At 56.4% G+C, this 115,343-nt stretch carries 107 protein-coding genes, 2 pseudogenes and 1 riboswitch (1 of these 110 running past the window's edge); of the genes and pseudogenes, 66 read left to right on the top strand and 43 right to left on the bottom strand.

Annotated elements, in window-relative coordinates:
* The 4 genes in view from ACQUQF_RS25010 to ACQUQF_RS24995 are tightly spaced (each overlapping or abutting the next) and all read left to right on the top strand, a layout consistent with a single transcriptional unit that may run on beyond the window.
* Positions 1-1,043, top strand: partial view of a VirB4 family type IV secretion system protein gene (locus ACQUQF_RS25010; protein WP_435182198.1) — the end only. Its footprint begins 1,165 nt before the window's first position; 1,043 of the gene's 2,208 nt are visible here — the last part of the coding sequence; its start codon lies beyond the left edge, outside the window; its stop codon occupies positions 1,041-1,043.
* Complete coding sequence (locus ACQUQF_RS25005; RefSeq protein WP_435182196.1) at positions 1,036-4,866, top strand: ATP-binding protein; 3,831 nt, start codon at positions 1,036-1,038, stop codon at positions 4,864-4,866. Before ACQUQF_RS25010 ends, ACQUQF_RS25005 begins: the two co-directional genes overlap by 8 nt.
* The gene (locus ACQUQF_RS25000; RefSeq protein WP_435182194.1) at positions 4,863-5,747 is read left to right on the top strand and encodes a DNA primase; all 885 of its coding nucleotides are present in this window, start codon (positions 4,863-4,865) and stop codon (positions 5,745-5,747) included. Before ACQUQF_RS25005 ends, ACQUQF_RS25000 begins: the two co-directional genes overlap by 4 nt.
* The gene (locus ACQUQF_RS24995) at positions 5,744-7,267 is read left to right on the top strand and encodes a primase-associated protein (RefSeq protein ID WP_435182192.1); all 1,524 of its coding nucleotides are present in this window, start codon (positions 5,744-5,746) and stop codon (positions 7,265-7,267) included. The genes ACQUQF_RS25000 and ACQUQF_RS24995 overlap by 4 nt, the downstream gene beginning before the upstream one ends.
* Before the next feature lie 78 nt (positions 7,268-7,345).
* Here ACQUQF_RS24995 and ACQUQF_RS24990 read toward each other — a convergent pair whose 3' ends face one another.
* Positions 7,346-7,990, bottom strand: coding sequence for a hypothetical protein (locus ACQUQF_RS24990; protein ID WP_435182190.1), 645 nt, complete (start codon positions 7,988-7,990; stop codon positions 7,346-7,348).
* Positions 7,991-8,046: 56 nt separating this feature from the next.
* Between ACQUQF_RS24990 and ACQUQF_RS24985 the strand changes: the two genes are divergently transcribed.
* From ACQUQF_RS24985 to ACQUQF_RS24945, 9 genes are all read left to right on the top strand, one after another.
* Complete coding sequence (locus tag ACQUQF_RS24985) at positions 8,047-8,529, top strand: hypothetical protein (RefSeq protein WP_435182189.1); 483 nt, start codon at positions 8,047-8,049, stop codon at positions 8,527-8,529.
* Between the two features lie 8 nt (positions 8,530-8,537).
* Complete coding sequence (locus tag ACQUQF_RS24980; protein ID WP_435182188.1) at positions 8,538-9,563, top strand: hypothetical protein; 1,026 nt, start codon at positions 8,538-8,540, stop codon at positions 9,561-9,563.
* A gap of 166 nt (positions 9,564-9,729) precedes the next feature.
* Positions 9,730-10,011 carry a hypothetical protein gene (locus tag ACQUQF_RS24975; RefSeq protein ID WP_188884103.1) on the top strand — a complete coding sequence of 94 codons (282 nt, stop codon included), beginning with the start codon at positions 9,730-9,732 and terminating at the stop codon, positions 10,009-10,011.
* A 702-nt stretch (positions 10,012-10,713) separates the two neighbouring features.
* Positions 10,714-11,154, top strand: coding sequence for a hypothetical protein (locus tag ACQUQF_RS24970; RefSeq protein WP_435182186.1), 441 nt, complete (start codon positions 10,714-10,716; stop codon positions 11,152-11,154).
* Between the two features lie 180 nt (positions 11,155-11,334).
* Positions 11,335-11,880 (top strand): hypothetical protein, encoded by a 546-nt coding sequence (locus ACQUQF_RS24965; RefSeq protein WP_435182184.1) that lies wholly within the window; start codon positions 11,335-11,337, stop codon positions 11,878-11,880.
* Positions 11,881-11,953: 73 nt separating this feature from the next.
* Positions 11,954-12,244, top strand: a complete 291-nt coding sequence (locus tag ACQUQF_RS24960; RefSeq protein WP_435182183.1) for a hypothetical protein — start codon at positions 11,954-11,956, stop codon at positions 12,242-12,244.
* Complete coding sequence (locus ACQUQF_RS24955; RefSeq protein WP_435182182.1) at positions 12,244-12,579, top strand: DUF7558 family protein; 336 nt, start codon at positions 12,244-12,246, stop codon at positions 12,577-12,579. Before ACQUQF_RS24960 ends, ACQUQF_RS24955 begins: the two co-directional genes overlap by 1 nt.
* A 48-nt stretch (positions 12,580-12,627) precedes the next feature.
* Positions 12,628-13,227 (top strand): DUF7437 domain-containing protein, encoded by a 600-nt coding sequence (locus ACQUQF_RS24950; RefSeq protein WP_435182180.1) that lies wholly within the window; start codon positions 12,628-12,630, stop codon positions 13,225-13,227.
* Positions 13,224-13,712, top strand: coding sequence for a hypothetical protein (locus ACQUQF_RS24945; RefSeq protein ID WP_435182178.1), 489 nt, complete (start codon positions 13,224-13,226; stop codon positions 13,710-13,712). The genes ACQUQF_RS24950 and ACQUQF_RS24945 overlap by 4 nt, the downstream gene beginning before the upstream one ends.
* A 290-nt stretch (positions 13,713-14,002) precedes the next feature.
* Here the strand turns inward: ACQUQF_RS24945 and ACQUQF_RS24940 are convergent, their stop codons facing one another.
* Positions 14,003-14,656, bottom strand: coding sequence for a hypothetical protein (locus tag ACQUQF_RS24940; protein ID WP_435182176.1), 654 nt, complete (start codon positions 14,654-14,656; stop codon positions 14,003-14,005).
* A gap of 741 nt (positions 14,657-15,397) precedes the next feature.
* Here ACQUQF_RS24940 and ACQUQF_RS24935 point away from each other — a divergent pair.
* Together ACQUQF_RS24935 and ACQUQF_RS24930 are read left to right on the top strand one after the other, a co-directional pair.
* A complete protein-coding gene (locus ACQUQF_RS24935) occupies positions 15,398-16,294 on the top strand; it encodes a DNA-binding protein (RefSeq protein ID WP_435182173.1) in 897 nt (298 codons plus the stop codon).
* A gap of 213 nt (positions 16,295-16,507) precedes the next feature.
* Complete coding sequence (locus ACQUQF_RS24930; RefSeq protein ID WP_435182171.1) at positions 16,508-17,437, top strand: transcription initiation factor IIB; 930 nt, start codon at positions 16,508-16,510, stop codon at positions 17,435-17,437.
* 117 nt (positions 17,438-17,554) lie between these two features.
* On the opposite strand, the gene ACQUQF_RS24925 is transcribed toward ACQUQF_RS24930, so the two are convergent.
* The gene (locus ACQUQF_RS24925; protein WP_435182169.1) at positions 17,555-18,028 is read right to left on the bottom strand and encodes a hypothetical protein; all 474 of its coding nucleotides are present in this window, start codon (positions 18,026-18,028) and stop codon (positions 17,555-17,557) included.
* Positions 18,029-18,430: 402 nt separating this feature from the next.
* On the opposite strand from ACQUQF_RS24925, the gene ACQUQF_RS24920 reads away from it, so the two are divergent.
* Positions 18,431-19,099, top strand: a complete 669-nt coding sequence (locus ACQUQF_RS24920) for a hypothetical protein (protein WP_435182168.1) — start codon at positions 18,431-18,433, stop codon at positions 19,097-19,099.
* 513 nt (positions 19,100-19,612) lie between these two features.
* On the opposite strand, the gene ACQUQF_RS24915 is transcribed toward ACQUQF_RS24920, so the two are convergent.
* The 3 genes from ACQUQF_RS24915 to ACQUQF_RS24905 form a co-directional block, all read right to left on the bottom strand.
* Positions 19,613-20,470: a hypothetical protein gene (locus ACQUQF_RS24915; protein WP_435182167.1), complete on the bottom strand. Its 858-nt coding sequence runs from the start codon at positions 20,468-20,470 to the stop codon at positions 19,613-19,615.
* Between the two features lie 75 nt (positions 20,471-20,545).
* Positions 20,546-21,604 carry a hypothetical protein gene (locus tag ACQUQF_RS24910; protein WP_435182165.1) on the bottom strand — a complete coding sequence of 353 codons (1,059 nt, stop codon included), beginning with the start codon at positions 21,602-21,604 and terminating at the stop codon, positions 20,546-20,548.
* Positions 21,605-21,934: 330 nt separating this feature from the next.
* Entirely contained in the window at positions 21,935-26,836 is a 4,902-nt protein-coding gene (locus ACQUQF_RS24905) for a sacsin N-terminal ATP-binding-like domain-containing protein (RefSeq protein WP_435182164.1), read from the bottom strand.
* A gap of 291 nt (positions 26,837-27,127) precedes the next feature.
* Between ACQUQF_RS24905 and ACQUQF_RS24900 the strand changes: the two genes are divergently transcribed.
* The 15 genes from ACQUQF_RS24900 to ACQUQF_RS24830 all read left to right on the top strand — a co-directional run bounded on the left by ACQUQF_RS24900 (position 27,128) and on the right by ACQUQF_RS24830 (position 36,255).
* On the top strand, positions 27,128-27,619 hold the full coding sequence (locus tag ACQUQF_RS24900; protein ID WP_435182163.1) for a hypothetical protein: 492 nt from the start codon (positions 27,128-27,130) through the stop codon (positions 27,617-27,619).
* 200 nt (positions 27,620-27,819) lie between these two features.
* Entirely contained in the window at positions 27,820-28,758 is a 939-nt protein-coding gene (locus ACQUQF_RS24895) for a MarR family transcriptional regulator (RefSeq protein ID WP_435182162.1), read from the top strand.
* Complete coding sequence (locus ACQUQF_RS24890; protein WP_435182161.1) at positions 28,755-29,615, top strand: DUF6036 family nucleotidyltransferase; 861 nt, start codon at positions 28,755-28,757, stop codon at positions 29,613-29,615. The genes ACQUQF_RS24895 and ACQUQF_RS24890 overlap by 4 nt, the downstream gene beginning before the upstream one ends.
* 82 nt (positions 29,616-29,697) lie before the next feature.
* The gene (locus ACQUQF_RS24885; protein WP_435182160.1) at positions 29,698-30,099 is read left to right on the top strand and encodes a DUF6166 domain-containing protein; all 402 of its coding nucleotides are present in this window, start codon (positions 29,698-29,700) and stop codon (positions 30,097-30,099) included.
* 22 nt (positions 30,100-30,121) lie between these two features.
* Complete coding sequence (locus tag ACQUQF_RS24880) at positions 30,122-30,391, top strand: DUF7389 domain-containing protein (protein WP_435182159.1); 270 nt, start codon at positions 30,122-30,124, stop codon at positions 30,389-30,391.
* Positions 30,392-30,502: 111 nt separating this feature from the next.
* A complete protein-coding gene (locus tag ACQUQF_RS24875) occupies positions 30,503-30,889 on the top strand; it encodes a hypothetical protein (RefSeq protein ID WP_435182158.1) in 387 nt (128 codons plus the stop codon).
* 91 nt (positions 30,890-30,980) lie between these two features.
* Positions 30,981-31,211, top strand: coding sequence for a DUF7557 family protein (locus ACQUQF_RS24870; RefSeq protein ID WP_435182157.1), 231 nt, complete (start codon positions 30,981-30,983; stop codon positions 31,209-31,211).
* Positions 31,208-31,612, top strand: coding sequence for a PIN domain-containing protein (locus ACQUQF_RS24865; RefSeq protein WP_435182156.1), 405 nt, complete (start codon positions 31,208-31,210; stop codon positions 31,610-31,612). Before ACQUQF_RS24870 ends, ACQUQF_RS24865 begins: the two co-directional genes overlap by 4 nt.
* Before the next feature lie 193 nt (positions 31,613-31,805).
* Complete coding sequence (locus ACQUQF_RS24860; protein WP_435182155.1) at positions 31,806-32,252, top strand: SWIM zinc finger family protein; 447 nt, start codon at positions 31,806-31,808, stop codon at positions 32,250-32,252.
* A 78-nt stretch (positions 32,253-32,330) separates the two neighbouring features.
* On the top strand, positions 32,331-32,768 hold the full coding sequence (locus tag ACQUQF_RS24855; RefSeq protein WP_435182153.1) for a hypothetical protein: 438 nt from the start codon (positions 32,331-32,333) through the stop codon (positions 32,766-32,768).
* A 121-nt stretch (positions 32,769-32,889) separates the two neighbouring features.
* On the top strand, positions 32,890-33,105 hold the full coding sequence (locus ACQUQF_RS24850) for a hypothetical protein (RefSeq protein WP_435182152.1): 216 nt from the start codon (positions 32,890-32,892) through the stop codon (positions 33,103-33,105).
* A gap of 56 nt (positions 33,106-33,161) precedes the next feature.
* A complete protein-coding gene (locus ACQUQF_RS24845) occupies positions 33,162-33,461 on the top strand; it encodes a hypothetical protein (protein WP_435182151.1) in 300 nt (99 codons plus the stop codon).
* A 114-nt stretch (positions 33,462-33,575) separates the two neighbouring features.
* Positions 33,576-34,577 carry a DUF6610 family protein gene (locus tag ACQUQF_RS24840; RefSeq protein WP_435182150.1) on the top strand — a complete coding sequence of 334 codons (1,002 nt, stop codon included), beginning with the start codon at positions 33,576-33,578 and terminating at the stop codon, positions 34,575-34,577.
* Between the two features lie 142 nt (positions 34,578-34,719).
* On the top strand, positions 34,720-35,586 hold the full coding sequence (locus ACQUQF_RS24835) for a DUF955 domain-containing protein (RefSeq protein ID WP_435182149.1): 867 nt from the start codon (positions 34,720-34,722) through the stop codon (positions 35,584-35,586).
* A 129-nt stretch (positions 35,587-35,715) separates the two neighbouring features.
* Positions 35,716-36,255, top strand: coding sequence for a hypothetical protein (locus tag ACQUQF_RS24830; RefSeq protein WP_435182147.1), 540 nt, complete (start codon positions 35,716-35,718; stop codon positions 36,253-36,255).
* A gap of 555 nt (positions 36,256-36,810) precedes the next feature.
* On the opposite strand, the gene ACQUQF_RS24825 is transcribed toward ACQUQF_RS24830, so the two are convergent.
* The 3 genes from ACQUQF_RS24825 to ACQUQF_RS24815 form a co-directional block, all read right to left on the bottom strand.
* Positions 36,811-39,246, bottom strand: a complete 2,436-nt coding sequence (locus tag ACQUQF_RS24825; protein WP_435182146.1) for a DEAD/DEAH box helicase — start codon at positions 39,244-39,246, stop codon at positions 36,811-36,813.
* A 3-nt stretch (positions 39,247-39,249) separates the two neighbouring features.
* Positions 39,250-40,686: a ribonuclease H-like domain-containing protein gene (locus tag ACQUQF_RS24820; protein WP_435182145.1), complete on the bottom strand. Its 1,437-nt coding sequence runs from the start codon at positions 40,684-40,686 to the stop codon at positions 39,250-39,252.
* Between the two features lie 93 nt (positions 40,687-40,779).
* Entirely contained in the window at positions 40,780-41,619 is an 840-nt protein-coding gene (locus ACQUQF_RS24815; RefSeq protein ID WP_435182144.1) for a hypothetical protein, read from the bottom strand.
* Between the two features lie 347 nt (positions 41,620-41,966).
* Here ACQUQF_RS24815 and ACQUQF_RS24810 point away from each other — a divergent pair, with 347 nt between their 5' ends.
* Together ACQUQF_RS24810 and ACQUQF_RS24805 are read left to right on the top strand one after the other, a co-directional pair.
* The gene (locus tag ACQUQF_RS24810) at positions 41,967-42,290 is read left to right on the top strand and encodes a hypothetical protein (protein WP_435182143.1); all 324 of its coding nucleotides are present in this window, start codon (positions 41,967-41,969) and stop codon (positions 42,288-42,290) included.
* Positions 42,291-43,079: 789 nt separating this feature from the next.
* A complete protein-coding gene (locus ACQUQF_RS24805) occupies positions 43,080-44,312 on the top strand; it encodes an orc1/cdc6 family replication initiation protein (RefSeq protein ID WP_435182141.1) in 1,233 nt (410 codons plus the stop codon).
* A gap of 465 nt (positions 44,313-44,777) precedes the next feature.
* On the opposite strand, the gene ACQUQF_RS24800 is transcribed toward ACQUQF_RS24805, so the two are convergent.
* From ACQUQF_RS24800 to ACQUQF_RS24775, 6 genes and pseudogenes are all read right to left on the bottom strand, one after another.
* A complete protein-coding gene (locus ACQUQF_RS24800; RefSeq protein ID WP_435182140.1) occupies positions 44,778-44,987 on the bottom strand; it encodes a hypothetical protein in 210 nt (69 codons plus the stop codon).
* A 134-nt stretch (positions 44,988-45,121) separates the two neighbouring features.
* A pseudogene (locus ACQUQF_RS24795) lies at positions 45,122-45,293 on the bottom strand (transcription initiation factor IIB); the annotation flags it as partial.
* A 147-nt stretch (positions 45,294-45,440) separates the two neighbouring features.
* Positions 45,441-45,845 carry a hypothetical protein gene (locus ACQUQF_RS24790; protein WP_435182139.1) on the bottom strand — a complete coding sequence of 135 codons (405 nt, stop codon included), beginning with the start codon at positions 45,843-45,845 and terminating at the stop codon, positions 45,441-45,443.
* The gene (locus ACQUQF_RS24785; protein WP_435182138.1) at positions 45,842-46,816 is read right to left on the bottom strand and encodes a ParA family protein; all 975 of its coding nucleotides are present in this window, start codon (positions 46,814-46,816) and stop codon (positions 45,842-45,844) included. Before ACQUQF_RS24785 ends, ACQUQF_RS24790 begins: the two co-directional genes overlap by 4 nt.
* Positions 46,817-47,902: 1,086 nt before the next feature.
* Positions 47,903-49,186: an McrC family protein gene (locus tag ACQUQF_RS24780; RefSeq protein ID WP_435182209.1), complete on the bottom strand. Its 1,284-nt coding sequence runs from the start codon at positions 49,184-49,186 to the stop codon at positions 47,903-47,905.
* Between the two features lie 38 nt (positions 49,187-49,224).
* Positions 49,225-51,798, bottom strand: a complete 2,574-nt coding sequence (locus tag ACQUQF_RS24775) for an McrB family protein (RefSeq protein ID WP_435182136.1) — start codon at positions 51,796-51,798, stop codon at positions 49,225-49,227.
* 309 nt (positions 51,799-52,107) lie between these two features.
* On the opposite strand from ACQUQF_RS24775, the gene ACQUQF_RS24770 reads away from it, so the two are divergent.
* On the top strand, positions 52,108-54,474 hold the full coding sequence (locus ACQUQF_RS24770) for an MBL fold metallo-hydrolase (RefSeq protein ID WP_435182135.1): 2,367 nt from the start codon (positions 52,108-52,110) through the stop codon (positions 54,472-54,474).
* Between the two features lie 111 nt (positions 54,475-54,585).
* Here ACQUQF_RS24770 and ACQUQF_RS24765 read toward each other — a convergent pair whose 3' ends face one another.
* A complete protein-coding gene (locus ACQUQF_RS24765; RefSeq protein ID WP_435182134.1) occupies positions 54,586-55,212 on the bottom strand; it encodes a hypothetical protein in 627 nt (208 codons plus the stop codon).
* A gap of 480 nt (positions 55,213-55,692) precedes the next feature.
* Here ACQUQF_RS24765 and ACQUQF_RS24760 point away from each other — a divergent pair, with 480 nt between their 5' ends.
* The 5 genes from ACQUQF_RS24760 to ACQUQF_RS24740 all read left to right on the top strand — a co-directional run bounded on the left by ACQUQF_RS24760 (position 55,693) and on the right by ACQUQF_RS24740 (position 59,696).
* A complete protein-coding gene (locus tag ACQUQF_RS24760; protein ID WP_435182133.1) occupies positions 55,693-56,907 on the top strand; it encodes a PQQ-binding-like beta-propeller repeat protein in 1,215 nt (404 codons plus the stop codon).
* Complete coding sequence (locus ACQUQF_RS24755) at positions 56,904-57,380, top strand: hypothetical protein (RefSeq protein WP_435182131.1); 477 nt, start codon at positions 56,904-56,906, stop codon at positions 57,378-57,380. The genes ACQUQF_RS24760 and ACQUQF_RS24755 overlap by 4 nt, the downstream gene beginning before the upstream one ends.
* Positions 57,377-57,799: a hypothetical protein gene (locus tag ACQUQF_RS24750; protein ID WP_435182130.1), complete on the top strand. Its 423-nt coding sequence runs from the start codon at positions 57,377-57,379 to the stop codon at positions 57,797-57,799. The genes ACQUQF_RS24755 and ACQUQF_RS24750 overlap by 4 nt, the downstream gene beginning before the upstream one ends.
* Before the next feature lie 34 nt (positions 57,800-57,833).
* Positions 57,834-58,343, top strand: coding sequence for a hypothetical protein (locus ACQUQF_RS24745; protein ID WP_435182128.1), 510 nt, complete (start codon positions 57,834-57,836; stop codon positions 58,341-58,343).
* Between the two features lie 456 nt (positions 58,344-58,799).
* Positions 58,800-59,696 (top strand): PQQ-binding-like beta-propeller repeat protein, encoded by an 897-nt coding sequence (locus tag ACQUQF_RS24740; RefSeq protein ID WP_435182126.1) that lies wholly within the window; start codon positions 58,800-58,802, stop codon positions 59,694-59,696.
* Between the two features lie 214 nt (positions 59,697-59,910).
* On the opposite strand, the gene ACQUQF_RS24735 is transcribed toward ACQUQF_RS24740, so the two are convergent.
* Positions 59,911-60,948, bottom strand: a complete 1,038-nt coding sequence (locus ACQUQF_RS24735) for a PQQ-binding-like beta-propeller repeat protein (RefSeq protein WP_435182123.1) — start codon at positions 60,946-60,948, stop codon at positions 59,911-59,913.
* 810 nt (positions 60,949-61,758) lie between these two features.
* Between ACQUQF_RS24735 and ACQUQF_RS24730 the strand changes: the two genes are divergently transcribed.
* Positions 61,759-62,364, top strand: a complete 606-nt coding sequence (locus ACQUQF_RS24730) for a hypothetical protein (RefSeq protein WP_435182121.1) — start codon at positions 61,759-61,761, stop codon at positions 62,362-62,364.
* 275 nt (positions 62,365-62,639) lie between these two features.
* On the opposite strand, the gene ACQUQF_RS24725 is transcribed toward ACQUQF_RS24730, so the two are convergent.
* Both ACQUQF_RS24725 and ACQUQF_RS24720 read right to left on the bottom strand, forming a co-directional pair.
* Positions 62,640-63,191 (bottom strand): hypothetical protein, encoded by a 552-nt coding sequence (locus ACQUQF_RS24725; protein ID WP_435182120.1) that lies wholly within the window; start codon positions 63,189-63,191, stop codon positions 62,640-62,642.
* A gap of 268 nt (positions 63,192-63,459) precedes the next feature.
* Positions 63,460-64,155, bottom strand: coding sequence for a hypothetical protein (locus tag ACQUQF_RS24720; RefSeq protein WP_435182119.1), 696 nt, complete (start codon positions 64,153-64,155; stop codon positions 63,460-63,462).
* A gap of 249 nt (positions 64,156-64,404) precedes the next feature.
* Between ACQUQF_RS24720 and ACQUQF_RS24715 the strand changes: the two genes are divergently transcribed.
* Positions 64,405-64,605 carry a hypothetical protein gene (locus ACQUQF_RS24715; protein ID WP_435182117.1) on the top strand — a complete coding sequence of 67 codons (201 nt, stop codon included), beginning with the start codon at positions 64,405-64,407 and terminating at the stop codon, positions 64,603-64,605.
* 703 nt (positions 64,606-65,308) lie between these two features.
* On the opposite strand, the gene ACQUQF_RS24710 is transcribed toward ACQUQF_RS24715, so the two are convergent.
* The 3 genes from ACQUQF_RS24710 to ACQUQF_RS24700 form a co-directional block, all read right to left on the bottom strand.
* On the bottom strand, positions 65,309-65,539 hold the full coding sequence (locus ACQUQF_RS24710; RefSeq protein ID WP_435182116.1) for a hypothetical protein: 231 nt from the start codon (positions 65,537-65,539) through the stop codon (positions 65,309-65,311).
* 194 nt (positions 65,540-65,733) lie between these two features.
* Positions 65,734-66,294 carry a TATA-box-binding protein gene (locus ACQUQF_RS24705; RefSeq protein ID WP_435182114.1) on the bottom strand — a complete coding sequence of 187 codons (561 nt, stop codon included), beginning with the start codon at positions 66,292-66,294 and terminating at the stop codon, positions 65,734-65,736.
* Positions 66,295-66,691: 397 nt separating this feature from the next.
* On the bottom strand, positions 66,692-66,859 hold the full coding sequence (locus ACQUQF_RS24700) for a DUF1931 domain-containing protein (RefSeq protein WP_435182113.1): 168 nt from the start codon (positions 66,857-66,859) through the stop codon (positions 66,692-66,694).
* Positions 66,860-66,985: 126 nt separating this feature from the next.
* Between ACQUQF_RS24700 and ACQUQF_RS24695 the strand changes: the two genes are divergently transcribed.
* Both ACQUQF_RS24695 and ACQUQF_RS24690 read left to right on the top strand, forming a co-directional pair.
* Positions 66,986-67,279: a PadR family transcriptional regulator gene (locus tag ACQUQF_RS24695; protein ID WP_435182112.1), complete on the top strand. Its 294-nt coding sequence runs from the start codon at positions 66,986-66,988 to the stop codon at positions 67,277-67,279.
* Positions 67,280-67,429: 150 nt separating this feature from the next.
* Positions 67,430-67,627 (top strand): annotated as a pseudogene (locus ACQUQF_RS24690) (site-specific integrase); the annotation flags it as partial.
* Between the two features lie 31 nt (positions 67,628-67,658).
* Here the strand turns inward: ACQUQF_RS24690 and ACQUQF_RS24685 are convergent.
* Together ACQUQF_RS24685 and ACQUQF_RS24680 are read right to left on the bottom strand one after the other, a co-directional pair.
* On the bottom strand, positions 67,659-68,141 hold the full coding sequence (locus ACQUQF_RS24685; protein WP_435182111.1) for a DUF892 family protein: 483 nt from the start codon (positions 68,139-68,141) through the stop codon (positions 67,659-67,661).
* A gap of 3 nt (positions 68,142-68,144) precedes the next feature.
* Positions 68,145-68,735, bottom strand: a complete 591-nt coding sequence (locus tag ACQUQF_RS24680; protein WP_435182110.1) for a hypothetical protein — start codon at positions 68,733-68,735, stop codon at positions 68,145-68,147.
* A 170-nt stretch (positions 68,736-68,905) separates the two neighbouring features.
* Here ACQUQF_RS24680 and chrA (ACQUQF_RS24675) point away from each other — a divergent pair, with 170 nt between their 5' ends.
* From chrA (ACQUQF_RS24675) to ACQUQF_RS24650, 6 genes are all read left to right on the top strand, one after another.
* A complete protein-coding gene (gene chrA, locus ACQUQF_RS24675; protein WP_435182108.1) occupies positions 68,906-70,291 on the top strand; it encodes a chromate efflux transporter in 1,386 nt (461 codons plus the stop codon).
* 6 nt (positions 70,292-70,297) lie between these two features.
* Entirely contained in the window at positions 70,298-71,665 is a 1,368-nt protein-coding gene (locus tag ACQUQF_RS24670) for an MFS transporter (RefSeq protein ID WP_435182106.1), read from the top strand.
* A gap of 102 nt (positions 71,666-71,767) precedes the next feature.
* Positions 71,768-72,160 (top strand): ArsR/SmtB family transcription factor, encoded by a 393-nt coding sequence (locus tag ACQUQF_RS24665; protein ID WP_435182104.1) that lies wholly within the window; start codon positions 71,768-71,770, stop codon positions 72,158-72,160.
* Entirely contained in the window at positions 72,157-73,209 is a 1,053-nt protein-coding gene (arsB, locus tag ACQUQF_RS24660; protein WP_435182102.1) for an ACR3 family arsenite efflux transporter, read from the top strand. The genes ACQUQF_RS24665 and arsB overlap by 4 nt, the downstream gene beginning before the upstream one ends.
* Positions 73,193-73,648 (top strand): low molecular weight phosphatase family protein, encoded by a 456-nt coding sequence (locus ACQUQF_RS24655; protein WP_435182100.1) that lies wholly within the window; start codon positions 73,193-73,195, stop codon positions 73,646-73,648. Before arsB ends, ACQUQF_RS24655 begins: the two co-directional genes overlap by 17 nt.
* A 3-nt stretch (positions 73,649-73,651) precedes the next feature.
* Positions 73,652-74,095: a low molecular weight phosphatase family protein gene (locus ACQUQF_RS24650; RefSeq protein ID WP_435182098.1), complete on the top strand. Its 444-nt coding sequence runs from the start codon at positions 73,652-73,654 to the stop codon at positions 74,093-74,095.
* Positions 74,096-74,268: 173 nt separating this feature from the next.
* Here the strand turns inward: ACQUQF_RS24650 and ACQUQF_RS24645 are convergent, their stop codons facing one another.
* From ACQUQF_RS24645 to ACQUQF_RS24630, 4 genes are all read right to left on the bottom strand, one after another.
* A complete protein-coding gene (locus ACQUQF_RS24645) occupies positions 74,269-74,625 on the bottom strand; it encodes a fluoride efflux transporter FluC (RefSeq protein WP_435182097.1) in 357 nt (118 codons plus the stop codon).
* Complete coding sequence (locus ACQUQF_RS24640) at positions 74,625-75,035, bottom strand: fluoride efflux transporter FluC (RefSeq protein ID WP_435182095.1); 411 nt, start codon at positions 75,033-75,035, stop codon at positions 74,625-74,627. Before ACQUQF_RS24640 ends, ACQUQF_RS24645 begins: the two co-directional genes overlap by 1 nt.
* Positions 75,036-75,041: 6 nt before the next feature.
* A riboswitch (Fluoride riboswitch) is annotated at positions 75,042-75,106 on the bottom strand.
* A gap of 307 nt (positions 75,107-75,413) precedes the next feature.
* Positions 75,414-77,483, bottom strand: a complete 2,070-nt coding sequence (locus ACQUQF_RS24635) for an alkaline phosphatase PhoX (protein WP_435182092.1) — start codon at positions 77,481-77,483, stop codon at positions 75,414-75,416.
* 408 nt (positions 77,484-77,891) lie between these two features.
* Positions 77,892-78,320: a hypothetical protein gene (locus tag ACQUQF_RS24630; RefSeq protein ID WP_435182091.1), complete on the bottom strand. Its 429-nt coding sequence runs from the start codon at positions 78,318-78,320 to the stop codon at positions 77,892-77,894.
* A gap of 514 nt (positions 78,321-78,834) precedes the next feature.
* Here ACQUQF_RS24630 and ACQUQF_RS24625 point away from each other — a divergent pair.
* The 3 genes from ACQUQF_RS24625 (at position 78,835) to ACQUQF_RS24615 (ending at position 82,354) form a co-directional block, all read left to right on the top strand.
* Entirely contained in the window at positions 78,835-79,398 is a 564-nt protein-coding gene (locus tag ACQUQF_RS24625) for a sensor histidine kinase (protein WP_435182090.1), read from the top strand.
* A 630-nt stretch (positions 79,399-80,028) separates the two neighbouring features.
* Positions 80,029-80,439, top strand: coding sequence for an Hsp20/alpha crystallin family protein (locus tag ACQUQF_RS24620; protein WP_435182088.1), 411 nt, complete (start codon positions 80,029-80,031; stop codon positions 80,437-80,439).
* Positions 80,440-80,638: 199 nt separating this feature from the next.
* A complete protein-coding gene (locus ACQUQF_RS24615; RefSeq protein WP_435182086.1) occupies positions 80,639-82,354 on the top strand; it encodes a transposase in 1,716 nt (571 codons plus the stop codon).
* Between the two features lie 318 nt (positions 82,355-82,672).
* Here ACQUQF_RS24615 and ACQUQF_RS24610 read toward each other — a convergent pair whose 3' ends face one another.
* Entirely contained in the window at positions 82,673-83,074 is a 402-nt protein-coding gene (locus ACQUQF_RS24610; protein WP_435182085.1) for a hypothetical protein, read from the bottom strand.
* A gap of 529 nt (positions 83,075-83,603) precedes the next feature.
* On the opposite strand from ACQUQF_RS24610, the gene ACQUQF_RS24605 reads away from it, so the two are divergent.
* From ACQUQF_RS24605 to ACQUQF_RS24595, 3 genes are all read left to right on the top strand, one after another.
* Positions 83,604-84,248 (top strand): hypothetical protein, encoded by a 645-nt coding sequence (locus ACQUQF_RS24605; RefSeq protein ID WP_435182084.1) that lies wholly within the window; start codon positions 83,604-83,606, stop codon positions 84,246-84,248.
* A gap of 154 nt (positions 84,249-84,402) precedes the next feature.
* Positions 84,403-86,013 carry a transposase gene (locus tag ACQUQF_RS24600; RefSeq protein ID WP_435182082.1) on the top strand — a complete coding sequence of 537 codons (1,611 nt, stop codon included), beginning with the start codon at positions 84,403-84,405 and terminating at the stop codon, positions 86,011-86,013.
* Positions 86,014-86,410: 397 nt separating this feature from the next.
* Positions 86,411-87,691, top strand: a complete 1,281-nt coding sequence (locus tag ACQUQF_RS24595; protein ID WP_435182081.1) for a tyrosine-type recombinase/integrase — start codon at positions 86,411-86,413, stop codon at positions 87,689-87,691.
* 261 nt (positions 87,692-87,952) lie between these two features.
* Here ACQUQF_RS24595 and ACQUQF_RS24590 read toward each other — a convergent pair whose 3' ends face one another.
* The gene (locus ACQUQF_RS24590) at positions 87,953-89,674 is read right to left on the bottom strand and encodes a DUF7289 family protein (protein ID WP_435182080.1); all 1,722 of its coding nucleotides are present in this window, start codon (positions 89,672-89,674) and stop codon (positions 87,953-87,955) included.
* Between the two features lie 262 nt (positions 89,675-89,936).
* Positions 89,937-90,215: a HalOD1 output domain-containing protein gene (locus ACQUQF_RS24585; RefSeq protein ID WP_435182079.1), complete on the bottom strand. Its 279-nt coding sequence runs from the start codon at positions 90,213-90,215 to the stop codon at positions 89,937-89,939.
* Positions 90,216-90,716: 501 nt separating this feature from the next.
* On the opposite strand from ACQUQF_RS24585, the gene ACQUQF_RS24580 reads away from it, so the two are divergent.
* A complete protein-coding gene (locus ACQUQF_RS24580) occupies positions 90,717-92,186 on the top strand; it encodes an arylsulfotransferase family protein (protein WP_435182078.1) in 1,470 nt (489 codons plus the stop codon).
* A 72-nt stretch (positions 92,187-92,258) separates the two neighbouring features.
* On the opposite strand, the gene ACQUQF_RS24575 is transcribed toward ACQUQF_RS24580, so the two are convergent.
* Together ACQUQF_RS24575 and ACQUQF_RS24570 are read right to left on the bottom strand one after the other, a co-directional pair.
* Entirely contained in the window at positions 92,259-93,092 is an 834-nt protein-coding gene (locus tag ACQUQF_RS24575; protein WP_435182077.1) for a phosphatase PAP2 family protein, read from the bottom strand.
* A 113-nt stretch (positions 93,093-93,205) separates the two neighbouring features.
* Positions 93,206-94,477, bottom strand: a complete 1,272-nt coding sequence (locus ACQUQF_RS24570) for an aryl-sulfate sulfotransferase (protein WP_435182075.1) — start codon at positions 94,475-94,477, stop codon at positions 93,206-93,208.
* A 382-nt stretch (positions 94,478-94,859) separates the two neighbouring features.
* Here ACQUQF_RS24570 and ACQUQF_RS24565 point away from each other — a divergent pair, with 382 nt between their 5' ends.
* Positions 94,860-96,251, top strand: a complete 1,392-nt coding sequence (locus ACQUQF_RS24565) for an aryl-sulfate sulfotransferase (RefSeq protein WP_435182074.1) — start codon at positions 94,860-94,862, stop codon at positions 96,249-96,251.
* A gap of 301 nt (positions 96,252-96,552) precedes the next feature.
* Positions 96,553-96,786, top strand: coding sequence for a DUF7511 domain-containing protein (locus tag ACQUQF_RS24560; protein ID WP_435182072.1), 234 nt, complete (start codon positions 96,553-96,555; stop codon positions 96,784-96,786).
* Positions 96,787-96,955: 169 nt separating this feature from the next.
* On the opposite strand, the gene ACQUQF_RS24555 is transcribed toward ACQUQF_RS24560, so the two are convergent.
* Positions 96,956-97,090: a hypothetical protein gene (locus ACQUQF_RS24555; protein WP_435182070.1), complete on the bottom strand. Its 135-nt coding sequence runs from the start codon at positions 97,088-97,090 to the stop codon at positions 96,956-96,958.
* A 260-nt stretch (positions 97,091-97,350) separates the two neighbouring features.
* Here ACQUQF_RS24555 and ACQUQF_RS24550 point away from each other — a divergent pair, with 260 nt between their 5' ends.
* The 4 genes from ACQUQF_RS24550 to ACQUQF_RS24535 are packed head-to-tail and all read left to right on the top strand — an operon-like array spanning position 97,351 to position 100,980.
* Positions 97,351-97,944, top strand: coding sequence for a hypothetical protein (locus ACQUQF_RS24550; RefSeq protein WP_435182069.1), 594 nt, complete (start codon positions 97,351-97,353; stop codon positions 97,942-97,944).
* A gap of 44 nt (positions 97,945-97,988) precedes the next feature.
* Positions 97,989-99,740, top strand: coding sequence for an ABC transporter ATP-binding protein (locus ACQUQF_RS24545; protein WP_435182068.1), 1,752 nt, complete (start codon positions 97,989-97,991; stop codon positions 99,738-99,740).
* The gene (locus tag ACQUQF_RS24540) at positions 99,737-100,528 is read left to right on the top strand and encodes an energy-coupling factor transporter transmembrane component T family protein (RefSeq protein WP_435182067.1); all 792 of its coding nucleotides are present in this window, start codon (positions 99,737-99,739) and stop codon (positions 100,526-100,528) included. Before ACQUQF_RS24545 ends, ACQUQF_RS24540 begins: the two co-directional genes overlap by 4 nt.
* Positions 100,529-100,530: 2 nt before the next feature.
* Positions 100,531-100,980, top strand: coding sequence for a hypothetical protein (locus ACQUQF_RS24535; RefSeq protein WP_435182066.1), 450 nt, complete (start codon positions 100,531-100,533; stop codon positions 100,978-100,980).
* Between the two features lie 34 nt (positions 100,981-101,014).
* Here ACQUQF_RS24535 and ACQUQF_RS24530 read toward each other — a convergent pair whose 3' ends face one another.
* From ACQUQF_RS24530 to ACQUQF_RS24510, 5 genes are all read right to left on the bottom strand, one after another.
* Complete coding sequence (locus ACQUQF_RS24530; protein WP_435182065.1) at positions 101,015-102,085, bottom strand: phosphate ABC transporter substrate-binding protein PstS family protein; 1,071 nt, start codon at positions 102,083-102,085, stop codon at positions 101,015-101,017.
* A gap of 255 nt (positions 102,086-102,340) precedes the next feature.
* The gene (gene pstB, locus ACQUQF_RS24525; RefSeq protein WP_435182063.1) at positions 102,341-103,261 is read right to left on the bottom strand and encodes a phosphate ABC transporter ATP-binding protein PstB; all 921 of its coding nucleotides are present in this window, start codon (positions 103,259-103,261) and stop codon (positions 102,341-102,343) included.
* A gap of 3 nt (positions 103,262-103,264) precedes the next feature.
* On the bottom strand, positions 103,265-104,146 hold the full coding sequence (gene pstA / locus ACQUQF_RS24520; RefSeq protein WP_435182061.1) for a phosphate ABC transporter permease PstA: 882 nt from the start codon (positions 104,144-104,146) through the stop codon (positions 103,265-103,267).
* The gene (pstC, locus tag ACQUQF_RS24515) at positions 104,147-105,082 is read right to left on the bottom strand and encodes a phosphate ABC transporter permease subunit PstC (RefSeq protein WP_435182059.1); all 936 of its coding nucleotides are present in this window, start codon (positions 105,080-105,082) and stop codon (positions 104,147-104,149) included.
* 45 nt (positions 105,083-105,127) lie between these two features.
* The gene (locus ACQUQF_RS24510; protein WP_435182058.1) at positions 105,128-106,168 is read right to left on the bottom strand and encodes a PstS family phosphate ABC transporter substrate-binding protein; all 1,041 of its coding nucleotides are present in this window, start codon (positions 106,166-106,168) and stop codon (positions 105,128-105,130) included.
* A gap of 256 nt (positions 106,169-106,424) precedes the next feature.
* Here ACQUQF_RS24510 and ACQUQF_RS24505 point away from each other — a divergent pair, with 256 nt between their 5' ends.
* The gene (locus ACQUQF_RS24505) at positions 106,425-107,420 is read left to right on the top strand and encodes a PhoU domain-containing protein (RefSeq protein WP_435182057.1); all 996 of its coding nucleotides are present in this window, start codon (positions 106,425-106,427) and stop codon (positions 107,418-107,420) included.
* Positions 107,421-107,925: 505 nt separating this feature from the next.
* Here ACQUQF_RS24505 and ACQUQF_RS24500 read toward each other — a convergent pair.
* Together ACQUQF_RS24500 and ACQUQF_RS24495 are read right to left on the bottom strand one after the other, a co-directional pair.
* The gene (locus ACQUQF_RS24500) at positions 107,926-108,417 is read right to left on the bottom strand and encodes a ferritin-like domain-containing protein (RefSeq protein WP_435182056.1); all 492 of its coding nucleotides are present in this window, start codon (positions 108,415-108,417) and stop codon (positions 107,926-107,928) included.
* Positions 108,418-108,422: 5 nt separating this feature from the next.
* Positions 108,423-109,013: a hypothetical protein gene (locus tag ACQUQF_RS24495; protein WP_435182055.1), complete on the bottom strand. Its 591-nt coding sequence runs from the start codon at positions 109,011-109,013 to the stop codon at positions 108,423-108,425.
* A gap of 105 nt (positions 109,014-109,118) precedes the next feature.
* Between ACQUQF_RS24495 and ACQUQF_RS24490 the strand changes: the two genes are divergently transcribed.
* Positions 109,119-109,337 (top strand): DUF7130 family rubredoxin-like protein, encoded by a 219-nt coding sequence (locus tag ACQUQF_RS24490; RefSeq protein WP_435182053.1) that lies wholly within the window; start codon positions 109,119-109,121, stop codon positions 109,335-109,337.
* 343 nt (positions 109,338-109,680) lie between these two features.
* On the top strand, positions 109,681-111,048 hold the full coding sequence (chrA, locus tag ACQUQF_RS24485) for a chromate efflux transporter (protein ID WP_435182052.1): 1,368 nt from the start codon (positions 109,681-109,683) through the stop codon (positions 111,046-111,048).
* A gap of 54 nt (positions 111,049-111,102) precedes the next feature.
* Here the strand turns inward: chrA (ACQUQF_RS24485) and ACQUQF_RS24480 are convergent, their stop codons facing one another.
* Positions 111,103-112,377 (bottom strand): ethylbenzene dehydrogenase-related protein, encoded by a 1,275-nt coding sequence (locus ACQUQF_RS24480; protein ID WP_435182051.1) that lies wholly within the window; start codon positions 112,375-112,377, stop codon positions 111,103-111,105.
* Between the two features lie 254 nt (positions 112,378-112,631).
* Between ACQUQF_RS24480 and ACQUQF_RS24475 the strand changes: the two genes are divergently transcribed.
* Positions 112,632-113,996 (top strand): MFS transporter, encoded by a 1,365-nt coding sequence (locus ACQUQF_RS24475; RefSeq protein WP_435182050.1) that lies wholly within the window; start codon positions 112,632-112,634, stop codon positions 113,994-113,996.
* Between the two features lie 330 nt (positions 113,997-114,326).
* On the opposite strand, the gene ACQUQF_RS24470 is transcribed toward ACQUQF_RS24475, so the two are convergent.
* The coding region (locus tag ACQUQF_RS24470; RefSeq protein ID WP_435182049.1) for a Cdc6/Cdc18 family protein at positions 114,327-115,343 on the bottom strand (1,017 nt) is incomplete at its 5' end.

Raw genomic sequence — 115,343 nt, 5'->3', positions numbered from 1 at the left:
CGAGCCCGTTCAACGAGAAGCTCGACGACGCGATGAGCTTCCTGACGAACTTCTTTGCTCTGCGCGGTATCTCGCTCGGTGACCGTCGGACGACGCTCGAACTCGGCCTGAAGCGCGCCTACAGGCGCAACGATATCACCGACGACATCTCGACGCACAGCAACCCCAGCCCGACCATCCGTGACATGATGGACGTCTTCGAGGACATGGTCGACGACCCCGAGGAATTCGTCGTTCGTTCTGACGAGGAGGCCGAAAAGATCCGCGAGGACGCGACGTGGCTTTTGGACCAGCTTCGCCCCTTCGAGGACGATGGTCGCCACGCCAATCTCGGGAAGTCCTCGGAGTTCGACATCCGCGACGAGAAGGTCATCTACCTCGATCTCGCCCAGCAGGAAGGCAGCGTCGACAGCAGTACGGCACTGACGATGCAGTTGCTCATCTCGCTCGTGTACGAACGGGCGAAAGAGACCGAAAAGGAAGTCGTATTCTATATCGACGAGGCGCGGTACATCATGCAGGACGCCGCGAGCCTGTCGTTCCTCGAGACGGTGTTCCGGCACCACCGGCATCACGATCTCTCGATTCGACTGGTCACTCAGACTGTCGACGAATTCTTCGAACACGCCGAAGCCGAAGCCATCCTCGATCAGTGTGCCGTCAAGCAGTTCCATCGGCTCGACGGGATGGACGAGGAGTGGGCCGACGAGTTCGGCCTGAATTACGCACAGATGCGCTATGTGCAGGATGCGGTTCCCGGTAACGAGGACGCTGGATTCTCCGAGGCGCTCGTCGGCGTCGACGGCGAATGGCGCGGCATCAAGGTACAAGCAATGGACAAAGAAAAACAGGTTATCGACTTCAACCCGACCGAGCAACGACGGTCCTCCCTCCCCGGCGCTGGTGAGGAAGCAGTCGATACAGACGTACAGCAGTTCCGTGAGGAACTAGAACAGCAGGCGACAAACGGACAGTCAAAAGGAGCCGACCCTGTCTCTGCGAAACCTGACGGTGGCTCAGTGGAGGGAGAGGACGATGTGTGAGTATCTCCGCGTCACGCCAACATCCGAAGAGCTTGAACCCGAAGGAATCCCCCGGGTCCTCGAAAGCCTGCACAAACTGACGACAGCAGGGTCGACCGGAATCGCGCAGAAGCTGAACCCACTCCATAGTGACACACCTCTCCAATTCGAATTCCTCGCCCTGAGTGAGGGAGCGGACGACCCTGTCGAGTTCTTCTACGGTGCCGACGAGCATCTCGACACACTCGAAAAACGCCTCCGTTCGATCTATCCCGAGACGTTCGACATCGAACGCGTCAACGTTGATGTCATCTCTCGGCTCATCCAGCCAGTCGAGTTCACTCGTTCAGAATTCATCGAACACTACGAAGCAGGGCAACTGCAGTACGAATTTAATCAGGACGAGCAGCACGAGCTTGCGAGCGAGAGCCGTGACCAGGACCAGACGTCATCGACGGAGGCTTCCCCATTTACAGATGGTGGTGCCATAGCCGATTCATCCTTTGGTCACTTCGTCGAGGTCGGGGATACCGCCCTTGAGCTTGCACCACCGAGCGCAATACCGGACGAAAAGCCACTTACAACACTCGAAAAGCCGACCGGGACGACCGAGGAGACGATACTAGCACGGCCAACCATCGACGCAGTCTCGCCGGTTGGCGTACGCTGGTCCGGTTCAGCGACCCGAAAGAAAGACTGGATGACGTCGTTGACACCCTTCGTCTCCGGGGATGGTGACGATGCCTTAGTGGCTGTCGATCAGCCCGGCGCACCTCTGGCGTCACTCGTCGACCACCTGACGGACGCGGCGTCACCCGTTGCGTTTCAGGTTGTGTTCCAGCGGCGGGCGAACTGGCAGTCCGACGCTGAACTCCGGAAAGAGGACCTCGTCGACGGGCGAGACACCTTCTTCCAGGAAATCATTGGCTCTCTCCTCGAGGTCGAAGACCAGCAGAGCGATCAGAACGAGAAACAGCTCAGCGAGTCCGTCGCAAAGCGCATCCAATACATCGATGCAAAGAATCCCAAGCGGTCGTTCACTGCCAATATCAGAGCAGTAGGGGTTCCCACCGATGACGAGGCCCGTGACGAGCTCGCGGCCCAGATGAACTCACTTCGCCCCGTGTTCGACCCGGTCGACGGCCCCTACTACGAGGTCGAGGGTGACCGACTCCGTGCTGACGGCTTTCGAGAAAAGACAAAGGAGAAGAACGCCCAGACTGCCCTCCAGCGATTACTTGATCGAGAGATTACGACTGGCCGAGGCAAGACCCGGCCGGATTTCGTTCTCAGTGGAACGGAACTCGCGAACTTCGTGCTCGTCCCATCATCCGAGCAGCTCACAGTAGAGGGAACACGCGGCACCCGCGCTGAACAGCAAAGCCGAAACCCGCTTCCGTGGCCTAATCCAGACCTGGTTCAACAGTTCCAGGAGGGGATGGCGATTGGATACGCGCTCGACGAGAACGGTGAGCCGCGACCGGACCCGATTCGCATTCCGCCGAAACTGTTGACGACGCACTACGGTCGATTCGCATCGACCGGCGGCGGGAAGTCGAAGGCGATCCTCAACGACGCGCTGTCTCTCCGAGAGACGACCGGCGGACCCGTCGTCATCGTCGATCCGAAAGGCGACGGCATGTGCGAGAACTACCTTCGCTGCCACTACGAACGCTTCAACGGGTTAGACGACGTCTATCAGTTCCGCGTCCCAGAGACCCTCCCTGCGTTCTCCTTCTTCGATATCCGGCCTGCGCTCGAAGGTGGGCGTAACCGCGAGGATGCGATTCAAGACAAGATCGACCACTTCCACGACATCATGCGGATGATCATGGGCCGCGGGCAGTACGGGCAGGCGTTCGTCGCGAACGAGATTCTCAGCTACCTGATCAAGGCACTCTTCGACGAGGAGTACGGAAGCGACGTGTTCGGGCTGGACGACCTCTTCGACGCCGCCCTCCGGATGCAACGCGACCAGACGATTCCCCCCGTCTCAGCCGACAACCAGAGCATCGAGGAATCGTTGACCCGCCACTTCGCCAAGGACGACCACCAGTTCCAGGTGTCGATGGACGCAGTCGGAAACCGTCTCGACAAACTCAGAGAAGACGCGCATCTTCGGCAGATCTTCAGTCATACCCCCGAGCAAAACGAGGCTGGCGAGTACGTGGACAATCACTTCGACTTCCGCGAGTTCCTCGATGAAGACGCCACCATCCTGTTCGACCTCGGAGACCTCCGCCCGGAGGCACAGCGAGCACTCACGCTGCTCCTCTTGAGTAACCTCTGGGACGCCGTCCAAGTACGCCGGCGTGACGGCCAAACCGACTACGAGAAGCTAACGAATCTCATCATCGAGGAGGCCGCCCCGGTCGCTTCCACGAAGCTAGTCTCCGAACAACTGCTTCCACAGGGGCGGTCGTTCGGCCTGAGCATGGGGCTCGTGATGCAGTTCCCCGGGCAGGTGCGGAATCGAAGCGAGCGGGCCTACGACGAGGTCCTTAACAACATCAAGACGAAGCTCATTGGCAACATCTCGATTGAGCGCGACCTCGCTGAGTCGCTCGCTCACGAAGACCTTAGCCCAACTGAGCTCCGAAACCGAATTAACACGCTCCCGAGCGGGGAGTGGATCGCCCAGCTCCCGAGCCCGACGTTTGGGGAAACCGGCCCCGCCCCATTTTCGCTGAAGCCCCTTCCGATTGCGCCGGGGCATCCAGAAAGCGACCAGCCGCTCACAGAGCCCCAAGAAGACCATTTCGAGTCCGTGGCCCAACCACGGATGGTCGAACGCACACAGGCCCAGTACGGACTGACAGAGCCGGCTGAATCGAGAACTGCTCCGGAGAAGACTGGCTGGGGTAGTACGGGAGCCGACACGACGGGCTCGGCTGCCGACGGCGATACAGCGACTGATCCGACGCAATCCGCGTTCATCAGCGAATCGACGACCAGGGACGCGTCGACGGCGACTACACAGCCCGCGACGGACAGCGACCCAGACGCAGACGAGACAGAGATGATCCCCCTGTTCGGGCAGGCCCCCGAGACGGACGAGGAACCAGCTACCGACCAAGCAGCGCAACCGGAGAACGGGCCAACGCCTATCCAGGAAAGCAACGTGCCCGTCCCCGATGACGAACTCCGACAACGCGGGCTCAGCCGAGACGACGTCCGCTTCCTGAGTCGCGTCCTCGACGTGATGAACAGGGACGACGGCGAGTATACGCTTCTTGACTCGATGCGTGCGCTTCGAGACGAGTTCGAGGAGCTGAATCTCCAACGCCTTATCGACCAGAACCTCGTTGAGGAAGCCTCGGCCTGTGGTCGCAAATACTACACTGTCCTTCCAGCGGGGCGCGACCTCCTCGGCGAAAAGCTACAGGTGGGTCCCGGACTGGGGGATATTGGAGAGAAAACGCCGCACAAGGTGGGGGTCCGGCTCCTTGAGTTATGGCTTCAGCAGCAGGACGACGTCGCCCGCGTCGAGCCGTACTACGAACACGATGACGACACCGTGTTCGACGTCGCCGGCTTTGACGCGGGTGGTGAACTCGTCTGGGTAGGGGAAGCAGAACTCCCGAGCAACAACACCCACGCGCCAGTCGACGATTACGATAAGCTGCGTTCGGCAGACGCAGACGCGATCTGGGCATTCAACAACCGCGAGACGGCCGTTGAAGTGCTGGACCGTCTGGCCGACGGGGAGCGGATTGAGGAGAGCGTCAGCGGACGTGACGCACGGTCATTCTCGACAATCCGAGATGCTGTTGCGGACTTCGATGTAGCAGGCATGGCCACTGTTCGGAGCTTCAAAAATCTTGACCAGGAGGTCAACCGATGACGTGGCGACAGGCGACTCGTGAGGAGATTTACGCCTACTACGCCGATGAGTTTCCGCGATATATCGATACCCTTCCCGAGTTCATCACAGCGACCGGCCCGAAACAGTACGCCATCGCTTTTCGAGATCCGCATCCGGTTCGCAAAGACGACGTCCCTGACAAGGACTTCATCCGGCGGGATACGTGGCAAACAGATGCGTCGGGGGACCGAACGACGCCCGAGTTCGACGACTTCGAGGATGTCGTTGAGTTCATTCGTCACCCGGCTCGCAACGACCCGCTCGGTCGAAACAAGTTCGCACTCGCTGACCCGGAGGTGCTGGAGCAGCCGGACCCACGGCCCGACGCCGTCTACTACGCGCTGGATCACTGGGAACGGCCCTGGGTCCTCCTGGTCGACATCGATGCGAAAGAGATCGCCCGAGACCGAGCGGACGAGATGGTCTCGAAGGAGGTCGACGATCGGGACGACGATATACTACTCGATGCCGCAGGAATCCTCGAGGCCGCTCCTGAGGGGTATCCGTACGCCTTCGAAGACGTCGACCGCGCCATTGAGTACGGGTTCGAGGTGCGCGACATCTTCGAGGACGATTTCGACGCCGAGGAGACGATGGTCGTGTACAGCGGGCAAGGTGTCCATGTCTACCTGCTGGATACTGATCCGGCGCACCGATACGACGAGCAGAGCCGTGAGGTGTTGAACGACCTCCTCCTCGACACGTACGACATCCCGCTCGACCCCGTCGTGACCGCCGACCGCCGACGTGTCGCCCGCTTGCCCTACTCGCTGCACGCCGATGTCTGTAGTATCGTCCAACCTATCGAGAGTCCGGCGTTCGACGTTCGGTCGGCAACTCCCGAGGTGATCGACGAATGAGTCCGAATACCCCCACCGACGACGAGGACATGGCGTATCGAATTGCGGCACTCCCGCTGGAGTACGGTGAGACCCGCATCAACCAGCTGTTTACGCGTGGCTACAACCGATACGTCGTCGACGGCGAGGACCAACCCGAGGACCTCGTGAACGACATCGAGCGGTTCGGGACGGCGGCGTTCAAAGAGCAGGTTCGTGCCGACGCCGCCGAAGAGCCGTTCGTCGACGAGCCGGGAACACTCGCTGTGCTCGCGACTCTGAGTGCTATCTGTGTAAAAGAGCACTCGAAGTTCGAACACGCGTCGCCCCGGAACATCCAGGTGCTCTACGACATCCGAGAGCTGTACGTCAACAATCTCGCCTCCCTCATCCGCGCCCACGGCGATGGGTCACTCCAGCAGGACATCGCCGACGTGCTGTACAGCAAGGAACCCGGTGAGGATGGCCCACATCCCGGACGAGTTTGTACGGGCATCACAGAGATGCCGGAGTTCGGGGATGGCCTCTACCTCGAAATCCCGATGGTGGCGGCGTCACGAAAATGCCTCGTTCGGGAGGACGAGGCGGCGGCAGGGGCTGACAACGGCAGGGATATACTGACGCGAGTGAAAGATAACAACCTGTACGTTCCGGTCGGTGATTTCGACAACAAGTATCGCGACTACGCCGAGCGGGCGTTCAAGAAACTCTTGCGGGTGCAAGAAGACGGGCTCTCCGACGACCAGCTAACGTGGCTGACCACGAACGAGTCAGCGATCACGGAGCGGATCGACCGCTTCCTCGAGACCGGCCATCACGAGCGTATCTGGCGGAACTGGGACCGTGGGGAGCGGACGATCCGCGTCCTCCGGCGGGCCCTGAGTGACGCGCCCGAGGACGTCGCACAAAAGGGTGAGTTCCACACGGCGAAGGAACTCTTTCGAGCGGTCGAGTCGTATGAGGCCGAGGATGAGTGGGAATCCTCTATGACGGATTGGGTCTCGAGTCCGAGTAGTCTCGCGAAGACGCTGGCCGACCACGAGTCCCACTCGGCTGTCACGATCGACCGAGACGGACGCGTCAATACGTATCGAATCGGGCGAGCCGGAGCCGGCGCCGAACAGATCGAGGTGCGGGAGATCGAGGACCTCTTCGAACTCCCGTGTATGGCGAATATGGAGGAGCGGCTACACGAGAAGAAGCCCGTCCGGAAGGACCTTTACAACTTCGCGCGGATGGTGATGTGGCTGCCGCAGTACCAGGACAGCAGCCTCGACGAAATCGTCGCGGACCTCAAGGACGTTTTCTCCCGGTGGCCGTGGTACGACGAGCAAGAGACCGAGTACCAGGTCCGCTACGAGTTCTCGAACACCATCGACGGCGACACGCCGTTGCCAATGAACTGCGACAATGACGATCTGCAGCGCTACTGCATCGGCCAAGACCAGTGTCCCTACTCAATCTGGGGCAGTCTTCCGTTCCCGGATGAGATGTACGAGCAGGTTGACGAGGAGTCAGCTGGGCCCACTGAGCAGTTCTGAACTACAGATTTTTTATCGTTTTTTCGTTCTTGACCTACATCACTGGCTGAAAGACCGGCTTCCATTCCTGTGACTGACTCAAGCTATCTGAACCTGCGTGGAGTCCTGGAGACGTTTCTTCACCCCGGCACGGTGAAGAGCACCGATAACAAGCAATGCATCCTCAACAGAGTTCTCCTCGCTGTACTCCTTAATGTCGTAGGCCATCCTCATGTCTCTGGCAGCCATCGTCCCAGCGGCGAAAGCACCGAATATCAGAACAGCAGCGGCGACAAAGACAGAGGGGACAAGCGCAGGGATTGGCACCCACTGAAACGTCACGATGACCTTCGGCAAAGCGAATATCGCCAACATCACGATGCCATGGTGAACCAGCATCCACAGCAGCCGGTACTCATCGATTACATCAAAAAGATCCATGTCCACCTCCACGATCTCTGCGTCGTATTCCTCCGCCAAGTCGTATACGAGATGAGAATCATGGAAGCCTGCGATCTTGAACAATTTCTGGCCCAGCAGCATTAGGTAGAGAGCTGCGACCAGTAGAGGGACCATGATCAGGTTCGCCAGGTGCTCAAATTTTCCGGGCCTCTTCGCCAAGGGTGCCTCGACAAAGATGACATCAAGCCGGGTGAGATCATTTGCATCCGAGTCTTTTCTTCGAGAAGGGAGAGTGATATGATTCCCGCCGGAGATATGGAGCTCTGTTGCCGTTCCAGCCATCACCTGAGTATGTTTACGGGAAATGGTTTATAAGTCCATCCTCGGTCTATTCGAGTATGCCAATCGACGTAGATTCTGAAGAGTGGAAGGAGGGCCGCCGACTGGATCCGCTTGAAGTCCACGTCACTGACTTTCTACGTCACAATGACGAGCAGGCCTTCACACTGGAAGAAATAACAGACCACATTATCGAGGGCGAGGCGGATGCCCTGTTCCTGTTAGACGGCGTCGACGAAGAGCAGGCACTCGAAGAAGTGGACGAGGAGACGTACGGATTGATCAAGTCCCGTATTGCGATGAAGCTGGAAGATCTCGGTTGGAGAAATTTCATCGAATGGAAGGTCATAGGGTACGAGGACGCCGATATCGGCACGGTCTACTTTACGAACTCGGACAAGGAACCGGTTTCCCCCCTCGCCAAGATTCAGGACGTCTATCCACGCAAATTCAGTAGCATAGAAGAAGACATTGAGGATCTCGCTGACGATGTCGAGGAACTGCAGTACGCGGTCAACAATCTCCGCAGAGAGAACTATTAACCCAGAGAATGAACGAATCCGATCGGAAAATCCGTAGAGAGATCCTGAAGTACATCTACGACAAGTTCGAGGAATCGGTCCTCGACAGGGCAGGTACAGAAGGCCTCTACGGAAAACTGGACGAGGTTGACCAGAACGAGATCAATTACAATGTTGTCCGCTTGAGAGATGAGAGACAGATCGACTTCGATATCTCAACGGGCGGAATATACGGTTTGGAAATAACTGCGGATGGAATCGAGAAGCTGGATCAAGACGGCTACGAGACTGTCTTAGAGGACGAGATCCGGTACGACATACTTGGGCTGCTGTACGAGTCTGACCGCGAACATCCGTTCCGGTCGGTCAAGCTCTCCAGCGAGGAGATAGCTGAAGAATTGGATGTCGATGAGGACCGAATCCTTCCCGCAATTGGATACTTGGATATGAAGGAGCTCGTTGATGCAGCTGTAGGATCTAGGCCTGAGGCCACGTACCGTGGAGTCGAAATCACGGGGAGAGGTCGGAATAAGTACGAACTACACGTTGAAGATGGAACTTCCATTCCGAACACGCAGCCGCTGACACGGTGGACACAGCATTCGGTAGGGCCAAATGAACCCGAGAAGGCCCAAAACCTGTTCCAGAGCGTAGTCGAGGTCGCCCAAGAGAAGATTACTATCGTCGATTGGTACTTCAAAGAACCTGCCTACGATCTTTTGGAGGGAGTTCCGGACACGGTCAATATTGAAATTCTTACATCGGAGAGAGCGTTCGATGATGAAAGCGAGTACCGCGACTTGGTAGCTGACTTTTCGGAAGACAGATCCGGCGAGGTCGATGTCCGGTATGTCGAGTACTACGACTTCGAAGCCCGACTGTTCCATGCCAGGTATCTCGTGAGGGATGAGATCGAGGGATGGACGTGGGATCAGTCGTTCAAAGATGCAGGAGAGACTCAGCATACGGTCAGCGAGGTCAGGCCTGTGAACTTGGAGTCGACGATGGAGACCTTCCAGGCGGCCTGGGAGCAAGGTGAGCAAGTCAATGGTTAGTAAGCCGATCACACTCGCCTTGCCGAGAAGTGAGGATGGAATGACGGGGCGTCAATGCCCTCGCTGTGAAGGAAAATTCAGGGTTCATCTCCCGACTGTTGAGGACCAATGTTACCTGAATCTGCGGTGTCCGTACTGCAGGTTCATCGATCGCTTGGACCGTTTCTTGACTGGTGAGCAACGGGCATACTGGGAGGCTATTGGACGTGATGAAACCCTCCAATTAGCATCTGATGTCACGGAGGAGGTCTTCTCAGAGGCCTTTGATGATCTGGATGGCGGCGGCCTACTCGATTTCGAGGTAGAGACAGGAAGTGTAGATTTTGGCGGTACTCATATCCCATCCTGGCAGCTGGATGTGATGACTGAGGAGGTTATCTGCGGTGAATGTTCCTTCCGCTTTGCAGTGGAGGAGGATCGGGATGGCGTTTGTCCAATCTGTCGCTGAGTTACTTGTTTGGCTATTCGATAATGGTTTCGAGGATTGCGAGAAGGTTACTTTCGAAGGCTTCTCGTTCATCCTAAGGTCTCTGTACCGACCGATTCGATTCATCTATTCCGAGGGGGTCTTCTGCGGGGGTGCGTCTTTTATTCAGCATGTCATCTGCAATTCACCACAACCAATGAATTGTAACGATTCCGTTAAATAGTAGAATCTGATCCTACTGAATCCCCGTCGCGCAATTTTCAGCTGCTAACACGCCCGGGATCGGGGGAAACAGGGGTGTTTCTGATTCGAAGTGCTGCACTGGGAGTACCTCGAGGGGCTCAGAACAGGTGAAGGAGCAACCCAGAGAAATTCAGATACGTCCGATATTATCCCCGTTACCCCGCCGTCGAGCAATTTTAGCAGTCGAAGAGCAATTCTCGAACTCGTCGAGGTATTTTCTACGGCCTCAAATCGGCCCGACGGGATTCTTCTGCGATTTGAGCACGTGATTTCGCCTTGCATATCGCGGTTTTCGTCCAAAGAAAGAGGCGATATGCAATGTGCGAAGGCCGCCGGCTCTCTCAGGCCGAGGGGCCATCACAGGAGTAGCGGAACTACAGAAGTATCAGATTTAGCGCATAGGTTGACGGGGTGCGTTTCGGTGGTGTTTGTCGCCCCCGCGAGGGGGTGGCGGGGCGCATCACGTGCCCCCGATAGACGATGGCTACGGAACGACGCAGCAAGACACGAGCAGCGGATCACGCAGGAACTACCACCGACGGTGAGGCGCCGTGGGCGGACCTCGAGATGACGGTTCCGACCGACCGGGATCACGCGTCGGTCGTCGCCCTCGTGGAGTGTGCTCTCGTCGAGCTCACGCACGAGGCCGTGGGCGCGGTTTTCGTCGCCCACCAGGTCGGGCGGTCGTCGCGGACGCAGTACGTCGCGGCCGACGACGTCGGCGAGCAGTTTCAGAAGCGGCACTTCGACGACCGGCTGGGCTGGCACGAGACCACCGTCCCTCGCCGAACCGTTCGCGACGAGCTCATCACCCAGCTCACGCGGTCGCCTTCGACGTCGGCGGAGCGGTCAGGTGAGAGAGCAGCCAGCGAGCCAGATACCTTCATCGTGAAGCCAGTTCGAGAGCTCCGAACGCCGTAGCAGCTATCATTAACCAACATTCTGAATCGATACCGACACGGTGTTGGTTAACGCTGGGGTTGGATCCACTCCCTTGCTCCTACCCACCGCCGACTCCTCGAGTGAGTGAGTCCTGGCGTCGGTCGTCTCGAATGGCCGTCGCGACGGGTTTTATCGGGCCGCTACTCCTCGAGAGCGAGTATGGTCATCGTCGAGGAGGTCACCAAACTGAGCGAGCGCCGCACCCAAACTTCGTCCGAAACGTTTCCGGACGATGCGCTGGCGTCGATTCGGTCGGCCGTCGAGGCCGTCCCAGCAAGCGTCTTCAACGGCTCGACGAAGCACACGGAGGTCGGCGGGTTCGATGCCGCGATCGCCGACTGCCTCTCGCAGTACGAGTACGAAGGGGACGCCGCCGGCGGCTACAACCCGAACTGCAAGCTCTGGTCACATCAGGGGTTTAACTACAGCGTCGACCTCTACGACGGCGACGCCCGCATCGCCATCGAGGTCGAGAAGAGCGAGCGGAAGAACGTCAGTGACGACCTCCTCAAGTTCCAGAAGGGGTACCGCACCCAGAAAGACGGCCGGCCGAAGATCGAGTTCGGCTGTCTGGTGGTGCCAGTAAACTATCTCGGCCGGCATAACCTGTACCAGCATAGCCTGACCAAGCTCGACTTCATGAAGGGCGTCCTGTTCATCGACGACGTCGCCGTCATCGGCTATCGCGATCCGCGACCGGACTGAGGCTGTCCGCCCTGACTGTTTGTCGGCGCCGGGAGGCGTACAGCGCGCGACAGCGTGCGCTGCGTGACTCACCATGCCTGGTCCCGATCCGCACGACGACACGAGTGCCGACTACGAACAGTTCGAGAAGGAACAGCTCGCCCAGGACCGTGACGCCGCCCGGGTTGATACGGCGGACATCGACGACGCGACGGCCCAACGCCTGGTCAACGACCTCGTCGACGCGGATGTCGTCACTCCGGTTCCGGAGGACCAAATTCTGGTTCACGAGCCGAGCGGCACCGCGTTCGACTCATCGACGCAGCTGGCCGTCTTCCATCGTGGCTGGACGGCCGGCCGCGACGCCGACGCGGAGGCCGAGTGATGCAGCAGACCCTCGTGGGTTGTGCGTTCTGCGATGCCCCGCCCGGCACCGAAACTGGTGAGGCCCACACCTGGGGACAGGACGAACGGGTCACCCACCCGATCTGCGTCGACTGTGCCATCCAGACCGAGCCGGATCCCGACGAGCGCGATCACGTCACCTGTGACGGCTGTGGGCTGGTCGTCGACACGCTCGCAGCTCTCACCCGGTTCCGGGTCGAACTGGGGCACCTGGAAGGCCCGTTACAGCTGTGCGCTCGCTGCAGTCCGGGCGGCCTAGCCACCTACTGGACGCGCGACCTCGAAGAGCATCTCGTCGCGACGCCGGCAGAGTGACCCAAACACTCTTTACTGGTTCTCTGTAAACTGTAACCAAGAACGCCCGTGTCACGCACCTCAAATCGCGCCGACGGCGACATCGTCCAGGACTTCCTCTCTGTCGCCGATCTCCTCGAAGAGCCACAGCTCGCCCAGCTGTACGCGTACCTCGCTCGGGAGGGAGAGGCGACCGTCCAGGACGTGATGGACGACCTCGAGCTCGCACAGGGGACCGCCTACAGCTACGTCAATCGGCTCGTCGACGCCGGCGTCGTCGACGTCACCGACGACGAGCAGCCACGCCGGTACGCCGCTCGGGAGATCGACCTGACCGTGACGACGGCTGCCGACGACCGCGAGTACACGATCACGCCGGCGCTGATCGACGCCGTCGGCCGCCGCGAGACGGACGCCGACATCGACACCTACATCGGCCAGCACGGTGTCGCCGGCCTCGCAACGGCGCTCACCTACGCGGTCGCCCGCGAACGGGGCGAGGTGACCCACCGGCTGATGGCGGAGGACCTGAACATTTCCCCCCTGGCTGCGGAGATGATTCTGCAGGCGCTCCGCCCCATCGTCCACGAACATTACGACATCGAGGAAGCTGGGGCAGGGCTCGAGGAGTTGGATATCGACGACGGCGACGCGACTGACGACGCGTGAGCGCGCTCCACATCGCCGACACCGGCCTGTTCGTTGCGATGGGGCAGCCGTCGAACAGTCGCTATCAGGCCGTTCGGCGGTTCGCTCGCCGGAACAACGTCACCTTCGTCCTGCCCGAACGGGTGTACGAGGAGCTGACCGTCGACGATCCGGATGTCGAAAATCCGCCCATCGACGCCGCAATCGACGAGGGCTGGGCAACAGTTGCGGGGCCGCTCGAGTTCTCCGAGCCTGTCGTCTCCCGGGCGATGGACGGCGTCCAGCGGTACATCGCGAACGCCGACAACCGCCCTGCCGACGAAGTCAAGCGTGCCGATGCCGCTCTCACCGCCCTCGCTGCCCAGTATCTCAGCGCGGGTACGGCGACCGAGGTGTACATCTACACGACCGATATCGCGGCCGGCGAGGGGGCCGAAACCGTGCTCGCGAGCGAGGGCTACGGGGACTCGGTGACGTTCGTGATCTATGATGTGATGGAAGTGTAAACTTCCTTTCAGTCGAGGACGGCAATAGCGAGGGCGAGCGCGTGACTATCGCCGACATCCACAATCTTCACCCGCACGGACTGACCCCTGTATAATGAGAAATTTGCGGGAATTACGAACGTCGTCACCTGCTCGATAGTCGTCTTCGCGTTCCCAGAGTTGCTTTCACATGGTTCTTCTTCGATGACGACATTATACTGGGCGGCTCGTTGGAGTCGTTCCCGAGCGTCGTGCTTCTTGCGGCGACGGTGCGCCTCAATTTTGTTCGCTGTAGGTGCGCTCATAGTTGGTTAGATGAGGTCAGCTTCCTTGCGGAGGTCGTAAGTGAAGTTCTTCGGCGAAGAGGGTATGAGCCCATGCTGGCGAAGTTGGGAGTTCACATGCTCCTGTATCGTCGTGGACTTCTCGGGTTTGGAAACGTCGATCGTTACCGACTCGTCGTCCTCAAATTTGAATCGTGAGCCGCCGATATGGTCGAACTGTCCAGGGGTGACTGTCACCGTGGCGACCAGCTGGTCCGGCGGTCGTCGCCCCTCAAGCTCGTAGAGCTTGGTGTTGATATCCTCCTGATCCTCTAGAACCGGGCGGTAAAGCGCGACAGTCCCGACCTCGGCATCTCCGGATCCATGGTGCTTGATGAGCCCCTTCGATTCGAACTTCTCGAGCCAGTTGCGTGCAGTTTCGAGTGAGCATCCTGAATATCGGGCGACATCGCCGGCGTGCACGAACACCTTGTCAGGGTGACCAACTTCCTGTTTTCTGAGGAGTTCGTTCGGACCGATGTCGGTCTCGTCAAGGAGCACGTCAGGACGGGCGACACTAATGGTCATTCGCTCAACAGGGGAGTCAAGATCCTCAGCGGACTCGACGTAGATGACCGGGGCATTATGTTCATCGGAGGCGGCGCGGACGGCTTGGTACATCTCAAAGGCGTTTCGCGTCATCTCTACTTGCCTATGAGACGCACAGAGACTAAAACCTTTCTCCTATATTACCGTGAGGAAGGTTATTTTCTTACTCGGGGCCAATAGCAGTCCCTTAAGACCTTCTTGGTTGTTCCATATCGATGGCGAGCGTATCAGAATGACAGCCAGCTGCTCCCTACGGGAGTTGAACGCTGATCCCTGACACCCGAAAGCCCTCGGCCGCTCGACGCCCCGCGACCGCCGCTGCGCGCCTCGTGCCTGCGGTGCTTGCGGGGTCGGGGGACGGCCAAGGCGGCCTCGCCCTTTCTGAGTCCACCAGGACGGTGAATGGCTCACCGAGCGACATAGCCGGCTGGACAGGTGTGTACGTACCGGCCCGCCCCGCTCGCCGCTGCCGCCCTCCGCGTCGCTCGCGACCGACCATTCCGGGCGTGCGGGCGCTCTCCGCACCGCCCGCGCCCGTTCCGGGCTAAAATGAATCTGGTCTCGACGCCAGCGGGTAAGCGCGAGGGGTTGCGCGGCGTAGCTGCTCACCCCCACGCTTACTCCGCTGGCCGCTCGCTCCGGGCGGGTCGGCGCGCGGTGCTGGTTGGGGCCACCTGATGCAGGCGCGCTCTCGCTCGCGCCCGGTAGGGCGCTCGCGAAGGCGCGAGCGAGAGCGCGCAGATGGTTCTGTCGGTCGTTGTCGTCGGAAAACCGCGATGTAGGAGCATCGCGGTGTCGGGCGCGTGAGCGCCTTCGGAACTAGGTTGAGTTCCAATGTCTAGTAACAACGCAAGCGGCAAGGTCGTTTCGGTCGATGAACAGGCACTCAAACAGGCGGAGGAGCAAGCAGTCGATGAGGATGGCTTCGAGGTCGTCGAAGAAATACCCGAACTCAGAGCGACGGTCGAGCAGGAGACCCAAGCGAAGGTGGATGCAAACCATCCAGACGGAATCAAAGAGACGAGCAAAGAGCGGATTCAGGGTGTGACACTCGAACAGGAGGAACGCATTCGGGCGCGGGAAGCTGAACTGAAGCGCATCAGCATCCGAGCCGAAGTCAGTCGACAAGATGGCCGAGCGAAGCGGGCGCGAGACATTGCGGCAGAGCGGAGCGCGGAGCGGCGTCTGGAGTTCCAGAAGCGGGCGGCGAGCGTAGATCCAATGGCAGACCCGGAGCGTCCAGACCCACGCGAAGAGCTATCCCAAGACGAGCTAGCGAGCGTGAACGAGCAGTCGAAGCGGTTGAGCGAGAAGTTGGACGGGTGGACGAGAGCGGCGATCAGTCGGCGACTGGCCGAGCGCGTGGTTGAAGGGGCAAGCATGATGAGTGCGGTCGTCGGCGTTCACGAAGAGTTGCAGACGGCGCCGGGACAGGTAATCCCCATCGGCAGGCTCGAAGACGTGAATCGCAAGGAGGTGAGCATCTCCGGGCGTGTCGAGACGTTGTGGGAGCCATCGCATCCGAGTATCGCACAGGTTGGCCTGATTGAAGACGAAAGCGGACAAACCCGAGTCACGGTCTGGAAAAACTCGAACGCGCCGTGGATGGAGGAAGGCGAGCAGGTAACCATTCGCGGAGCGGCCCGGAACTGGTACGAGGGACGTGTCTCACTCGCCGTAACCGGGTGGACGACCATCCTATTCCCCGAGCGCGATCGCTGGTGGGAATAGCCAGAGCACGCCCTTTTTTGCTGGTGTGGTGCGGTCACCGCCACCTCCCACCACCTCCACGGTCCGGGCTGCTCACGGCCGACTGGCCGTTCGCGGCCGGGCTTTCGCCACAGCAGTCAACTCTGCTGTTGTCCTACCGCGACGTGTTTATTTTGCCCTCAATGGGTGAGGGCCTCTTCGAGAGACCGGTTCACGGAGTCCCTCGTGAGTATCATGGCAACGAGCGAGATCTACGAGAAGGCATTCGACGAGGACGTACAGAACGATGCAACGAACCGATGCCCGGAATGTGACGGACGGGTCGTCACGAACGTCACAGAGACCGTCTGTGAGGAGTGTGGGCTAGTTCTTGAGGACGAACGCATCGACCACGGGCCGGAGTGGCGGTCGTTCAGTGACGACGAGCAGAACCGAGCGCGTACAGGTGCGCCGCTGACGGCCGCCCGTCACGACCGCGGCCTCTCGACCGAAATCGGGCGTGGAACCGACGCGAACGGAAATGACCTGTCCAGGCGAAAGCGACGACAACTCGGTCGGCTCCGCCGGGAACAGTCCCGCGGGCGCTTCCAGTCGAAAGCCGAGCGCAACCTCGCCCACGGCCTCAGTGAAGTCCGTCGCATCAGTAGCGCGCTCGACCTCGGCGAGACGATTCGTGACCAAGCATGTCGGCTCTTCCGGAGCGCCCAGAATGAAGACCTGTTTCGGGGTCAGTCAATCGAGGCGATGGCGGCGGCAAGCGTCCACGGCGCATGTCGATGTAACGGCCTCTCGCGAACATTCGATAACGTTGTTGAGCCAGCTCGTGTCGAGCAGGCCCGAGTGAGGACTGCGTATCAGACGCTGAATACGGAGCTCGGCCTTCCAGCCCAACCGGTGAGGCCGAGTGGATTCATTCCCCAGTTAGCCTCCGAACTCGACATCCCCGACCGAATCAGGAATCGTGCCCGGCAGTTAGCAGAACAGGCAGAATCAGCAGGTGCCGTTTCAGGCGTTAATCCGACAGGATTCGCCGCCGCATGTTTATACAAAGCAGGCTGTGACGCAGGCCGCTTGATGGTCCAATCAGACGTCGCACGGGCCGCGAATGTCTCGACGGTGACCATCCGCACTCACCGCGACACATTGAACGAACTCGGTGTGTGAACACGTGTACGCTGCCAATTTAGGTTTCTATAATAGAAGTTAGCCTCGTAGGTTCGTTAATTAGAATTGACTCTGTCATCATCGCTTAATACAGAGCGCGTATTTATCGTTGAGAAGTTACAAAAGGGAGGCATCGGTCGTCCGAATGAATACAGGAACGTCACAGGAGTACTTCTCACCCACCAGTTCAATGGTTGTCTGGACACTTTGTGGAGTCACAGCAACGAGATCATCGAAGTCGATATTCGGCGTGCTCTTTACTGCCCGTTCCCATGTTTGCGTCCAGACAGTATACTTGACTACAATCCTCGCACCGGAGTCGCCATCATCATCGAATTGCACTTCGGTGTTGACATTCTTGACGGGCGAGTCAAACCGGTCTTCGATTGTCGGGAGTACCGCCTCGGCCCCCGCTTTCACACATTCTTGATGAGCGTACTGCGCAATCGGTTCAGTCGCCCATTCGACCGGGCCTTCCGCATCCTGAGTGACGATGTGTCTAACTTCGCGTTCGTCCGGCAAGTACTCGGACTCCCCGAGTGTAACCGTCTTACAGCTCGTTATGGGGGCACCCTTACCCCGGACTACCATATGAGGGCCTACTATTGATGAGAGTATAAGATTGCGGAACGTACGAACGGTTCTTGAGCATTACTGTCGAGCCAATTACGAGCTGCAATCTGGATAAAGAAGTCTCATAGTAGTTCCCAATAGAGAATTGACGTACGGCCATCGTTTAAATACGAAGACGAAGCAGTGCTACATTACTTGATGACTCAGCGGGACTCGGACCACCAAGAACTTCGGCCACTCGGCGAAGCAACGCATGTTCCCGACGACAAACTCTCCAATAGTAGCGACGAGGAGTCGAGCCAACAGCGACTAGATGCAGTCACTACAAGATATCCAAACGAGACGATAGCAACGGAGAGCGAGTGTTCTTCCTGTGGAGCAACTATTCCTTCGAGTCGGACCAAATGTCGGTTCTGTCTGGTGAACCACCTCGATAGCTCCGAGGAGGAACAGTCGAGGTCTGATACCGAATGGACACTGCTTCACGTCGTTCATTTCGTCGTGGAAGCATCGACGTTCGACAGCGCCATCGCGAAGGGTACTGCGGCGGCGGGCCTCCTCATGAAGGCCGACAGAGACTCCGCGGTCGACGACTGCCAACTAATCTCCGAGTTCGACGAGGAGCCTGCATCACAACTTGCAGACAAGTGGCCTTCGCTTCCCGAAGCAGTACAGATTACGTCCAACTCGGGTAGACAGCTAGTCGAGACTGCCCGTGAACTGACAGAGTGGCAGGACACAACGCAGTCCCGTCACGACGGCGAACATACGACGTTCCTCTACGACGAAAGCGGACGTAGGATTCAGAACAAAGACCATTTTGAGACTCTTCTTGAGGACGCAGACGACGTGTGGCTAGTCCCCGCAGTTGCACTCCAGCAATCTGTCGAAGAGACCATGGCTGACAGCCACCAACGCGAGCGACCAAACAGGAGGCACCTCAAGTGTCGTGAATGCGACCGCGATACGAGGCACCGATTCCTCGACTTCGAGACCGTCCCCGACGACGAATGGAGTGGTCAACCAATGTGGGAATGCGACATCTGCAGTACACCCCGATACGGACCGAACCCTGAAGCAGATCAATAGATGGATATCACTCTTAACCAACAGGCGAGCGCGTATTTTGGCGTTTGTTGGTTAACAAAGGACTGGTTCTCTCGGTTGGTCGATTAACTGTCGAGCGTGGCTCTGTTGAAAACCCCAGTAGATGATAATATACCACATACGGAGGGTAATGCACCAAATGGTCGTCCTTTGGTTCTACGTCTCAGCAGTTACAAGTGCTGATAGACCGAGAGTGTGAATGTGACGGCTATGTACTGAGCGGAAGTCGAAAGCCCCACGAGTGGCGTTGTTCGCTTTCCATATCTGGATCGCGAAGCCCCACTCACTCTCAAACCGATACATTCCGGTTGGAAGATACTCCTCTTTGTTTGGGCCGTTCAATATCGAATACGTGTTTGAGACTTCGCCTCCAGGAGCAAAATGGTTCGGCTATCCATTCATACTGCGACTCGACTTGTACTGCTGTTCTTCATCCTGTTCGTTTTCTGAGTGTTCTCGTCGTCGCCTGGTTGGCTCAATCGGTTTGATAGCCGATCATCGGTCGCAGAGATGTATGTCAGGGATTCTCCCGTACTGCTCAAATCCTAAGATAGAACCGAGAGAAAGATTCCCTACGAGATCTCGAGAATATTCAACTAGTCTCAGAGTCTTTTGGTCTCCACCAGCATCCTGATAGAGAAGTCGAATTCGAACCCAACGCCCCCCGAGTGCATCGTGATCAGTAGACGCTAAACCATCCTCAAACCCCATTTCACGCAAACCTTCTTCTGTTGGTACTGTCAGTGACACGTCAAAGTTGAATTCCTCCTCGTCGTCAGGTAAAATGAGGTTAGACGATTCACCGCTAGAGAAAGTCGGGTAGGATACACAGGTTATGTATTCGTCATCAACAGGATCGGATCTAAACGCCTCTATAGCAGCCTCTATTCGTATATTTGTCGCAATACCTGCTCCGGCGTTTGTGAGGGTTAGTTTCAAATTATCTCCATCAGTATACATGTGAGTATAGTCAAGGTTAGGCGAATACTGCTGTTCCATCATTTTCCGCTGATAATCAAGTATCTCTAACTGTTGGTCTTGAATATCAGATAGGTCAGTAATTGCCTTTGCTTGAGTCTCGAGATTATTGGATTGGGCTTCCAGAGCCGACAACTGGTCTTGTTGAGTTTGGCCAGATGAGTAATACAAATAGACCAACGAGAGTGTCAATATAGAGTTAATTACTAGATTTGCAGTTTGATAGCTAATATCTGAAAGAGGGTATTTACCTGATAAAATCGCAAGTATTTGTATTCCAATTCCAAGAGGGACAAAGACGAGAAAAACAGCGAAAAGGAAAGGAATAGAATTCTGTGATTCCTCTATGATTTTCTGGATATTATATTCAAGCACAAATATCGGCAGGGATTAGAATAGTTTGATTCTATCGGTTTAGAGAGAAATCCGGTTCCTCAATAGTTCTAGGTTTTACCAGTCCACGCTAAGACTCACATTCCAGATGCTGTTACGATCGAAAAGCGGAGAAAGATATGTTGCACCGAGACCTTCCAGTCGGTAGTCATGGTCGTCAGAGACGGGGTGGTGATGATCAAGTTCGCAGTACAGTTCGTCGTAATTGAGTAAGGTTTCGACCGTGCTTTCTGCTTCTTCAGCGCGGACCGAATCAGCAGTACGGTTCCACTCGAGTTGATTCACTAACTCAGGATTCTCCTGAAGAGGGTTCTCGATAATCAGTCCACTCACCCACGGCTCGTCTCGATTCGAGTCGGACTTAGTGACTACATCAACGACGTTTACTTCCGGCGACTCTCCAAAGTGCGTGCCTAAGGATGGAAGCGTAGTATCCCTACCGTTGAATAGTTCGCTGAATTCGAACTGGGAAGCGATCTCGTAGTACCTTCGACCACTTACGGGATGCCCATCAGTAAGGAATCGTAGTGAGAGGTCGGACACTCCACCACTATGTCTCGACAGTTCTGCTCTCGCGACCAAGTATTCCGACTCCCTGGGAAGACTTGCTACGTACATCACAATCCCCGTTTTATACATCGGGAAATCAGCTTGCGAGAACAGTTCTTGGGAGTTGCTCATCGTCTGAGCAAAGTTCTTCATTCCTCTTCCAACCCACGCACCACCTAATTGGTGGACTGTGAACCAATCCTGGGTGATGTAGTCCGTTGATTGTAAAGACGACAGATACGATTTGAATTTCTCAGTAGACACGTTCTGACGTCTCGTCTGGATACAAACAGGCTGTTTTCCTTGATAGATATGAGGGAAGCAGGTCACTACGTTGTTGATGTCGTACGACTCTTCTCCTTGTGTTCGGATTTGTCGATGGCCGAACGGGAACCACTCTTGATCATCTTCGAAGGTTACTGAGTTGGAGGTATTCGGGATGGAAAGCTGCTCAATTCCTTGATTCAGCGTCTCGATGTAAGCCTCTTCTATCGTGATCTCGTTCGCCTCAGCGTATTCTTTGATTTTCCCGTGAATCGACCAGGGGATGTCAATGTTGGGACGCATATATCTCAATATACCATCCACCCTAATAAATATAGGGACCGATAGTATACTGAGTATAGCCAGTATAGGGAGTGGAGTCATCTCAGGAACTCAAATCCGAGAAGGGTTGTGCCTTCCGACTGGTGGATCACCCTTCGAGAAAGCAAGTCTCGCCCAGTCATAGGTAATTTGTTACGAAGCAAAACAGATGTCCTACAGCTCTTCATAGGTGCTTGCTACTCTCGACGACTAGCCCCCCGATAGATAGCCTCCTCGTGGGTCGGCTTGTCCTTGATGAAATCGAGGTCGAGACGTTATATTCCTACGTCGAACTTGGGCATTTTCGAGTGTTCACTCCCTCCAGTGAATTGCGCGCTCGACCACCTCTTGCTCTTCCGGATGGAACTCCGAGAGTTTCACCTGGACCTCTCGGCTCTGTGACCGAACGGTTCGCTCGCGCGAATCGAGCGTCAAGAACGGGTTCGGGACCTGAATCAGTCTCGCGTCACCGCTCTTGCCGGATTCAAGTTCTACGGCGACATACAGATAGTACGCCTCTCTGAGGTCTTCGTTTCGCGCTGACTTCCACTCGTTCCAGCTGATCGACGGACGTCGCGTGTTCGACCCAGACGATTTCAGTTCGATACACCGCTCTGGCTCGCTCGCATCACGAGCCACCACTAAGAAGTCGAACCCTGGGTACGGCTTGGAGATTACGCCCCGATCCTCCAATGCTTCCAGAACTGGGCCAGCGACATCGTCGTTTCTCGCCTCGAGGTAGAGGCCACGCGTGTGCACGTCGTGGACGTACTTCTCCGGTTCCATACAGCCCTCCTCGCGGAGGCGCTGGAGTTCAGCGTTGTACGTTGCCTCCATCCCGAACTCGTCAACTTTGTCGATGTAGTTTGCCGTTACCTTGGTCTGTCGCGATGACGACGCTCCAGAATCACCACCAGTATTTCTGGATGCTTCCGAATGCGAGCTGCCACCAGTATCTGTGTTCCCGACCGCGAGCGTGGAACTATCTCCAATTCGGGTCAACTGTTCGGCTGACGGTACTCGAGACCCGTCTCGCACCGTTGCGCTCGACTCCGAAGTCTCCGATGACGTGTCGCGCAAGGCGGCAGAGCCAGTAGCGGTCGACTCGTCGCCACCTGTCGCGAGTTTCTCACCGTCGAACTCCGTGCTGGCGACCGTCTCGATTTGCCGTTGTTCTGCTCGTCCCTCATATGCTGACCGCCTGGCCTCAAGTTCTCGCTGGCTAGCTGGTGCGCCAGCCGCCTCCAGTTGCGATTGCATCGCCGCTCTGTCTGGCGCTTGCTGCAGGAGCACGTACAGCGACTCCCAGCTTCCCAGGCCGTGATACTCCGCGAACGCCTTCGAGATCGTTTCCACTGGAGCGTCCCGAACCGGGTCGGAACTGTCCGCGACGACGTACACCCGCGTCCGATTCCCGTGCTCGTCTCTCTCGATGAAGTACTCCGCCGGCCGCGTCGATGGGGCCGCTTCCGGACTATCCCGAAGCTCATAAACGACCTTCAGAGAGCCGACAACGACTACTTGATCGACGAACCGGGACAGCCCAGTTGCATCCTCCCGTTGGCTGCTCCGAGTCGCTTTCAACCGACACAGCACATACGGCGCCGCCACGTCTAGCCACTCCTCCCGGAACCGCTCCGTCGCCACAACACGCTCCTCGTCAACCTGCGGCGTCTCATCGACGGCCTCAACCAAGTCTATCATCCCGAAGTGCTTGCCAATCGCCGGCGTATCCTCGCGAGTTAACGCGAAGATTGGAACCGCCAGTTCCTCAAAGCGCGACGCCTCCTCGTGACTCCGCGTAAAATATGCCTCTGAAGCCTCATGGAACTGTAACTCATCACCTGCCATGCAGGGGACTGGCACCGAGCCGAGCCCAGTTTCAGCCGGCTCCCACGCGGACGATTGAATTTGACCTTGGTTGTCGAGTGGCGGCAGGTCCTCGCTCAGATTACTGTACGCCGCTTCGATTTCAGAGATGTAGTATCCTCCCGGTTCGGTCTCGCTCTGCAATTCCGTGACGACTGATTTGATGCGTTCTGCAACCGTTCGGGCGTCGCGCGGCGTGAGCGTTCGTGTCTCTACGCGACGCCGAATCGATAGTGCATCGAGTAGACCAGGGGTGTCCTCGACTAACTCCTGATACACCTCTCTGCGGAGCGTCGGTAAGAGCAGATGTCGACTGTCGTCGATGTCGACCGAGTATCGCTGTAAGTCCTTGTCCTTGAGTAACCACGCGTCTTCAGGGGGGACTTGCCCGAGCATACTCGGCAACCAGGAGGCACGACGGAGCTGCCAGAGCCAAAGATTCGGCAGGACGCCCTCGATCTCATCCTGATTGAACAGGTAGGTCGTCTGGTATCGGAGTCGATTATTGGAGTAGAGCGCGACGGTTGCGTCCGCATGGTCCGAGAGTTTCCCCCACCACGTGTACAGGTGACCCATCAGCAACTTTCCAAACTCCGGGTCCTTCCCGGCCTCAAGTATCGCGTGGTCGTACTCTAGCCCGTTGACTTGCCAGATGTACGGTCGCTCCCCGTCGTCTTCGCTCACCGCATCGTACGCAGCGGACTCTAGTTTGGTCTGGTACGCATTTAGATCGCCTTCGGAGAGCATACTCGGACTGAACTGGCTGTCCGGATCGAGCGTGGAATTCGACCCTGGATCGACGTGTTCCGTGGCGCTGTAGCGGTGGGACTGTGTGGGATGGAAGAACGGTGTGATGCGAATATGCTCGCAGACCCCGATCCACTGGAAGAACTCCCGCCACTTCGACCAGTCGTCGGCGTCGTCGAGCCCGAATGCCCGTGGCGGCGCCAACACCGGCGGCGATACCCCTGCCGTCTGGAGAAGTTGCTCCACTCGGCCTGCGGCGGGCTTGTTACGTTGCCAGCTTGCACCGAAGTATACCTCGTAGGCACGCGCCCACCCACCATCAGCCGTTGGGACTGGAAGCAGGCATAAGTCGTAATAGGGCTCGTTGCTGCGGTACGTATATGGTAGCGGATCCTTCGGGGAGGCTGGCGGTTTCCCCGTTGTGCTACTTGTCGCCAATCGCTGGACGAATTTGAGTACCTCGGGGTCGCGAAGCGAGCTATCGTCGACGTCGCCGGACGATGGCCCTGGAAGAAGCGGAAAGACACCCTTCTCGGCGATATCCTGGAAACCGAACTCATTGATATCCCAGAGTGCATCCAAGACGCTCTCGAACTCGCCGCCGTCGAGGAGCTCGGTCCGGGCATCCGAATCGGCCTGTCGAGAGCCGTCCGTGTAGTAGAGCTCAGTCGGGAACAGACGAATTCCCGCGAGTGCATCCGTTGGAACGCTCTGCTGCGGTGGGAAGAAGCATTCGACCGACTCTGGCGTCGTCTCGTGTCGATAGTACTCGCCGTGCTTGCCAACTTTGGGATCGCCGACAGGGAACACCGCCGCCGCCCGAGCGGCCTCAGCGAGCCGTCGCTTGTCCGTACTGTCAGTGAGCGTCAGCCATGTTTCTGCCAGCGCAAGCACGATGGGGTCGACCGTGAGTCGCTCAGGCGCTTCCTGATACTGGAGGATCGCATTCTCGTCTGGGGCAGCACCGAGAACCGCTGGGGTTTGTTGCGGCTCAAGTCGAGTTGCCCCCAACTCTTCTAGGATTGTAGCGACATCATGTTCGAGTAGTGACGTCGAGGGGAACCAGCCTTCGATGTCAGCGTCACTGTCCCTGAACCTGAGGCGGTCTTGCCCGTACACCATCGCCGTCAGCGGACCTAATCGCTCTGCGTCCGGATGCGTATACGGGAGTACAATCTCGGAAAGTGGCCGAGAATCCAAGTCGGGCCCTGAAACGCCAGACGCAACCTGTTCTAATTGGGGGACAAACGCTACCCCTTCGAACGCATCCCTGAGTGCCTCCACAAAACAACGATTCACCGGATTCGTCCGCGCCGTCTCATCGGCGCGAACCGCCGTAAAGTCGATCGTCCGGAGGAATTCGCCGAGCGTCGTATCTGTCTCTTTTACGAAGGAAAGGACATCGGCGGCGAGTAGGTCGGCCACTCGCTGGAACAGCCAGCCGTTCAACCCCATCACGGTACCTGTTTCCGGGTTCGTCGGCATATTCAGACTCCGTCGAGACGTACTCACCTGGAACGTTCCATTCAGCAACGCCGGGATAGGGCTTCGCTCCTCGGTCGGCAAGAACACGTGGACGAACGGTCGCTCCATTGAGTCGTCGCCGACGAACAACGGTCTAAGCGATGTCTCCTCGTCGTCCTCCAGTCTGAAGGCAACGCTCAACCGTAGCTTTCCGATGTCCTCAAGAATCGCCGAGTCAATTCCCGTGAACGACCGATCCGGGACATCGTACTCACGGGCGAACGAAACGAGTTCCTCCGACGTCCTCGCAGGAGCGTCCGGATCAAGGTCGCCACGCCGTTCGATGCCGATGACAGTTGCGGCAGTCTCCCCTCGCCAGTCCCGTTGGGTCTTCTCCCAGATACGCTGTCGCTCACCAACGACGAACTCGACGCGATCCGTCTTCGGAAGCAACGCAACAGTCTCCTGCGTGACCTGCTCTCTGAACGTCGACTCGATCGTCTCGAAGATCCGTTCTTGGTTCTCGGCTCTGAGCGGCAACCGGAACACCGTCGAATACCTCGCTTCGAGGAGTTCCGACACTCGAGTACTAGGTTCACTCGGGAACGGAATCGGCATCAACGGGACGTTGTCGATAGCGCCATCGATTTCCATGCCCTCCTCGCGCAGTTTCTCCTCGATTACGTCTCGCGTTCGTTCTCGCTCGAACTCTGCGGCCAGCAGTCCGCCCTCGTTTTGTGAGAAAACCCCCGGGTTCGACGTGATATCTAGAATCGATGTGAAGCCCCGTCCCTTGTGTCCAATAGTGGCTTCATCACCGTCGTCGCCTTTTGTGGTCTGCGTGAGCGTCGTGATCGCGTCCAGGTCCGCAGCATCGAACGGCCGGCCGGTATTAGCGACGAGCAGACAGTCTCCGCGCAGTTCGAACCGAATCTTGCGTGACTCGTCACTACTATCCGGCATCTCATCGTCCGCATTCTGCAGGAGTTCGAACACAAACCGTCGACTGTAGTCCGCACTATCCGCCGCCTCCAACTTGAAATCCTTACTCACCAACGGCGGCTCGTTCGCATACGTTTCCAATTTTGTCTCCCGAATGTCCTGCAGGCTATTGATAGCCCGTTGTTCCGTCATTATTCAAATTCAAACACGTCACACGCATAACGGTTGAGGAAGCGGCGAACCGACACCCAAGGGTGCTTTCTTCGAGTGCAGACCGCCGAAGCGACAAATCAGACGCGTTTGCGGTCGACTTCGAAGTCGACTGCGAGTCAGGCGACCTAATCAGTACTGTCGAACGAGCAGCCGAGTCCTGAGAATCGCCCGCCGCACAGAGAGTTTTTCGAGCGCCGGCAATGAGTGCCGGCGCACCAAGCAGTAGCGCGATGTGTAGTCGTGTGCGTCGGCAAATCGAAGTGAGAACCAATGCACATGGTCATTTACTCGCTGGTAGAGGCATCGACACGAGACGACGCACTCGCAACTGGAAAGACAGTGTTCGACCAACTCGTCGGAACCAGCCCACACGCAACTGCAGTGTTCGACTATTACGTGACGTTCGACGAGTCGGGCACGTCAGTCGCTGGGAAGGCCCGATGGGGCGACCTGCCAGTAGCAGCGCCCGTCGAGTCCGACGATGGGCAAGAACTGTTGGAGCGTGGGTGGGATGCGACGAAGAGCGAGTTCGAGCGGAATCTCGATCGGGTACGGGATGCGCTCAAGGAACTGAGCGACGAGGAGATTATGCGTGACGACGGGCTTGCCCGGCATGCGTTCCACCAAGTCGGCGCGTACGATGGCCCCACCATCTTCCTGTATGACGAACACGGCAGCGGTATTCGGCATCGAGACCAACTTGACCGCATCCTCGACGAGGGTGAGAATCTCTGGATTGTGCCAGCAGACGTTCACTACTGAGCGCCCGAGCTAGCCAGGGAACATGACGGAGTGACCGCGGTGAGTTTTTCGTTCTCCCTGAGGGGTGCATGAAGTCCGAGTTACTGTGGAGCAACCTACGAATCGATATTCGAGTGGTGGCGGCTAAAACGAACCCCGAAATCAGGATTTGTAAACTAAAGCCGAAGACTCTTATATACTGGTTTAGTATATCTTACCAGATGATGGGGGAAGCGCATTTGCGAGTCCTCGACGCATTGACCGAGGACCAATCGATTACAACCCTTCACGAGCAAACGGGCTATAGCATGGGCCGCGTCCACGAAGTGGTCGAAGAGTTAGAGCAGAACGGCCTCGTTGTGACGAAACGCAGGAATCGCAATCGAAGAGTGGCTTCAGCCACAGAAACAGCCGTCTTCCGCGCCTACCGGCGACTCCAAAGCCAACACTCCCATATCGATTTCCCGGAACTCCTCTCTCGACGCACCCTCCATGTCTGTTGGTTTCTGGACCAACCCCGGAAAGTGAGCGAGATTGCAGACCGACTTCCGATAACACGCCAGCGGGTCTACCAACTCCTTGCACCACTGCAAGAGCGTGCGATGCTTACCAAAGACGGAACCCAGTACAAGATTGCAGACGATCTCACGAACCTCGTCGAATTCGCTCGCGCATTCGTCGACCACGAACACGCACACCGAGTGCGAGAATACGCCCCGAGTGCAGTCGTTCTGTGGAGTACCCCCGCGGAAGCACTCGTGTCCGTCGAATCGAAACAAGACCGAGAACAGCTAGTGGATACGGATAATGGGGCAGTATCAGGGCTTGCACGGTACGAAGAGTACGGACTCACATTCTTCGGTGCAAACCAACCGCCAGTCTTCTACTCCGAACTCGACACCGAGATTACCGTCGAACAACTCGTCTGTCACACCCTCGTCGCGAAGACCGATAGCCGGCGGACGAGCTACGCACTCCTCCTACTCACGACGACCGCATTTGATGAAGACCGATTACGCGCAACTGCAACAGAGTACGGCGTAACTGGACTCATTGAAGATATGCTTTCGTTCCTTCACGGTGAGCCAACTAGCTCGGAGTATATTCCGAATACACGCGATATCGAGGCGCTCAAACAGCAATACGAGGTGACATCATGAGTCCGTTTAGTGGCCGTGAGGCGATTACCGAATTCCTCCAAGATGTAGATGACCAGCTTGACCAGCGCGTTGAGGTCTATCTTGTCGGCGGCAGTGCGATGACTGCACACCAGCTGAAAGATCAGACAAAAGACATCGACCTCGTGCTCGGCGTTTCCGCAGAATTCGAACTCGTTCGCGATGCTCTCCTCGATATGGAGTTTGTCGTTAAGAATGAGCCGACCTCGGAGTTCGAGGATGTCGGACGGACGCTGGAGTTGTCTGGTGAGACGGGTGTTCAGGTGGATTTGTTCGAGGAACAGATCGTTGGGAAGCTTCGGCTCTCGACGGAGATGCGCGAACGCGCAGAGCAAATATACGGGGGAGAGTCGGTTGCTGGCTTCACGCTCTCAAAAGAGGATATGTTCCTCCTGAAAGGCGTTGCAGGTCGTGGATACGACCCCGAAGATATGCTCGCGCTTGTGCGGTCTGGCCTGCAGTTTAGTGTCGTCGGAGAAGAGCTTGAGGCACAACTCCCGGTCAATACAGGGACTGTCGAGGCTCACCAACTGTACAGCTACTCTCATCCCCTCATGACGTTTGAGCAGACAATTACGCGATTCGATGGGCTTCCCTCGGGGTTCACTAAACAAGTCGAAGTACTCGCAGACCGTGCCTTCACCGAGCGGGCCGTCATCGAACATCTCCAAACGGGCTCTCTCGAAATCGAGGTTCTGTGCCGGGAAGTTGCAGACAACGACAGCTCCATCGACCGGCCAGAAACTGTCCGGAAGGCAGTCACCACTCTTGTTGAGAAGGGGATTGTCAAGCGAGATGGAGCGGATATCTCGCTAGCCGAGGGGATCTCGCTTCCCTGAATTATAGGCCAAGAGTGACCGCGGTGAGTTTTTCGCCCCCGAAAGGGTGCGGGGGACTCGAAGTAGTCCCTCGAAGTGAACCATGAGTGGAACAACCGACTCGCAGTCACTCGAACAGACACGGCCAAACCAGAAACAGGATGTTGTCTACGTCGGCTACCGGCGGCGCGGACGCGCTGTCGTAGAAAAACAACCCGGGCAAGAGCGGGTGACGCCACAGCAGAGTCTCGAACTGGCGAACCACAGTCCCTCGGGCTTCAGTTGGGGATACAGTGGGAGTGGCCCGGCGCAACTCGCGCTTGCGCTCCTGCTGGACTACACCGGCGACGAAGATGTCGCGCTAGCCCACTATACCGAGTTCAAAAACCGGGTTGTGAGCCAGTTAGACTGCTCACATCCGGAGGGGTATTGGCGACTCACCGGCACCGACATCGAAAACGCCCTTCCTGAACTGTCCGACCAAGCCGTCGCACCGGCCAACTGAATACTAGTAATACATCTGCATCATGTCAGAACCCAATTCGCCGTCTCGAACAAGCAACGAATCGAAAGCGACCAATGACGAGTCGTCACTCACGGAGTACGTCGAGCGGAGCGACGTCGGTGTCTCGCTCACGGTGAAACTCAAGCGAGGGACTGGGACGCGGGATGAAGACCAGATCAAGGCAAAGGTGAAAGCGAAAACGCTCGACGACGCCCGAGAAGATATGGACGTACTTCGAGCGTACATTCGTGATCTCGCCGAGGAGGCTCGCCAGATTCAACCGGCGGAGTGAGACGAACGCAAATGAATTAAACGAGGATTCGGGATTCGAATAGAAACGACATTCGGAGTAATTTTTCGACCCCAGAAAGGGTGCGGGGACAGCATTCCCTGCCCGAGAAACATGGCAATACTCCAAGCAGCAACAACGTCGAACGGCGTCACCGTCACCGATGCACAGGCAGTTCGAGAGCTCTGCAAATCGTACTGTTTCGGAACGCTCGAATGGGAGGTTGACGACCACGCTCGACTCTCAATTTGGGGCTACGACGCATTCGAGGTCTACGGGCGTCGAGAAAACGGCCTGCCCGACTACGAAGCAGGACAGCGGACCCATGAGTTCCTTCGAGCACTCGCAGCGTACGTCGAGGAGGGCGACGAACTCGATATTCAGACGGCCGGATTCACGAAGTGTCGGTTCCCGGTGCTTGCCGCTCGATACGTCGTCCGGCGTGGGGACGTCCTGCGAGCAGACCTTCGGACTCTTGAGCCAGTTGAGAACGAATGCTAATACTGAGCTCGTTTGCAGCGAATGTCGACGGAGAGGTTTCGTGAGTGACCCAAACACTAATTCACGTTCGGTGTCAACGTTGTCAACAAGGATGTCGCACCAGGTCCGGCTCAACGACGACCTCTACGAGCGCATCAAAGCAACCAAGCAGGAGGGAGAGTCGTTTAGTGACGCCATCGAGCGCCTCATCAACGACCGTTCGCTTCGTGACCTTCAGGACGTCTTCGATGATGAGCAGGTGGACGAGATGCGGGACGCGATTGAGACAGCAGATGAAGCGGACGTTGCCGAGGTCCGTGAAATCGGCGAACGATTCGAATGATCGTCGACACGAGCTTCGTTCTGGACGTCATCAACGGTGGGGAGGAGGCCGTCGAGAAAGAACGAGAACTCGAAGCCGCGGGTGTCCCCCTCGTCATTCCCGCGATGACCCTGCTCGAGCTCTACATCGGCGTGGGGAAAGTCGCAAACTCGGCACAGGAACGCCAGCAAGTCGAAGCGATTCTCGACACCTACCCGCTCGTGGAGATGACACCGAGTATCTCCCGTCGTGCTGGTCGACTGCTCGGCGAGCAAATGAACGCAGACGATGGCGATGGGCCGGGCATCGGGAAAGGTGATGCCGCAATTGCAGCGACAGCACTCGAACGCGACGAGCCGATTTTGACAGCCGACTCGCATTTCGAAACGGTCGACGGCGTCAAGGTCGAAACGTATCGATGACGCCGGTTGGGTAGCGTTTTCCAGATTGTAGTATCGTAGCTGGGCAAACAAGAGTCTCCTCGGGAGCGTAGATGAGAAGACAAGCAGTATTCCCCATTTCCCGAAGGGGTTCTAAGTAGTATTGATACAGCGGGATTATTTTCTGCCCCCGAAGGGTGCGGGGCACTCGACTTCTCGGTGCCCCACGAACAGTATGACAACGCCACTTGCAAACCTAGAGACGACGAGTAGAGTCCGGAAACGCGCCCAGTACGAAGCCCTTGAATTCGAACTCCAAAACGGTGATGTGCGTGTTCGGAATGGAAGCTACGCCGACCCGGAGAATCACGAGTACACCGTCCGAATCGAGGACGACCTGCCGACCGCGTGTACGTGCCCGGCAGACGCAAAATACAGCGGGGCGTGCAAACACCGAGTCGCTGTTGCGCTCCGCCAACCCATTCTCGACGCCGTCCGTCATCACCAACTTCTCGCCGACGGTGGCGAGGCTGTCCAGACTCCGAGCCACTCTCACGACCACGAGGAGACCTCAGAAGAAGTAGCAGAGACAGACGAACCAGACTGTGACTGTGCGGACCTCTCCAGCGATTTTCCGTGTTGGGGGTGCTACCGAACTGGCCGACGTGACCTCCCCGAATAGCATGCCTCACGTTGAGACGACCTCGCTCCGTTCTGCCACGCTGTATCGAAGTACAATCAACAGCAGATTCCGAACTCTATGACTTCCCCCGAAAACACCAATGACGACGCTTCGCTCGCACGACTAACCATCACAATTACGAACGCCAACCTTCCAGAGGACGAAGCCGAACAGCAGGCACTCTGTGAGTCACTCGAAACGGCCGTCGGCAGCGTCCTCAACGAGACGCTCGGCGACGCCACGGCAGACATTGAAGCGATGCTCGGGCATACGTACACCTCGGTCAGTCCCATCTGTCCAGTGTGCGATAGGGCGCTCACGCTCAACGGCATCCATCTCGGTGAGGGTGCAGGTGCGTACGCGGTCGCACGGTGTTCAGCCGACTGTGGCTGGACCGGTGACGGCGTGTTCAAACTCGTTGATCTCGATAGAAGCGTCGGCGATAACTACGAAAGCGAGGTCCTCACTGGAGGGATTCGGCCGGAGCGCCAGCGGTACACCGACCGCGACTGCTAGTTCGGTCGCGCTCTTTCATCCGCACCTCGAAACACGTCTCATGTAGTCTTCCGGCGTAGAGTCCAAAAATCGCTCTCGGTTGTTTTTTCGTCGCCTCCGACAGGAGCGGAGGCGACAACAAGTGAGCAATGTCAGAGACGGCGAATCGAATGGACTCTCACCAGAACAACGACTTGAGCCGCGAAACATCCGGCTCATCGATCCAAGCATTGCGGCGATAGACGACATGGACACCCTCCGTGTCTGTGTCGCCTACGAAAACACCCACCAGAATCGCATCCAAATCCTCCGACGGCTCAAACGACGTGCAGAAGAAATTCGCGCAGAGCAGGCGTAACCCTCCGTCTCTCGGAGAGTTTTTTCGAGCCTCTGGCGGGTGGAGGCTCGAAGAACATGAGTAATCAACCAGAAATCGAGATTCGGCACCAGACCGCGTTTGGAGACGACGGCCGACTTGAAGTCGTCGAAGAAAACGTCGAGACATCCCTCGAAGATTTCGGCGCTGAGGTCGACCACCGTGAGCGTGATTCCAAACTGGACCGGCCGGAGGCAGACCAGTTCGGCGTTGACGACCGGCCCGAAGTAGCGCGCTCGGCCGAGAGTGACCAAGCGACCCTATTCGCCGATACTGCCGACGACCAACGGACGCTTACAGGCGAGGATGCGGCCACTCGGTGTCTCTTCGAGGATTAACCAACAATAGGGAAAGAGCTACGGACATTGTTGGTTAACGTTGGCGTCTGCGACTGGTTTTTCTGCCCCCGAGGGGTGCGGGGCGACCACTCCCCGTCTTCGAGGTAATTCGAGATGGCGCTCTCAGCACGTCCGACTAGTCGCATCGCAACCGAAATTACAACTGCCCGGCAGGCCGACCACGTAGCGTTCCTTCACCGCGTTCCCTTCGCGCTTGATGCATTCCAACTCGGTTTTCTCACTGGCTTTCGCGAAGACTGTACCTACCAACAGCACCAGTACACAGACTTGGAACTACCAGTCGGGATGCTCGACAATGACTTCCGTAATCCCGACCTCGATCGATACGTCGAGCGCTTTTTCGAGTACGAACCGCAGGTCGGTGTGATCGGTGATGCCTACGACGTCGACGAGGTCAAGGAATACGTTACCGCCGCGCGCGAAATTCAAGGAAGTTACCCAGATGCCGACCTCGTGATCGTCCCGAAGTGCCGTGCCGCGATTCGCGCAGTCCCCGATGATCTCGTCGTCGGGTACTCCCGCGGCTACGCCGATCGACTTGCTCACGAATTCTCTGACCCTGTGGATTGGCGTGGCCGTCGCGTCCACATTCTCGGTGGAAGCCCGCCCAAGCAACTCAGCGTGATTAATCAGCTTACCCGCCCGACGCTGACGGATAACCCACCGGCCGATATCGTCGGCCTTGACTGGAACGGTATCCATCGTGGGGCACAGTTCGGCGAGTTCTGGACGCCCGACGGGTGGGACGACAGCGGTCGCAATGCCGACCATGTGACGATTCGCAAGATAGTGCGCCACGGCCTCGCCCAGATTCGTGCGTTCTGGCAGGCGCAGGGCATCTGGCCCGAGTCGACACCCCAGGAAGACGAGCCCCAAATCGCGTATCAGGGTCCGTCACCGGGCGATATCGAGAGCGCAGCGTGTACCGAGTGTGGCACAAACGTGTGGACGACCGAGCGCGGTCCACACGTCGCAGAGTACGACACGGGAGACATCTGTGGCTACTGCAGCTACGACTGCTACTTCACCCACCGGCACCGGAATCACCTCGAAGAACTTGCCGGTGAGCAGAGCGTCTACCTCCCACCGGCGTGACGCCACGAGTGTTTTTGCGCCCCAAGGGGTGCGGCGCGTCCTACTCCGACGCAGTCGCCGTGAACGCGATTTACTGAAAATCATGGCTACGACCAGTAACTCGTCGGTCTCGTTCGAGGAGACCGACACCCGACGCGACTAGATGCACAGTACCATCGAAGCGTGGATCGACGACCTCGTCGACCACGTCGACGATGCGCAGGCCAGCGAGGAGTTCCAAGACTGGCTGGACGTCCAGAGTCGCTTCCACGACTATTCCCATCGGAACACGCTCCTCATCACGCTCCAATATCCAGAGGCAACGAAGGTCGCAGGCTACAACACGTGGCGGAACGACTTCGATCGGCACGTCCAGGAAGGCGAACAGGCCATCTGGATTTGGGCACCGATCATCACCAAGCGATGTCCCGAGTGTGAGAATTCGCCCAGCTACCACGAGAAAATCGGCTGTGAGTACGACGAGACGCCGCCGGATGAGTGGTCGAGAGGCCTCGTTGGGTTCAAGCCCGCACCAGTGTTCGACGTCTCGCAGACGGACGGAGAACCGCTTCCCGAACTGGAGACAGCAGCGATGGGCGACGCCGGCGGCCTGGTGCCAGCGCTCAAAGGGGCAGCTGATGAACTCGGTGTGACGGTACGCATCGTCGATGCTGACGACTGGGACCATGGCGACGCAAAGGGAGTCTGTAAGTACCGGAGCCTACACGACCTCCAGCCAGTCGTCGAAGCGAAAGCCCGATCGAACCAAGCAGACCTCGCTGTCACGCTGATCCACGAGTACGCCCACGCGTTGCTCCACTTCGATATCGGGGATGAACCCGAACGGGCAAAACGAGAGGTCGAAGCAGAAGCCGTCGCGTACATCGTCGGTCGGTATTTCGGACTCGACACGAGCGGCTCGGCGTTCTATCTCGCTGCATGGCGGGGCGATGACTCGGAGGTGATTCAAGAGCGCCTTGGTCGAATCGGGTCGACCGCTGAAGAGATCATCAAACCCGTCGACGGGTAACGAGACTGTCTCTCTGGAGGATGAATTAGCAGTGTTCTCCGCTGTCGTGCGTCCCAGGAGTTGTTTTTCCCGCCGCCAAGGGTAGCGGCGTGATCGAGTTCGTCACGTCGGATAGATCCAGAAGAATCCATGTCCAAACGAAACGAGACAACCGAGATTGAAGAGACGGACCGAGGCGGAAACGAACGAAATGATATTGCTCCTGATGGCGGCGTTGTCGCTGCTATCTCGACGACCAGTACTACCGGAGAAGCTGTTCAGCAACTATCGGTAGGCGAAGAAGAGCTCCAAGAAAAGAGCGATCCTCGTACCAAGCGTGCTCAAACGGAGGAAATGGACATCTCGTTGCTCAGGAAAGGTGGTGTGTACGAGGTGCAGTCGGCGTCGGGGAACACCTACGAAGTCGACGTCGCGAGCAAGACGTGTACGTGTCCCGATTTCACGAAGCGTCAGCCAAGCGGTGGCTGTAAGCATCTACGACGAGCCGATATTGAGATTCAGAGTGGAAACGTCCCACGCCCCGATGGACGTCTTCCGGAGACAGCAGACGTGGCGGAACGGCTTTCAGAGCGGATTCTCGAATTGGAGCAGGAAATCGAAGAACGAGAAGCCCGACGAAGGGAACTCCAAGCAACCGTAGCGGTCCTTGAAGAGGTCTCAATAAGATAGATAATTGGATTAACTAACGACCGTAAACGAGCGCGGCAGGTTGGTATTTGGGTTGGATGGATGAGATGTGCCTCGCGTGTTCAGGCTATTAACCAACAAAACTTCGCTTCCAACGACGTGTTGGTTAACACGGCCATGGCCTCATGTTCCACTCGCCATCAATCCCACTGCAAGAATTTCCGGACAACGTCGCCAAGTCGCTTGAGACTCATTCACCAGAGGCACTTCGACATATCGCTCGTTACGCCGCGGAACTCGCCGAGTGTCGCGAACGCGAAGGGCGGCTTGCTGAGCAAGACGACAAAGAGGAGATTGAGGAGCGACCGAAGGATCTCTCGGAGAACCAGAGCGGGCAAGGCGCGAGGTCAAAGCGGAAGCCGTCGCGTACATCGTCGGTCGGTATTGTGGGTTCGATACGAGTGGCTCGGCGTTCTATCTCGTTGCATGGTAGGAAGATGATTTGGCGTCGATCCAAAATCGGCTTGACCGGATTGGCAGCACGGCAAAAGAAATCATTGAGGTGATTAATGCATCGACTAGAGAACCAGACGGGAATTAATCTGCTTTCTCAACTTGCTCGAGGGCGGCCCGGAGTAGACTAACTGCAGCCAGTCTGTGCAGCGGTTCGTTCTGATTTCCACATTGGCTACTCATCAAACAAGATGGACATCCCACGTCGCGGCCACAGTCACATCCGTCAATGCGCTCGAGGGTACGTTGAGCGACTGTCTCAAAGTTCTCGTAGACGCTGTGTGAGAACCCGACACCGCCCTCAACTGCATCGTGAATGAACCAAACTGGTGTCCCTACTTCGTGATGGCGAAGTGTCGACAGTCCGCCCATGTCGCTGTTGTCTAGCCGGAGTTCCAACGGTGCCATCTTGATCATTCCGTGTTCGCCACCGTGGAGTCCACCAACGAGGGTGTACTCTTTTTCACCCATAGGGGTAGGTCCTGCGCCCTCACTCGGCTGGATATAAGAGCTCTGGGGGATCTCGCTCAAGACCCGGTTGATGATTTGTTGAGGGAACGAAATCCACATGAGCTGTGTCCGTAGCGAAATGGAATCTAGATCGATAGGAACCATCGGTTCGACAATCTCTCCGGAGTGCATATCGATGACGTTGTATGCGCTGTAATCGATATGCACCGTTCCCATTCCTGCACAGAGTTGATATCCATCTCCAAGGTCGTACGACCGTTCAACCTCTAAGTCAGTAATCTGCTTGTCGTGTATCGCCTGGGTGTAATTCGTTGAATTCGAGCGTTCTACCGTGACGTACGGATTTGGTCGATCCTCGACAACGTCCTGCACTTCGTATTGGACCCCATCATACAGCACCAACGCACCGGGATGGTATTCGCGGTAGACACGCTCTTTGTCCAAGGGTTCCATGTCGATCTCTCCATCTACCTGTCTCACATCGTACTGTTCGTCACTAGTCGCGTACAGCGAAATGTCACTCTGGGGTCGAGCAGTCCCATTATACTGTGCGCCGCGGTCTAAATCACCAACCATCTGTCCCGCAGCGTGCCACATACCAATCGCTTTTTCAAGTCGCTCTCTTGGTCCGAACCACTTGATGTCCTCTTCAGTAAGCGGGCGTTCAGATGCAGCACAGAGAACGTGCTTCGCGTACACCGGATTATTTGAGAGGTCGATTACAGCATCCTCCACGTTATCCTCAAGCACGTAGTCGGGGTTGTTCAGTATGTACTGGTCAATTGCATCGGATTGCGGAACGAATACTGACAGCGAGTCGGTATTCCCCCGGCCTGCACGTCCGATGCGCTGCCAAAAGGATTGCCTCGTTCCGGGATATCCAGCTAGCACCGTTGCATCCATTGACCCAATATCGATTCCCAATTCGAGTGCACTAGTTGAGATTACACCGTCAACCTGTCCGGCATTCAGCTGGTTCTCAACTGCGCGTCGCTTCTTTTTGCTGAGTCCTGCATGATATGGTTCGACGTCAATGTACTTTCCATCGGGATGTTTCCGTGAGGCTTCGATGGCTCGTTTAACGCCAATCTCAGTTCCTTGGCGGGAATCAGTAAACATCAGCGTCTGAATATCGTTCTTTGCGAGATGCACAAGGGTACCTGCAGCCTCATCATCAGCATTCCGCCGCATCGAAGGAAGAACCTCGTCCTCGTCTAATCCGCTAACTACCTCATCGTCTGTCTCCTGTATCGGCGGTTGCCAGAATCCGATCTCACGACGGCCGTGCGGACTACCGTCCTCGTCGATCACCTGGAACTCTGCACCGGTTAGATTCTCCGAATGGTCACGAGGATTCCCTATCGTAGCGGTCGAACAAACTAACTGTGGGTCGGAATCGTAATGGTCGAGAAGTCGGCGGAGTCGCCGGATGACCCACGCGACGTGCATCCCGTGAACGCCTGTGTAAGTATGGCATTCGTCGATGGCCATGAGTTCACAGTTCCGGAAAGCATCACGCCACTTCATGTGGGAGTCAAGGTACTGATTGATCCCTGCGAAGTTCGATATAATCACGTCTACTCGGTCCCTGATGAGCTTCTTCCGGTCCTGCTTCGTGTCGCCATCGTAGGTTTCGGCCCGAGCGTCGATATCGAACTTGTTGAGCAAGTCGTTGACCGCTTTTTCCTGATCGGCGCTCAATGCTTTCGTCGGATACAGGAACAATGCCCTGGCATCTGGGTTCCGCATTTTTTGGAGACAGTAATAGAGCGTGTAGACCCAGGTTTTCCCAGACGCGGTCGAGGTCGCGACGGTGACATTGTTGCCGTCTTTCAGCTCCTGTATTGCCTTGGCCTGATGAGTGTAGAGGTCGTTATCAAGGTGCTCGGCGAGTTCGGGTGGTAAGACATCCTCGGCTGGAACGGTGTCTGCTGGTCGTGGGGGGTCCGCAATTGTGTTGACGAGTTGTTCCTCGTAATCTGGGAAGGTTTCTTCGAGGGTATCGGTATTCAGCACGGCATCGAGCGACGGGGTTGGGTTTTGGGTCATGGATTAGAAATCACTCAGGGTTCCTTGTGACGTGGAGTCTGCCATCGACGAGCGAGAACTCCCACTAGTCGTCATTCGGTTTGTCGATTCCTGGATTCGGTCGTAGATGTACGCTAAGGCTCGAACGTCGTCCTCACAGTATTTTTTGTGTCGCTCCCAATCTAGCTCCGTTGCCGGACAGGGGTTTTCAGCATACCGCTGGAACAGTCGGGCGACTTCAGCCCCGGTCAGGCCAGTATCGAGTGGTTCCCATCCGAGAGCCTGAGCGACATCATCCAATTTATTCGTTAATCCGGGGAGGGTAGCGTTGTTCTTGTTGACTGCCCAGTCGTAGAGGTCGAACCGATACGTATTCTCCCAGAGATCGAGATATCTGGGGCAGTGGTCTGCGATATGTTCGTTGATGACTGGGAAGTCAAAGTTCCAGCCGTTGTAAGCCACGACTGGACGACCACGCCCAAATTCGGCAAGCCACGAGAGAAACGCCTCAAGGGCCACCTCTGGCTGTGACGGGTCCGTCTCGATAAACGGCATATATCGGTCTTCCTCACCGGGGAGTAGAACGCCGATGAGCCAGATAATCGTGGGATTGAGGCCGTCCGTCTCGATGTCGATGAAGATCGGGTCGCCATCGGGGAGACTTGCATTTGGGGCTTTCCGTATCTCACCCTGTTCAATCACTTGTGCAGATTCGATCATCGTCTGCGCGGTTGATTGACCAATCTCAGACAAATTCGAGATTTCATGAACTGACGCTGTCGAAAGGCCCTGTCTCGACTCAATTCCGGCCTTATTCAACGTCTCCGCCCGCGATTCACCAACTTGGTCAACGGCTCGGAGTCCAAATTTACTCAGCTTTCTGGTTTTTCCGCCGACAATGCCGTCTGCCTGTAGTTCGAAGTGTGCAACGCTAGTATGGGTGGTCCCTTGTTGTTCATTAGCTCCAGGCATGACGCCTTGGACATCAACGCCATGCCATTCGGCACGGTAGTCTGGATTTGCTTCGATGGTGAGGTGAGTGAACTCACCCAACGCATCATTTTCAACGAGGGGAGTACGGTACTGTTCGAGACCCTCGAGATTCGCATCTAGATTCACCAAATCGATGGAAACAGCGAGGAGATCGGACAGAAGATACGTATCTGAGTATCCGTATTCTCGGTGTTTCTGTTTATTTGCAATAGCTTTCTCGAGATCTGTGGGGGTTGATATCCAAACCAACCTGATGCCATTATTTTCTATTAGTTCGAGTGGGCGGCCAAGTTGGAGCGGTTGTGTCATCACCTCCGCTGAGTTTCCAATTTGCTGCTTGAGGAAAGGCTCGTGGACCTGTGACGGAGTGAAGAGGATGTCGGAGTCGAAATAGCGAACGATATCTTGGAGCTGTTGGCCTTGACATCGTTGCATCGTGACTTCCGGCAGGACAGTTAGCCCAATCATGAGTCTCCACCGATGCTATTCCTTCTATCAATCAGAAGCGGTTCTAAGGTCGACTGCGTCTGTTGTTTCTTGTTTGCGTTGGCCATGAAAATTTCACCCTCGGTTTTCTCCCTGCGCTAGTGCTAAGTCACAATCCGTTCGGAACCGGCAGCTGGCACATTGCTTCCAGTGACCTGCACCGGAGGGTTCGCCGTTGTCGCGCCAGAAGGCTACATAGTCTCGTAGTTGCTTGCCACGCTGGGTATCTCGTTCGTATTCGAGCGGGTGTTGACGGATATTTGGATGGAGTGTTGAATTCTCGTCAAGTTGGACGGTGATATCGTCGCCGTCCTTGGCTGCAAGTAGCATTTGGGCTCTGCTCACTTCCACCGCATTGAATTTGGACTGGGGATATTTGAGATAGCGGATGGAGAGTTCCGAGACATCGAATCCAATCCGATCAAGTAAGTTCCCGTGGCACCACAAGAGGAATTGCTCATTCGGAAAGAGTTGGTCAAGGTAGCGTTCTTTAGTCACACCTCGAACAAGCGTCAACTGGGTTGGGAGGCCATCTGCAAACCGAATAAAGGTCGGCCGCCCAACCAAGAGCATATTAACGATCTCGTGAGCGAACGGTGGATACAACAAGGAAACGTTCCCTTCTTGTATATCTGACCAGACCTCGGCTAAACCGTAATCATCATCAGTAGCCCCCGTTGTTTTGACCAGTTTGCTGTGTTGGGCCTTTGCGCGAACGAGTCGTTCTGGAAGGCTTTCTTCATCTGGGACTTCAGCGCGTGCAAATTGTGCTTTCTGCTCGCAGTAGTGTTGAGTCTCTAGCGTACTAAGCGGGACGATTCGCTCTATATCATCATCGGATAACCTCTCGAAGAGATCTAACTGGTGACCAGCAATCTCGTTGGTTTGCCTCGACTGTTCCTGTTCGCCAGCCATACAATCAGATACTCACGCAATACCCATAGGGTTCCTGATTTTTCCAAATCGGCCGCCGTCCCCGAACTTAGGTAAAATATACAACTATTCATTTAAGTACCCTCACTTCACCTCCACCAATTGTTGTCGATTTCACTTTTAAATACCGTCAATACGCGGAATCCAAAACACCGCTTCTCGACCTTGCTGAAATTTGTTTTACTCAGAGATTCCCGAGAACTCGTGGGGTTAGCTAACTACGAAGGTGAAGCCGACGATATATGGATGCGAAAGTCTTAGTGGCGAGTTCGTCGTTTAACCAACATTCCTAAGGGTCCAGCGGTAATGTTGGTTAACACACTCAAAGTATGTCCCACGAGCCACCAACACCCCCAGCTGAACTCCCTACCGACATCGTCGACACCCTCAACGAATCCTCGCCCGAACTCCTTCGTCATGTCGCCAGTTACGCTGAGGAACTCGCTGAACACCGTGAGCGTGAAGCTCGTCTTGCCGAGAAAGAGGGAGAAGATGAAATCGAAGAACGGCCGGACGAACTCCCAGATGACGTTCCGTCGAAGGCCACAATCACGATCAAGGAGATCAACGACAACCGTTATTACTATTGGCAGTGGCGGGAAGGTGAGAAGGTAACCTCCAAATATAAAGGTCCAGTCGATCAGGACGAATAACTACGGATATTCATAAGTGATGGCGGTTGCTAATGGTCGGCGAAAGTCTCAGCGCCACTAGAAGCGTAGCAGACCACACTTCTAGAGTGTGAAAGGAACCGGTCTGCCCAACACCCCTCAGTGTGAATGGGTCAAGTCAACCCGGACGAGTGCAACTCAGAGACGGAAGACCCCCACCCTACGTTTCCGACGTATCGGAAAGCAGGTGAAAGATATTCGGTGTGGACTGGCAAACCCACACCCCCCACGTTTCCGTCGTTTCTTCGTAACAACGGAAGGGAGGACACGGACAGCTCTCGAACCAGTTCATTATATGTTTGGACTAATATGGAAGAAACCATAAGCGGAGGACTAAAGCACATAGATTAAAGTAGGCTGAGCGAGAACGGACCATTAAGTAGACTTCGTTTCCGGACGAAACGATAGTTGCTTCGTTTCGTCGGCTGAAACAGAGGCTTTCAGGATCGTATATCCACCTACAGTTTTCTAGTTTTAGGTATCTCTCGTGAGGAACTCTTCTCCGTGAACCATACTTTCGACTGGCGGCCTTCCTCTTCTATGAGTTACGACGGAAACGTGGGGTGTGTGGGTGGGCGACTCCGTCAACATCTATCCCGCCGCCGTCATCCATATTTCTGCCCTACGTCGGAAACTCGGTGCTACTGTCGAATAACTAATTATAGCGTTTCACGTGTTGACGGTTGCGATATCAGCAAAAGAACGTCGGAAACATGGGGTGGTTCAACCCACTAGTTTTATACGGCCACCGCTCACATCATCACCTATTCAATGACGTCCGACCCTTCATCCAACTCTGTTAATGACCCACTCTTTGACTCCGGGCATCACATTTTCGCAAACAAAGACCTCCTAAAAATCGGTCACGTACCAGAAGCCGACCGAATCGTCGGTCGAGACGACGAAATTGCAAAATTGGCGAAACGACTCAACGGCGCCGTCCACGGCTATTCTCCAGAAAACGTCATGATCTATGGCAAAACTGGGACGGGAAAGTCGCTCGTCTCAAGACACGTCTCCCAACGCGCCCAAAACGCAGCCGATGACGGTGTCAACATTGGGACAGCATACCTCGACTGTGCAGAAGACAACACAGAAACCCAAGCCATCTCGTCGCTCGCCGCTAAACTGAACGACGAGTCCGTCACTGGCACCACCGTCCCACATACTGGTCTCAGTACGTCGAAATACTATAAACTCCTCTGGGAAACCCTTGACGCACAGTTTGACTCTATCATCATCATCCTCGACGAGATCGACCTGATGGACGACGATAGCGTTCTAATGAAACTCTCCCGAGCTGAGGAAGCCGGGAAAATCGACTGTAGCGTCGGCATCATCGCGATTAGTAACAAAATCCAGTACGTTGATAATCTGAACGAACGAGTGAAAAGCAGCTTCCAGCATAAGGAATTATTTTTCAAGCCATATGATGCGAACCAACTCCGTGAAATCATGTTCAATAGGGAGGACGCCTTCCACGACGGCGTTCTGTCTGATGACGTAATTCCGCTCTCTGCCGCCTTCGCAGCCCAAGAACATGGCGACGCTCGGAAGGCGATTGACATCCTTCGCCACGCCGGTGAGGTTGCCTACGAAGACGGTGCGGAACAGGTGACAGAACAGCACGTTCGGCAGGCACAGCAACACGCTGAAAAAGACCGCTTCCGAGAACTCGTAAGTGGAGCGCCTACACAGGCAAAGGCGGCATTGCTTGCATTGACCGAACTCAGCGTCAATTCCAACGACGAAGCATTCCTCACAAGCCGTGTGTATGACCAGTACGAACGAATCTGCAACCACCTCGATATGGACGTTCTCTCCGTTCGCCGGTTTCGAGACATCTTGAAGGAACAAGCGTTCCTTGGTGTCGTCGAAATCGAGAAAATCAACAAGGGAAGTGCAGGCGGCATCCACCTTCAGAACCGACTAATCGAAGATCCTCAAGTTGTTCGCGAGACAATCCTGGAGGACAGCCGATTGCAAGACTGGGCCCGCGAGTGAACTGCCTCAAAGTCAAGTGATTTGAGAGACTAAAGACCTCTTGTCACTACGGAAAACACGGTCTTCCGGCGACTCCGGGGCACTCGGTCTGTTCTGCCTGTAGACTACTTTGTTCCGTCGACAGTGCACGAACGACGGAAATCTGGGGTGGGGTGTAGGGACCGACAGATACGACGGAAACGTAGGGGGCCGAATGCTACGTCGGAAACGTGGGGTTCGATAGAGACGACGGAAACATGGGGTTAGAAGCAACGTCGGAAACGATGGAAACGTAGGGGGCCGAATGCTACGTCGGAAACGTGGGGTTCGATAGAGACGATAGAGACGACAGAGACAATGGAAACGACGGAAACGTGGGGGGCACCGTCACTCAACCTGCACTAAGAGAAGGCAATTGAATTCTGCTGGTTCTGTTTTGTCGTACGGAGAACCCACCACTCAACTATCGCTGTCAGTAAGCCGGATCTAGTCGTTCACGATGTAGACGTAGCCATTGTTGAGAAGTTGGTCGAGAGCAGTTTCAATCGTCGCTGGCTCGAACCCTGTAGTGTCTAAGTATTTCTCGGCTTGATCCCGCGGAAGCCCGTTCGCTGTCGCTTCAATCTCGGGTTTTAGGGCTTCGAGGACCTCCTCTGCATACGTCGGTAATGGCCGAGACGATGGCGGGTTCTCCATCACTACCCTCTAGACAGCCAACCACCATGAACATCAGCATTCTTGACATCCATATTATATCTGGAAACGCTCCTCCCCATCGACCCCCAATTTCGATACCACAGTTAGTGGATTCCCATCGATTCGGTCTGTTCTTAATAGCGATTCCGGATCGTGACTTCGGTCACTTGTGCTATGTCGGCCAGTTCCCTAGTTTTGCTTGTCGCTACAGAGGAGTGACGCTGCATAGATTGGTGCCGCCGCAAACCCTGCTGGCGGTTTCTCCGCCAACAGGGTTTGCACTGTAGTCTCGTCGATAATTCGAGAACCGTCAAAATGCTACAACCAATGAGGTTCGCACGATTCGCACGATTCGTACAAATCGTACGAACTGCACGGGCTTCTCATGGTGGTACAACACCGACTACTAGTCAATCTATCCGCGCCGACGAGAACGCGTCATAAAGTTGTTCGCTACGTGTCGTCGTCGATATCGACACCGCGATCTTCGAGAATTACACGGGCGAGTTCTTCGGGATTGTTCTTCGCCACCTGTATCGCGGCGTCTTGAATCTCGCGGCCGGTCTCGTTCCGAACGCCGTGTTCACGGAGAAACGGCTTCGCCTCAAAGTCGACCGCGTCCTCGAACTCGGTCACTATTTCGTCGCGGACGTACCAGCTCTCTCGGAGGTCATCAGAGAACGGAAACGCGGGCTCTACACGGGGATCAGCCTCCTCTTTCTCCGTTTCGTTATTTTCTTCCTCATTATGACTTCCAGCGTCCCCCTCGCGGGTTTCGTCCGTCCCCGTCATCTCTTCGTCTCCGTCTGACTCTGGTTCGTCGTCGGTGGCTGATTCACCGAGATCGAAGCCGGTCATTGCTGGATGCCTCCCTGCTCGATGATCTCTGCCAACGCCTCGAAGTGTTGAATCTGGCTACACTCTGGATTGTAGGCAGTCACTGGCTTGCGCTCCTCGTAGGCATCGCCGAACGCAGCGGAGTGCCGAATCGGTATCTTCGGCGGATCCATCTCGCCTGCATCGATTGCGGCCCATTCATCTGCGGTGACTCGCGCGAACGGCGGGATGTGATTGTCGAGGACCTGTGTGACGTCTAGGTCCTCGGGGAGCGTGCCAGTGTCAGGGTCGACGCCGTCGCGGCCAGCGAGCAGATAGGCGGCGAACTGCTCTTGGGTGTTCATTGCCTCGAGGAGTCGGCGGTCTTTCGTCTGCTGGTCGATACGCGCCCGAAGGTCGTTGGGCACGACCGCTAGGATCTCGAAGTCGATGTGCTGGCGGATCTCACCAACTAGCTTTGTTGCAGTCTCCCGCATTCCATTCAAGGCCTCGGGAACGGGCTTCAACGGCAGAATGGCGTTTGGCGCGGCAACGACCGCGTTGTTCACCAGCTTGTTCCGACTTCCAGGGATGTCGAACAGGATGTATTCGTATTTGTCGCCGAGCAGTGGGTCGACGAGGTCCTGCTTGAGTCGCATATCGCTCGCCATCACACTGTCGCGGGAGAGGTCCTCGGTCACCGTTTCGAGATTCACGCTCGGGATGAAGTCAAACCCGTATCCGGGCTGCTTGATTAGGTCTGCCGGGCTGGTGTCGTCGAGCAGGACGTCACCGAGGTCAAGAGCGTCCTCGTCTTCGCGCGTGTAGTACCCGAGCCCGGTTGAGAGGTGTCCGGCCGGGTCAAGGTCGGCGACGAGGACGTCGCGGCCTCGCAATTCGCCGAGGACGCCGCCGAGTGTGTTTGCGAAGATGCTCTTTCCGAAGCCGCCTTTGAGCATCGGCAGGCATACTGCGCGTGGTTCAGGTTCGGGTTTGGTCTGCGTTTCTGACATAGTGTCTCACCAGGTCGAACTGCACGTACTTCACGAACTGTACGAGTTTTGCGATTCGCACGATTCGTGACGTTCGTAGGGGCTGTGGAGTTCGCTGTCAGTCACCTCGTCTCAACCGGGGATAATAAAAGTTCGCAGGAGGCTTACGAACTCTACGAACTGTACGAATTTTAGAGGCTCTGAAGTTCGCCTGAACTGTATAGCTCTTAAGATTCGCATAATTTCTAACACTCAACGGCCTACAAGATCGAAAGTTCGCACGAATTTCTCGAATCGTACAACCCCTAAGAACCATACGATTCGTAGAGCCTCGGGAAATGACTCTTCCTTCACGCCCGGCACTCTGAGGTCCATAAAGCTCGCACGAACTCTAAGAGCTGTGAAGATTTTACGAGTGGTGAAGTTCGCACGAATTGTGCGAATCTCGAATATCGCACGAACTTCTATTGGTCGACCGCCTGAGAGTCCTAAAGCCCGCACGAACTCTTCGACTCGCACAGCCTCTACAATTCGTATGATTCGAAGGACTCTCAAGACCGATCTCCCTTCAACACCCGGCAATGAGGGACTTGTAAAGCTTACACGAACTTTACGAATTGTGCGAACTTCACGAATCGAGCGACGCTGGATAATGGATCTGTGAGTCGTCCCGTCTATTGTTCCATGCCAGTCATATGCCACAACCGCAGTCACCACAGTCAGAACATAGTGTTCGACTCTACGCTCTGAAAAGACCTACCGGAAACGCCCGACAATCTAGAACTCGTAAAGCCCGCACAAACTCTACAAATCGTGCGAACTTTGCAATTCGCATCGTGCTGCCAATGTCCACGTGATACTCAATTATCGCTCTACACCAATCACATATCGCGACCGTCGATCGCGGCGGTCGGTGCACTGGTTCTGACCCATCGTAGTTGACGCAAAAACTCGGGGTAGACGAAGACCCCTACCACCTATTCTGGTCTGTTCGTAGTCGCGATATTCGTGGTCAATCCACCCTTCTAAATCGAGGAACGTTCACTAAATACATAGTGACCACATGGAACCAGCCTCATAGACCTGTTCAACTGAAAAACTGAAGTTTCACGACTGAGCGAGAACGTCGTTCATGTGCTTCGAGAAGGAGGCGACGAGTTGATGGCCGAATTCCATGGGGGCTATCGCGTGTTTTGTCGGAAGCTCGATGGCAGAAAGTGGCCCTGCGTCCTCTACTTTGTAGGTAGTCGCGGGACCCTCATCTTGTTCTGGATAGACGAGTAAGCCGGGCACATTGTAGGTCGATTGGTAGGCGACGAGTTGATACACGTCACTATTACTCACCTTGCTGGGCGTTTTCCACTTCGCATCGACGACTAACACTACGTCGTTCGTCTCATCCCGAACGAGTACGTCTGGCCGCATCGTAATTGGTGGATCACCGCCAGTAACAATACCCGAAATCGAGGCCTGCGTTTCGACAGTCCACCCCGACCTATCGGTGACCGCCGCAGTGACGACTCGTTCGACCACGTCCTCGAAGACCTCGTTCATATCTACCACCAACGCAAACGAATCACGCGCTCCAGTACGTAGATTCTCGATGAAGACATTGTCAAGGACGAGGCGGGTAAGTCGAAGCAGATCCGCGTAGTGGTCGTTGAGCCGTGTCACCTCAATCTCGTTTAACTCGGCCGCACGAACGTGACGGAGGCTGACCTGCCGCTGGAGTCGCTGACGGTAGCGCGCCAGCTCGTTCTGGACAGTCGTATCATTGACGAACTGCGAGAGCAGAGTCGTAGCGTAGAGTACGGCCTGATTCGTGGTTGTGTCGAAGGTTAGCTCATCGTACTCACACTCGAATTGGGTCGCACCGAGCGCACGTCGCTGGAGTTGGCGTTGGACGTCGAGGCGGCCACGAAGGTAGCGTTCGGTGGCCTGTTTGGACTGGTATTCACGATGAAGGCCGCGACTGAGTACCGTGTCGAGTTCAGTGGTGTAGAGCGTCCCCAGGACGTCGAGGAATGTGTCGCCCGCAGTCAATGTCGTTTGTTGCTCGTAGGTCGTCATTTCCAATCCGTGCGCGTACTGGAACAACGATAGGAGGTTTGGTCCCGCTGCTTTCGGTCGGATTTCGACTGTCGGACCTTCTGGAAGTGAGACTACCCCAACATACTGAGTGCTCTGTAACGTTGGGGTGCCGTCACGCGAGTATGTCACGGATAGCCGCGACGAGCCGAGTTCGTTAGTGAGGAACGCGTGAGCCGCATCTGAGAGGTCCTCATCCAACTGTTCAGAATCGTGTTCTGAGAGAACGACATCCGGACTTTGGTTCAACAGCGTCGGTTGGTCACCGCTCGATAGTTGCTCGTCCGTGACAGTTCGACCCATCGACCCGTCATCGGCTCTGTTGGTATCGGACATCGGTTCTACCCGTGGTGCTCGACAGCTTCGGATTCGTCTAACACCGCTTTCCGCAGTTGGTAGAGGTTCTGGTCGTCATACTCCGGATGCATCCAGTGATCCGCTTGTCCATCCTCGATTTCGCCGTCCGTCAACTCCGTGAGAACTGCTCTCGCCGCCGCTGACACCGAATACATCTCGTCATCGTACTGCCACTGGACCTCCCCAGTCGTGGTCGTGTCCTCGGTAACTTCACATCGCCAGAACGACTCTGGTCGGTCCCTACGGGCCTGGTCGACCGTTTCCGTCTCGATAGTACTCCCGTTCCGAAGCCGTCCTCGATTGAATTCAAGTACGTCACCTGGTTCGAGGACGCCCGCGTTGCTGAGAATATCGACCGTCCGCTCTGAATCCTGCTCTCCAGCGTTCGTAGTAGCTGATTCTCTGATCTCGCCAGCATGGTCTGTTATCGCGGCGAGGGCGCGCCGCAGGTCCTGCTCCTCGAAGTCCGCGATTTGCCGACGGTCGACATCGAGTAACTTGTCGGCCTCGTCCCCGAACACGTCTCGTTGTAGTCGTTCGAATTGGCCGAAGAAGTACTCCTCTAACAGCGGGAGAATTTCATACTTCCACGTGTCGACCAGCGATTGAACGTTGGCTTCGACATCATCAGTCGTGGCGCAATTCCAGAGGTACGAGTGCCCAATTTGTTTGCCCTTCCCGAGGTCGGCGCGGTCAAGAATCCGGGAGTTAATCGTTTCGAGTGCATCGATGGAGAGCGCAAGCAGAACACGGTCTCGCTGTGGTCCGGCCTCGGCGGTGGAATTGACGGCGTCCCAGTCATCAAATCCGTGATGGGTAGCGAGAGCGTTGTAGTCTGGCGGGAAGTACATGAACCGGAAGCGGCGTCTCAGCGCAGCATCCACGAGTGCGATCGAACGGTCCGCGGTGTTCATTGTTCCAATGATGTAGAGGTTCGGCGGAACCTCGAACGGTTTGCCCGAGTGGGCGAGGTGGACTGTGAGTTCGTTGTCGGCGTCGAGTCGTTTGTCGGTTTCAAGCTGAGTAATGGTTTCACCGAATATCTGGGCGAGATTGCCACGATTGATCTCATCTATCACTAAAACGAATCGGGGCGGGTCCTCGCTGTCCGTGTTCTCGTAGGCCTCCGTTGCGTCTTCAGCGATGGCCTTGAAGACGCCAGCATCCATGTCATATTCGACCATTCCCTCGTCTGTGGCGTCGGCTGAGAGGCCTTCGAGGAAGTCCTCGTATGCGAATGACGGATGGAATGTGACTGCGCGGAACTGTTCGACATCGTCGTCTGCGGTCGGCCCCTCGGAGGTCCACCACTTGGCAAATTGCTCGGCAGTGTAGGTTTTCCCGGTACCTGGCGGCCCATAGAAGACAAGTTGTCCATTCTGTTCGAGTTGCCGGACAAGCGTGTCGGCGTCGTTCGGTGGCTTGAAATGGTCTTCCGGTGAGTCTACCGGCTCGGGATCGTCTCGGCGTTCATTAAGAACCATGTACTCGTCCTTGACCGCGTCGAGTTTATCGACCACATCGCCGATGGAGTACGATTCGGATAGTTCGCGCGTTTCAAGGTCTCGGTCCTCCCATTCGTCACCGTCATACAGATTGGTTCCAGCGTAGAGACCGTATCTCAAGTTGGTTGGTCGAATGCCGAGGTAGAGCTGGTACTCGTCTTTGGTGTCCTCGTCGCCCGGATGTAGTGCGATCCACGTGAATTGTGTGAGTTGGTTGCGGGGTTCGACGAAGTTGCACGTGTGACGTGCGTGGTTCTGGATATCGAGTTCGTCGGCGAAATAGGCGGTAAGCCGGTCGAGATACCTATCGATCCGCAGTTTGGCGTAGTCATAGTACAGTTGCCCGAGAATAGAGTACGGTGAGTAACCAGTCAGGATTGCAGTGTCATGTCTTGCATTTTCTTCCTCACAGAGTTCGTGAAACTGACTGACCGAGAGTTCGTTCCCGGATAGAAAGGTGTCTGCAACCCGGTGACGAATTCCCCTAACCTTTGGATGTCCTTCATATTGGGTGTGCTTTGCGTCCAGATACTCCTCTGGAAGGTCCCGAATCCCGTTCAAGAACTCCTGTAGCGGAGCATCGGTGGCAACCTCGTCTTGATCTGGGTCGAACGTAGCCAAGTACTTCGAGTACTCTGTGAGAAATTCAAGCAGAAAATCCGCCAATTCCTCGCTTGTCTCGTCGACGGTTAGCGTCTTAGCGAACCGCTTTACGTCTGCGTCTGTGGCGTCAATATCGTAATCTTCTCGTAGGACGTGAGCAACATCTGCGCAAACGTTCTGGTAGAGGTCTCGCTTCTCATCCTCGTTAAGCGCTGACAGAGAATTCGCAGGGTCGGTATTGAGGGCGGAATACACGTCAGAGGGAGAGTCATATATTCGGGCGGGACTCCAATCACAGAATAGCTCAAGAAGTGTGCTGAGTGCTTGTTCATCGTAATCAGAGATCTCAGAAATAAATGTGGGTTCGAGACGAGTGTAGGCCCGTTTGATGGCCCACGTATCGAAGAAATATCCGTTGACGCGAAGTGTCGCCTGTCGATATTCGCTCATGTACCCCCTTTCTAAACTAACGCTGATTAGTTTTTCTGACATCCTCTAATAGCTGCAGCCATCCGGTTTTCCCGTCAGTCATCTGGTCGCGTGGGGATTGTTCGAATCCTCGCAGGCTATTGGTCGTTTGAGAACGCGGCTCTCAGGTGATTCAAAATATGCAACTTGCCCCCTGTAATCGGTGATTCCCTACACCAATAGCTGAATGCTTTCGAGACAGGCACCAATTGGGTTGTAGCTCGGTTCGCCTACATTCCCGGCAACTTATTTCTGTAACAGTAACAACTATGCCTATTAGCTGTTATCCACGTGGATGTGCGAATATCCTTTCACCACGCTAACCCCCACGCTGGTAACGAGTCTGTGCTCCTCCGTTTCGAACAAGATGACACCGATCACAATTCTTGTCTACTTATCGACGCTGGAACGCGTGTGCAAATAGACGACCTCTTAGAACCAACCGACAAACTCGCCGGTATCTGTCTCACGCACGCTCATCGCGATCACTATGCAACCCTCCCCACCACTCATCGTGATGATGTCCCAATCTACACCTCGGCCGCGACCGCCGATATCCTCCAAGATGTCTTCGACGTTGCGAGCTCAGATTCCGACTTCTCTACGACAGATGCAGTCGCCGATGCAGTCACACCGATCGAGGACTGGACGAGTGTTGCCTCCGATATTGAGGTCCATCCTGTCCCTGCTGGACACGTTCCGGGGGCAGTTGGATTCCTCGTTCGTGCCTTCGACGGCGACGAGACTCACTATCTACTTGCAACAGGTGACTTTACCTGCCGTAGCGCCGGTGGATTCCCAGGATTCGAACCTGACGGATTCGTCGATATCGACGTGCTGTTCCTACCTGCTGCTACGAACGAAACATTCGGTGAATCCCTTACGGAGGCACTCGGAACCACGCTCGAACACGCCCACGGCGGAGCACCGACGCTCGTCACTACCAGTGGTTTAGTCGGCGTTCAATTTGCCTATCTACTGTCTGCATTGGTCGTTAAATACGAACTTAGTGTCCCTATCCGTGTCGTCGGGCAAGTAGCCAAGCTGTACGATCAACTTGATTACGACTGTTCGGGGGTTGAGGAGATTTCGCTGTTCCACGATCCTCAGGCGTGCCTCGACCCAGGAGTGATCACTATCGCCGGCCCAGATATCCCACGAGAACGAAGCAGCGGTCGGCTATTCGGAATCCTCCGTGACAACCCGAACGCGTGTGTTGTCCAGTTAGTTGGGTCCGGCAAAACACCGATGACGGAGGGTCGATGTACGATTCACGATTACGAGTTGGTGAACCATCCTTCACATGGGACACTCGAAGCGGTTCACGATAGTATCGATCCGCAAGAGACGGTTGTCGTTCACTCTCACGACGGTGCAGGCGAGGAGTTCAACCACCTCGACAGCGTCGTATGGGGGACTGGAGATACGAGCGAACATACCTTGTACGATGGACATCGGTGGCAGGTCCCCTCGTGGGTACACGGTGGAACTGTTACGTCTGGCGGAGATCAAAACCTCCAGCGATTCGCTAGTGCTGCCCTCCTCGACTCGTTCTCGGTACCGTCGCTCGACCGGCACGAAGAACCCAATCTCGAAGCGGAGGGAGTCGACGATTCGAAGATCGCTACGTTATTGCACCACGGAGCAGATGCGGCAACGAGTTTAGATGCGCCAAATCAGTTCGACGAACGGAACAAACCGGAGACCACCACCGAACCCATGACCGCTAACGAGAATTTGACAGAGGAAACAGATGAGAAGGCAACGAAGCAGCCGACAGGCTTGATCGATACCACTGGCCCCGATCTTCAGGGACAGACCTGCACGGATCTCTCCGAGAATATAGACAGTTCATCACTCACACCGAATAACATGATCTCTGCTCGTGCTACAAAACGTCTTATGGAGAAGGAGAGCCGCACGACATCTAGTGGCGAAAGTCGTAGTGACAATTCCGAAGAGGAGCAGGGACAAGATACCAACACCGAGGCCGACGGTGCACCGGACAGTGAAGTAGAAACGAGTGACGAAACCGAGCGAGAGGCTACTGTAACCGAAGGCGACGAGAGCGCACAGGAAGACACTCGAGAACCAGAATCCGACGGAGAAAATTCTCCGACCGAAGACACGTCCGATGTCGATACCACTGAACCCGCCGAGAGTCAGAATACCGAACCAGACGAAGTTGGCATAGATGACAATCTCACCGATGAAGAACACTTTACTGTGACTTTGGATCCGCTGACTCTGCTGCTAGCTGAGTCAGCGATCACGATGGATACTCACGATACTGAGTCTGCCCGTACAGTCAGCGAAGTCGTGGCCGAGACCGTCCAACAGTATGCACTATCGTTACTCGCAGGCGAAGCATCAGGCAACGAACCGGAGTCACTCTCCGTCGACTTGGTCGGTACTTCCATAGTGGAGCAAGCGATCGGTGATCTGATCAACCGGAGTGAAGAACTTGATTCGATAGCGGACCTCATCGTCCGAGGGGTGTCAACTGTCTCTGACAGTGATATGAACTGCTCCGTCGAGGTGGAAGAGTCGACCAAAGTTCGGGAATACGTAGAAGCAATCGTACAGAACGAGGCATACGAACATAGTACTCAAGAGGAAGTCGTTCAGACCGCTCTCTTCTGGCGAACGCGCGAATAAGACGGGAGCCGACTACACAAACCGATCCTCAGACGCTCGTGGTAACTAATCGTCCCGACGCTCTATTCGTCGTTCCGACGTAGAAACGGATGAATGGAGTGGAGTGTTACTTTATTTCGAATCCTCGCCACTATCGTCCGTAAACATACTCATAGACAGGAACGTTCTACCGTCTAAATCGATCGGCGATGACTCCAACCGGTCCATGGTTCGCTCGGCCCGGCGGTACGTATCACGGATGTCTGCGAGTACTGCTTTGACTGCCATCTCCTCACAGTTCCACCACTCAGCTATCTCCTCTTTCGACAGTCCCATTTCTCTCATCACTAAGATATTCGCTTCTTCCCTCGACAAAACCGTCGTTCCCAATACTTCACTGACGCTCGGCCACACGTGCTCGACGGTATCCACTGTTTTCCTTCGTACTCGTCCAGTGTCGGTCCAAGAATACGTCAAATCGGCTTTTTCCCACCCTCCATTGTCCGTTCGAGTTATCGAGACTGTGTGATGTCCACTATCGTCGTGTCGGAACCCACTATCGAAGTTTTGAAACTGTACGTGAACCTCTTCGAGATTTTCAGACGGACCGTTCTCAACAACGCTAGTTACGGGGCCAGAGATGCTGCCCTTCTCTTCGAGCGTGACGGATATCTCATCACCATTCTCGAACCACTGTAGAACTTCTAGCTGGTCCTCTGCTGTCTGGTCGTCCACAGATTTGCCCTTCAATCGTCTCATTCTCTACAGGTAGTGGGATAGGCCATCAGTATAAAGATGCTGAAAAATCCACTCTCGGCCTCAATGCTGAGGACTGACGCTACAGTCACGTCGAGGTCACTTGTTTGACGGTGATTGTCTCGGAGAGTAGTGTGAATCGATGGTGAACTGCCGATTCCTATGTAACAACGCTATTATCGATCTTAGGAATTGACAGATTAGTTGTTAGAACGATGGGAGCAGCACTTGAGAGACTATCTGAAGTAATTTCTCCTTACTATCCGTCCAATACTGCCCATCACAGCCCCTGCTAAACCTTCTGTAGCCTCAATTCCCTCCTTGTGATAATAGTTGAGACTGCCAATCTCAATGCATACTGGTTCACAGGCAAGATACTGCGAACATCAATACCCCGATTGACCTTTTGGACGTCGCCTCGGTATGTAGCCGTACATACCGATATTATCAAACAATACAAAGAACCGAGGAGTGGGACGAGGTATGGCCCTCCACACGACGAGACGCCGGCTCCTTTCAGCCGTCGGAATGGCGGCAACCACCGGTACAATACTCTATACGCCCAGTCAGTCTCCCGTATCCCCGACTCTTGACGCGGCGGTTCCGGGTGGCACCTGGCCAGTCCCCGGACGAACCCCGGCTCGGACAAAACACGCTCCCGACGCGGAGCCACCCACAACCGAGGCTCGCACTGCGTGGAAGACAGCTGTTCCTGTCACACCGTGGAATCCGACGCTCGCCGTCGACAGTGATTCGGTCTACGTTCCCGGAAACGAGCGACTGACAGCACTCGACGCGTCGACCGGCCGCGAACAGTGGCGGCTCGACACGAAGACGCTCTGGCCCCCCGACGGCAGCGAGATCAACGTCGGACCGCTCGTCGCCGATGACCGCCTGCTCCTCGGCACGTCTAATGGATTGGTCAGTATCGACACGACCTCCGGATCGGTGGCGTGGATTCGAGGGACCAATTACGATCAGCGCGGGGGTGTCGTCGTCGACGAGACCGCGTTTATCCCGACCGGTCCCGGGACGTCCGGCGTCATCGCGGTGGATGTGGCTACCGGCGGCCGCCGGCACGAGTGGTCAACCGACCAGCACGTGTTACCAATTGCATTCATTGACGGGACACTCGTGACCGAGTCGGAAGATGGCATTTCGGCGTTCGACCCGTGGACGGGCGAGGTTCGCTGGCGGACCGACTCCCTTGATCCCGATCTCGGCGACAGCCCGACAATGCAGATCGCGTGTGGGGACCGGATTGTCCTCGGATCGAACCCGATAATCGCGCTCGATCCCGACGACGGAACTGAGCTGTGGCGGTCCCGCTTCCCAACCGGCGAGGACCAAACTGCTGCCTTCGAGCCGGCGGTAGATGGCAACCGTGTGTTCGTCTCGTCGTACTGGACCGGGGAGACGGTGGCACTCGACGCCGCGACCGGCGATGAAGTCTGGCAAGTCGACGAATTTCTGGGCAGTCCCATCGTCGCGAACAGGACCGTCTTCTGTCTCGAAGAGCCCGGAATCACCGCGCTCAACGCAGCCGATGGCCGTCGAATCGGTCGCTTCGCCAATGAGTTCTTTCCCGGGGAGGTTGCTGAGACACTCGCTGTCGCTGGCGACCGACTGTACGCCGCGTACGACTCGGACGAGAACACGGACAGCGGTCCGAACGTTGTCGCGCTGGAGGCACCATGACCGGGTCGACCAACGACTGGCTCCCGGACGCCCTCGCCGACGAGTCGTGGTGGAACAGTGCCGTCGGCCGGACGATCCGGACGATATGGCACTTCGTCGGACTCTACGCCGCGGTCTCCCTTCCGCTCCAGCGGATCACTGCAGTGCTCACCGTCGGATTCACTCCCGCTATTGGGTCGATACCCGTACCGACGGCGGCAGCATTCACCCTCGCTGCCGGACTGGCGATCCTCCTGTCGGCCCTGCGTCCCGGCGTGAGTTCTGCGCGGACGCTCGCGCTCGGTTTCGGTAGCGCCCTGTCCTTTCAGGTGCTGTTGACCATCACCGGTCACTCAGAACCCGTCCTGTCCGGGCGGCCCGCTGTCGCCGTCGATATCGCGCTCGCAGCTGTCGGGGCGCTCGCGCTGTCGGCCGTGTTCGCATTGAGTCTTGACACCGAAGGGCTGGCCACCGATGAGGTGAGCGAGTCGTGAGTGCGCCCGCGCCGACCCGTGACCTCCTGACGCTGGGTGCCCTGTCTACAGGACCCGTCTTCGTCGGGGTGACGTTCGAGATCCCGCTGTTGCCCGAACTGGGGAGTCTGGTCGGACTGACAGTACTCTGGGTACTCGCGTTAGATGGACTCCGTCTCGGCGGCGGTTCTGCGGGCTTTCAGGTCGGTAACGGCACCTCGGTGTCGACTATTGAGAATCTACCCCGAGAGGTTCGTAATCCAGTCGCGGCTCTCATCGGCGCAGGCAGCATCATCGGCGCCGGGTTCATATTCGAGGTGTGGCCGTTGGTTCTGCTCGGATCGCTCCTTGGACTGGCGGTCGTCGGTGGACTTGCAACGCTCAGCGTACTCGGGTTGGATGTCATCTCTAATGAAGGTGAGAGTTCGCGTGAACGATGATGAAGGCGGTTCCGAGGGGCGAGCGAAAACCAGTATGACTGACGAAGCCCAGAAACTCCGGTCGTGGTCGAGGCGGGCGTTTCTGAGTGGAGGCGCAACGGCATTCGTTGGGTCAGCGGGGTTCAGCGCGAGTTCACCTGACCGACCGGACGAGTACTACGGGAGCACTAGTGAGACTCACGCAACCAGAGCTGACGACTTTCGGCTTCACGCGTCATCAACAGCGTGGTCACTGACGGACGAGGCGCGTGCGGAGGTGACGACCCGCCAGTACCTCGAGCCGATCCGGCGGGACGTTACCGTCGAGCGGATCGAGTTGCGGTCCGAGGTCGAAGTTGGGGACACAATTCGGAGACAGACAGTCACATACGGCAATATCGAAGAGGCAACGAGGGGATTCACATCACGTCGTCGTGAGTTCCACTCCTATCCGTACTGGTCGATACGCCACAGCGTAACCGCCACCGTTCACACAGAATCTGGAACAGTCCAGTTCGACGTGGCCTACGCACATAGCGGCGAAGAACTCGGCAAATTGGAGTGACCCGATGTATCGACTGAGCGATCGGGTCGTGACAGCTCTCCCCGCCAGCACCGATTGATTATGGATGAATCAGGCATGAGCGAAGGCAGGGGCCCGCACCCTACCCGTCGGCAAGCCCTACAAACAATAGGGGTTACCTCTCTCACCGCCATCGCGGGCTGTAGCGCATTACGGGATCGGCTCCGCCCACGGATCCATCATCACGATGCTAATATCACGCCACGGGCCAGTGCGGGTACCGATCCGTGGCCGACTCTTGGGCACGACTCCCACCGCACGAACGGAGCCGATAGACCGGGGCCGACCACTGATGCTTCGTTACGGAAATTCCGCGCCGCGAAAACGTTCCCACAGACCCAACCGAACGTCACCCAAGAACAGATCATCTTTCCAGGAGTCGTCAAGAGACCACGGCGCAACCTAGACGACGAGGAGTTCGGCCACCGATTCGAGGCCGTGGATCTCGCTTCGAAGGAAACTGTCTGGCGGGTCAAGACGCCCGTCCACCCTGCCCCGGCGCTTGTCGCGGGCCGCACCGCGTTCTGCCCCTTCGGCGGGACCATCATCGCGGTCGATATCCATGACGGATCGACGTACTGGCGGTACGCCGCCGGGAGCGGGCTCGATACCGGATCGCCGGCACTCGTCGATGGTACGCTCTTCGTGCCGGGTCGTCGCAGTGTGGTTGCACTCGACGCGATCACCGGCAAGAAGCGCTGGAGAGCGGATCCGACGCTCGAAGGGAACGTCGTCGGAATCGCTGTCACCGACGAGGTGGTGCTGGCAAACGGCGGAGCCAGCGCCGACCCACTCATTGCATTCGAGCGACGGACCGGTGCGGTTCGCTGGACTGCATCGTCCGTCGGGACGCACCTACCGGTCACTGATGGGAAGACAGTATACCTAACGGGCGCTCGTCAGTCCGGGCATTTAGAGGCCCGGTCACTATCAGATGGGAGTAAGGTGTGGAGTCGGATGGACGTTGAGGGTTCACACCGCCCAGCAGTAGCAGATGACACCCTCTATACGCCGAGCGCGTACGAGAACGGCCAGCGTGAGTTGCTTGCGATCGATACTGCGACTGGGGATGCTCGATGGCGGACGCCGATCGGGCCGAAGGTACTCACCGGCCCACCAGTAGTCAGCGCCGAGTCAGTATACGTCCAGACCGGACGAGATGGGCAGGTGTTGATCATCGGATATGACCGGCAGACGGGCGAGCGCCGTGCGGAATGGTCGCTCCCGATGGGCGTGACCGACTCCCTCGCGCTCGGGGACGGGGCATTGTATCTCCTCGGCCAACCGGAGACGGTAGCGGAGATCAACCAGGGTGGAGTGTACGTCGTCGAGTGAGTTCGTGTTGACCGTGTTCGAGTAGTTTCAGATCGTCACGATGTAGCTTGCAGCGTGTCTGTCGGTGTCCTCGGCTCCCTGAGATTTGGTACAAGACTCGCGCTGTCTATACAACAGATGCCCGATGAAGTCCAGATTGATATCAGAAGCAACTGCCCCGCTCGGATTGAGAGCCGGTCGGATAAGATGGTCAATAGTTGGATCGAGGCCGGTGCTAACCAAGTGCCAAGAGCTGTTCGGTACGCACCTCGGTATCCTGCCGATCGGTCACGAGCGTCATGTACACCGTCTCAGCTGCGACCGCTAGCCCGTCGAGATGGTCCTCGAATTCCAATCTCCAGAGAACGATTCCCGAGGACAAATCGAGCGCCACAAGCGAAGTGTGGGCCGGTGCCGTCGTTTCCACGGACCGATCGTGTGTGAGTGCCAGGAGCGTGTCGTTTCCGGCGGCGAGTTCGGTCACCTCCCGACCGAGTTCCCTCGTCCATTGGATAGTACCCGTATGTGAGGCGGCTTGGATCCGACGGTCACCTAACGCGGTCACCACGAGTTCGTCCGTCACCACTGGCGGCGTGGGGCTGCTAACCGGCTCCGGGGGTGACCCTTCCGTAGGCCGTAGTGGTGGAGCGGCGATGCTCCACTGTTCGTCGCCGGATGCCCTGTCGAGCGCACGGAGTTTGCCGCCTGGTTCGCCCTCGTCCGTGACCGTAACGAAGACGAGGTCGCCGGCAACAGCCGGACTGATCGTGATTTGAGTGTCAGTAACGAACGGGGACGAGGGAAACGACCACTTCGTCGCTGCTTGCTCGCTCACATGAGCAGGAGTATCGTCGTCAGGGTCTTGCCAGGGAAGTTCGATCGGGTCACCCGTCAAATCTACGGCCTCAGCAGTGAACGAAGTCGCTACGTATGCCGTCTGATCGAGAATAGCGGGGGAGCCGCGAGCATCGTGGGGAGAGGCCCACGTTATGTCTCCGTTCGCGTCAAGTGCTGAAAAATAGCCGCCGTATTGCAGGTAGAGTCGTCCATTAGCGATCGTTCCACTCGCGGTGTTCGCGCCGTGACACGGAGTTCCATGCCAGGTCTGTTCGCCGTCATCAAGGTCAAGACCGAATACGCACTCCGGGCCCGTAATATACGCCCTGTCGGCTCCAAGCGTCGGCGTTGGATATCCCCACGGCTCCGATTGCGACCGCCAGACTACCTTGCCATCGGCGGTCCGGAGTCCGACTGTGTCTCCCTCGGCATTCATAACGACACGGTTATTCCGAACCATCGGCTCATGGCAGAAATCAAATGATTGCCGCCATCGGACAGACGGGTCAGAGCGTGGAACTACTGCGTCTGGATTATATCGACTGTTCCGTCTGTCGTATCCGTTCGTCGGCCAGTCATCGGATCCGGAAGCGGCGCTTGGGAGCGGGGTCACTTGCTGTCCACCTGGGATTGTCGCGCATCCAGCGAGGCTACCGACGATACCTACTATGCCAGTACGAAGAAACGTCCGTCTGGAGGGAAAACGGGAGACCATCATGCGTGCCGGGATGACGGTATTTAATAAATGCTATTATGAGAACTATATAGCGATACGTGCTGGCAGGACTGTTCATAGTAAACAAAACGTTGGCTGGTAGCCATCGATCGGATATGGACAGGACTCTTCAACGGTATCTTGACGGCATTACCGCACTTTTGAGCATCGCAGCAGGCGAACTCTTCGCACTCGGCCTCCCGGCACAGATTGAGTCGAAATGGCTGGTCGGCTTGGGGGCCGGTGGGCTCGCTTGGGCGTTCGTAGCAGGGTACCAACGCGGCTTCCTCGCCAACCCCGGTGAAAGCGCTAGCGCAGGATAACGCTCAGATGCCGATGATAATTTAAAAACGGGGTTATAACAGAGGTTCACCAAACACTGATGCTGAATTGGCGTGGTACAATCATCAAAAAACAGCTCTATCACAGCGCATTCCATGAACCCACTGACTGGTCTATGGTCGGTCGTCTCGATGGACCGGAGTGGTGGGCGGCACAAAACACTTGCCGGGGAATACTGGTATTTGAGACATGCAGCAGCGAGTCCAAGCACTCCTGAGACTCGGTGGCGTCGTGCTCTTGGGATCGGTTGCGCTGGGCGCTCCTTGGACTGGGTACGAGAAGGGGCTAGCCTCGCTGCTGTTCCGGGTCGGAATCATCTACGTGATGCTCGGTGCCGTTACCGCTCGATCCAGCCCCGCTACCGTTCGGCAGGCGATCGGGGGTGCCGCCGGGGCACTCGCCGTGACCTTCCTCGTCGGTACCGGGACGATGTACTACGATCTCGGGATGACCCCGCCGGAGTATGGGACCCCACTGACTGTGGCAGGGTTGGTGACCACCCAAGCAGTACTAACGCTGTTGCTTGTGCCGGTGTCGGCGGCATACGTCTGTGGCGTGCTCCTCCAGTACGGCCGTGGGGCCCGCGGTCTTGCCCTCTTCGGGGGCGCCGTCATCGGGGGATGGTTCGCTCCGGTGGTAGTCACATATATCGGCGGCACCCAATCGGAGTTCGCCGCGCTTTACTACTTTATCATCAGCTTCGGAACTGGGGTGGCTGCGCTCCCCATGCTGATGCTCGTAAACCGACGGACACACCCCCAGAAGCCCGCTACAATCGACCAGCCCACTTCCTAGCTGTTCGGACAGGCCCTCGCCTCCAGAGTGATCACCAGTTCACGCGACGAACTGCTGACTATGCGCGATCTATGCAGCAAGCCCGCTGGGAACTGCTCGTTACCTATCAGAAAGCTTGTAATCGATTCAGAGGATGTAATCTTCACACAGCGGCGTTTATTCCTGAGCCCTCTTTTCTGAATCGGCTGTGAGAATGTGCGTGCATATTCCGCAGAACCTATTGATTAAATGAATTATCCCCGCCGAAATCTCGTGGTCCTCTAAGGCAGTTACGTTTACTTCTCTTCGCCGACAAATCTTACATCAATCTCGTCCTTATTGATGTGGATGTTATGCTCTGGACCGATTCCTTCATTTTCTTTCGGGGCTGCATTCCACGCGCTCTGTGGTACCTCAAAGGTTTTCTGAAGATCCACACCAGTTCCACTTATCTCAAGTGTGTTGATGTACGTCGCAGGACGCGAAATAGCAACCACCATGTACTCACCATTTGAAATCGCTCCCTCGCCCTCCAATACCAGCGCGCCGTCATCGGACTCCCGGTTGGTCGTTAGCGAGATCTCAACCAGACTCCTAGAATCGTTATACACCTCCACTCCATACAAATTGCCCGGAGTTTGCGAGTTCTCACCGAGAACAACTTCAGCAAACGGCTCTTGCCCGGGGTACGAACGAGCGTACTCGCTTGTGCGTACTTCAACTGGTATCTCGCCCGTCTTTGTGAACGTAAACTCTGATTCCTTCTCTGGTTCTCCTATCGAAGCACAGCCAACAAGAGGGACGGTTAGTGCTAGACCGCCAAGTCGTAGTAACTGACGCCTTTTCATACGTCACGCTCTGTGCCAGATGGCAAAAAACGCGGGGAGACTCAAGGGCCTGTTTTATAGACTACTCCGTTCGACAGATACCTTGTCTGTATTGACCGAACCGCTCACCAGAAAGTTGCTCCAGACACCGTGCAAGATTCGCGCTGTGTATTCAGCAGCGACTCAATGACCTACCTGGCCTCTATCAATAACGGTGTGACCGACTTAGAGAGTGGGTGCAGCACATCGACTCCAGTCGATTCACCCCGGTAAGCGCGCTCAGCGACGTTCAGCACCCGCCAGCGCCACCGGCGCCGCCAGCAGCACCACCAGCACCGGCCGCACCGCCAGCACAGGAGGCGGCCGCTCCGGCACTCGCGCCAGCACAAGCCGAAGCAACCGCGGCTCCGCCACCGCCGGCGTACGCGCCTGACGACGCCATCGACTCGGCGTCAAACTGCTGCCAGTAGACGGGTGGCACGCCGTCGTCACCATCGTCCCCAGCCTTCACGTCGGCGCGCAGGTCCGACAGGGTGTATCCCGGGTCAGTGAGATACCTCTCCACGAGTGCAGGCTGGACGGTGATACGTCGGTAGACGACTTCCTCTTCGTCGGCGTCGGCGTATGCGAACTGTACGTCGTAGTGGCGGACGTGGAACTCCTCGAAGACCGAATGGATGGATTCGAGGATAGTTCCGCCCACGTCCCAGACAGTGTCCATAGCGGGTTCGCCCGCGTCCTCAAAAATCACCGGAACGACGGGAACCAGAATGTCGTCGCCATCGCGGTGCGTGTTCACTTTGTTCACTTCGTGGACTTCGGGGACTTCCGCGAGAGCGTCGGGAAGTGGGTCGAACGCGTCTGCTAGTCGATCATCACCGGCGTTGTTCTCCTCACGATAATCCTCGGTCAAGTCCTCGAGGCCGATACTATCCAGGAAGTCCGCAGCTCTCTCGGTGAAGCTGCGGTCGTCATTGGAGGGCATCGGGCGACTGTTGCACGACGGCAGCCATAAATCTGGATGCTATCAACTCATCTATGTTCTGTCAGAACCAACGTGACCGGCGTAGAGGATCAGCACGGCTTCTCCATTCCTCTCACGCTAGAGTCAGCGAACTACCTGTTCAGTAGACGTCAGGGTGTCATAGAAAGGTTCACAAGGCTTGCTGAATCAACTCTAACGAATTGAAAGCACCGTACACTTGGTGCACGCTGTTCTTAGCTTGTCGTAGCTATGGCGAAAGAGAAGTTCGGCGTCGCTGTTGGCGAGGAAATCGTGCGAGAAGTGGATGAACTGGTCGCTGAATGTGACGATCTCGGAGTCAGCCGCTCCGAGATCGTCGAAGCCATCCTCACAGCATTCGTTCAATCCGAGACGAACCACGTTGAACGGGTTCGAGAAATCATTATTCGGAAACGAAAGGGCACTCTCTAACCGTTTCTAAACTCCGTGCACTAAGTGCACAAACTTCTAAGAGAGTTACCGTTTATAGCGATACGTAATCTGACTATAGTGTGGAAGAGTTCTATGACACGCTCGTTCAGTAGACGTAGGAATCGTTCGGTTCTGCAACTGGCGTTATGCTCTGCTCTGTGTGAGTTCAAGAAGCGCACTGTACGCTATAATTCCGGCTCCGGCGCTGAATATCAGAAATGCTCGCCATCCACCAGAAGTCGATAGCCACTCGCGTACCGTATAATAAGGATCAACGACTCCCTGGAACAGGCCGAGAACTCCAAAAGCCAGCAAACACAGGCCGATAACGCGGAGAATTTGAAGCGTTCGTTCGCGGTCAACACTGACGCTTCCAAATCTTCCTAGGAGGGCCATATTGGATAGTGTAAATTCGTATTGGAAATTTTTTCGATGTGTGATAGCCTTTGAGCTCGTTATACGCCTCATGTGTGCTGACCAGTTCTACTGATTTGCTGTAGAGCGGCGTGGGAGATACGCGCTGTGCATTCAGCAGCGGAGTTCAACCAATTACCAGATAGAATGTCAGTCGAATCTATGAATTCTTGTGCTAATCCCTATAATTCATCCTCGCCAGTCCGCTCTATCTGCAGTCCTACAGGTGAAAGCCGAGGCAGATTCTCTCGATGTCTGGAGTGGACTGACGTATCGGCTATCCGATCTACTAGGTCTCGTCATTCCACCATCTCAGATAGAATGTCGAACTGCCATATACGGCACCTCCGACACCCCCTATGAGTGCTCCACTTTGCCAGCCACCGTCCAAGAGAACCATTTTGATAGTACTTGAAACGACTGCCCAGACGACGATGTTCGTGAAGACGTACAGAAGAGGATTCTCAACGTCGAACTGCCATCTACCCGTCACGGTGGTAAGGACGTCCTTTTTCAGCATATATGTTGTCCTACAGGTGCCATCGAGGGGTACTGTCTAGTGGGGCTTCAGTCGTCATCTGCTAGATTTGAGCGAGAGATATCGTGGGAGAGGAATCTAGCAGTTCAAGACCGAAGCGGCACTAGAAGCATGGGAGGATAGGCGAAATGCAACCTCAATGGCAGCGAATCCGCTACTTGGTTCGAGTCGCCAAATCAGTCCAGCAACCCGAGATCGTTGAGCTGGTCTTTGACCCTCGTGAGGGCTTGTTCGGCGTCATCAAGTTGCTTGCCGCCGGTGATGACGAGCTTTCCACTGCCAAAGAGGAGTGTGACGACGTCCGGATTGTCGAGACGGTAGACGAGTCCGGGGAACTGTTCGGGTTCGTATTCGACACTTTCGAGCCCCAAGCCGATCGCGATGGCATTCAAATTGAGTGTGTGGTCGAGATCGGCACTGGAGACGATATTCTGGATTTCAATCGCCGGCGAGGCAGCGACATCGACGCCCAACTCGCGGAGTTCGTCGAAGACGTGCTCGAGGCCCGTCGTCACGTCGTCAACGCTTTTCGCACCCGTGCAGACGACTTTCCCAGAGCGGAAAATGAGTGCTGCGGCTTTTGGATCGTGCATCCGATACACGAGACCAGGGAAGTTATCGGGATCGTAGTCGGTCGCTCCTAGGTCTTCGGAGAGCGTTTCGAGATCGAGTTCCTGGCCGATATCGGACGATGCAACCACGTTCTCGACCTGAATTGACTCCGTTGTGACACTCATACCTGTACCTTCCAGTCACGAGCACCTTAAAACAGGGAGTGAATTCGAACGGCGGAGTGGTACGTTCCGGGCGCATCGCGTCATTGAACAGTTCTCACACCTCTTCGCCCGATCGGTATCCTCAGAGTGTTTAGTTGTCGGCTTCTGTCTGTTCCCCTTTGCGACGTCGGAGGGCGATAGCAACGATAGCGACAATAGCGATGCCAGCGATGAGTTTCGATCGGGACATACCATATTGATGTACTCTTCTACAGACTAAAAGTGTATGGCTATCGAAATATCACCCACGAACGTCCGATCCGAGTTACAAATTATGTAGAAGTCCCACAGCCGATTTCGCGGGTTCTGCTGAAAACAATGCCTTGGCAAGTGTTCGACGACACTCTGCCCGGGTGACCTAGAGATCGCGGGGCTGGACAGTTTTCCGATCGTTTGCCTCGGCACGCCGGGCTGCATCGTCGAGCATTTCGGTTACTTCGTCGTCCAGCGCCTCGTAGAAATCCGCCGAGACGTTGTGGTCATCGAGCGCTTCTTTCACGGCCGATTTGACGATCAGGTCTGCCATACGCAGCAATTGTTCTCCCGTCCTTTGTATAAATTACAGGTATTTGATTCGGTGTCTGTGGGGTGTTACCGCCCTCTGAGGGGCAACAGACGTATGACCCGGCGGAACGTATCAGTACGCAGGACGATGCACGACCTGACCGGATTTCAGCGCGACCTCTTGTACGTGATCACCGGCCTCGATGAGCCCCACGGCCTCGCGATCAAGGAGGAACTCGAGGACTACTACGAGAAAGAGATCCATCACGGACGTCTCTACCCGAACCTCGATACACTCGTCGAGAAGGGCCTCGTCGAGAAAGGCGAAAAAGACCGGCGGACGAACGTCTACACGCTCACGCGTCGCGGCCATCGTGAAATCGAGGCCCGACGTGAGTGGGAGCAGCAATACACCGAGCGCAAAAAATCTGCACCGGCGTAACTCGGGACACAACTGATCGATCGGGTTCGAATCGTCAGCGTGAGGCCCTTCAGGCACAAACGCATCCCGTTGATTTCGGTTCCCTCGGGGTATTCTGGTGCTGTGTGTGCCGACCGGATTTGAGGACAACTGTATCTCTTCGTTATTTCACACGATTACCTTGCTCCGCACGGCGGTCGACGGGGCATGGGTGAGGTGCTTGTCCGGGCGTTTGGATACACGGTTGCAGCCCGGTATCTCGACAATTCAGAGGAGATGGTTCGTGAACGGTATTCACACATCGAGGCTGGTGAATTAGGTGATGTTGCTACCGAAGCTCTTGCAGAAGTGGATTCGAATGTGAACTAACCCCACGTTATTCGAAGTCACGTTTGATCAATTAACGCGACCGTCGTTCCTCGAGGAACTGCTGCATACGTGAAAGGGCCACCTGAGCTTCGTCCCGGTTCTTCTTGAGGTATTCGACCACTGAAGACGGGACATCGAGTTCATCAGCGAGCATGATGAGTCGGTCGAGCAACGTGATCTCCAGTCGTTCGTTGATCATCCCGATACTGATTGCGTCAAGATCCCGGAGGTCGTCGTCGGCTACCTCTGCGATGAACTCGTCTTTCTCCGCCAGTAAGCCTTCCATGATCGGACTCCCTCGTTCGCGCGGCTCCAGGTCGAGTTCCTCGAACATCACTTCGATGCGATCGATTTGCTCGACGGTGTCCGTTTCATGCCCGTCGAAAATTTCCCGGACTTCGTCGCTTGCGGCTGCCGTTGCGAGATCACTGTGGAGATCCAGAATCTCGATCTCTGCGTGGTAGAGCTTCTGGAGCTCGCGTTCGAACATCTCCTGTTTTGTCGTGATCGACATCGATCAGTCACCTCCAGTCTCGTCACCCACGAGCTTCGGGCGGAGGCAATCCTGGATGGCTGTCGTGTCGACTGCCCCACTTTCCATGAGCAGATACAGTTCCCCGGATGACAGCTCTTCGCCTGCTTTGAGCCGCTCCAGAACGTCCGGCACCGCGATCTCGGTCGCGTCGATGTCGATATCTACCTCTTCGATCAGGAATCCATCGCGGCGTCCGGCCCTGGATAGCGCGGTTTCCAGTAGGAGCTCGGGGATGCGCGCCTCCCCCGTCGATCCTGCGCGCATGAGTACTGAGACGCCGATCCCCCGCAGAAAGAACGCGAGTGCATCACGAACCCCGTCACGGAACTCGGGGTAGGTGTCATCCCACTGCCGACCATCGTCGGTGACCGTTCCGAAGATCTTCTGTCGCTCCTCCTCGTCGAGGTCTTCGAAGAGGATCGTGAAATCCAGCACTGAATTGTAGACGCGCTCGCGGATGTCGTTCCGGCGCTGGTACCGCTGCTGTTTGGCGTGCTGTCCGTCGTAGGTCTTCTCCCCTGTCAACCACCGCCGGTCTTCGGTCGTCAGCATCGCGTTCTTGCGACTGGTCATTCGTTACCGGACCGACGGGAGCCGGATAGGAAAAACTAGGCGGTTTCAGTATATTAGAGACACTATACGGCTAACGGAAATTTATTTACCCGGCGCGTGGAGGACATACCCGTGACGGGATCGCCTCAGTACCGACGAGCCTACACCGAACTCTCGATGGGGGGCCGGCTGTGAGCGAAGCTCGGGCCAGCGAGGCGACAGGAGGATACCAGGGGACCTCCAGTCCCGCAAAACTGCTCGAAATCGCCTGCTTCTTTCTGAAGCTCGGTCTCGTCGGCTTCGGCGGCCCGCTCGTCCACATCGCGATGATGGAGGACGAACTCATTGGCGAGGAGAGCAAAGAGTGGACCGACGAATCGACGTTCATGGAAGGACTGGCGATCTGCAACATGTTGCCCGGTCCGGCGTCGACCCAGCTGGGCATCTTCATGGGCTGGGTCCGCGGCGCGAATCTCGGGGCGCTGGTCGCCGGTGCGACCTTCATGGCTCCGACATTCGTCATCGTCGTGGTGCTGTCGTACGTCTACTTCGCGTACGGGCAACTTCCGTCGGTCCAGGCGTTCTTCTACGGGGTGAATCCGGTCGTGATCGGTCTCATCGCCGGGGCCGCCTACTCGATGGGGCGCAGTTCGCTCAAGGAAGGGCGAGCAGATCTTGCATTCACCCTCGGTGACGACGAGTGGGTCATCGACCTCCGCTTATTCGCATTACTCTTGGGCGCGCTCGTCGCGACGATTCTCGTTAACCCGAACCCGGTCATCGAGTTCATCATCGCCGGAGCCATCGCCATCCTGCTGTTCCGCCCCGACTGGATTCGAGCACACGGCACACGAATCGCCCTCTGGACGATCGGAGCGCTCGTGCTCGGCGGGCTCTATACCCTCCGGGCCCGAATCGCAACGACGCTCGGCGAGCGGGTACCCCTCCCCGCTGCAGTCGGGACTGTCGTGGCTGCCGTCTGGGGCAACCTCTGGGTGAAGCTGTTCCTGTTCATGCTGTATACGGGATCGTTCATCTTTTGCGGCGGACTCGTGCTGATCCCGTTCATCGAGAAGTATGTCGTGACGAATTTCGGATGGCTGACCGCCACCGAGTTCGTCGACGGGATCGCCATCGGCCAGCTCACGCCCGGCCCCGTGGTGATGACGACCGCGTTCGTCGGCTGCAAGCTGATGCTCGACACATACGGGACGCTCCCGTGGGCTGTGTTGGGGGCATTTGTCGCGATGTTCGGCGCGTTCGCTCCCTCGTTCCTGTTTATCACTGGCGCGTTCCCGTACGTGGCCCGGGTCCGGGACAATGACGTCGTCCGGGCGGCGCTGTTCGGGATCAACGCCGCAGTCGTCGGGGCGATCGTCGGCGCAACGGTGACGCTGGCGTTCAGCGCCTTCGCAGTCGTTACCGGAACGCCTGATTCAGTCGCGAACGCTCCGTTTGATCCCGTCCGAGTTACCCTCGCAGTCGTGACGTTCGTCCTGTTCACGCGGGACGTGGATGTAGCGTACCTGATCATCGGCGGCGGCGTCCTCGGCGCCGCGGTCTTCTTACTCGCGTGATCCACCATGGCAACCGAACAAGACACTGAGTCGTTCGACCTGTTCGCATCGTTCCGCCAGTTTTTCGCCCTCGAGCGTGATGTGCTCGTGTTGTCGTTGGCGATGCTGGCGTTCAGCCTCAGCTTCCAGATGACCAGCCGCTACATTCCGGAGTACATGCGCGTCCTCGGAGCGGGGGCTGGTGTTATCGGACTCTACGGGAGCGTCGGCAACCTTATCAGTGCGGTGTATCCCTACCCGGGCGGTGCGCTCTCGGACCGTGTAGGCTCCCGAATCGCGCTCACCGGGTTCGCCGTCGTGACGACCATCGGCTTCGGACTCTGGTGGCTCGCACCAGAACTGGGAGCTATCGGTGTCGGTGGATTCTCCGTCCCGGCATGGGGATGGATATTCGTCGGTCTCTTCCTGGCGCAGGCGTGGAAGTCGTTCGGCCTCGGCGCGACGTTCGCCATCGTCAAGCAGAGCGTTCCGCCGAACAAGCTAGCGATGGGGTTCGCCTCGACGGAAATCTTCCGCCGCATCGGCTTCCTCATCGGCCCCCTGCTCGCAGCGGGCCTGCTGGCAATCACGGCCTCGTTCGTCGAGGGGTTCCAGCGCATCCTGCTGTTGGGCATCGCATTCGCGGCCGTCGCGACCGTCGTTCAGCACTTCCTCTATGACGCGAGCGAAGACTCGATCGGCGACTCCTTCGAAGGACTCGACCAGATTCGGCGCGACCTCCGGGAGATGCCCGAGACATTGCGGCCGCTCCTGGTTGCGGATACACTGATTCGCTTCGCGAACGGGATGGTCTACGTCTTCTTCGTCATCGTCGTCACGAACTTCCTCGAGGTGGGGTTCCAGGGCTTTGGCACGACACTACAACCGGCCGCCTTCTTCGGGGTTCTCCTCGGTATCGAGATGGTGATCGCGATCCTCACGAAAGCCCCCGTCTCGAAAGCTGCAGAGTACACGGGGCTGAAGCCAGTGGTCGGCCTCGGCTTTTTCGTCTATGCGATCTTCCCGATACTGCTCATCAACGCGCCGGCGAACCAGTGGGTGCTGGTCGCGCTGTTCGCCTTCTCCGGCCTTCGGTTTGCCGGGCTCCCGGCCCACAAGGCGATGATCGTTGGTCCCGCTGAGACGGACGCCGGGGGGCGCGTGACCGGGACCTACTACTTGCTTCGGAACACGGTCGTCATCCCGAGTGCTGCCCTCGGCGGATGGCTGTACGGGAGTGACTGGCGTCTTACACTCCCGTTCGACGTGGGCGGACTCACGACTCCGACGGTCGTCGCCGGCCCAGAACTCGCGTTCGGAGTGGCGACGGCTGTTGGGCTGGTCGGTGTCGGCTACTTCGCCCTGTTCGGTCAGGAGTTTGAGGCCTATGCCTGACCGCAGTTCTTCACCGACCGTACCTCTCCTCGCTGCTGCAAATTATCTGAACAGCAGTTCATACCGCCACACCTATATGAAGACATATTCAATCAGAGTGCAATGGCCCAAACGGAATCACGGCTCCGGCGACTCATCGCCGACGAACTCGGCAAGTGCTGCGATACAGACGTCGAATGTCGTCTTGACGAACTTCAGCAGCTCGCAGATGCCGCGTTCAGCGATAAGTCGACAGCGACCGTTTTCAGCGTTCTGGGAAACGAAACCCGACATCGGCTCGCTCGAGTGCTCTCCGTGGCGGATGATGAACTCTGTGTTTGTGAGCTGGAACCGCTCGTCGACGTGAGCGAAAGCGCAGTTAGTCATGCCCTTTCGGACCTCGTCGACGCTGGACTCGTCGACCGCCGCAAGGACGGCAACTGGCGCTACTATACGAGCACCTCCCTTGCAGACGAATTGTTCGCGACCGCTGATCAAGAGGTGAGCGAAGAGTGAGCGACGATCTCAGCGTCCTCGACCGTTACCTCACCGTCTGGATCGGGCTCGCGATGGTACTTGGCGTCGCAGTCGGCCGCTTCGCACCGGGTGTCGTCGCCGTCCTGAACGCGGTCACGTGGCACGGCACGAGTCTTCCGATCGCCCTCGGGCTGTTCGTGATGATCTTCCCGATCATGGCCGAGATTGATTATGGTAGTATCCCGCAAGTCACCCGTACAGCCAGAAAGGAAATCGGCCTAACACTCGCGTTCAACTGGCTCATTGCGCCGTTCGTGATGTACGGGCTAGCGGTGTTCTTCCTCGGCGGCCACCCCGAATTCGTGACCGGCCTCATCATTGTCGGGATCGCGCCGTGTATCGCAATGGTGCTCGTCTGGAACGAACTTGCCGCTGGTAATCAGGAGATGTGTGCGGTTTGTGTCGGGGTCAACAGCCTCCTCCAAATCGCACTGTTCGTCCCCTACGCTTTCCTCTTCCTCACTGTCCTTCGAGGGACGACCGTTGACGTCTCGATGGGGCTCATCGCACAGATGGTCGGTGTCTTCCTCGGCCTCCCACTCCTCCTCGGGTATCTCACCCAGAAGGTTGCGTTCCGCACGGTCGGTCGCGACACCTACTACGGACGGTTTATCCCACGGATCAGTCCGCTTGGTCTGCTCGGCCTGCTCTTCACGGTCGTCGTGATGTTCGCGCTCAAGGGCGACTACATCGTCTCGCATCCCGAACAGATCCTCCTCATCGCCGTCCCGCTGTTCATCTTCTTCACAGCACTTTGGGGGATCGCCTACGGCGTGAGCGCGTTCCTCGGGTTCGACTACACCGAGAGTATCAGCCTCGCGTTCACCGCGTCCTCGAACAACTTCGAACTTGCCATCGCGGTGGCAGTCGCTGTCTTCGGTATCGGGAGCAACGTGGCGCTCGCAACCGTCGTTGGACCACTTATCGAGGTTCCGGTAATGCTGGCACTCGTCCGCGTTGCACTTGCGACAAAAGACAGCCTCTTCCCCGAATCTGAAGGAGTCACCAACGTTGCCTACTCGGACTAATTCGGTTCGTATCGGATTCGTCTGTGTGGAGAACGCAGGCCGCAGCCAGATCGCCGCGGCTGTCGCAGAAACACAGCTGGAGGCCTGTGGGCGGACAGATGTCGAAATCACAAGCGGTGGAACCGACCCTGCTGAGAAGATATATCCCGTGGTCGTCGACGTGATGGCCGAGAAAGGATATGATCTCTCTTCACGGACCCCTAGTGAAATCACTCCGCGAGAACTATCCCAGTGCGATATCGTCGCGTTGATGGGGTGCTCACTCTCGATCGATGACCTTCCAACGGGGGTTGTCGTTCGTGATTGGGGGTTCATCGATCCCGCATCGAGTGACCGTAAAGAGGTGTGGGCGCTTAGTACAGAAATCGAACAACAGGTTATCGAACTGCTCGATGACTTACCTCCCCAAGAAGACCGAGAATATCACAGAGTTCCATAATCCATGACCGATACTACTGAATCCGAACCGACTCGTATCGCTTTCGTGTGCGTCCAGAACGCTGGTCGTTCGCAGATGGCCTACACGTTCGCGCAACAAGAGCTGGAAGAGCGGGATCTCGAAGACGAAATTGAACTCGTTACGGGAGGAACCCAGCCTGCGGAACACGTCCACGATGAAGTGGTGCGTGCAATGCACGACGTCGGAATCGACATTTCAGACCGGACTCCGCGTGAGGTGACGTTTGAGGAGATTCAGCAGAGTGACTACGTCATCACGATGGGGTGTTCACCCGAAGAGGTCTGCCCCGCCGGATGGGCCGGGGAGAACCGTGATTGGGATTTAGACGACCCAGATGGGATGTCTCCAGCAGAGGTTGCACGCATCCGTGACGACATCAAGCGGCGAGTCGCGGAGCTCTTCGACGGGATTGCGGGTACTTCTTGAATGGGGCTCCCCGAACCCTCTCACTTCGGAACCGCTATCGAGAGCTTCTACAACAGCAGTGCTGGGCGGCACCTATTTCAACGTGTCACAGAACGCGTCTCCCACACTTCGAAGTGTTAGAGACAACGGAGGAGATCTCAGATGGAATCTCGGAACTGCCGACAGCCTCCCAATTATAGCTGTAGGATGGTAGCGATACCCGCAGCAGTACCAGCAGCGATCAAGCACAGTCCAAGCGTGCCAAGCGCATAGATCCCTGCGCGTAGACGGCCACTCCCCTCCCACATCCGAACGGCTTGGACTGAAAACGAGGAGTACGTCGTGAAAGACCCACATACGCCAGTCCCAACGAAGAGGGCGACCTCGCTATCGAGGCTGGTGAATACGACTAGCCCGAGTATGAAGCTCCCGGCGACGTTCACCACGAGCGTTGAGAATGAGAACCGATCGTGCACGAGCAACTGGTCGATTATATAACGTAATACTGCACCGATTGCCCCGCCTGTCCCCAGGAGATGAGCGGGTTCCATCAGTCGCTCACCTCCGGTGCAGGCGGTGTTACAGTTGTAACCCATCGGGCTGCTTCCCGGCCAACGAGGACAGCTCCAAAACCCAGAACGTAACTACCGCTAATATAAGCGATCGCCACTAGTGGTGCGGTTGTGAGTGCATCGGTGATGAACGTGCTGTAGGTGGTAAAAGAGGCAATGAATCCAGTCGCCATGAGGGTCCGACTGGCCCTGGAGATTGTCCCGCTGAACAGTTCTTCATAAATGAGGAAACCGAGCGCGAAACACCCGAGGACGTTGACCGTCGCTGTGGCCACCAACGAGTTGGGGATGGATAGTTCGACTAAGTATCGGAGGTTCGAGCCGGCAAACCCGCCGATACCGACGGCCAAAATTGCTTCCAGGTGTTCGAGGGGATGTGTCCGTATCATGGCTGATATGTAATAGGAGTCATCAGCCAGGACGGCGGTTGGGACAGGCGGACTCCATCGCCCGAACAGACCCACAAGGGGTGTTGTTTTCGATTGACCCTGGCGGCTATGTGAAAATTTCGATTGTGGATGGATCGGACGATGTGATAACTTAGCACGCGCTTGCTCACAGTCGATTCGCTGAGACCCGGGGAAAACTACCCCTTGAAGACGAGGCTACGACACGCTTCCCATCTATCTATTGGAAGGAACTTGCCGACCGTGGGAGGTTAGAGCAGTCCACCCCTATCTACCGACTAGACAGATCCCGTCCGATGTGTTTGCTATGATATCGAGCAAAAACAAGGGGGTTGAGACCGCAGTCGCGCAAAACGAGACTTACTCGTCCGTACCGTCGTCCCGTGCAGGATTATCCTCGTCGTCGCGGTCCTCCTCGTTCCCATGACCGCGGTCAGTGTCGGTGTCCTCGGGATCGTAGACCCAGAGACAGTCGTTGGGATAGGAGCGGCCGAGTTTATCGGCATCTTCACAGAGGAGCACGCGCCCGTCCGGGAGCGCGAGGACGTTGTCGACGTTCAGCGGCCGGTCGTTCGCGACGGCTGTCGTGTCGGTCGCGTCCGAGCCGACGACGACCGGTTCGAGCGTCGCCAGGTTGTAGTCGGGTTCAATCTCAGCGCGGTAGACGATCCCCCCGTCCACGCGTTCGAGTTGGATATCGCCCTGGCCGTCAGCCATCCCACTGTTGAGTTCAGCGAGCCCGAGATAGACGTAGTCGCCAGGCCGGGCATCGTCGACGTGGTCGATCCCCTCGGCCTTCCGGAATTCGACGGTTGCGCCGATCTCCTTGGCGGCGGCGCGCGTCTCGAGGAAGGGAACCTTGCGGAGGTTCTCGTCAACGCTGTCGGGACCGTGGCGCTCGTACTGTTCGGCCCATTCGACGATCTCCTCGTCCGTGATGTAGTCTTGATTGCCGTGCTTGGCGACTTCCTCGTCGGCCTCTCGGAGCGCCGCGTCGAGGTCCTCCCGCCAGTCGGTTTCGGCGTGGGTCTCGAGGTAGTCGACTTGCGTGATCCCGTCGTACTCAGTGATCCAGGACTCGACCTCAGCGTTACTGGCGCTGCCCAGTTCGAGCCATTCGAGTTCGAGGTCGGCCTCGGCGGGTGACCCCGAGACGTCGTTGGTCACCTTCGCGACGGAGAGCGTGCCCTCGATGTCCATCGGGTCGTTGTAGCTCGGAATCGGGCGGTTAGCGACGAACTTGTAGAAGCCCTTGTTCGTCCCGTCTGAGGTGATGTACACCGTCCTCTCGTCTGGCATGACGTTCCCGACCTCAGCGGCGACGCGGCCGAAGGCGTGGTGTTTGACAGGGATCCAGTCGTCGGAGGTGGGGTTCCGAATCTCGACGAGATGGCCATAGCGATACCGATTCGGGTAGATGTCCCCGATGGGGTCCGTCGTGTTGGTGTCGCCGTTCTGATCAACCGGGTCGGCACCCAGATAGTACGCCAGCAGTTCGACGCCGCCAAGCGCCCAGTACCCCTGGAGGTACCACGCTTGGTCGCCGAAGATCTCGTTGACCGCACTCTGACTCTCGGTGGGATTTGGTCGATTCCAGAACGCGGCACCGCCGCGACGACCGACGCCACTCCCCGCGTCGACGATGTCGCCAGCAGTGTGCCCTCCGGAGACTCGTGTGTGACCGTACTCTTCCTCAGCCGAAAGCGGCGTCCCCCACGGGGTCGTATCGCCCCAGCAGTTGATGCGGGTTCCGCCAATCTGCCGGAACTTCTCGCTGTTGGCAAGATTTTCAGTCGCCTCGAGGTCGGCTTCCCAGATCCCGTCCTCACGACTGACCGGCATCCGGGTGATGTTCCCTGGACTGGACTCGAAGTTCGTGAACAGGTAGCCGTCAGCTTCCTCGTCGTCAGTGGCGACCAGTTCGTTCATGTCTGGCGTGTACCCGAACTCGGCATATCGAGAGCCCGCGAACTTGATGAGGTCCTCCCCCTCGGGCGTGGTCGGGACACCGAGCGTTTCCCCGTCACCGATCGTATCCCCCTCGTTGGCAAGGAACGTGTACTCACCGTCCGCAACGCGGACATGCGACTGAGCCTCCTTCGTCGTGGGCGCCCCGAGGGGTTGGAATTCGCTGTCGCCGTCGAACTGGAACTGATAGCCGCCAACGTATCCGATCCCGCTCTTATCATAGGGGGCCGGATTGTCACGGCTCGGATGCTGATGACTGAAAAAGAGATCGCCACCGCCGGTGACGTACGGACCAGTGACCTCAGCTCCCAGGGAGGTCGTTGCGAACCGCTTGATAGTTCCTTGTACTGACGGTGCATGTTTCGTATCGCTATCTTCGGCACTGGCGATTCCTGCCGTACTGGCCCCGATCGCCGCAGCCAGCGATGTCGATAACAGTCGTCGTCTGGTGAAGTCCACCATGCATCCGTAGCTCCGATTGCCGTTTAATGTTCTTTTATAATAGACGAATTAAAACTCCAAAGTAGCAAGTTGGTCTATTGATGCGACTGTATCCCACCATTGTATTCCTCAAGCAGGTGAACTTACCTGTAGCACAGCCCACAAAGATGGCAGACGATTTTAGCTGGTGAAAAAAGGAATGGATCGTTCGACTGTCAAGCCGTCACTCTGGTCATAACCCGTCGAAGAGGTTTCGCTGATATGTTACTATGCCAAGATACACAATCGACGCAAAGCCGAACGCAATCAACAGTGGGGTCTCGGGCTCTGTTGGAAGTGCCACCACGAACAGTTCTCCTGCGATGAGGCTCGATAAAACGGTGAGTCCGTCGAGATAACGCTGTAGCATCGTATCCATGGGAATCGACGCTATTCGACTCCATGCTCCGCTACCTTCTGCCGGACTTCTTCTGCCCGCTGCTGGACCCAGGAGATGTATTGCTCGATCTTATCGGGTTTTGTTCCGTAGAATGACGCGATCCAGCTGATATCCGTTCCGGCTTGCGTCAAGAGATACGCGGCGAGGGTATCTTTTCCAGCTTGGACGAGTTCCGGGGGCACACCGCGTTCACCTGTTCCCGATTCGACAAACCCATTGGCATCGAAGTATACATCGGCGTACAGCAGTGCGGTTTCCGAGTCCTCAAAGACGACGTCTTTGTGATCCGGTGCTTCAAACCGATACTGAACGGTCTCGTCGTTGTCATCGACATATTCGACAATGTGGACCCCCAGAACGTACTCTGTGAATACTGACTCGTCCTGTTTGACAGATGGTTGTGTGTTGGTTTGAGACATGAGTGAGCTGAGTGCTCGTGGTGAGCGAAGGGTTCCTTCTTCCGTTTAAGGTTGCTATGTCGTGTATATCCTAGTATAGAGGAATCGGTATTGTTACGTATATCTCTCCGGCGGAGATACCGAAATCAATCCCAGGGTTCGTTCACTCTGAACTGGATCCACTCATTTTGATATGTCGGCTCCTGAGGTCTCTGTTCGAGTAGTTGGCGTACATTGAACACATATCACAGCGTACGGTGCTTGGGGTCCGTTTCAAGTACTGATGCCAGGCGTTCTCGACCACACAATGTCACCGCCAGATGCCCCTGACCGCAAGGCGATTTTCTTTTGTTCCAGTTGCGGCTGTGAGGAACCCGTGGACGGGGATTGGGTTATCAACTCGGCTTCACAGTCGTATGAATACGTGTGCCCAGTCTGTGGTACAGTCGTTCTTAGCCAACCACGGTTTGATCATAACCGAACACTCCGGCACGACCTGCTGAATGATCTTCAGGTCGTCAATGCACGCCTGCAGATGGTTGAGAATCAAGCCGACCTCCCAGCCGATCACTGGGATGTGATTACCCAGCGGCTTGACGAGATGGAGCAGTTCGTCGAGGAAATGCGTGACTACATGACTCTCGTCGAACAGGACGAACACGAGTTTGAACCAGTTAGTCTCCGGCCGACACTCGAAGAACAAGTCGCACTCGTCCAAAATGCACACGAGAACGCGACCCTGTTAGTCGAGGAGTTACCCGACACAACCGTATTGGCTGATGAACTACTCGGACATGTATTCAGGAATTTACTTCGAAATGCGGTCGAGCACAATGACAAGGACACACCGAAAGTGCATGTGAGCGCAGAGCGCACCTCCGAGACAGTCACGGTCACGATTGCAGACAATGGACCGGGGATCCCAGATGAACACAAAGAGACGATCCGAGAACGAGGTGTACAGATCGATGAGAGTACTGGGAGTGGTTTCGGCCTGCATCTGGTAACGGAGGCCGTGAATGCCTATAACGGTGATCTGCAGATTCAAGACAACGAGCCTGAAGGAACGAAAGTTCAAGTGACGCTCCCGACCGTCTGACTCAGAGGGAGCCTGTTTGGTTGCTCCTCTGTATCTATCGATTACAGATCGTCTCAACAGGGTATGCGAACTGTTCTATGACACCCTCGGATAAGACCGAATTACCGTGGATTCTCTGATAGGCAGCAATTGATTTGCCGGATGTAAACAAGCGGTAGCTCGACCGAATATACTGATCTTGATATCTCTTTCAGTGACGAACAGGATACTACTGTAAGGACTAGTATGGAATGGTACTGGGTGGGACTCGGTGATATGGGTGATATATCCGAATATTATTAGTTAATTGACCAATTATAAACGAATTTGCGATAGACGTTCATCTCACCATTTGGCTTGGTCGTTGTGACGAGTCAGTTACACACGGTCAAGGCCGTCGGCTATACAGCCCGAACTCAACCCATGCAATCTACCGAACCTGACCAGCGTGGTCGCGACGAAGAACAGTCTCCAGTCCAACAGCCGCAGCGAGTCCAGCAGGCTGCATCCTCGCAGCGCCAACAGAGTAACGAAGCCCGACAGCGCTCTCAGAGCCCTATTCAGCAGTCGAGAGAGTACTCCTCGGCGCAGCAGTCCGTCCAAGGGCCCTCCGTCAAACAGTCTCCGGCACAGCCGGCAAATCAGCAGCCCATGGGTCAGATGACCCAGCGTCCCCGAGCGCTTCACGAGGACGTCTCTCAACAGGTCTTTAACGCCGAGCCACAGCCAGCAGTCGGTCCTGCTGTGGATGTTTTCGATTCGGCTGAGGAAATCGTTGTCGTGATCGATTTGCCTGGATTTGATCCAAAAACTATCAATCTCCAAGCAGCTGATCAATCGCTGGTCATTACTGCTGAACGGACACTCGACGACGAGGAAGTCAGTGCCCGATCGATTCAGCGTGAGCGTCTCCCGCAAATCGAACGTGCCGTCGATCTTCCTGCTGAGATCGATATCGACGAGGCGATCGCGACCTGCGAAAATGGGGTTTGTCGGGTCACCCTCCCAAAAGCTGAGAACGCACGTCGGAAGAAGATCTCATTCGAGTCGGAAGCCAAGTAGGCCGCTAGTCGGTGCCGTTAGTCATTTTTCCACCTTCTAATACGAAATTTCATGTCACACTATACGAATTGCCGTCGTAGGACTCTGATGTTCACGCCAAGAAAACGATTCACCAACTCCCAACTCAGTGCTCGAGTGATCTCGTTCAGGAGGTCGAAATCGGTCCACTGAGTAGTTTCTGGGCGTCTTCTCGTCCGTAGTGAACGAGTTCTTGACGGAGCAGCGACTAGATTACATCAGTGACAGCGACGCGCACGTCACAACGGACAGTTTTCGCCACATTGCGCAACAGCCCTCTCATAACTGGCCGAACTACGAGTCGACGCCACTCTACGACCGAAGCTCACTAGCTGCTGTTGAGGAAGACATTCGAACGGTAGCGAGCGTCTGGTTCGAACATGCTGCTCACGAGTCGGTCGACGAGTTCGTCCGCCAGCTTCCATTAGCGTATCTGGACCTCACGCCGCACGATCGCTATGCATCGGCCACCCGGTACGAGATAGAACAATTGTACCGCGTTTTTCTCCTCAAGGAACTCCATGGGTGGACCTACGAAACAGCACTCGTCGAATACCTCCAACAATCAACTGAGGTTCGTGAGCAACTCGGTTTTGACTCAGTACCGGACCAGTCGACACTCTGGCGCACCTGGAACAAGCGCTTCACGACTGACCTTCGCGAGACTGTTCAGACAGCCGCCCGGACGATCTTGATTAAGGCGCAAAATGCCGATGTCACGGTCCCACGTGAACCGGAACGGAACCTCCAACACCGAGACAGCGACAAAGGAGAGTCGGTACCTGATGATCGGACTGTTCTAGAACAGGCAGAGAAGATTACTGACCACATCAGTCGTGTCGTCTTTCCAGCGTTCTCACTGGATCGGGGAGATGGGTATGAGATCCACGAGAACGCCTACTGGAGCTTACAGACCTACTTGGGGCTCCGTGAGAACTTGGCCGCCAACGAGGGCGCTCGCAGCTTCATCCACGAGTCGACGCGTGATCGAACGCCACTCGGGCACGGTCATCGCGACCAGATTCGTGACCTCCCTATCGAGCAGATTCGCGAGATGTACCGACAGGCGGTCCAGCAACTCACCAACCAACTTGCGGGGACGGAGGAGTTCTTCCGGGCGGGTATCGTCGCGATCGACATCACTGAGGACGATCCCTTCACGGGCGACCGCGCAGGCCACGAGGACGAGATAATCGGAACGAAGGAGAAGACCGACGAATACGCCTACCAGTGGGCGACAGTCCAGTTGGTCGGTAACGCTGTCCCGCTCGTCCTTGATTCCCGCCCAGTACGGAAAGGCGAGTCACGCAAGGAGATCGTCGAGGACTTGCTGGATTCGGCTGAAGAGCTCGTTCACGTCGATAATGTGCTGATGGATCGGGAGTTCGACAGCCAGCACATTCTAGAGATGATCAGCCAGCGTGGGCTTTCCTACGTCGTGCCGAAGCGGATGCAGACGAGTGAGAAAGCTCAGGCAAAACGATTACTCCAGCGGGGGCAAGACCGGTACGAGACCGACCGCAAACTCCATCTCGGGAAGAATGAGTGGCATGAGACGACGCTAATCTACCGTCGGAAAGAGAACTCCGAGCACGACGACCATCGACAATACTCGGTGTTTATGTCCAACCGTGGCGGTAGTTTCCTTACTGAGTATGGGTATCGCTGGGAGATCGAGAGTGGCTATCGGTCGATCAAGCGGTTCATGGGCGCGACGACATCGACGGATTTCGGGCTACGGTTCTTCTACTTCGCGTTCGCCTGTTTGTTGTACTCGATTTGGCGAGCGGTCGATCTACTCGTCCAAGTCGAGTTGACGGGTGAATACGAACACTCACCCATTGTGACGGCCGATAATACGCTCACGCTGCTGAAGAAGGAGACCGGAATCGGATAGAGCGATACTCTGTCCGGGGCAATGCGGATTCCTGAGTGGCGACGCTGTCAGCGATCTTGGAAATTCACCGATCTAGTCGGTAGTACGACACGAGAAGACTAATGAGAGGAGATCCGAAGCAGATTCGACTCGAAAATTCGCCCGAAACCACGCATCACAGCCCCGATAAACCCGGTATAGTCTCAACTTCCACTGGTGCGCAGTAGTTCCGAAAATCAAAATTTTTGCACGAGTAACGGTCGCTCGATTCGTGGTGCGAATGTATCGTACTATTTGGCGGACAGTAGTGGCGTTCTTGGTGTCTGTCTTCAGGCTATTCTACGTTGAAAGGGCAGTACTGTTTGAAGAAAACCATCGAATGAGTTCAACGACGAACACAAGTCCGACGACGAGAGCCATGATGAAGGTCGGGAGGTCGTCAACGCCTGTTGAGAGTAAATAAACTGTCCATGAGAGGAAGAACACTGCGAACGCCGTTGCGAAATACGGATAATACTTCTCCCAAATTCGAGTGAGAAATTCGTATCCCGGTGGCCAAATCGACAACAGGACAACTGCCAAACCGACAATTGCTCCAACATCGACAGCCAACTCCCAGATGTTGGCGGGGCCGTGACGAAGGTCAGGAAGTGCTGACGCTAAAACTGCAATAAGAAACACGATAGCCATGAGTATCCGAAAGGTCACACCCTCCGAGAGTTGTGAAAGTTCTCTCAGCATTGGTTCCCCCTCGATGTTCTTACACGACCGCCTTACTTAAAGCTATACTGCCGATGTAGCCCGCTCAATTTACGCTCTGGATGTATCGTTTCATGCCTCTGGTGACTGACCTGCGATAGATTTGTGGTGCTTATTTATCATCCACTTCACCCTCATCGCGCTTTCCTTCCCGAAATTGCCTCAATAGATTCCACCGCTTTAAATCGATTACCCAGTCGTTTTTCGCAAGTCGGTATATGGTTATCGCCACCCAAGAGATTACCACACCCCATGCTACGAGCAGGATGAAGAACATCTCCCATCCACCTGCGGGTGGCTCCATAGAAGAACCTAAAATGTCCGAGATTATTTGTCTTTTTGCCGTACCGTTCAATACACGCTCTAAATTGAGCATCGGTTACGAAGACGATTCTGAATACAGATACCGTGCTACTAGCTACTGGTCAGCTAACCGGATATTAGACTACTGTTCTGGAAATCCGGAAAGAACACTCCTAGGGTTATTGATACACCGGTAGATTAGTGTGGCATGGGGGACCTCGTTCCGCTCGCGTTCGATATCGAAACCTCCGGTATCGAACCGGGAGCAACCATCACGGTCGCAGGCATTGCGTCCACACCACTCGCTTGGCTGGTTCTGAACACAGGTGGCCGTCCAGCAGATGAAATGCAACTCAGGACCACGATAGAGTCTCAGACACAGGCATCGGTCAAGATTGCTGTCAGAGACGATGAAGCAGAGCTACTCACCGCGCTTAGCAACTTCGCTAATGAGCGGATTGACGGCGACCGCCACTACCTCACCGCGTTCAACGGTGAAACGTGGAATGATGGATTCGACCTGCCGTTCCTACGACGGGCTTGTATCCGTCAGAATGTAGACTGGCCGTTTCCAGACATCGCGTATGCCGATATGATGGACATCATGCAACGGATAGAGACCGAGGACAACGACCTCGCTAGTGTGTATGACGAGCTAATCGGTAATGACCACTGCGACCCGTTCACAGACAGTGAATCTGCTGTCGGCGCATACGAGCAAGGTGAGTGGGTAGACCTGTTGTTGCACAATCTCGCAGATATTCAGCGGACTCACGCACTGGCCAGACTGGGCGGACGTTTCGTTCCGAGGTCTGACTTCCGCATGAAGAACTTAGCACCACCTGATGTCTGAGTGTCTGAGTGCCACCGGAGGCCGTGGCCATGGGGTTCAATAAGGCTCGAAGTGCTAGATTCACCTCCAGTGCGGACATGAGAGAGGTCGCAGAACCTTCCGTGTCTTCGAAACGGATGAGGATTGTCACACACTTATCAAAGAGAGGTTTCCAGTGACAGACCATCACGTTCAACCCGCTCAAACACGGCTTCAGAAACAAATCCGAAACCTACTGGAATCGAATCCAGATGCGACTTCTCAGGACCTAGTCCAAGAGTTAGATTTCCATCTTCTCAATCAGGATGACCAATACAATCCCAATCGGTCGCCGTACACACTTGAGGCAAACGTCCGTGCCCTCTTCCTTAAGGAACTCACCAACTGGGCATTCCCTAAACTCGAACGAGAACTCACTGAAAATCCAGCTACATCTCACGCACTCGGCTTCGATGAAGTACCCGACCAAAGCACGTTCAATCGTGCATCGCGGAATCGACTTGATGAACAACTCCAGTTCTATATCGAACACAATGCCGCATGGACACGCGACTACGCTCAGTCCATCGGTCATCCACTCGGGACACAATCTCTCCAACCTGAAACGAAGGATGAAGCATCACGGTCTACAGAGAATCGCCTAATTCGAGAGAAGCTGGCAACTGTTCCCAAGGAACTGGTTAACCTCGTTGCCGATGAACTTGAATATCTACCTTCACGAGCGCGGAACACGCAGTATCATCGAAACACATTCCTTGAAACCGAGTGTCTGATGGGTCTTACACGCACTGCCGCCGAACAAGGGTCAGAAATCTACAACGATATCACAGACCGTGACGATGGAGGTCCACAAGGCGACACCCACCTTCACTACATCAAACAACTCGATGAGGACGATATCCTACGAATGGCACATAACGCGACCGGGTTGATGGTGAACACGGCGAAGAAGCACCTCGAATTTGAACGACCAGCACGAGCCGCTATTGACATTACGGAGGTTCCATACTACGGTGACGAGCGCGGTGAACTCGTCCATGATGTGTCTGGCCATTCGGGAACAGACTACGACTACTGCTATAAGTTCGCCACGCTCTCTATCGTCGGTCAGAACCTGAAATTCACACTCGCTATTCAACCTGTCCGAAACGGGTTTTCTCATGGTTCTATCGTTCGAGACTTACTTGAGACTGCTCGCCAGCACGTTAGCATCAATACGGTGTATGCCGACCGAGCGTTCGCCACTGCAGAGGTGATTCAGGTTCTGAATCGAGAGCATGTTCGGTACGTGATTCCTGTTCCGAAAAATAACCGCACCAAACGGGAAATTGACCGGATGAAGCACGACGTGAAGGTTCTCCGAGAGTATGGAGTCTATGGTGGCGGGACTATGGGTCGAACGAATGAGCGAGCGGAGACAACATTGGCGCTCGTTCCTTCGACACGAGACGACTCCAAGACCGTTTCGTTCTACACCAACTACGACGTTACGGACGAGATTCAGCTTGACCGAGAGGAGACGAAACGGGTCGTGAATCGGTATCGGCAACGCTGGGACATCGAGAATGCGTATAAGTCCATGAAGACCTTCTTGCCGTGGACGACCTCGAACGAGTATGCCGTGCGGTTGTTCCACTTTGCATTTAGCGCGTTACTGTACAATTTGTGGCGACTTGTCGATTTCTTGGTCCAGAAGAGTCTGGATATGCTGGAGACACGGGAGAAGCCGCGTGTGAAGGCCAAGCGATTTGTTAACGCAGTAAAATCACAGCGTCTTCTGGTGTAATAGCCAACGGTCAACTGTTCTACGCCACTTAAAAGCAGATTTCTAATATAGTAACATATTTCAGTAGGTTCTCGGAGAGAGTCGCCTCACCTCACTCAGCTTTGTTTTTGAGGATGGAATCAAGGAGTTCTTCGGCGAATCTTCTGCAAGAGAATAGCCACCTTCGGAACTACTGGGTGCGATTTCTGTATATCGTCATGGGATTTATCTACTTTCGGGGAGTTTCGCGGGATATCGGTTAGAGTTTGGGAGACTCAAATAGTCACCTAAACCTCAAGATTTATACTCCAACTGACTAAATTCCTCTACTACCTACTAATGCACGCCTTAGAATCACCCCACCCCGCAGCATCCCGGCTTCTCCCCCCGAAATCGCTCGCACTTCACGGAGGTCGCCATGCCTGAGCCAACTGCAGCCACCCACGACCCCGACAACTGGACGAAACCGGAGGACGTCCCCTGGACCCTCCTCGACGTCGACGGCCTCGTCGACGCCTACTGGGCCGTCGTCGCGCCCGCCATGCAGGACGCCGGCCTCGACCCCGACACCGAGCGTCCATCCTACAGCTGGCTCCGCGAGAACGACTTCCGGAAACTCGTCTACGCGCTCCGCGAGTACCACGACCGCACCTTCACCGAGTTCTGGACCGACGACCTGGATCTCCAGGGCGGCCCCGACGGCTACGACTGGGGCACCACCCACCAGCCGACCGTCGACGCCCTCGAAGACTTCCTCGACTCCAAGCGGACTCGCGGCGGCCTCTCCGAATCCTCCATTGAGACGCTCCAATACCGGCTCGCGCGGTACGTCCGGGCATATACCAGTGAGCACGATACAGACGACCTCTTGTCGCCGGTCGCTCGCGATAGCGACGTCCCGGCCTACGAAGCGGTCGACGCCTGCTGGGCAGCGTTCGACCGCCTCCACGAGGACCTCGACAACGGGCGGACGAAACGACGGATTCACCGCGTCGTCGACAACTGGTACGCCCACTTGCTCCGGCGCAAACGCGCCGCGGTCAACCCCGCGGACGGCCTCGACGACGAGTACCGCTGGGAGGTCGACGCCGGCGACCCGTCGGTCCTCTCGCCCGACCACGTTCGGGCGCTCTATGAAGCCGCCGACGCCGACCGCGGGCGCCTGCTCGTACTCGCGCTCTGCGCGTGGGGGTTGCGGTCGGGCGAGGTCGCAGCGCTTCATCGGTCGAATGTCGTCCTCGAGGACGACGATGCCGAGGTCCCGTATCTCGACTTCGACGAGCGGAAGAACGGCCCCGGCCAGGTGTCGCTACTCTACGGGGTGCCGGAGCTCGAAGATCGATTGGTCGCGCTCGCTGACCGCGATGACTGGAACGGCTATCTGTTCCCATCGACGAGCGCGGAAGCTGGCCACGTGAGCAGCCAGACGATTCGGAACTGGTTCGACTCACTCGCAGAAGTGGCGGATCTTCCAGAGGAAATCGAGGGGGAGAAGCCGGTCCCCCAGATGGGCCGGCGGTTCTGGTACGACCGCTACTCGTCGTCGATGGATGCCGTGACCGAAGGTATCGAAGGGGTCGCTGCCGAACAGGGGAGTTCAAGCCCCGAGGTCGTCCTCCAGAACTACCTCTCGGACGAGCGTGCTCGGAAACTCCGCCGGGAGTACATGCGGCAGGAACTCGCGACGGTGTTCGAGTAGCCTGGTGAGTCCAGAGCGTGTGTTCAGCAAGTACTCGGTGTTTCTTCCGATCGACGGGCAATGACATAGCTATTGAGTATGTATTGTATTCGGTGGAAGTGATAGTCAGATCCAGTTCAATACAGGCAATATGTGGTCCGCCGTATGTGCTCCCAGGGTGATATCGAACCGGTTTGCTGGTGGTACGAAGGGAATCCTGCGACGCCTCGCAGCCGACGATGACACCGACGTGGGTAATCCGTTCTGGCGGCTTTGAGGGCGTCACTCGCTCTTGATGGTCATCCGATAGACTGACACGTGCATGTAGATTACCGGCGCCCTATCCGGGAAGACGGCTGTTGTGGATAACACCTCGTCGTAGTGAAGATGTGCGTCGTCCTGAATCTGTACTTGGCCGCCCCCGACAATGCCACCGTATACCTCCGCATGGTCTTGGACCTGGACACCGTTGGCAGCTTCGGGTGCGTACATGACCCCGACGAAGCGGGGCGACCCGCTGTTGAGTTGGATACCACAGTTGGACGTGCAGTACATCCAGAGCTGGGGCGAGTCGTAGCCGGGCACCCAGACATCGGATTGGCCTTGGATTTGAATCTGTTTGTCGTTATAGAACCGGACGGCACCATCGCCCTTTACGGTGATGTTGCCGTGGTTCTGAATCTGGATGTTTGTATCCTTCACAGCGATTGCGATGTCTCCGTTAGTGGTGTCGAGGGTGAGATTCTGGGGGGCTGAGTTCGAGCCTTGGACCTGAAACGACTGGTTGAAGTAATAATCACCAGCCTCGAGAGTGATGTTATCTGTGCCAGTCCAGTTGAGTTCGCCGTTCGTGATATGCGGATTCGCCTCATTGTTGTTTGACTCCTCGATACGAGCGATGCGGTTGCTGATGCGAGTGTCGATACTCCTCTTGTCCCCCAATGATGCGTTCTTCGTACACGCTCCGTCGACGTGGTCGTCACAAGCAGACTGTGACACTGACCCAGCACCGTAGGAGAGATAGCCGTGAATCCGCCCGGCGTTTCCCATGCCGCTGATGTCGGCCTGACCACCAACCGTAATATTCCCCTTGATGCGGACATTATTCTGGATTTGCACGCTCGAATCGCTCACGATGTCGCCGTCCGTCCCGCCGAAGGTCGGGGATGCAGCCGACGAGTCGTAACTGCTCAGCACGGCCTGATCCTGTATTTGAAGTTGAGAGCCGCCGACTAGCGTGAGAGCCGACCCGACCTTCGAAATTGGGTCGGTGAGCTCGATAGTCGCCTGCTCTTTGGCGTGGTCGAACTCAACTTGGCCATCTGTCCGCTCCTCAAAGTAGACCCCCCACCCTTGGTAGAACGTCGAGTCGACCGTGACCTTCACTTTAACGTCCCGTGGAATCGGATTCGTGAAGTTCGTCTGCTGGTTTCTATTAGGATATTTCTGTATTTGTGTGCCCTCTTGCGTGACGGTGATGCTGCTGGTCAGCGGACCGCCACCTGTTACGGTAACGAGCGGGAAGGTTAGTGTCCCGTCGTGGTAGTGGAACTCCGGTGGTGATACCATAATTGTCCCACCGTCTGTGTGTCGCCAGACGCCTCCACCCTGATAGGCGAGTGTTGTGTCATCGTTAGCATAGATGATCGCGCCGAGCGTCCGGTTCATCACGACTGATCGACTGCCAGTTGAGGTATTGACGTAGGTGACGCGAATCCAACCGGTGTCACGTGACTTGAGTGTTGCCCCAGAGCTGCCGGTATTGAGGCCGAGATCGACGGTCTGAACGGGTGATGCACCTAATGCGACCCGGCTAATCCGGCCATCTAATACACCGAAACTCTGTTCGGCTTGCTCAATCTGGGCCTGTTGTTGGGCATCTTTGAGAGCGTTGCCCCCGAAGATGATTATGGTGGTGAGTCCTATCATCGTAATTCCTAAAATGAGGACGAAGCCGAGCACCTCGCTCTGTCCCCGAGACTTGTCTCGCGACATGGTGTTCATTGATAGATCCTACTGAGCAACAGATGTTAAACGTATCCTTTGCTCAATTATAATTACTGAGATTGGTCAGGAGTTATCCGTAATGATATGACCGAATTCTAACCATAGTCGGTAGGGTTGTCCGCCTTTATTCTGGACATATTGAAATTCCCCTCCGCTAATAGATTTGAATCGACTGAGAGGAATAGAGAGCGTGAATCTATCACCGTGTTCGTATCTACCAACAGAAAAGTCGGTGTGACATTTAACCAAAAACTAGAAATTACACCTTCAGAAACAGAGCATCTCCTTGGTGATGGACAGTAATTTGGTATCCGGCATAGTGGAACTGAACCTTAACTTGGGAGTCCGGAGACGGCGGATTATCGAACAAGTGAGTGAGGAGGTGGTCGATGGTGTCGTATATCGGGGGGAGGTCATTTACATCGGTGTCATTGAGGTCGGCGATAATCTCCGCAACTTCGCTCAGTGGTTCGTTTCGGTCGGTGTCTAACTCCCGGTGGACAAGACTCCCTTCATCCGCATTCTGTTTCTCCCCCATGGGACAGTGGTGGAGTCCCAATCAGAAAGTCATTATTCAACGCCTTCGACAGTACTGCCTACTCGGTGAGGGATTTGCACCACGTATTGCTCACGCCACATACTGTTCCTCAGGGTTTCAACAGAGCCAAGTTTGCATAGCCGCTCAAGAGGGTCCTATGGACGTATCGGACTCTTCGGTCGGAGAGTCGAGAATGAATCGACGACTCCAACGCGAACAGGACTGGTCCCAACGAGAATGTTCCGGCTAGTCCGAGCCAGCCAACCACAATCATCGGAGGCTGATAAGGAGCATCGACACCAAACAGACCAAGAAACAAGCTGTCGGCTCGTCGTCCAACGACAGCGTATATTCGGATTGTTATACTGCTGGGGGAAATCTATTTACTCAGAAACGGTGTAGAGGAGATATGTTCGTTGGTGGTGCTTTGTGTCCCTTTGATAGAGATTTCGGACGAGTATTGGCTGGGTGTCGGACTACCACGCGAGGGCTTCCAGATAAATGATATTCATGTCCAGACGCCACCTTCGGATCTTCTTTGCGACACTTCTGATACTCTCAGTCGTGTCGATTGGGTATGGGCTTGCGACATCGGTGGCTGACACGACGTTCGAGTCACACCTTACCGAGGACGGGGGCGTGAACCGGGCGACCGCAATTGCTCCCAAAGCGGACGGAATCACCGTCGTTGCGACCGATTCGAACTCCTGGCGCGGGCAGGCGAGCGAAGGACCACGTGCGCGGGCCGAACTTGTCGCGTTCAACCCGAACGGGACGGTTCGCTACTACAACGACACCCACACGCGGTACTGGGACGTCGACCCCGTCCCGGGAACCCGCGCGACCGTCGAGTACTCGTACGCCGACCATCGGAGCGCCAACGAGTGTCCCGACGCGGGCGAATGGAACGCAAGTCAGTACGGCGTCTCCAACGAGACCTGGCGGACCTACTACCGGACTCACGCAGACGCGAACGCGTGTACGTACAACGGCGTCGAGCGCGTGAACCTCACGACTGGGACGGTCGAGAAAGTGTGGGGTCAGCTCACACCGGGTAAGGAGGCGACGCGGTACCATGACGTCGACCGCATCAACGACACCCACCTCGTCGTCGCCGACATCTTCCTCGACGGTGTGTTCGTAGTCAACACCACGTCCGACGAACTCGCGTGGCGGTGGAACGCTTCGGATACTTTCGACCCTGCGAAGACAGGCGGCCCGTTCCCCGAGGACTGGTCACACATCAACGACGTCGAAGTACTGGACGATGGTCGAATCATGGTGAGTGTCCGCAATCTCGACCGCGTTGTATTCCTGACATCGAACGGCCACACCGTCGAGAAGTCGAAGACCCTCGGGAAAGAGGATGACTACGACATCCTCTACGAGCAGCACAACCCCGACTTCGTCAACCGCTCGAACGGCGGACCTGCTGCGGTCGTCGCTGACAGCGAGAACAACCGTGTAGTAGAGTACCAGCGCGAGAACGGAAATTGGGCCCGTAGCTGGACGTGGCGGGACACCCGGATGCAATGGCCGCGCGACGCTGACCGCCTCCCCAACGGTCACACCTTGATTTCGGACTCTAACGGAAACCGCGTGTTCGAAGTCAACGAGAACGGCGATGTCGTCTGGAGTCTCAACATCGCGTTCCCGTACGAGGCCGAACGGCTGAACACCGGCGACGAGTCGACGAAGGGGCCGAATGCTCGCTCCGCTAACATTGCCTCGCGGTCAGGGACCGTCGTCGATCAGTTCTGGATCAGCGTGAAGGGTCTCATTCCGGGCAAGTACCTCAACGGGCTGATGTACATTACGCCGATCTGGATGGGCGTTCCCGAAGTCTTTGCCATCGCGCTCAGTCTCGTCACCCTCCTCGTCTGGGGTGGCTTCGAATTGCGGTGGTTCATCGGTCGGCGTCGCGCCACGACTCAGAGTGGCGCGGATGAACAGATGACCAATCAAGACTAACTTCTGGGTGGAAGATATTTGCTATCATCGCGTGGGTTCCAAATTCACGCTGGCCACCGTTTCGGTACCGGGTTAAACCAATCGTTCACCCAGAAGTGGGGCTGCTACAGCCGTTCCCGAAGCCAGAGCACTGACCAAAAACGTAACCAGGAGAGACGGGTCGAGGGTATAGACTACGCCGAAGATGCTGCCAGCAATCACAACGACACCGAATCCTGCGAGAACTTCCCATCGATCTGTCGGATGAGCCGGGGTCGAGTCGGCAACTCCCCGCCATACGAGCCAAGCGCCGACGGCACTCCCGATGGCAGCCACACTGTCAAAGGTGACGTGTATGAACAATCCAAGAAGTCCGATCACGACCGCAACGAGGAGGACCTGTTCGGGGTCAGTGCCGCGATCGGCGAGCCAGTAGAGGCTGCCTAGCACTACAAGGCCGATTCCCGCACCAACGAGCACATCAACAAGGTAGTGGACGCCGAGGACGAGCCGCGAAAGCGAGACCAGTCCAACGACCGCTGCGGCGATGCCGACGCGCCTCCGGTACGTACTCCGGTCGAGAACGAGCGCGAGGCCACCCCAGACCATCGTCGTTCCGAGTGCATGCCCGCTAGGGAACCCCGGCCCGGACGCTGTCGTAATACTGGTAAATACCCCTTTGAACGCCGAGGGAACTAATCCGAATGCAGGTGGGTCGCCAGCCCCCGGTGGCCGTGGGAGGACGAAGACGTTCTTGAGAACGCCGATGAGCGCAACGTAAGTAAGGACGAGTGCAAGGACGAACAGTCCCCGCCGACGATTGATTCCCCAATGGGGAAGTTCATCACCTGTTACGTAGAGCCCACTCCCGAGCAGAAAGAGGAACCACACGTCGCCCAGTTGGGTTATGGATGCGAAAAGGACCACGAGAATCCACTCTCCGTGTCCATGCAACAATTCCGTGACGCCGATACCGCGTCTATTTTCAAACATATTACTGTGAATTTCTGTTGGTGAATTGGTTTAGCCGATGTCTCCGATTATCTCCCGATTCTGGGGAGGTGCGTCGGACCGTACTGCCGGATGAGGTCTGCTAATAGTGCAACCGTAATCAGTACGATGGCGAGAAGGGTGAGAAGTTCTGGGAGTCGGACCCACTCAGGGAAGACGTACGACGCCCAACCTTCAATTTTCCGAACAAACCCGACTGCCGGATGAGCGTTCTCCACCCGTCCCTCCAGTCGCCATCCGGGAATTGTCTTTCCTTGCTCTTCCGATACTCCTTTGCGGTCGGCTGTATACGGGAGTTGCACGCCTGCGTATTCCCAGACGATCTCCCCATCGCGATTCACTTCGATCACACGATTGTTGAGTGAATCGACGATGAGCGTGTTTCCATTGGGGAGGCGATCCGCGTCACGCGGCCACAATAGGATATCGTCACCGCCGTACGTCCAGACAGGACTCTCGCTCTGGAGGTCGTATTCGACAATGCGGTTGTTTTCGCTATCCGCAATGAGGATTGTCCCCCACTCTGTCAATCGGTGTGGATTGTGTTGCTCGTAGAGAAAACTGTGATTGCCCGGTTCTCCGATGACGTCTGCAATCTCGTTCGTCTGTGGATTCACTTCAACGATGACGTCGAAGTTCCGAACCGAGAGCTGGAAGTTCCCGTTTGGGAGCTGATCAATGTCGTTCATATGCGTCCAGTCGCTTTCCGGCCCCTGCCGCTCGGGACTGCCGTACTGCTGATCGAATGCCGAACCAGTCCCGAGGTACTTAGACCCATTCCACTGCCATGTGATGGTCCCGTTGCGGGCGACGGTGAATGCGCGGTTGTTTCCCATATCGACAATCGCTGTCTCACCGGTCGACAGTCGATCAACATCGTGGACCTCGTGATGCTGAAGAAACTCGTCGTACCACGTATAGCGCCACACAACACGGGTTTCGTTGTTCTGCTGGAGCGCCTCCCCGTCAAGTTCGAGTACGCGGTTGTGCACGCATTTGCTCTCGGCTTGATCAAGTTGCGCTTCCGGACAGTTCTCTGGGGGCGTCTTCGTGGCGACCGCTACCAGAACATTGCCGTTTGCAAGGTACTCGGAGTCAAAAACCTGCGATCGAGGTGGGTCGAACTCCCAGTTGACACTGCCGTTCCGTCCGACTTCGATGAGCTTTCCGTCGTAGTTGTAATCCTGGATGCTGATGAGTGTCGCACCCGGCTGTACTTCCGACTGGGATTGTGAGAATGATCGTGACGTATCTGCCAGCAAGGCTTGGACGCTGAGGACGACGAAGAGGACAACCAGCACAATGACGAGAAACCATCGCCGGGAGTGACGGACTTTATCCAAATACCGTGACTGGGTTTGCATTAGAGTCAGAGATGATTGGAAACATCCGAGGTGCTGAACAATCGCGATCTCAACGGATTCGTTCCTGTATGTGTTCGCTCGACGTCAGACAATACCCACGAAGTGTAGATATCCCTAGCTTTGAGTAACGTCATGACTGTAATGCCAATGACTATTTGCCACCAAAGTAGTGAGGATCGAAACATATCGGGTGACTACAACCAAACTGAGGGGGCGGTAAATATGTTTCCATTGGTGGTATAGTAAAAGGTGATTTTATATGCAGCACTGTCATTGGTGAGGAGCACATGGCGTTCCAACGGATGCGGTTATCGCGAGCATGGTTGGTACGCGGCATGGTGTTGTTGCTCATCGTGTCGCTACTCACCCCGCCGCAGTCTCCGCACTAACACACGAACCGTCAGATTCGAACCTCCAGAAAGGAACAATCGAGAAGCCGGCGAATGGCACTACCGTCATTTCGATTCAGGGGTTCAAGTTCAAAGGGCAATCCAACAGAAAGAAGCCCGCGCGCCTCGTCGGCGTCGGCCCGCGCGGCAACATGCAGTGGGTCCACAACGGGTCGAACAACGACGTGACGTGGTTCTACGATGTCGACCCCCTCGACAACGGCAACCTGCTGGTGACCGGGGCCAGACAGGGCGGAACTACCATCTACGAGTACAACCCCGAAACTAATGAGCGGGTCTGGGTCAAGCAGTTCGACGGCGTTCACGATACCCACGACGCGGACCTCATTAACAACGGTACCGAGTTGCTGGTCGCCAACATGCGCAACTACAACACGACCAGCGAGACCAACGAAGACCGCATCTTCGTCTACGACCGTGAACAAGAGAAAATCACCTGGGAGTGGCAGTTCGAGGACCACACCAACTGGACCAAAGATCAGGGTGGGGATTACGCCGCCGACCCTCCGAATAACGACTGGACACACGTGAACGACGTGGACAAAATCGATGACGGGCAGTTCCTCGCGTCACCGCGGAACATGGACCAAGTAATGGTCATCAATCGCTCGACCAAGGCCATCGACATGCGCCTCGGCAGTGACGGCAACCATTCGATTCTCTACGAGCAGCACAACCCGCAGTACCTCGAGAGCCAGAACGGGACGCCGGCGATGCTAGTCGCCGACAGTGAAAACGATCGCATCGTCGAGTACGCCAAGCGCGGCGACGAGTGGAAACGGACCTGGGAACTCGGGTCGAGTCAAGACTTCAACTGGCCACGGGATGCTGACCGACTCCCCAACGGGAACACGCTCATCGTGGACACGAACAACCAGCGGGTTATCGAGGTCACCCCGCAAGGCGAAATCGTCTGGGAGTTCTACGCACCCTGGGCGCCCTTCGACGTCGAACGGATGCAGTTGGGTGACGAACCCGGCGGCCCGACCATCGCCGACCAAGCTGCGGCGGGTAAGTACGACCTGTCCGGCAGTGCGGGGCTTACGCCCGGCACCGGCGACCGCCTCACCTTCTCGCAGTGGCTGAGCGCGGCGTTCGCCGGGACCGTCGTGAGCGGACCAGTCGACGCGTTCGCCAACCGATGGTCGAAGATTGCGCCGTGGGTCCGTCCGGTCTGGATGGGACCGTGGGACTTTGTGGGTGTCGTGTTCGCCGTCTTGGTCCTGCTATCGTGGAGTTTCGGTGAACTGGTCTACAACCGCGAACGCATTGCGAACGGTGTTAGGCAACGCTTCGCATAATTAATCGGATACCCTGACTCTTGTTCGGATTTCTAAGCCGTTATCGCTCCAAACGGGACGTGCAGGCGGATTCTTCCTCGACATGGCATACCTGGCCCTGTTAATTCCCTCGCTGAGAAACACAACGAGTGCATAGCCGAGGGGAGATGGATTCCCTCCCGAAGTTGCGCCTCCTCCGATTCATCGAACGAGTCGATTACGCACGAGGTGTTCCTCTGTTGTTTGTATTACTACGTAGCTGTATAGAAAACAATTAGCAGTTGCTTTAGGCGATGTTCTTGTTAACCAGAATGACGGTAAAATGACGGCAGGGTATGATACCGATGACGATACGATCAAGACGCAGGCCTTTAGAAAGCACCGGAAAGTTCCGTTGGAGTGGTTCAATCATCGCCTCCAGCTGACCTGCGTCGAATACTCGGATGCCCCCGATCAGTGTACGATTTATCCCCCTCACCTAACCGGGGTTGAGCGAATGGAAACTTGGCTCACGGCAAACAGCACCGTCTTTGTATCACTTGAGAAGTGGAGGTAGTCGGTGTCCCGTTATACGGAAATGGACTTTTAGCGCCGTACTATACGCGCACGATAACAGCGGTAGCTCTTTTCAGATGGTGATTGCGGCAAAGGCTGAACAGGAGGCAATCAAGGGGATATCAACGGCTGGTTGGGGATTGTATTTATACCTACTAATGTACGGATCATTACTTGCTATCGCCGAAATCAATCTGATTTGGGCTATCAAGTGCCGCAATTCGCGCAACGACCTGTTCACGAAAAGCAAGACCGCCAAGAACCGTTACCGCAAGAATCACTTGACCAATTGCCTCAAGTGTCATATCGTATTACCACGGGACCAGATATCAAGAAGATACTGGCGCACACTATCTGAGTTTTGTTCCGCGATTCACAACAGTGAGGAACATCGTCCAGTCACGGTTCGGTAAACTTGCGAGTTACCGGTAGAAGTCAACTAGAAGTAGTGGGGTAAATACTACTATATATGGGTACGACCGGTTCTGTTCGTTACGTCCGGATATACCTCTAGACGTACCCCTCATAGCAATCCTCTTTAAGTTCACTAAGTGACTTTCCGGTGATGGCTCAACCAACGGAGTCGACGCGAGGCAAATCCGCCGCGTTCACGACCGATGTGGAACTAACGAACCTAGTGGTCATCGCGGGACTCACCGCCGTACTGTTCGCAGGGGCATTGGCAATCGGTGAGGGTCTGGGAGAGATTCCGCCGGACATCGACTGGAAGGCGTTCTTCGTCGTGTACACGGTCATCGCGTTCGTCCCATGGGGGACGCCGACCATCGCGGCGGCTGTCGGCGCAACCCTCGCAGAAGGTATCCTCGACTTCTTCGAGGGCATCGAACCGGACGAACCGTTCGGCTGGACCGGCTACGTCGTCGGCTTCACCGTCGCCGGGTACTTCATGAAGGACCCGAGCAACAAGGTCAAACTCGCCTTCGGTGCCGTGCTCGGTGCCTTCATCCAGTTCGCCATTGAGGGGCTAAGTCTGATCGTCATCTCGGGTGACGCGGTGTCGGTCTATCTGACGGCACTTGCAGGCAACACCGTCACTCATGGCATCATCCTGGGTGCGATTCCGCTCATCCCCGTCGTCTCGGCGCTTCAGGGTCGCATGAAGCGCGTGATGGCACCCGCCGCACAGCAATCCAACTGACGCGATAGCCGTTTTCAGTGCTATGAGCCCGACAAATCGCCCGAGTGGAGGAAGACATGCTTAGTGTCCAATCGTTCAACTTTACGTATCCCACACAGAGTGATGCCGCGCTGTCGGATCTGTCGTTTGAGGTCGACGAGGGTGAGGTACTCGGTGTCGTCGGGCCGGTCGAAGCCGGGAAGACGACCCTGGCGATGAGTCTCGCCAGTTTCGCACCCCAAAACACCGGGGGGACGACCAGTGGTGACATCTCTGTCGCCGGTCGCGACCCGCGTGACGCCAACGACAACAAGGTCGCAATGGTGTTCGAGGACTACGCTGCCCAACTCACCCAGGTCCGGGTCATCGACGAGGTCATCGCACCGCTGGTGAACCGCGGCATCCCGCGCGACAAGGCGACCGAGCGTGCGCGTGACCTGCTCGAACGGGTCCGCATGGCCGACACAGAAGACAAGTTCACCTGGGAACTATCCGGCGGCCAACAGCAGCGGCTGGCCATCGCTGCTGCACTCGCCATTGACCCCGAGGTAATGATATTCGACACCGCGAGGGACATGCTCGACCCGGAGGGCCGCGACGACGTCGGGAACCTCGTCGCGTCGCTCGCGGGCGAGAAGACGCTCGTTGTCACAGAAAATGACCCTGACGCGCTGGTCGGCATCGCCGACAAACTGCTCGTCCTTGACGACGGTCAGCGCGTCGCATTCGGCCCTGCTGACGACCTCCTCCGAGACCATGACCTCTTCAAGCAGATTGGGGTCGCCCCACCGGTCTGCTGTGAGATAGCGAACGATGTCGGGTTAGCTGGGAACCCGTTGACGCCGGGCGAGTTCCTCAACGCGTCTGAGCGTCATCGCACCGCCGATTCACGAGGATCATGTGCAACGGTGCAGGCACCGGATGGGGGAATCCCTAACGCAGCTGAGTTCGGCGAACCGCTCGTCCGCGTCGAAGGTGCCAGATACGAGTACGGCACCGACGAGGTGGCAGTGGAGGACGTTGACTTCACCGTCCACGAGGGGGAAGTTCATGCGGTCGTCGGTGGCAACGGTGCCGGGAAGACAACGTTCAGCAAACTTCTCGCTGGCCTGTTCGCGCCGACGGCGGGGACGGTATCCGTTGACGGCGACTCGACTGAGGGCCGTACTGCCCGCGACGTTGCAGAAACGGTCGGCATCGCCCTCCAGAATCCCGACGAACAACTCTCCGAACAGACCGTCGAAGCGGAACTCCGGTTTCCGCTCGAAAAGCGTCAGTACGAGAAAACCGGGCTGCTCGGCCTCTCGAAGCGTGAACGTTACGACAAGGAATTCATCGATTCCCGTGTAGAGGACGTGCGTCGCCTCGTCGGGTTAGACGAGGAGCAACTTGACGAGGACCCCATGTTCTTGCCACGCGGCCAGCGGCGGCAGGTGAATATGGCGAGCGCGTTGATGCCCGACCCGGACGTACTCGTTCTCGACGAACCAGTTGCCGGTGTAGACGCCACCGCTCATCGTCACGTCGAGCAGACGATCTCTCGATTGACTGACCAAGGGAAAGGAGTCGTCGTCATTGACCACGATATGGACTTCGTCTGTGAGGTGGCCGATACGGTCACGGTTCTTGACGATGGGTCTGTCGCGATGCAGGGACCGACGAAGGAAGTGTTCGACCCCGATAATTGGGAGTGGCTGGCAAGTCGGCATCTGCTTCCGCCACGTCCTGCCCGGCTCGCACGGCGGGTCGGTATTGAGGCGTTAACCGCCGATGAATTCGTCGAACAATTTGCTCCGCGCGTGGAGGTATCGGGATGAAGCGGCGCGTGCCGGTCGTCTACAACGATCGCGATACGTGGCTCCACCGCCGTGACCCGCGAGCAAAACTGGGCGTGTTCGTGGCAATGCTCCTGTACATGTACGTTGCCCCGACCTGGGAGTGGATGGTGGTGTCGGTCGGTATCGGCCTCGGGATGGTCGCACTCGCTCGCGTTCCGCCCAAGTGGATCGGCGCGCTCTTGGCTCTTCAGTTGGTGAACGTGCTCGGAATCCTGGCGTTTCCGGCCATCCAGCGCATGGCAGCCGGCGGCACGGCCTTCGGCGGCAACTTCGACTTTGGACTGAAACTCGCACTGTCCTGGCAGTCCGCACTCCTCGTCAGCGCCAGCCTCTTCACCACGATGGAACTCACCGAGATTACCGACGGCCTGCGGAAGCTCGGCGTCCCCGAACTCCTCTGCTTCACGTTAGAGTACGTCTTCCTGCTATTCTACGTCACCATCAGCGATCTCTTCCGTATCATGGACGGCATGAAGGTCAAAGGCCTTGAGATCGAGACACGGAACCCGCTAAAGTTCGCCAAGAACGTGCCGAGTTTGGCAGTCCCGATGTTCATGACGGTCCTCCAGCGGTCGAACACGATGATGTCGGTGCTGACGATGCGCGGGTACTCGTTCTCGAACGAGGGACGCGAGCTCCGACACGACCTACAATTCGACGGTGGAGATACTATGCTCGTGGTGGCGGCAGTAACGGTTCTCACCGTCACCGGAGCTGTCAACTTCGGCTTGCTGACCGTCCCGTTTCTGCCGGCATCTGGAGCGTGACCATGACGAATACAGAACCAGCCGCACGTCAGTCGGAAACCGATTCACACGCGTACGTCAATCCGAGCACCGCTGAAGGATGGAGTCGGCTCGGCCTGTTCTTCGGTATGGGATTTTTCGCCATTGGTAATCTCCTCGAGATGGTCGCAGTCGTTTGGGGCGGAACTGCCATGATTGCTTGCGCGTTCATACTCAATACTGCCGGAAAACTAGCCCACTATTGGGGCCTCTCGATTTCCCGTGCAGAACGAGTGAAACTTTCCGCGTCGTGGTTACTTCTGATGCTGACGGTTGTTGGTCTGTTGACGAACTTCAGCTACGCCCGGTACGGTCCTGGTGAGCCGTCGTTCTTCTGGTCGTTCGCAGTCGCGGGAATCGGGTTCGGACTGCTGCACATGGCAGCACAGACGAAGTATTTGCCAGCAACCGAGAAAACGGCTGATGAACCATAAAGGAAGATGTTCAGATACGGCCGTTACTCCGAGTCTACATCCCGCTTGTTATGTTCTGTAGCTTCTGAAGGTTCTGCTTCGACGTCTTCGTGCTCACCGGGACGTAACCTACCTGCTTGATGAGATCAGAGTCGCTCTTTTCGAGGTAGAACCGGGTGAATTCGCGGACAGCTTCTTCACTCAGTGAGCTTTGCTTCACGTAGATGAACAGTGGTCGCGCCAGCGGGTACTGGCCGGAACGGGCGGTCTGGAACGTCGGCGGAACACACTTTGCTTCGGTGGCGGAGGATGTCGTGGTCGACGAAGCAGTCGTCGTTTGAGCAGTCGTCTGCTCGGACTCGTTGTTGGTGATGCTCAGCGCTTTGAGACTGTCCTTATTACTGATGTAGTAGGCGAACCCGAAGTAGCCCATGGCGTACTGGTCGCCTTGGACGGCCTGGACGATGGTGTTGTCCTTCTCGGTGCCCTGATAGTCGCTGCGGTGTTTCCCTTCCTCGCCCATCACCGTCTCCGTGAAGAAGTCGAACGTCCCCGACGTTGAAGCTGCTCCGTACAGGTTGAGCTCCTTGTTCGGCCACTCCGACCGCACGTCACTCCACTTCTGTGGCGGGTCGCCCGGCCCCCAGATTTCGCGGAGTTCGGCGAAGGTAACACAGTCAACCCAGTCGGCTTCGTTGTTGACGACGACGGTGAGCGCGTCCGTGGCGACCTGGAACTCGACCGGCTGAATGTCGTTCCCTCTGCACTGTTCGATCTCCTTCTGTTGAATCGGGCGACTGGCGTCGTTGATATCGGTTTTGCCGGCACAGAAAAAGTTCGCGAAGCCCCCACCGGTCCCCGTCGAACTCACGGAGATGGTGATGTTATTGTGTTGCTTTTCGAACTCCTCCGCGAGCGCGGTGGTAATCGGGTAGACCGTCGAGCTCCCTGCAATCTGGACCTTACCCGAGAGCGTATCATCTTGGGCTCCCACCACAGCACTACCGGTTAGCATCGTCGCACCCGCTGCTCCGGAAGCGGTCAAGAACTGACGCCGTGAAGTGTTTGTTTTGCTCTCGGTTGTTGATACGTCGTGCTGGTCGGGTTCCCCGTTCTGTCGTGTCATTCCAACCCCCGTAGAGAGGGACAGTAAATATACGGAAAAAAGTTACGATAAGAATATATATTGGCGTATAGTCTCCACGTTTCTATACGTACTACTATGTAGATGCGAACAATGAGGCTTGAGGAAGCAATTCCTGGCTTATCCATGGAACGGAGCAGTTCTAAGGACGCTCTTCCAATTAGATACTCATTGGTGTCTTGGTCCTTTCGAAGCACCAGACAGCAACACCAATAACAGAGGCCGATTTAAGCCAGATTATCCGAACTTCCCTGTGATGTAGTCCTCGACGCGTTGATGGTCTGGATTCTCGAAGATTTTCGTCGTATCGTCGAACTCGACCAGTTCTCCGCCGGTCAGGAACACTGCCGTCTTGTCACTGATTCGGGCCGCCTGCTGCATATTGTGCGTGACGATGATGACCGTGTATTCCTCCGAGAGTTCGCCGATTAGGTCTTCAATCTGTGACGTTGCAACCGGATCAAGCGCGCTCGCGGGTTCGTCCATCAGAAGGACTTCCGGATCGGGAGCGATAGCGCGTGCGATGCACAACCGTTGTTGTTGACCCCCCGAGAGACCGAGTGCGTTTTCGTCGAGTCGATCCTTAACTTCGTCCCACAGGGCGGCTCGCCGAAGCGCGGTTTCGACGCGTTCGTCGAGATTGTCCGTCTTATCCTGAATCCGCAGTCCGTATGCGACGTTGTCGTAGATGCTCTTGGGGAACGGGTTCGGCGCTTGAAACACCATCCCGATGCGTCGACGGAGCACAACCGGGTCGACATCGTCGTCGTAAACGTTCACACCCTCGAAGAGCAGGTCTCCCTCTACCCGCGCGGCGTCCACGAGGTCGTTCATCCGGTTGAGACACCGCAGGAACGTCGATTTACCACAGCCAGATGGGCCGATGATGGCCGTTACTTGCTCGCCAGGAATCTTGATATCGATCCCATCTAACGCCTGCGTTTCTCCGTAATAGACGTAGAGATCACGTGCTTCGATGACGGTGGGAGCACTCGCTGGAGTTGGTGCGCGATCTCTTTCGGACAGTGCTTCTGACGGCTGAGTTGTCAGCGTGTCGTCCGACGCCGCTTCTGTCTCTTGACTCTGGCCCGAATCGACCGCATTACTTTCACGATTGCTTGTCTCCGGGTCGGACGTAGTCATTTGCTCTCTATTCATGGTTCACGATTGCTTCTGATACTTGTTGCGAATGAGGATGGCTATCGAGTTCATGGTCAGTAGGACGACTAGGAGTGTGATGACGCCTGCCGCCATCACACCGTGTTGGAACGCGTCACTCGGCAGGTCCACCCACGCGAAAATCTGCATGGGCATGGCGGTGAATTTGCTCGTCAGGCTCGACGGCACCGAGTATATCGTCGCCGGGACGCCTATCATCACCAATGGCGCTGTCTCTCCGATTGCCCGCCCGAGTGCGAGAATCGTGCCAGTGAGAATGCCAGGGAGCGCTCGGGGTAGCACGACGTTCCGTATCGTCTGCCACTTCGTCGCCCCCATTCCGTACGACGCTTGGCGGAGCGAGTCCGGAACGCTCCGGATGGCCTCCTGTGCCGAAATGATGACGATGGGAAGGATGAGCAACGAGACGGTGAGGGCCGCGACGATGAGTGTCCCATATTCGATGTTGAGCAGCTGGATGAACAGCGCGAGACCGAGGATACCGTATACGACGGAGGGAACGCCAGCGAGGTTCGAGATATTCACTTGAATTGCACGCACTAACCGTGTGTCGGGAGCGTACTCCTCGAGATAGATTGCTGCTCCCACACCCACGGGGAATGAGATGAATGCGATAAGCAAGATCAAGAAGACAGAGCCAACGAGGGCCGGATAGATTCCGGCTTCTTCCGGGAACCGGGAGGTTGCACTCGTCAGGAACTGCCAGTCCAGCCAACCGATAGCGTCAACGGCGACGTAGGTCAACAGAATACCGAGCGTGACAATACCGATAATCGTCGCCCCGAACGAGAGGGCGACGAACAGCTTCCCTTTCCACCGGCTAACGCGTTGGTTCTCGATTTCGGTTACGTTTTCAGTAGCCATCTATTCGTACACCTCCCGATAGCGCGACGATATCCACTCGCTTAACATGTTCATCCCGAGCGTGATGACGAACAACGTCAGCCCGATGGCGAACAGGCTCTTGTACGCCGTCGAGGCTCCGGTCACGTCGCTCGAACCCAGTTCGACCATCGCGGCGGTCATCGTCTCGACAGAGCCGAGATAGGCCTCCGGATTAAACGGGTTGACTAGCTCTGCATCGCGCCCCGCGGCGATGGTCACGGCCATCGTCTCACCGATCGCCCGTGAGAGGGCGAGTATGAACGACGAGAGGATACCTGAGATGGCAGAGGGAACTACCACACCGGTCGAAACTTCGAACTTCGTTGCACCAAGTCCGTATCCTGCCTGTCTTAGCGAGTCAGGAACAGAGTTCATCGCGTCTTCACTTATCGACGAGACCATCGGGATGATCATGATTCCGACGATGATGGACGCACTTAGTGCGTTGAACGTTTCGATGGTCGGGAACACTGTCGACAGCGCTGGAGTGATATAAACGAGCGCAAAGTACCCGTACACGACAGTAGGGATACCAGCGAGGATTTCGAGTGCCGGCTTGAGGACCGACCGCATTCGGTCACTCGCGTATTCACTGAGATAGATTGCGGTCAACACACCGAGCGGGAGGGCGATAACTGCCGATCCGATCGTGATGATGAGCGTTCCAGCGATGAGCGGAAGGACGCCGAAACTGTACGGTTGAATCGTCGGGTGCCATTCGGTGTTCGTGAAGAACGCCACTGGCGACACTCTGGTAAAGAACGTCAATGCGTCGCCAGCCAGGGCAAGAACGATACCGACAGTCGTCAGTATCGAAAGAGCCGCACAGCTGAAGAAGATTGCTTTAATCGCCTGTTCCTTCATCCATCCCCCTCCCCGCTCTCGGGATAGATCGGGTATCGATTCTTGACTCATTGTATGATGAACCCCCCTATGAACACAAAAAGTGACTGATTTGCGTTACGCGACCTCGTTGATGACCTTGTCGAGTTTGTCGAGGTTCGCTTGGGCCTTCTTGTCGGTGACCGGGACGTAGCCAACTTGCTTGACCAAGTCGGTCTTGCTCTTCTCGATGTAATAGCGGACGAACTCTTGGACAGTCTTGTCCTTGAGCGACTCTTTGGCCACGTAGATGTAAAGCGGACGCGACAGCGGGTACTTACCTGCTTTTGCGGTCTTGAAGGTCGGCTTCGTACAGGAGGTGTTCTCGTTCTTGACTGCGACACCCTTCAGACTGTCCTTGTTTTCGATGTAGTAGGCGAAGCCGAAGTAGCCCATGGCGTACTGGTCGCCCTGGACGGCCTGGACGATGGTGTTGTCCTTCTCGGTGCCTTGGTAGTCGCTGCGGTGTTTGCCTTCCTCGCCCATCACCGTCTCCGTGAAGAAGTCGAACGTCCCTGACGTCGAAGCTGCTCCGTATAGGTTGAGCTCCTTGTCCGGCCACTCCGACCGCACGTCACTCCACTTCTGGGCAGAGTTGTCGGGTCCCCAAATCTTCTGGAGCTCCTTGAAACTCAGACAGTCGACCCAGTCTGCTTCCTGATTGACGACGACGGTGAGCGCGTCCGTGGCGACCTGGAACTCGACGGGGGTCACCCCGTTGTTTTTGCACTTCTCCTTCTCACTCTGCTTGATGGGGCGACTGGCATCGTTGATGTCGGTCTTGCCGACACAGAAGTAGTTCGCGAAGCCCCCACCGGTCCCCGTCGAACTCACGGAGACGCTGGCTTTATTGTGCTCTTTTTGGAATTCCTCGGCGAGTGCTTGCGAAATTGGGAAGACTGTCGAGCTACCGGCGATGTTGACGCTTCCGGAAATGGAGTTGCTCTGTTCCTGTTTTGTGCCCGAGTCCTGTTTTGCACTCTGGTCGCCGCCTTCGGTCGTACCTTCACTACCACTGCCACCCATACATCCGGCGAGAGCCAACGTTCCAGCCACACCGGAGGTCGCAAGCAGTTTACGGCGGGAAACCGTTGTGTTGTCCGCGGAGTCTCTTACCATCAACTTGGCCTAACCATTTGCCAGTATAAGTGTTGCTATGATTTCTATATAGTGGTGGGTATTCTCGCGAGATGAAGTAGCATTGTGGCATCAACAGTCATAGTACAAGACGACCACGTACAACTGAACCAGCGTTTCATAGCCGCAGGCGCATTGATTAAGCAGTTTTCTGGTTCAGTTCTACTGTCAACCCAAGACCGCAAATGAGTATATAGCGAAAGGTGGATTTATAGTGTTGGGCTCATCAAGTCCATATATGGAGACGCGCAAAGTACAGGTAACCGGTGGCTCGACCTTTACCGTCTCAATTCCGAAGGGATGGGCAAAAGAGAACGACATTGAGGCTGGTGACCGCGTGGAATTTTTCCCGGACAACGATAGTCTCATCCTCATCCCAAAACGAGAATCAGAACAGACTGAGGGAACAATAGACATCTCCGGTTTAGAAGGAGACGAGTTGATTCGCGCGGTGATGTCGATGTACGTGAGCGGGTTCGACGTTATCAAACTTGAGGCAGACCGTATTTCGACTTCGCAACGCCAGCTGGTCAGCAAGGCGACCCAGAATTTGGTTGGTCTTGAGGTATTGGAGGAAACCAGTGAGAAGGTTATCATTCAAGATCTTCTCGACTCTACCGAACTCTCGATCACCAATGCAGTAACCAGAATGCGTCTGGTCGCTCTGTCTATGTTAGAGGATTCGATTGTTGGTCTACTCGAGGATGACGATGAGATGGCCAAGAGCGTCATTGACCGAGATGACGATGTCGACCGACTTTGGATGGTCGTCTCACGGATTTTCCGGGAGTCTTTACGCGGAAACGACACGACTGTGGAAATCGGAATCCCCCGGGAGGATTGCTTTGACTACCATTCGAGTGCCCGTCAACTTGAACGAATTGCGGATCACGCCACCAAAATTGCGCATCTCTCCTTAGAATTGGATGAAATCCCAGATCAAGTCGCTGATGGGTTGAACGAGTTCCACGGTGAGACGGAGGCTATCATCGAAAAATCGATGGACGCCTTGTTCATGGAAGATCGTACGCGTGCGAAGGAACTCGCACACGAAGCACGTGAATCTGTCATGGATACGGACCGGCATGCCCGATCGATGGATGAACTCCTGTACGAACTTGAGCCCCAACAGGCACAGCTGTTGGGGCTTATAGTTGACTCACTTTCCCGCAGTTCTGATTATGGTGGTAATATTGCTGAAACGGCTCTTCAGAAAGCAACACCAAAACCCTAAGCAATTACTTCATTCTCAAACATTTTCAGTGCCTCCCGAAGGAACGTCTACCTGCAAAAAGGTATGTCCAGTACCTTCTCTGGGACCACCGACGGTGCACACCCTACGACATACTCTACAGGATCAAGAATCTCCTACAGAAGAGCGTTCAAATGAAAGAGTGAGTGATGGAGTATTGTCGACGACAGCTGTCCGATCTTGGGACAACAGTCGACCTATAACTGGTCGAGGGTATGGTGTTTGCCAGCGTGGGGCGCGAGTATCGTCTTACTCCTCTCTGAGAGAATCCCGGATTAGTGACCCCCGTTGGGACGGCCCTCCGGAAAGCCATACCTCAGGCTAACACGCCCGAACGTTGCCTCATACGGGACGTAGTCACGAACGACTTCGTCCTTGGCCTGGTAGGGCGATATCCCCTTAAATGTCCAGTGCTGAGTGGTTTGGACCTCGCAGCCCGGCAGTGTGTACTCTGCCTCGACGAGTGGTATAGACACCGCCTCGATAGTCATGATGATTTCCCAACACGGCGTTCCTCCAGGAACTGTTGCATCCGATCGAGTGCCACCTGTGCCTCCGCCCGGTTCTCCTGAAGGTTCGACACCGTCGGCTCCGAGAGCCCTAACTCGTCGGCCAAGAGAATCAACCGGTCGAGAAGCGTGATTTCCAGCCGTTCGTTGATCATCCCGATATTGATTACGTCGAGATCTCGGAGGTCATCATCTTCGACATCAAGCACGAACTGGTCTTTCTCCGCGAGCAGTCCTTCCATAATAGGACTACCCTGTTCACGTGGTTCCATATCGAGCGCCGCGAAGATGGCCTCAATCCGGTCAATCTGGTCTACCGTATCGCCTTCGTGGCCGCCGAAAATCGCCCGCACCTCGTCGCTCGCGGCTGCATCAGCAAGGTCGCTATGAAGGTCGAGAATTTCGATTTCAGCATGGTAGAGTTTCTGAAGTTCTCTGTCGAAGAGTTCGCGCTTGGATGTGATGGACATATCTGTCAAGCCTCCTCCGAGTCGTTCTCAAGCAATTGGTCGCGAAGACAGTCTTGAACAACGTCGGTATCGATAGCGCCACTCTCCATCAGGAGGTAAAGGCTGCCAGCAGTCATGGGTTCGTCCGATTGGAGGTCCTCAAGGAGTTCCGGAATCCCTACATTCGCCGCCTCAATATCCAAGGAAACCGATTCGACTAGCAGGCCGTCCCGATGCCCTGCTCGTCGAAGGGCCGCCGTGAACAGCCGCTCGGGAACTGTACCCTGCGACGCCTGCCCATCGCGCATCAGCGTTGTGATGCCAACCGTTCGAAGGAGAAACGCGAGGCCGTCGCGAACACCAGCCTGGAGGTCCTCGTCTGCATTCTGCCACTGTCGCCCCTCATCCGTTATGTCACCGAAAATCTCGCGCCATTCATCGTCGTCCAATTCTTCAAGCAGAATGGAAAAATCCAGCATCGAATTATAGACGCGCTCGCGGATGTCCCGCCGGCGCTGATATCGTTGCTGTTTCGCGTGTTGTCCGTCATATACCTTTTCGCCGGCCAACCAACGGCGGTCCTCGGTAGTGAGCATCGCGTTCTTCCTACCGGTCATGTCCGAGACGATGGTGGGAAGCAGAATAAAACCCCCTCAAAGGTAAATGGGATATGATGGACTGATGTGGGAAAACGATTTATACTTAAGGAACAATAATGAAATATGGTGCCAGAAAGCGATCGGCCTCCGGTAGAGGGGAACAAAGAAGAAACAGAGGTTCCGATCGGTGACGCTCCAGACACTCTCGGGCAGAGCTACACCATGTGGCGCTGTGTCGAATGTGGTGAGATGGGTAAACTCGAAGACGAAGAGACGCTACCGGAGAGTTGTCCAGAGTGTAGCGTTTCCAAGGAGGCATTACTCTATTGGGAAGAGGACTGAGTTCACCGTTCGTCTCTGCCGTTCTTTTTGCAGTATGGACTTCAAGAACCGGGCGTTCGGTGTCGCAACCGTGTTCGATAATTCGCCAGGTGTTGCTATCGAATCCATTCAATTCTTCGAAATTCGACCGTAACAACGGGATACTAACGCCAATTTGAACGCCCTTTTTGATCAATAGGAAAGGCTATTCGATACGTGTTGAATATCGCTCGTTCGAACGACCACAGCCAATACGAACGAGGGAAAGAACCCGGTTACGAAACTCATAGGAAATCGGTGTATGGGACGGAAACGTTCACAAGTAGTTTCAATCTTACCGAGAACGATGGAGGAGGAATGCTAGGTGGAAAAAGAAAAACTGGAGGACCAGTCGGCATCTTCTCCGACACTTCGGGAGGCGACGTGGACGTGGGCACGCGTCGCCATATCGAGTTTCGGCGGGCCTGCCGGTCAGATCGCGGTCATGTTCCGGTACATCGTCGACGAACATGGTTGGGTGAGCGAACGCCGTTTCCTGCACGCCCTCAACTACACGATGCTGTTGCCGGGGCCAGAAGCACAGCAGTTGTCCGTCTATCTCGGCTGGCTCCTCAACGGCACTAGAGGGGGGCTCATCGCCGGATGGCTGTTCGTCCTCCCCGGGTTCCTCTCAATCCTCGCTCTGAGTATTCTCTACGTGACGTACCGAGAACTCACTATCGTCACCGGATTGCTCTTCGGTCTCAAGGCAGCTGTCCTCGTAATCGTGTTTGCAGCAGTGCCCAGTCTGAGCCGGCAGGTGTTCGAGAACCGGCCAATGGTTCTGCTCGCCGTCGCTGCATTCATCGGCATGTACGTCTTTCATATTCCGTTTCCGATTATCATAATCACCGCCGGTTTGATTGGATATCTCGGTTACCGGGTCGCGCCGGACATGTTCACCGTGATGACCGGCTACGACGCGGACGCCACCACAGCAGTCATCTCCGATGCGCCATCCGTCAGCCGGCCATCTAGACGACACACCCTGGTGACGTTGGGAATCTGGCTAATCGTCTGGTTCGGACCACTTCTCGTTCTCGGCGTTTTTCTCGGGCGCAGCAATGTCCTAGTCCAAGAGGGACTGTTTTTCAGCCTTGTCGCAACGGTCTCGTTCGGTGGGGCCTATGCGGCGCTCGCGTACGTCGCTCAGGAAGCAGTCGTCACCTACGAGTGGTTGCTGCCCGGTGAGATGCTGGATGGCCTTGGGTTTGCGGGCACGACACCGGGCCCGCTCATCCAAGTCGTCCAGTTCGTCGGCTTCATGGGTGCCTATCGGAACCCGGGCACCTTGGACCCGCTGGTCGCTGGAATTGCAGGCTCGCTCGTCGTCACATGGGTCACGTTCGTACCGAGCTTCCTGTGGATCTTCGTTGGTGCACCATACATCGAATACCTTCGCGGTCGGACATCCATCACCGCCGCACTATCGGCAGTCACCGCCGCTGTCATTGGGGTGATCGTGAATCTCGGCCTCTGGTTCGCAGTCCAGACGCTCTTCGACTCGGTTGTCATCATCGACAGCTACGGGATGCGGCTGCTCCTCCCCGTCGTTACGTCAGTCAACCTCCCGGCGCTCGGCATCGCGGTGCTCGCTGGCGTCCTCCACCTTCGATTCGATCAGAGTGTCCTTCGCACGATCGGGGTAGGTATCGTCGCTGGCATCGCCTACCAACTGCTCGTCGCCCTTTGACAAACTGTTAGACGGTCCGTCGAGATGGATCTCCGACGCGGAGGGCAGGTAGGACTACTGACCAATGAACGATTCGGGGGCGTTCTCGTAGAGTTCCCATATCGTGACCGCTGCGTTCCGGATGTCCTCAGCCCGTGGATGGGACTCATTGGTGAGGTCATCCCAGGTGACCAGCCCCGGGAACACGAGGGGTAAGGTATATGTCTCGATTCGATTCCAGTCGGGAGTGTCGCCAGTGAACTCCCTCGCGACGAGTTCTGTCGTTCCAGCGGTATACTGCTTGCCTGCGTACTCGGGTTCGACGCCAAGTCCGAGCTTGTAGGGATACCCGACCCAGTGCCAGCGCTGCCCAGCGCCGTGGTGAATGGCCGGCGTCCAAATGTAGACGGCACCAGGTTCCAACTGTGTCGTATCTAAGGGATGCGCCGTCTGGAGGTCACGCCACATCTCCACGACCCACTCGCCGTTTTCCCAGACGCCCGTCGCCTCCCAGTCCGCCGCGCTACCTTCGGGCTCACGGAGCGGGCGACGTGGAATCATCGCCCCCTCCCACTCCGCGACCGACGGATCGAATGCCACTGCATCGTCCAATTCCAGGGCGTACGTGCCGTCCTGCTGGTCGGGGAAGTTTCCGTTGCGAATCTCGCGGTAATTGAGCGCCCCACCCTCAACCACTGTCGGGTCCCACATGAGCTCAGGGCCGTCCTCGGAGTCCCACTTCTGAGTCCCGTACGTGTCGTGTCCCTGGTCACTGTGGCGGTAATCGAGCACGTGGTGATCTGTGCCGTATCCCTTCGGGTTGCTCCGGTGGGCCCGCCACATCGGGAGGTCGAGAAACACCCCCTCCCGCTTGAGTTCCTCAAGTTCCTGTGCAGGTTTGATTGCCCGCCAGTCGTTTTCCCACCACTTTCCCTCGCAGGCCTGTGGTATGTACTTCCGGATGTCGGTCTTATCGAGGCCGTTCGGGCCGAAGTGGTCGTGGGCTTGCACCTCGGGTTCGGGAACCTCGCTCGGCAGCGACCGCATCCCCTCGTGAGCGGTCAGCCACCCGCCAAACTCCTCGAACCCTTTGACTGAGCCATCGTCGAGTAAGAAGCTCACGCGGTCCTCATAGAATCCGGTGTGTTCCGGATTCTTGTCGGCTGTCACCCACGGCGACGGATCTGCGAACTTCCGCCACTTCCCGTTTTGGTACACGAGCATATCGTGAATCCACCCGCCGGCGTGAGGCTGGTCCCAGCGGAATCGAAAGTGAATCCGGTCCGAATTGAAGGCAATCTGCGTATCGAGATGTTTCAGCGTCTCTGCTGGAAGCCAATTTTCGGTCATCGTGGACGGCCTCCCCGAAGTGCAGACCATCGACGTGCAGTCACGGGATTGGTGCATACTGTCTGACTCATGAGTGCGGACACTCGTGGTAAATCCGTATACGTTAGGCGTCCATAAGAATCTATATACCCGGATGCTCAAGTTGTAACTGTGATGAGCGGGTTACACATTCGACCGACAAGCAATGTTGCACAGAATGGACGATCACAGTGGAACGAATCACGTGACCGAACAGAGCATCCCCACAACGAACTATGAGTCAAGAACAGGTTTCCGTTGACGTTGAGGAAACGGGGCCGTTAGATACGTTCCGGCAGTTCTTCGCTCTAGAACGGGACGTGCTGGTGCTGTCACTGGCGATGTTCGCGTTCAGTCTCGGCTTCCAGATGACTAGCCGTTTTCTTCCCGAATACATGGTTGCGCTCGGCGCCTCGGGGTTCATCGTCGGCCTGTACGGAACGGTCAGCAACATCATCTCGGCGGTGTTCCCATATCCCGGCGGTGCCATCTCCGACCGCATCGGGTCGCGGTATGCACTAACTCTGTTCGGATTGATCTCCACACTCGGCTTCGGGGTCTGGTTGGTTGCTCCGCACCTCGGCGTGATCGGCATCTCCGGCGTAACAATCCCTGCTTGGATCTGGATTTTCGTCGGGCTACTGCTCGCGCAGGGCTGGAAATCGTTCGGGATAGGGGCGACGTTCGCGGTCGTCAAGCAGGCGACAGATCCCTCGCGGTTAGCAGCCGGTTTCGCCAGCACCGAGACCTTCCGCCGGACGGCGTTCCTCATTGGGCCGGTGCTCGCCGCCATGCTCATCAGCTTTCATCCGGACTTCACGGTGAGTTTCCAGTACGTCCTCGCCGTTGCCGTTGTCTTCGGTGTCGTCGGGACGGTCGTGCAGCACGTCCTCTACGATGCCAGCGAGGACTCCATCGGTGACTCTTTCGAGGGAATCGACCAGATCAAACGTGACCTGCGGAATATGCCTGAGCCGCTCCGTCCGTTGTTGGTTGGTGACACGCTCGTCCGGTTCGCCAACGGCATGGTGTATGTTTTCTTCGTGCTGGTGATTACCCAGTTCTATCAGGTCGGCTTTGAGACGACGGTCTCGTTGGCTGGCTTCTCGTATGCGATCGACTACTCGCCAGAGGCGTTTTTCGGTTACCTGCTCGGCGTCGAGATGTTCGTCGCGTTACTCGTGATGGCGCCGGCGGCGAAGGCCGCCGAGTACGTTGGCCTCAAACCGGTCGTCGCGCTTGGCTTCTCCGTCTACGCGCTGTTCCCGGTCGTTCTCATTGAGGGACCGGAGGTTCTCGCCCCGGTGATGTCGCTCCAATGGGCGATGGTTCTCATCTTTGCGTTCTCGGGGCTACGGTTCGCAGGGTTGCCATCTCATAAGGCACTGATCGTCGGGCCTGCCGAACAGGATGCTGGTGGGCGCGTCACCGGTTCCTACTATCTCCTCCGGAACACCGTCGTTATTCCGAGTGCGGCACTTGGCGGCTACCTGTGGGAGTTCGTCAGTCCGGAAATGGCATTCCTGATTGCAGCAGCCATCGGCGTTGTGGGGACGGGCTACTTCCTGCTGTTCGGCGAAGAGTTTGAGGCCTATGTCTGATAAGTCACAAGACCCATATCCGAACCATCGACCGACTATGCGGAGCCCTCCAGACGGAACTATCTGGGTTCTCGCTCTTGATTGCCGTGGCGGCTCATTTTCTGCTAGTATACCCTCCAAGCACTAGCCGACGACCTCCGGGCGGTATCAGCCTCTGACAAATAGCCCCTCTCCTTACTGACGCTTGACGGCTAGCGCGACGTGACGAACATCCTTTGTTGTCTGCCGGGAACACGTGGACAATTCCGTTTCCAGACTCGATAAGTACGCACCACGTATTGAGCATACTAACTGCAAGCAGAGCCCAAGAGAACCACCAGAGCTAATCGCTTACTCGATATGCTCGAACGTCTCCGCGACGGACCGATACGTCCGGTCACGGCTTGTCCCTGTTGCTTCGATGACATCGTATTGGTCCATCTTGGAGAGATAGTTGCGGACTGTCCGGTTGGTCTTTGGTTCGTCGACCCGCTGTTCGTACTTCTCGTAAAGGTCGCTCGGCGAGATCGCCTCGTGCTCCTCGATGATCTGGTAGAGCGTCCGCTGGTGGTGGGTGAGTGTTTCAACGTCCTTCTCGTGGCGCTCCACGCGAGCTTCGGGAATCGCGGCTTCGACAACCTTGTCCGTAATCTCGGTGAGGTTCTGCCGTTGCGCCTGCCGAGCGGCGGTTCGAAGAATACTGAGGGCGACCCGGGCATCTCCGCCGGCGGCGTCAGCAATCGTCTCAAGCTGGCTGTCGTCAATCACGCCCTCTTCAAGTCCCCACTTGGCACGCGCCTTTAGGATGGAGACGAGTTCGCCGGCGCTGTACCGGTCGAACCGGACGCGCTCGCTGCCGGTGAGCCGGCTGGTGAGGCGTTCGCCGGCAGTCGCGAACAGGTCGCGTTCGCGGTTGGCGATCAGCAACATTGAGAACTGGGAGAGCTCGTGGAGATGGTAGAGTAGACGTTTGTCCTCCAACTGGTCGACTTCGTCGAGGATCACGACGCAGGGTGGCCCGTCGTACTGGCGGAGCCGCTCGAACAGTTCGTCGCGCGGCGTCGACTGACGGTGGATGTCGACGGTCTTCCTGAGGCCCTCGAGGATTCGGTAGATGGTGCGGAACTCCGAGAAGTTCTGCCAGCAGTTGACGTACTGGTACTCGACATCGAGAACCTCCTGGCGGAGCTGTTCAGCGGTGTACTTCGCGAGGCAGGTCTTCCCGACGCCAGAGGGACCGAGGAGAAGGGTGGTATCGGCGGGCTCGCCGTTGGTGAGCGGGGCGAGGATCTCGGTTAGATGGGTGACTTCGGCGTCGCGATGCTCGACTTCGCGGGGGACGAACCCTGTCCGGAGGACGCGAGCATC

This window comes from Halorussus sp. AFM4 (assembly GCF_051194995.1).
Taxonomy (GTDB): Archaea; Halobacteriota; Halobacteria; order Halobacteriales; family Haladaptataceae; genus Halorussus.
Note: the sequence above shows the minus strand (reverse complement) of the source record. Positions and strands in the feature narration are given on the sequence as shown.

What these genes read in the sequence shown, in the direction of transcription:
- ACQUQF_RS25005 (WP_435182196.1), top strand. Translation starts at nt 1,036, where the DNA reads ATGTGTGAGTATCTCCGCGTCACGCCAACATCCGAAGAGCTTGAACCC.
- ACQUQF_RS25000 (WP_435182194.1), top strand. Translation starts at nt 4,863, where the DNA reads ATGACGTGGCGACAGGCGACTCGTGAGGAGATTTACGCCTACTACGCC.
- ACQUQF_RS24995 (WP_435182192.1), top strand. Translation starts at nt 5,744, where the DNA reads ATGAGTCCGAATACCCCCACCGACGACGAGGACATGGCGTATCGAATT.
- ACQUQF_RS24990 (WP_435182190.1), bottom strand. Translation starts at nt 7,990, where the DNA reads ATGGCTGGAACGGCAACAGAGCTCCATATCTCCGGCGGGAATCATATC.
- ACQUQF_RS24985 (WP_435182189.1), top strand. Translation starts at nt 8,047, where the DNA reads ATGCCAATCGACGTAGATTCTGAAGAGTGGAAGGAGGGCCGCCGACTG.
- ACQUQF_RS24980 (WP_435182188.1), top strand. Translation starts at nt 8,538, where the DNA reads ATGAACGAATCCGATCGGAAAATCCGTAGAGAGATCCTGAAGTACATC.
- ACQUQF_RS24970 (WP_435182186.1), top strand. Translation starts at nt 10,714, where the DNA reads ATGGCTACGGAACGACGCAGCAAGACACGAGCAGCGGATCACGCAGGA.
- ACQUQF_RS24965 (WP_435182184.1), top strand. Translation starts at nt 11,335, where the DNA reads ATGGTCATCGTCGAGGAGGTCACCAAACTGAGCGAGCGCCGCACCCAA.
- ACQUQF_RS24960 (WP_435182183.1), top strand. Translation starts at nt 11,954, where the DNA reads ATGCCTGGTCCCGATCCGCACGACGACACGAGTGCCGACTACGAACAG.
- ACQUQF_RS24955 (WP_435182182.1), top strand. Translation starts at nt 12,244, where the DNA reads ATGCAGCAGACCCTCGTGGGTTGTGCGTTCTGCGATGCCCCGCCCGGC.
- ACQUQF_RS24940 (WP_435182176.1), bottom strand. Translation starts at nt 14,656, where the DNA reads ATGACGCGAAACGCCTTTGAGATGTACCAAGCCGTCCGCGCCGCCTCC.
- ACQUQF_RS24935 (WP_435182173.1), top strand. Translation starts at nt 15,398, where the DNA reads ATGTCTAGTAACAACGCAAGCGGCAAGGTCGTTTCGGTCGATGAACAG.
- ACQUQF_RS24930 (WP_435182171.1), top strand. Translation starts at nt 16,508, where the DNA reads ATGGCAACGAGCGAGATCTACGAGAAGGCATTCGACGAGGACGTACAG.
- ACQUQF_RS24925 (WP_435182169.1), bottom strand. Translation starts at nt 18,028, where the DNA reads ATGGTAGTCCGGGGTAAGGGTGCCCCCATAACGAGCTGTAAGACGGTT.
- ACQUQF_RS24910 (WP_435182165.1), bottom strand. Translation starts at nt 21,604, where the DNA reads ATGCGTCCCAACATTGACATCCCCTGGTCGATTCACGGGAAAATCAAA.
- ACQUQF_RS24905 (WP_435182164.1), bottom strand. Translation starts at nt 26,836, where the DNA reads ATGACGGAACAACGGGCTATCAATAGCCTGCAGGACATTCGGGAGACA.
- ACQUQF_RS24900 (WP_435182163.1), top strand. Translation starts at nt 27,128, where the DNA reads ATGCACATGGTCATTTACTCGCTGGTAGAGGCATCGACACGAGACGAC.
- ACQUQF_RS24895 (WP_435182162.1), top strand. Translation starts at nt 27,820, where the DNA reads ATGATGGGGGAAGCGCATTTGCGAGTCCTCGACGCATTGACCGAGGAC.
- ACQUQF_RS24890 (WP_435182161.1), top strand. Translation starts at nt 28,755, where the DNA reads ATGAGTCCGTTTAGTGGCCGTGAGGCGATTACCGAATTCCTCCAAGAT.
- ACQUQF_RS24885 (WP_435182160.1), top strand. Translation starts at nt 29,698, where the DNA reads ATGAGTGGAACAACCGACTCGCAGTCACTCGAACAGACACGGCCAAAC.
- ACQUQF_RS24880 (WP_435182159.1), top strand. Translation starts at nt 30,122, where the DNA reads ATGTCAGAACCCAATTCGCCGTCTCGAACAAGCAACGAATCGAAAGCG.
- ACQUQF_RS24875 (WP_435182158.1), top strand. Translation starts at nt 30,503, where the DNA reads ATGGCAATACTCCAAGCAGCAACAACGTCGAACGGCGTCACCGTCACC.
- ACQUQF_RS24870 (WP_435182157.1), top strand. Translation starts at nt 30,981, where the DNA reads ATGTCGCACCAGGTCCGGCTCAACGACGACCTCTACGAGCGCATCAAA.
- ACQUQF_RS24865 (WP_435182156.1), top strand. Translation starts at nt 31,208, where the DNA reads ATGATCGTCGACACGAGCTTCGTTCTGGACGTCATCAACGGTGGGGAG.
- ACQUQF_RS24860 (WP_435182155.1), top strand. Translation starts at nt 31,806, where the DNA reads ATGACAACGCCACTTGCAAACCTAGAGACGACGAGTAGAGTCCGGAAA.
- ACQUQF_RS24855 (WP_435182153.1), top strand. Translation starts at nt 32,331, where the DNA reads ATGACTTCCCCCGAAAACACCAATGACGACGCTTCGCTCGCACGACTA.
- ACQUQF_RS24845 (WP_435182151.1), top strand. Translation starts at nt 33,162, where the DNA reads ATGAGTAATCAACCAGAAATCGAGATTCGGCACCAGACCGCGTTTGGA.
- ACQUQF_RS24840 (WP_435182150.1), top strand. Translation starts at nt 33,576, where the DNA reads ATGGCGCTCTCAGCACGTCCGACTAGTCGCATCGCAACCGAAATTACA.
- ACQUQF_RS24835 (WP_435182149.1), top strand. Translation starts at nt 34,720, where the DNA reads ATGCACAGTACCATCGAAGCGTGGATCGACGACCTCGTCGACCACGTC.
- ACQUQF_RS24830 (WP_435182147.1), top strand. Translation starts at nt 35,716, where the DNA reads ATGTCCAAACGAAACGAGACAACCGAGATTGAAGAGACGGACCGAGGC.
- ACQUQF_RS24825 (WP_435182146.1), bottom strand. Translation starts at nt 39,246, where the DNA reads ATGACCCAAAACCCAACCCCGTCGCTCGATGCCGTGCTGAATACCGAT.
- ACQUQF_RS24820 (WP_435182145.1), bottom strand. Translation starts at nt 40,686, where the DNA reads ATGATTGGGCTAACTGTCCTGCCGGAAGTCACGATGCAACGATGTCAA.
- ACQUQF_RS24815 (WP_435182144.1), bottom strand. Translation starts at nt 41,619, where the DNA reads ATGGCTGGCGAACAGGAACAGTCGAGGCAAACCAACGAGATTGCTGGT.
- ACQUQF_RS24810 (WP_435182143.1), top strand. Translation starts at nt 41,967, where the DNA reads ATGTCCCACGAGCCACCAACACCCCCAGCTGAACTCCCTACCGACATC.
- ACQUQF_RS24805 (WP_435182141.1), top strand. Translation starts at nt 43,080, where the DNA reads ATGACGTCCGACCCTTCATCCAACTCTGTTAATGACCCACTCTTTGAC.
- ACQUQF_RS24800 (WP_435182140.1), bottom strand. Translation starts at nt 44,987, where the DNA reads ATGGAGAACCCGCCATCGTCTCGGCCATTACCGACGTATGCAGAGGAG.
- ACQUQF_RS24790 (WP_435182139.1), bottom strand. Translation starts at nt 45,845, where the DNA reads ATGACCGGCTTCGATCTCGGTGAATCAGCCACCGACGACGAACCAGAG.
- ACQUQF_RS24785 (WP_435182138.1), bottom strand. Translation starts at nt 46,816, where the DNA reads ATGTCAGAAACGCAGACCAAACCCGAACCTGAACCACGCGCAGTATGC.
- ACQUQF_RS24780 (WP_435182209.1), bottom strand. Translation starts at nt 49,186, where the DNA reads ATGGGTCGAACTGTCACGGACGAGCAACTATCGAGCGGTGACCAACCG.
- ACQUQF_RS24775 (WP_435182136.1), bottom strand. Translation starts at nt 51,798, where the DNA reads ATGAGCGAATATCGACAGGCGACACTTCGCGTCAACGGATATTTCTTC.
- ACQUQF_RS24765 (WP_435182134.1), bottom strand. Translation starts at nt 55,212, where the DNA reads ATGAGACGATTGAAGGGCAAATCTGTGGACGACCAGACAGCAGAGGAC.
- ACQUQF_RS24760 (WP_435182133.1), top strand. Translation starts at nt 55,693, where the DNA reads ATGGCCCTCCACACGACGAGACGCCGGCTCCTTTCAGCCGTCGGAATG.
- ACQUQF_RS24755 (WP_435182131.1), top strand. Translation starts at nt 56,904, where the DNA reads ATGACCGGGTCGACCAACGACTGGCTCCCGGACGCCCTCGCCGACGAG.
- ACQUQF_RS24745 (WP_435182128.1), top strand. Translation starts at nt 57,834, where the DNA reads ATGACTGACGAAGCCCAGAAACTCCGGTCGTGGTCGAGGCGGGCGTTT.
- ACQUQF_RS24735 (WP_435182123.1), bottom strand. Translation starts at nt 60,948, where the DNA reads ATGAATGCCGAGGGAGACACAGTCGGACTCCGGACCGCCGATGGCAAG.
- ACQUQF_RS24730 (WP_435182121.1), top strand. Translation starts at nt 61,759, where the DNA reads ATGCAGCAGCGAGTCCAAGCACTCCTGAGACTCGGTGGCGTCGTGCTC.
- ACQUQF_RS24725 (WP_435182120.1), bottom strand. Translation starts at nt 63,191, where the DNA reads ATGAAAAGGCGTCAGTTACTACGACTTGGCGGTCTAGCACTAACCGTC.
- ACQUQF_RS24720 (WP_435182119.1), bottom strand. Translation starts at nt 64,155, where the DNA reads ATGCCCTCCAATGACGACCGCAGCTTCACCGAGAGAGCTGCGGACTTC.
- ACQUQF_RS24715 (WP_435182117.1), top strand. Translation starts at nt 64,405, where the DNA reads ATGGCGAAAGAGAAGTTCGGCGTCGCTGTTGGCGAGGAAATCGTGCGA.
- ACQUQF_RS24710 (WP_435182116.1), bottom strand. Translation starts at nt 65,539, where the DNA reads ATGCTGAAAAAGGACGTCCTTACCACCGTGACGGGTAGATGGCAGTTC.
- ACQUQF_RS24705 (WP_435182114.1), bottom strand. Translation starts at nt 66,294, where the DNA reads ATGAGTGTCACAACGGAGTCAATTCAGGTCGAGAACGTGGTTGCATCG.
- ACQUQF_RS24700 (WP_435182113.1), bottom strand. Translation starts at nt 66,859, where the DNA reads ATGGCAGACCTGATCGTCAAATCGGCCGTGAAAGAAGCGCTCGATGAC.
- ACQUQF_RS24695 (WP_435182112.1), top strand. Translation starts at nt 66,986, where the DNA reads ATGCACGACCTGACCGGATTTCAGCGCGACCTCTTGTACGTGATCACC.
- ACQUQF_RS24685 (WP_435182111.1), bottom strand. Translation starts at nt 68,141, where the DNA reads ATGTCGATCACGACAAAACAGGAGATGTTCGAACGCGAGCTCCAGAAG.
- ACQUQF_RS24680 (WP_435182110.1), bottom strand. Translation starts at nt 68,735, where the DNA reads ATGACCAGTCGCAAGAACGCGATGCTGACGACCGAAGACCGGCGGTGG.
- ACQUQF_RS24670 (WP_435182106.1), top strand. Translation starts at nt 70,298, where the DNA reads ATGGCAACCGAACAAGACACTGAGTCGTTCGACCTGTTCGCATCGTTC.
- ACQUQF_RS24665 (WP_435182104.1), top strand. Translation starts at nt 71,768, where the DNA reads ATGGCCCAAACGGAATCACGGCTCCGGCGACTCATCGCCGACGAACTC.
- ACQUQF_RS24650 (WP_435182098.1), top strand. Translation starts at nt 73,652, where the DNA reads ATGACCGATACTACTGAATCCGAACCGACTCGTATCGCTTTCGTGTGC.
- ACQUQF_RS24645 (WP_435182097.1), bottom strand. Translation starts at nt 74,625, where the DNA reads ATGGAACCCGCTCATCTCCTGGGGACAGGCGGGGCAATCGGTGCAGTA.
- ACQUQF_RS24640 (WP_435182095.1), bottom strand. Translation starts at nt 75,035, where the DNA reads ATGATACGGACACATCCCCTCGAACACCTGGAAGCAATTTTGGCCGTC.
- ACQUQF_RS24635 (WP_435182092.1), bottom strand. Translation starts at nt 77,483, where the DNA reads ATGGTGGACTTCACCAGACGACGACTGTTATCGACATCGCTGGCTGCG.
- ACQUQF_RS24630 (WP_435182091.1), bottom strand. Translation starts at nt 78,320, where the DNA reads ATGTCTCAAACCAACACACAACCATCTGTCAAACAGGACGAGTCAGTA.
- ACQUQF_RS24625 (WP_435182090.1), top strand. Translation starts at nt 78,835, where the DNA reads ATGGTTGAGAATCAAGCCGACCTCCCAGCCGATCACTGGGATGTGATT.
- ACQUQF_RS24620 (WP_435182088.1), top strand. Translation starts at nt 80,029, where the DNA reads ATGGGTCAGATGACCCAGCGTCCCCGAGCGCTTCACGAGGACGTCTCT.
- ACQUQF_RS24610 (WP_435182085.1), bottom strand. Translation starts at nt 83,074, where the DNA reads ATGCTGAGAGAACTTTCACAACTCTCGGAGGGTGTGACCTTTCGGATA.
- ACQUQF_RS24605 (WP_435182084.1), top strand. Translation starts at nt 83,604, where the DNA reads ATGGGGGACCTCGTTCCGCTCGCGTTCGATATCGAAACCTCCGGTATC.
- ACQUQF_RS24595 (WP_435182081.1), top strand. Translation starts at nt 86,411, where the DNA reads ATGCCTGAGCCAACTGCAGCCACCCACGACCCCGACAACTGGACGAAA.
- ACQUQF_RS24590 (WP_435182080.1), bottom strand. Translation starts at nt 89,674, where the DNA reads ATGAACACCATGTCGCGAGACAAGTCTCGGGGACAGAGCGAGGTGCTC.
- ACQUQF_RS24585 (WP_435182079.1), bottom strand. Translation starts at nt 90,215, where the DNA reads ATGGGGGAGAAACAGAATGCGGATGAAGGGAGTCTTGTCCACCGGGAG.
- ACQUQF_RS24580 (WP_435182078.1), top strand. Translation starts at nt 90,717, where the DNA reads ATGATATTCATGTCCAGACGCCACCTTCGGATCTTCTTTGCGACACTT.
- ACQUQF_RS24565 (WP_435182074.1), top strand. Translation starts at nt 94,860, where the DNA reads ATGGTTGGTACGCGGCATGGTGTTGTTGCTCATCGTGTCGCTACTCAC.
- ACQUQF_RS24560 (WP_435182072.1), top strand. Translation starts at nt 96,553, where the DNA reads ATGACGGCAGGGTATGATACCGATGACGATACGATCAAGACGCAGGCC.
- ACQUQF_RS24555 (WP_435182070.1), bottom strand. Translation starts at nt 97,090, where the DNA reads ATGACACTTGAGGCAATTGGTCAAGTGATTCTTGCGGTAACGGTTCTT.
- ACQUQF_RS24550 (WP_435182069.1), top strand. Translation starts at nt 97,351, where the DNA reads ATGGCTCAACCAACGGAGTCGACGCGAGGCAAATCCGCCGCGTTCACG.
- ACQUQF_RS24540 (WP_435182067.1), top strand. Translation starts at nt 99,737, where the DNA reads ATGAAGCGGCGCGTGCCGGTCGTCTACAACGATCGCGATACGTGGCTC.
- ACQUQF_RS24535 (WP_435182066.1), top strand. Translation starts at nt 100,531, where the DNA reads ATGACGAATACAGAACCAGCCGCACGTCAGTCGGAAACCGATTCACAC.
- ACQUQF_RS24530 (WP_435182065.1), bottom strand. Translation starts at nt 102,085, where the DNA reads ATGACACGACAGAACGGGGAACCCGACCAGCACGACGTATCAACAACC.
- pstB (WP_435182063.1), bottom strand. Translation starts at nt 103,261, where the DNA reads ATGAATAGAGAGCAAATGACTACGTCCGACCCGGAGACAAGCAATCGT.
- pstA (WP_435182061.1), bottom strand. Translation starts at nt 104,146, where the DNA reads ATGGCTACTGAAAACGTAACCGAAATCGAGAACCAACGCGTTAGCCGG.
- pstC (WP_435182059.1), bottom strand. Translation starts at nt 105,082, where the DNA reads ATGAGTCAAGAATCGATACCCGATCTATCCCGAGAGCGGGGAGGGGGA.
- ACQUQF_RS24510 (WP_435182058.1), bottom strand. Translation starts at nt 106,168, where the DNA reads ATGGTAAGAGACTCCGCGGACAACACAACGGTTTCCCGCCGTAAACTG.
- ACQUQF_RS24505 (WP_435182057.1), top strand. Translation starts at nt 106,425, where the DNA reads ATGGAGACGCGCAAAGTACAGGTAACCGGTGGCTCGACCTTTACCGTC.
- ACQUQF_RS24500 (WP_435182056.1), bottom strand. Translation starts at nt 108,417, where the DNA reads ATGTCCATCACATCCAAGCGCGAACTCTTCGACAGAGAACTTCAGAAA.
- ACQUQF_RS24495 (WP_435182055.1), bottom strand. Translation starts at nt 109,013, where the DNA reads ATGACCGGTAGGAAGAACGCGATGCTCACTACCGAGGACCGCCGTTGG.
- ACQUQF_RS24490 (WP_435182053.1), top strand. Translation starts at nt 109,119, where the DNA reads ATGGTGCCAGAAAGCGATCGGCCTCCGGTAGAGGGGAACAAAGAAGAA.
- ACQUQF_RS24480 (WP_435182051.1), bottom strand. Translation starts at nt 112,377, where the DNA reads ATGACCGAAAATTGGCTTCCAGCAGAGACGCTGAAACATCTCGATACG.
- ACQUQF_RS24475 (WP_435182050.1), top strand. Translation starts at nt 112,632, where the DNA reads ATGAGTCAAGAACAGGTTTCCGTTGACGTTGAGGAAACGGGGCCGTTA.